At 69.4% G+C, this 115,343-nt stretch carries 86 protein-coding genes (1 of these 86 running past the window's edge); 51 read left to right on the top strand and 35 right to left on the bottom strand.

All coding sequences use genetic code 11. The features are described 5' to 3' along the window. From SSMG_RS30150 to SSMG_RS30125, 6 genes are all read left to right on the top strand, one after another. Nucleotides 1–295, top strand: partial view of an ROK family protein gene (locus SSMG_RS30150; protein WP_037715303.1) — the end only. Its footprint begins 851 nt before the window's first position; only the last 295 of its 1,146 coding nucleotides appear in the window; the start codon falls outside the window, past its left edge; its stop codon occupies nt 293–295. After that, a complete protein-coding gene (locus SSMG_RS30145) occupies nt 292–1,758 on the top strand; it encodes a M81 family metallopeptidase (RefSeq protein ID WP_009082339.1) in 1,467 nt (488 codons plus the stop codon). Before SSMG_RS30150 ends, SSMG_RS30145 begins: the two co-directional genes overlap by 4 nt. 106 nt (nt 1,759–1,864) lie before the next feature. Continuing rightward, on the top strand, nt 1,865–2,617 hold the full coding sequence (locus SSMG_RS30140; protein WP_037718243.1) for a metalloregulator ArsR/SmtB family transcription factor: 753 nt from the start codon (nt 1,865–1,867) through the stop codon (nt 2,615–2,617). A 310-nt stretch (nt 2,618–2,927) separates the two neighbouring features. Continuing rightward, on the top strand, nt 2,928–3,995 hold the full coding sequence (gene rho, locus SSMG_RS30135) for a transcription termination factor Rho (RefSeq protein WP_037715301.1): 1,068 nt from the start codon (nt 2,928–2,930) through the stop codon (nt 3,993–3,995). A 50-nt stretch (nt 3,996–4,045) separates the two neighbouring features. Then, nucleotides 4,046–4,399: a GNAT family N-acetyltransferase gene (locus SSMG_RS43920; protein WP_078560961.1), complete on the top strand. Its 354-nt coding sequence runs from the start codon at nt 4,046–4,048 to the stop codon at nt 4,397–4,399. A gap of 98 nt (nt 4,400–4,497) precedes the next feature. After that, entirely contained in the window at nt 4,498–5,418 is a 921-nt protein-coding gene (locus SSMG_RS30125) for a class I SAM-dependent methyltransferase (protein WP_009082331.1), read from the top strand. On the opposite strand, the gene SSMG_RS30120 is transcribed toward SSMG_RS30125, so the two are convergent. Next, nucleotides 5,330–6,700, bottom strand: coding sequence for an APC family permease (locus tag SSMG_RS30120; RefSeq protein ID WP_037715299.1), 1,371 nt, complete (start codon nt 6,698–6,700; stop codon nt 5,330–5,332). The genes SSMG_RS30125 and SSMG_RS30120 overlap by 89 nt on opposite strands. A gap of 188 nt (nt 6,701–6,888) precedes the next feature. On the opposite strand from SSMG_RS30120, the gene SSMG_RS30115 reads away from it, so the two are divergent. The 3 genes from SSMG_RS30115 to SSMG_RS30105 all read left to right on the top strand — a co-directional run bounded on the left by SSMG_RS30115 (nt 6,889) and on the right by SSMG_RS30105 (nt 9,399). Then, entirely contained in the window at nt 6,889–7,374 is a 486-nt protein-coding gene (locus SSMG_RS30115; RefSeq protein ID WP_009082329.1) for an Lrp/AsnC family transcriptional regulator, read from the top strand. A gap of 168 nt (nt 7,375–7,542) precedes the next feature. Then, nucleotides 7,543–8,925 (top strand): aspartate aminotransferase family protein, encoded by a 1,383-nt coding sequence (locus SSMG_RS30110; RefSeq protein WP_009082328.1) that lies wholly within the window; start codon nt 7,543–7,545, stop codon nt 8,923–8,925. A gap of 66 nt (nt 8,926–8,991) precedes the next feature. Beyond that, entirely contained in the window at nt 8,992–9,399 is a 408-nt protein-coding gene (locus tag SSMG_RS30105) for a hypothetical protein (protein ID WP_009082327.1), read from the top strand. 60 nt (nt 9,400–9,459) lie between these two features. Here SSMG_RS30105 and SSMG_RS30100 read toward each other — a convergent pair whose 3' ends face one another. Together SSMG_RS30100 and SSMG_RS30095 are read right to left on the bottom strand one after the other, a co-directional pair. After that, complete coding sequence (locus SSMG_RS30100; RefSeq protein WP_009082326.1) at nt 9,460–10,944, bottom strand: alpha/beta hydrolase; 1,485 nt, start codon at nt 10,942–10,944, stop codon at nt 9,460–9,462. Between the two features lie 80 nt (nt 10,945–11,024). Next, complete coding sequence (locus tag SSMG_RS30095; RefSeq protein ID WP_009082325.1) at nt 11,025–11,840, bottom strand: class I SAM-dependent methyltransferase; 816 nt, start codon at nt 11,838–11,840, stop codon at nt 11,025–11,027. A 55-nt stretch (nt 11,841–11,895) separates the two neighbouring features. Here SSMG_RS30095 and SSMG_RS30090 point away from each other — a divergent pair, with 55 nt between their 5' ends. The 5 genes from SSMG_RS30090 to SSMG_RS30070 all read left to right on the top strand — a co-directional run bounded on the left by SSMG_RS30090 (nt 11,896) and on the right by SSMG_RS30070 (nt 15,092). After that, nucleotides 11,896–12,351 (top strand): MarR family winged helix-turn-helix transcriptional regulator, encoded by a 456-nt coding sequence (locus SSMG_RS30090; RefSeq protein WP_009082323.1) that lies wholly within the window; start codon nt 11,896–11,898, stop codon nt 12,349–12,351. A gap of 84 nt (nt 12,352–12,435) precedes the next feature. Further along, the gene (locus SSMG_RS30085; protein ID WP_009082321.1) at nt 12,436–13,635 is read left to right on the top strand and encodes an FAD-dependent monooxygenase; all 1,200 of its coding nucleotides are present in this window, start codon (nt 12,436–12,438) and stop codon (nt 13,633–13,635) included. Nucleotides 13,636–13,664: 29 nt separating this feature from the next. Next, nucleotides 13,665–14,057 (top strand): MerR family transcriptional regulator, encoded by a 393-nt coding sequence (locus SSMG_RS30080; protein ID WP_009082320.1) that lies wholly within the window; start codon nt 13,665–13,667, stop codon nt 14,055–14,057. Further along, entirely contained in the window at nt 14,054–14,362 is a 309-nt protein-coding gene (trxA, locus tag SSMG_RS30075; protein WP_009082318.1) for a thioredoxin, read from the top strand. The genes SSMG_RS30080 and trxA overlap by 4 nt, the downstream gene beginning before the upstream one ends. A 79-nt stretch (nt 14,363–14,441) precedes the next feature. After that, a complete protein-coding gene (locus SSMG_RS30070; RefSeq protein WP_009082317.1) occupies nt 14,442–15,092 on the top strand; it encodes a hypothetical protein in 651 nt (216 codons plus the stop codon). Here SSMG_RS30070 and SSMG_RS30065 read toward each other — a convergent pair. Next, complete coding sequence (locus tag SSMG_RS30065) at nt 15,074–16,204, bottom strand: MAB_1171c family putative transporter (protein WP_009082316.1); 1,131 nt, start codon at nt 16,202–16,204, stop codon at nt 15,074–15,076. The genes SSMG_RS30070 and SSMG_RS30065 overlap by 19 nt on opposite strands. Before the next feature lie 264 nt (nt 16,205–16,468). Between SSMG_RS30065 and SSMG_RS30060 the strand changes: the two genes are divergently transcribed. Together SSMG_RS30060 and SSMG_RS30055 are read left to right on the top strand one after the other, a co-directional pair. After that, nucleotides 16,469–17,410 carry an NAD-dependent epimerase/dehydratase family protein gene (locus SSMG_RS30060; RefSeq protein ID WP_009082315.1) on the top strand — a complete coding sequence of 314 codons (942 nt, stop codon included), beginning with the start codon at nt 16,469–16,471 and terminating at the stop codon, nt 17,408–17,410. Between the two features lie 106 nt (nt 17,411–17,516). After that, the gene (locus tag SSMG_RS30055; RefSeq protein ID WP_078560959.1) at nt 17,517–20,909 is read left to right on the top strand and encodes an aminotransferase class I/II-fold pyridoxal phosphate-dependent enzyme; all 3,393 of its coding nucleotides are present in this window, start codon (nt 17,517–17,519) and stop codon (nt 20,907–20,909) included. A 551-nt stretch (nt 20,910–21,460) separates the two neighbouring features. On the opposite strand, the gene SSMG_RS30050 is transcribed toward SSMG_RS30055, so the two are convergent. From SSMG_RS30050 to SSMG_RS30035, 4 genes are all read right to left on the bottom strand, one after another. Beyond that, nucleotides 21,461–21,952 carry a toxin gene (locus SSMG_RS30050; RefSeq protein WP_086025006.1) on the bottom strand — a complete coding sequence of 164 codons (492 nt, stop codon included), beginning with the start codon at nt 21,950–21,952 and terminating at the stop codon, nt 21,461–21,463. A 47-nt stretch (nt 21,953–21,999) separates the two neighbouring features. Continuing rightward, nucleotides 22,000–22,449 (bottom strand): helix-turn-helix transcriptional regulator, encoded by a 450-nt coding sequence (locus SSMG_RS30045; RefSeq protein ID WP_009082312.1) that lies wholly within the window; start codon nt 22,447–22,449, stop codon nt 22,000–22,002. A 618-nt stretch (nt 22,450–23,067) separates the two neighbouring features. Then, on the bottom strand, nt 23,068–23,622 hold the full coding sequence (locus SSMG_RS30040) for a hypothetical protein (protein ID WP_199786025.1): 555 nt from the start codon (nt 23,620–23,622) through the stop codon (nt 23,068–23,070). A gap of 564 nt (nt 23,623–24,186) precedes the next feature. After that, complete coding sequence (locus SSMG_RS30035) at nt 24,187–24,609, bottom strand: hypothetical protein (protein WP_037715294.1); 423 nt, start codon at nt 24,607–24,609, stop codon at nt 24,187–24,189. A gap of 318 nt (nt 24,610–24,927) precedes the next feature. Here SSMG_RS30035 and SSMG_RS47305 point away from each other — a divergent pair, with 318 nt between their 5' ends. Both SSMG_RS47305 and SSMG_RS30025 read left to right on the top strand, forming a co-directional pair. Continuing rightward, on the top strand, nt 24,928–25,521 hold the full coding sequence (locus SSMG_RS47305) for a GNAT family N-acetyltransferase (protein WP_234392771.1): 594 nt from the start codon (nt 24,928–24,930) through the stop codon (nt 25,519–25,521). Next, complete coding sequence (locus SSMG_RS30025; protein ID WP_234392770.1) at nt 25,454–25,969, top strand: TetR/AcrR family transcriptional regulator; 516 nt, start codon at nt 25,454–25,456, stop codon at nt 25,967–25,969. Before SSMG_RS47305 ends, SSMG_RS30025 begins: the two co-directional genes overlap by 68 nt. Here SSMG_RS30025 and SSMG_RS30020 read toward each other — a convergent pair. Together SSMG_RS30020 and SSMG_RS30015 are read right to left on the bottom strand one after the other, a co-directional pair. Continuing rightward, nucleotides 25,966–26,700 carry an enoyl-CoA hydratase-related protein gene (locus SSMG_RS30020; RefSeq protein ID WP_009082298.1) on the bottom strand — a complete coding sequence of 245 codons (735 nt, stop codon included), beginning with the start codon at nt 26,698–26,700 and terminating at the stop codon, nt 25,966–25,968. The two genes, SSMG_RS30025 and SSMG_RS30020, sit on opposite strands and share 4 nt — an antisense overlap. Beyond that, on the bottom strand, nt 26,701–27,897 hold the full coding sequence (locus tag SSMG_RS30015) for a cysteine desulfurase-like protein (RefSeq protein WP_037715292.1): 1,197 nt from the start codon (nt 27,895–27,897) through the stop codon (nt 26,701–26,703). A gap of 93 nt (nt 27,898–27,990) precedes the next feature. Between SSMG_RS30015 and SSMG_RS30010 the strand changes: the two genes are divergently transcribed. Next, nucleotides 27,991–28,623 (top strand): peptide deformylase, encoded by a 633-nt coding sequence (locus SSMG_RS30010; protein ID WP_100266931.1) that lies wholly within the window; start codon nt 27,991–27,993, stop codon nt 28,621–28,623. Between the two features lie 86 nt (nt 28,624–28,709). Then, a complete protein-coding gene (locus SSMG_RS30005) occupies nt 28,710–29,534 on the top strand; it encodes an isocitrate lyase/phosphoenolpyruvate mutase family protein (protein ID WP_009082293.1) in 825 nt (274 codons plus the stop codon). 1,112 nt (nt 29,535–30,646) lie between these two features. Here the strand turns inward: SSMG_RS30005 and SSMG_RS30000 are convergent. Genes SSMG_RS30000 through SSMG_RS29990 form a run of 3 tightly spaced genes read right to left on the bottom strand, consistent with a single transcriptional unit; the run spans nt 30,647 to nt 33,740 of the window. Further along, entirely contained in the window at nt 30,647–31,138 is a 492-nt protein-coding gene (locus tag SSMG_RS30000) for a methylated-DNA--[protein]-cysteine S-methyltransferase (RefSeq protein WP_037715289.1), read from the bottom strand. Further along, on the bottom strand, nt 31,135–32,616 hold the full coding sequence (locus SSMG_RS29995; RefSeq protein ID WP_009082289.1) for an AlkA N-terminal domain-containing protein: 1,482 nt from the start codon (nt 32,614–32,616) through the stop codon (nt 31,135–31,137). The genes SSMG_RS30000 and SSMG_RS29995 overlap by 4 nt, the downstream gene beginning before the upstream one ends. A 50-nt stretch (nt 32,617–32,666) precedes the next feature. After that, nucleotides 32,667–33,740 carry a VanZ family protein gene (locus tag SSMG_RS29990; RefSeq protein WP_009082287.1) on the bottom strand — a complete coding sequence of 358 codons (1,074 nt, stop codon included), beginning with the start codon at nt 33,738–33,740 and terminating at the stop codon, nt 32,667–32,669. Nucleotides 33,741–33,811: 71 nt separating this feature from the next. On the opposite strand from SSMG_RS29990, the gene SSMG_RS29985 reads away from it, so the two are divergent. Further along, nucleotides 33,812–34,231: a DUF5709 domain-containing protein gene (locus SSMG_RS29985; protein ID WP_009082285.1), complete on the top strand. Its 420-nt coding sequence runs from the start codon at nt 33,812–33,814 to the stop codon at nt 34,229–34,231. Nucleotides 34,232–34,335: 104 nt separating this feature from the next. Here the strand turns inward: SSMG_RS29985 and SSMG_RS29980 are convergent, their stop codons facing one another. After that, the gene (locus SSMG_RS29980; protein ID WP_063631976.1) at nt 34,336–35,220 is read right to left on the bottom strand and encodes a DUF3800 domain-containing protein; all 885 of its coding nucleotides are present in this window, start codon (nt 35,218–35,220) and stop codon (nt 34,336–34,338) included. 128 nt (nt 35,221–35,348) lie between these two features. On the opposite strand from SSMG_RS29980, the gene SSMG_RS29975 reads away from it, so the two are divergent. From SSMG_RS29975 to SSMG_RS29965, 3 genes are all read left to right on the top strand, one after another. Next, nucleotides 35,349–35,585, top strand: a complete 237-nt coding sequence (locus SSMG_RS29975; RefSeq protein WP_009082281.1) for a hypothetical protein — start codon at nt 35,349–35,351, stop codon at nt 35,583–35,585. A gap of 940 nt (nt 35,586–36,525) precedes the next feature. After that, nucleotides 36,526–37,065: a sigma-70 family RNA polymerase sigma factor gene (locus SSMG_RS29970; RefSeq protein ID WP_009082279.1), complete on the top strand. Its 540-nt coding sequence runs from the start codon at nt 36,526–36,528 to the stop codon at nt 37,063–37,065. Continuing rightward, entirely contained in the window at nt 37,062–37,766 is a 705-nt protein-coding gene (locus SSMG_RS29965) for an anti-sigma factor (protein ID WP_009082275.1), read from the top strand. The genes SSMG_RS29970 and SSMG_RS29965 overlap by 4 nt, the downstream gene beginning before the upstream one ends. Nucleotides 37,767–38,009: 243 nt before the next feature. On the opposite strand, the gene SSMG_RS29960 is transcribed toward SSMG_RS29965, so the two are convergent. Together SSMG_RS29960 and SSMG_RS29955 are read right to left on the bottom strand one after the other, a co-directional pair. After that, nucleotides 38,010–38,684 carry a S9 family peptidase gene (locus tag SSMG_RS29960; RefSeq protein ID WP_199786024.1) on the bottom strand — a complete coding sequence of 225 codons (675 nt, stop codon included), beginning with the start codon at nt 38,682–38,684 and terminating at the stop codon, nt 38,010–38,012. A gap of 13 nt (nt 38,685–38,697) precedes the next feature. Continuing rightward, a complete protein-coding gene (locus tag SSMG_RS29955) occupies nt 38,698–40,128 on the bottom strand; it encodes an FGGY-family carbohydrate kinase (protein ID WP_009082272.1) in 1,431 nt (476 codons plus the stop codon). A gap of 36 nt (nt 40,129–40,164) precedes the next feature. Here SSMG_RS29955 and SSMG_RS29950 point away from each other — a divergent pair, with 36 nt between their 5' ends. Next, nucleotides 40,165–40,986, top strand: coding sequence for a class I SAM-dependent methyltransferase (locus SSMG_RS29950; protein ID WP_009082270.1), 822 nt, complete (start codon nt 40,165–40,167; stop codon nt 40,984–40,986). Beyond that, nucleotides 40,983–41,819, top strand: a complete 837-nt coding sequence (locus tag SSMG_RS29945) for a class I SAM-dependent methyltransferase (RefSeq protein WP_234392769.1) — start codon at nt 40,983–40,985, stop codon at nt 41,817–41,819. The genes SSMG_RS29950 and SSMG_RS29945 overlap by 4 nt, the downstream gene beginning before the upstream one ends. Nucleotides 41,820–42,111: 292 nt before the next feature. On the opposite strand, the gene SSMG_RS29940 is transcribed toward SSMG_RS29945, so the two are convergent. From SSMG_RS29940 to SSMG_RS29925, 4 genes are all read right to left on the bottom strand, one after another. Beyond that, the gene (locus SSMG_RS29940) at nt 42,112–43,647 is read right to left on the bottom strand and encodes an FAD-dependent monooxygenase (RefSeq protein ID WP_009082267.1); all 1,536 of its coding nucleotides are present in this window, start codon (nt 43,645–43,647) and stop codon (nt 42,112–42,114) included. Nucleotides 43,648–43,665: 18 nt separating this feature from the next. Then, nucleotides 43,666–44,274: a TetR family transcriptional regulator gene (locus SSMG_RS29935; protein ID WP_009082265.1), complete on the bottom strand. Its 609-nt coding sequence runs from the start codon at nt 44,272–44,274 to the stop codon at nt 43,666–43,668. Between the two features lie 116 nt (nt 44,275–44,390). Beyond that, the gene (locus tag SSMG_RS29930) at nt 44,391–44,567 is read right to left on the bottom strand and encodes a CsbD family protein (RefSeq protein ID WP_009082264.1); all 177 of its coding nucleotides are present in this window, start codon (nt 44,565–44,567) and stop codon (nt 44,391–44,393) included. Nucleotides 44,568–44,646: 79 nt separating this feature from the next. Beyond that, on the bottom strand, nt 44,647–45,966 hold the full coding sequence (locus tag SSMG_RS29925) for a PLP-dependent aminotransferase family protein (protein ID WP_086025005.1): 1,320 nt from the start codon (nt 45,964–45,966) through the stop codon (nt 44,647–44,649). Nucleotides 45,967–46,090: 124 nt separating this feature from the next. Here SSMG_RS29925 and SSMG_RS29920 point away from each other — a divergent pair, with 124 nt between their 5' ends. From SSMG_RS29920 to SSMG_RS29905, 5 genes are all read left to right on the top strand, one after another. Beyond that, on the top strand, nt 46,091–46,576 hold the full coding sequence (locus tag SSMG_RS29920; RefSeq protein ID WP_037715286.1) for a carboxymuconolactone decarboxylase family protein: 486 nt from the start codon (nt 46,091–46,093) through the stop codon (nt 46,574–46,576). Nucleotides 46,577–46,944: 368 nt separating this feature from the next. Then, nucleotides 46,945–48,138: a non-hydrolyzing UDP-N-acetylglucosamine 2-epimerase gene (gene wecB / locus SSMG_RS29915; RefSeq protein WP_037715284.1), complete on the top strand. Its 1,194-nt coding sequence runs from the start codon at nt 46,945–46,947 to the stop codon at nt 48,136–48,138. Further along, on the top strand, nt 48,135–49,817 hold the full coding sequence (locus SSMG_RS29910; RefSeq protein ID WP_037715282.1) for a DUF2334 domain-containing protein: 1,683 nt from the start codon (nt 48,135–48,137) through the stop codon (nt 49,815–49,817). The genes wecB and SSMG_RS29910 overlap by 4 nt, the downstream gene beginning before the upstream one ends. Before the next feature lie 22 nt (nt 49,818–49,839). Further along, nucleotides 49,840–50,013 carry a hypothetical protein gene (locus tag SSMG_RS45690; RefSeq protein ID WP_158688118.1) on the top strand — a complete coding sequence of 58 codons (174 nt, stop codon included), beginning with the start codon at nt 49,840–49,842 and terminating at the stop codon, nt 50,011–50,013. Beyond that, nucleotides 50,010–51,278, top strand: coding sequence for a glycosyltransferase family 2 protein (locus SSMG_RS29905; RefSeq protein ID WP_009082251.1), 1,269 nt, complete (start codon nt 50,010–50,012; stop codon nt 51,276–51,278). The genes SSMG_RS45690 and SSMG_RS29905 overlap by 4 nt, the downstream gene beginning before the upstream one ends. Nucleotides 51,279–51,284: 6 nt before the next feature. Here SSMG_RS29905 and SSMG_RS29900 read toward each other — a convergent pair whose 3' ends face one another. The 3 genes from SSMG_RS29900 to pdhA are packed head-to-tail and all read right to left on the bottom strand — an operon-like array spanning nt 51,285 to nt 54,645. Beyond that, nucleotides 51,285–52,532 carry a dihydrolipoamide acetyltransferase family protein gene (locus tag SSMG_RS29900; protein ID WP_009082249.1) on the bottom strand — a complete coding sequence of 416 codons (1,248 nt, stop codon included), beginning with the start codon at nt 52,530–52,532 and terminating at the stop codon, nt 51,285–51,287. Then, the gene (locus SSMG_RS29895; protein ID WP_037715279.1) at nt 52,532–53,548 is read right to left on the bottom strand and encodes an alpha-ketoacid dehydrogenase subunit beta; all 1,017 of its coding nucleotides are present in this window, start codon (nt 53,546–53,548) and stop codon (nt 52,532–52,534) included. Before SSMG_RS29895 ends, SSMG_RS29900 begins: the two co-directional genes overlap by 1 nt. Next, on the bottom strand, nt 53,545–54,645 hold the full coding sequence (gene pdhA / locus SSMG_RS29890) for a pyruvate dehydrogenase (acetyl-transferring) E1 component subunit alpha (protein WP_009082246.1): 1,101 nt from the start codon (nt 54,643–54,645) through the stop codon (nt 53,545–53,547). Before pdhA ends, SSMG_RS29895 begins: the two co-directional genes overlap by 4 nt. A gap of 140 nt (nt 54,646–54,785) precedes the next feature. Here pdhA and SSMG_RS29885 point away from each other — a divergent pair, with 140 nt between their 5' ends. Continuing rightward, on the top strand, nt 54,786–55,238 hold the full coding sequence (locus tag SSMG_RS29885; RefSeq protein WP_199786023.1) for an Lrp/AsnC family transcriptional regulator: 453 nt from the start codon (nt 54,786–54,788) through the stop codon (nt 55,236–55,238). 7 nt (nt 55,239–55,245) lie between these two features. On the opposite strand, the gene SSMG_RS29880 is transcribed toward SSMG_RS29885, so the two are convergent. Further along, entirely contained in the window at nt 55,246–55,734 is a 489-nt protein-coding gene (locus tag SSMG_RS29880) for a GNAT family N-acetyltransferase (protein WP_009082243.1), read from the bottom strand. A gap of 21 nt (nt 55,735–55,755) precedes the next feature. Continuing rightward, nucleotides 55,756–56,478: a VOC family protein gene (locus SSMG_RS29875; protein WP_009082241.1), complete on the bottom strand. Its 723-nt coding sequence runs from the start codon at nt 56,476–56,478 to the stop codon at nt 55,756–55,758. A 149-nt stretch (nt 56,479–56,627) separates the two neighbouring features. On the opposite strand from SSMG_RS29875, the gene SSMG_RS29870 reads away from it, so the two are divergent. The 5 genes from SSMG_RS29870 to SSMG_RS47800 all read left to right on the top strand — a co-directional run bounded on the left by SSMG_RS29870 (nt 56,628) and on the right by SSMG_RS47800 (nt 61,036). After that, nucleotides 56,628–57,314, top strand: a complete 687-nt coding sequence (locus SSMG_RS29870) for a GNAT family N-acetyltransferase (protein WP_037715275.1) — start codon at nt 56,628–56,630, stop codon at nt 57,312–57,314. Nucleotides 57,315–57,682: 368 nt separating this feature from the next. Further along, complete coding sequence (locus SSMG_RS29865; RefSeq protein WP_009082236.1) at nt 57,683–58,453, top strand: thioesterase II family protein; 771 nt, start codon at nt 57,683–57,685, stop codon at nt 58,451–58,453. After that, nucleotides 58,446–60,014 (top strand): acyl-CoA carboxylase subunit beta, encoded by a 1,569-nt coding sequence (locus SSMG_RS29860; RefSeq protein ID WP_037715272.1) that lies wholly within the window; start codon nt 58,446–58,448, stop codon nt 60,012–60,014. The genes SSMG_RS29865 and SSMG_RS29860 overlap by 8 nt, the downstream gene beginning before the upstream one ends. Before the next feature lie 774 nt (nt 60,015–60,788). Next, entirely contained in the window at nt 60,789–60,935 is a 147-nt protein-coding gene (locus SSMG_RS47300; protein WP_234392768.1) for a hypothetical protein, read from the top strand. Beyond that, on the top strand, nt 60,875–61,036 hold the full coding sequence (locus tag SSMG_RS47800) for an acyl-CoA carboxylase epsilon subunit (protein WP_353611806.1): 162 nt from the start codon (nt 60,875–60,877) through the stop codon (nt 61,034–61,036). Before SSMG_RS47300 ends, SSMG_RS47800 begins: the two co-directional genes overlap by 61 nt. Nucleotides 61,037–61,387: 351 nt before the next feature. Here SSMG_RS47800 and SSMG_RS29855 read toward each other — a convergent pair whose 3' ends face one another. From SSMG_RS29855 to SSMG_RS29845, 3 genes are read right to left on the bottom strand one after another with little or no spacing between them, the layout of a single operon-like run. Further along, nucleotides 61,388–62,041 (bottom strand): response regulator transcription factor, encoded by a 654-nt coding sequence (locus SSMG_RS29855; protein ID WP_009082231.1) that lies wholly within the window; start codon nt 62,039–62,041, stop codon nt 61,388–61,390. Between the two features lie 23 nt (nt 62,042–62,064). Next, on the bottom strand, nt 62,065–63,180 hold the full coding sequence (locus SSMG_RS29850) for a sensor domain-containing protein (RefSeq protein WP_037715271.1): 1,116 nt from the start codon (nt 63,178–63,180) through the stop codon (nt 62,065–62,067). Next, a complete protein-coding gene (locus tag SSMG_RS29845) occupies nt 63,171–64,433 on the bottom strand; it encodes a nucleotide disphospho-sugar-binding domain-containing protein (protein WP_009082226.1) in 1,263 nt (420 codons plus the stop codon). Before SSMG_RS29845 ends, SSMG_RS29850 begins: the two co-directional genes overlap by 10 nt. Before the next feature lie 233 nt (nt 64,434–64,666). On the opposite strand from SSMG_RS29845, the gene SSMG_RS29840 reads away from it, so the two are divergent. Both SSMG_RS29840 and SSMG_RS29835 read left to right on the top strand, forming a co-directional pair. Continuing rightward, nucleotides 64,667–65,599, top strand: a complete 933-nt coding sequence (locus tag SSMG_RS29840) for a proline iminopeptidase-family hydrolase (protein ID WP_009082225.1) — start codon at nt 64,667–64,669, stop codon at nt 65,597–65,599. Next, nucleotides 65,592–66,551 (top strand): ACP S-malonyltransferase, encoded by a 960-nt coding sequence (locus SSMG_RS29835; protein ID WP_009082223.1) that lies wholly within the window; start codon nt 65,592–65,594, stop codon nt 66,549–66,551. The genes SSMG_RS29840 and SSMG_RS29835 overlap by 8 nt, the downstream gene beginning before the upstream one ends. On the opposite strand, the gene SSMG_RS29830 is transcribed toward SSMG_RS29835, so the two are convergent. Beyond that, complete coding sequence (locus SSMG_RS29830) at nt 66,544–66,789, bottom strand: phosphopantetheine-binding protein (RefSeq protein ID WP_037715269.1); 246 nt, start codon at nt 66,787–66,789, stop codon at nt 66,544–66,546. The two genes, SSMG_RS29835 and SSMG_RS29830, sit on opposite strands and share 8 nt — an antisense overlap. A gap of 234 nt (nt 66,790–67,023) precedes the next feature. Between SSMG_RS29830 and SSMG_RS29825 the strand changes: the two genes are divergently transcribed. The 9 genes from SSMG_RS29825 (at nt 67,024) to SSMG_RS29785 (ending at nt 96,475) form a co-directional block, all read left to right on the top strand. After that, a complete protein-coding gene (locus SSMG_RS29825) occupies nt 67,024–68,520 on the top strand; it encodes an AMP-binding protein (protein WP_037715267.1) in 1,497 nt (498 codons plus the stop codon). Nucleotides 68,521–68,716: 196 nt separating this feature from the next. Further along, nucleotides 68,717–70,177 carry an AMP-binding protein gene (locus SSMG_RS29820; protein WP_009082220.1) on the top strand — a complete coding sequence of 487 codons (1,461 nt, stop codon included), beginning with the start codon at nt 68,717–68,719 and terminating at the stop codon, nt 70,175–70,177. After that, nucleotides 70,174–71,388, top strand: a complete 1,215-nt coding sequence (locus SSMG_RS29815) for a decarboxylase (RefSeq protein ID WP_009082215.1) — start codon at nt 70,174–70,176, stop codon at nt 71,386–71,388. Before SSMG_RS29820 ends, SSMG_RS29815 begins: the two co-directional genes overlap by 4 nt. Further along, nucleotides 71,385–71,861 (top strand): cobalamin B12-binding domain-containing protein, encoded by a 477-nt coding sequence (locus tag SSMG_RS29810; protein ID WP_009082214.1) that lies wholly within the window; start codon nt 71,385–71,387, stop codon nt 71,859–71,861. The genes SSMG_RS29815 and SSMG_RS29810 overlap by 4 nt, the downstream gene beginning before the upstream one ends. Beyond that, the gene (locus SSMG_RS29805) at nt 71,858–73,126 is read left to right on the top strand and encodes a methylaspartate mutase (protein WP_009082212.1); all 1,269 of its coding nucleotides are present in this window, start codon (nt 71,858–71,860) and stop codon (nt 73,124–73,126) included. The genes SSMG_RS29810 and SSMG_RS29805 overlap by 4 nt, the downstream gene beginning before the upstream one ends. Continuing rightward, the gene (locus tag SSMG_RS29800; RefSeq protein ID WP_009082211.1) at nt 73,123–74,319 is read left to right on the top strand and encodes a cytochrome P450; all 1,197 of its coding nucleotides are present in this window, start codon (nt 73,123–73,125) and stop codon (nt 74,317–74,319) included. The genes SSMG_RS29805 and SSMG_RS29800 overlap by 4 nt, the downstream gene beginning before the upstream one ends. A 108-nt stretch (nt 74,320–74,427) precedes the next feature. After that, nucleotides 74,428–90,198, top strand: coding sequence for a type I polyketide synthase (locus SSMG_RS29795; protein WP_037715265.1), 15,771 nt, complete (start codon nt 74,428–74,430; stop codon nt 90,196–90,198). After that, on the top strand, nt 90,195–95,579 hold the full coding sequence (locus SSMG_RS29790; RefSeq protein WP_009082208.1) for a type I polyketide synthase: 5,385 nt from the start codon (nt 90,195–90,197) through the stop codon (nt 95,577–95,579). The genes SSMG_RS29795 and SSMG_RS29790 overlap by 4 nt, the downstream gene beginning before the upstream one ends. Nucleotides 95,580–96,004: 425 nt before the next feature. Continuing rightward, entirely contained in the window at nt 96,005–96,475 is a 471-nt protein-coding gene (locus SSMG_RS29785) for a GNAT family N-acetyltransferase (protein WP_009082204.1), read from the top strand. Nucleotides 96,476–96,876: 401 nt separating this feature from the next. Here the strand turns inward: SSMG_RS29785 and SSMG_RS42710 are convergent, their stop codons facing one another. The 3 genes from SSMG_RS42710 to SSMG_RS29770 all read right to left on the bottom strand — a co-directional run bounded on the left by SSMG_RS42710 (nt 96,877) and on the right by SSMG_RS29770 (nt 99,410). Continuing rightward, nucleotides 96,877–97,143: a hypothetical protein gene (locus tag SSMG_RS42710; protein WP_063632053.1), complete on the bottom strand. Its 267-nt coding sequence runs from the start codon at nt 97,141–97,143 to the stop codon at nt 96,877–96,879. Nucleotides 97,144–97,257: 114 nt separating this feature from the next. Beyond that, a complete protein-coding gene (locus tag SSMG_RS29775; RefSeq protein ID WP_009082200.1) occupies nt 97,258–98,040 on the bottom strand; it encodes a thioesterase II family protein in 783 nt (260 codons plus the stop codon). A 50-nt stretch (nt 98,041–98,090) separates the two neighbouring features. Next, nucleotides 98,091–99,410, bottom strand: coding sequence for an HNH endonuclease signature motif containing protein (locus tag SSMG_RS29770; RefSeq protein WP_037715263.1), 1,320 nt, complete (start codon nt 99,408–99,410; stop codon nt 98,091–98,093). Nucleotides 99,411–99,694: 284 nt separating this feature from the next. On the opposite strand from SSMG_RS29770, the gene SSMG_RS29765 reads away from it, so the two are divergent. Together SSMG_RS29765 and SSMG_RS43905 are read left to right on the top strand one after the other, a co-directional pair. Beyond that, nucleotides 99,695–102,283, top strand: a complete 2,589-nt coding sequence (locus tag SSMG_RS29765) for a LuxR family transcriptional regulator (RefSeq protein ID WP_009082196.1) — start codon at nt 99,695–99,697, stop codon at nt 102,281–102,283. Further along, entirely contained in the window at nt 102,280–102,447 is a 168-nt protein-coding gene (locus tag SSMG_RS43905) for a LuxR C-terminal-related transcriptional regulator (RefSeq protein WP_078560947.1), read from the top strand. Before SSMG_RS29765 ends, SSMG_RS43905 begins: the two co-directional genes overlap by 4 nt. 47 nt (nt 102,448–102,494) lie before the next feature. Here the strand turns inward: SSMG_RS43905 and SSMG_RS29760 are convergent, their stop codons facing one another. The 3 genes from SSMG_RS29760 to SSMG_RS29750 form a co-directional block, all read right to left on the bottom strand. Then, nucleotides 102,495–103,454 (bottom strand): NAD(P)-dependent oxidoreductase, encoded by a 960-nt coding sequence (locus tag SSMG_RS29760; RefSeq protein ID WP_037715261.1) that lies wholly within the window; start codon nt 103,452–103,454, stop codon nt 102,495–102,497. 66 nt (nt 103,455–103,520) lie between these two features. Then, nucleotides 103,521–104,813, bottom strand: a complete 1,293-nt coding sequence (locus SSMG_RS29755) for a nucleotide sugar dehydrogenase (RefSeq protein WP_009082193.1) — start codon at nt 104,811–104,813, stop codon at nt 103,521–103,523. A gap of 64 nt (nt 104,814–104,877) precedes the next feature. Continuing rightward, nucleotides 104,878–105,561, bottom strand: a complete 684-nt coding sequence (locus SSMG_RS29750) for a PIG-L deacetylase family protein (protein ID WP_037715259.1) — start codon at nt 105,559–105,561, stop codon at nt 104,878–104,880. A 248-nt stretch (nt 105,562–105,809) separates the two neighbouring features. On the opposite strand from SSMG_RS29750, the gene SSMG_RS29745 reads away from it, so the two are divergent. Beyond that, complete coding sequence (locus SSMG_RS29745; protein ID WP_009082190.1) at nt 105,810–115,262, top strand: type I polyketide synthase; 9,453 nt, start codon at nt 105,810–105,812, stop codon at nt 115,260–115,262. Nucleotides 115,263–115,343: the final 81 nt, after the last annotated feature.

Below are 115,343 nucleotides of genomic sequence, written 5' to 3'. Positions count from 1 at the left end.
GCATCCCGAGGCGACCACGGCCGTGCGGCGCGCCGGGCTGCGCCTCGGCGAGGTGCTGGCCACGGTGGTCAACTTCAGCAACCCGGACGAGGTGCTGCTCGGCGGAGCGCTGTCCGGTTCGGAAGCGTTCGTCGCGGCCGTGCGCGGCGCGCTGTACGAACGGTGTCTTCCCTTGGCGACCAGGGAACTGCGGATCGACCGGGTGCGGTTCGGTGCGGACGCGGGACTTTACGGCGCGGGCGCGCTCGCGCTGGACGCGGTGTTCGAGCAAGCGATCAAACGGAGTGGACGATGAAGAAGCTGCGGGTCGGGATCACCGGAATCGCCATCGAATCGAGTACCTTCTCGCCGCATCAGTCCACTGTGGACGACTTTCGGGTGCTGCGCGGAGAAGATCTGCTTGGCCGGTATGACTTTCTCGACGCGGACTGGGCCGCTGAGGTCGAATGGGTGCCGTTGGTCGACGCGCGGTCGCTGCCCGGCGGGGCGGTCACCGAGGAGGCTTACGCCGAGCTGTCCGGGGAAATCCTGGACCGGCTGCGTTCGGCGGGCGAGCTGGACGGGTTGTTCTTCGACATCCACGGTGCGATGAGTGTCGTCGGGCGGTCCGATGTGGAGGCTTCGCTCGCGCAGGAAATCCGTGCCATTGTTGGCCCGGACGTCCTGGTGTCGGCGTCGATGGACTTGCACGGCAACGTTTCCCGGGAACTGGTCGCCGCGCTGGACCTGATCACCTGCTATCGGATGGCCCCGCACGAGGACGCGTGGGAGACCCGCGAGCGGGCAGCGCGGAATCTGGTTTCGCGGCTGCGGTCCGGCGGTCGGCCGAAGAAGGCTTGGGTGCAGGTGCCGGTCCTGTTGCCGGGGGAGAAGACCAGTACCCGGCTCGAACCGGCGAAGAGCGTTTACGCGGCAGTGGATGACGTGGAAGCGCTGGACGGGGTTCTGGACGCGGCGATCTGGGTCGGCTACGCGTGGGCGGACGAACCGCGTTGCCAGGCCGCGGTGGTGGTGATGGGCGACGACGTTCCGTTGATCGCCAAGGAAGCCGAGCGGCTGGCGCAGTCCTATTGGGACGCTCGGCACGACTTCGCCTTCGTCGCCCCGACCGGCACCCTCCAGGAATGCCTCGCACAAGCGGTCGCTTCGGACTCGCGGCCGTTCTTCATCAGCGATTCCGGTGACAACCCGACCGCTGGCGGCGCTGGGGACACGTCGTGGAGCCTCGACGTCCTGCTGAACACTCCGGCCATTGTGGACTCTTCACTGACCACTTTGTACGCGGCCATTGTGGACCCCGAGGCCGTCGCGACGGCGGTGGCAGCCGGTGTTGGCGCGACGATTTCCGTGGAGCTGGGCGGAAAAGTCGACTCCGGCCCGCATGGACCGGTCGCGCTCACCGCGCAGGTGGCGGCGATCGACGCCGACGACCCGGTCGCTGGCACCGCGGTGGCGCTGGCGGTCGGCGGCCTGCGCGTGATCGTGACCGCTCGTCGCAAGCCGTATCACCTCGAATCCGACTTCCTCGCCCTCGGCCTGCGCCCGCGCGAGGCGGACGTGGTGATCGTGAAGATCGGCTACCTCGAACCGGAGCTGTACGCCATGGCCGCGGACTGGCTGCTGGCCCTCACCCCCGGCGGCGTGGACCAGGACCTGCTCCGGCTGGGCCACTCCGGCATCGTCCGGCCGATGTTCCCGTTCGACGCCGACATGGCGCCCCCTCGCTCATTCCCGAGGTCTTCTGAACACTGTGAGTAGTCAGCGCCGAGGCGGTCAGTAACTCGCCTCGGCGCTGAGCTGTGTTTACCTCGGCTGACTTGACAGGCAGGTATTTGCCTGCCTTACTGTAAGTGTGCAACTCGACCTGGACAAAGTGTTCAAGGCGCTGGCGGATCCGACCCGCCGGTACCTGCTCGACCAGCTGCGCGAGGACAACGGGCAGACGCTGGGCGAGCTGTGCCGCCGGCTGGAGATGACGCGGCAGTCCGCGACCCAGCACCTCGCCGTGCTGGAGGCGGCGAATCTGGTGAGCAGCGTGCGCCGCGGCCGGGAAAAGCTGCACTACCTCAATCCGGTGCCGCTGCACGAGATGCAGGAGCGGTGGGTGAACCGGTTCGAGCAGCCGCGGCTGCGGATGCTCAGTGCCGTCAAACGTCGAGCAGAGGAAGCCATGAAGCCGAGTTTTGTGTATGTGACCTACATCCAGAGCACGCCGGAGAAGGTGTGGCACGCGCTCACCGACCCTGACCTGACCGGGCAGTACTGGGGCCACCGCAACGAATCCGACTGGAACAAGGGTTCGCGGTGGGCGCACGTGCGGACCGACGGGTCCGGGATCGCCGACGTCGAGGGCGAGGTGATCGAGGCGGTCCCGCCGAAGCGCCTTGTCACCACCTGGTACGACCCGAACGGACCGGAGGACCAGGAACCGTCCCGCGCGACGTTCGACATCGAACAGCACGAGGGCATCGTCCGGCTCACGGTGACGCACGAGGACCTGCCGGACGAGAAGGCGCACCAGGACGTGTCCGGCGGCTGGGCGGCGGTGCTGTCGAACCTCAAGTCGCTGCTGGAGACCGGGCACGTGCTGCCGCAGGCTCCGTGGGAGATGCCGTGACGGCCACGCGGGAATAGACCCGCGAGCAGGTTTGTTGGGGTCTGGTGAGCGCCGGTTTTCCGCCGGGCAGTCGCTCGCCGGGCCCCCTTTCGCGTGCAGTGCCAGTTGTGCGGCCGGAACCGATGCGCTACTCTCACCGCATACCCCAGGAAGCCGGCCCCGCCGCCCCGGGGTTCCGCCCTCTCCGCCAGCGTGAGTCCACGCGACGAGGATCGGCGTCTTTCCCGAAGCCCGTCGCCTGACCCGCTTCGTCTCATCCCGGCGGTACGCGTTTCCGCGTCGACTGCCACTGCTCAAGGAGCCACAAACCATGACACAGCAAGGAATTCTCGACATCCGCGGCAAGACCGCCGCACTGGGCTACGCCCCCGGCGGCCCGTCCGTGCCTCTCTCGTTGATCCGCACCCACGGCCTCCGCCGAGGCGACGAACTCGTCCTCGACAACGGCGAACTCGTCTCGGTCAACGGCCGTCCGCCCGGCGAAAAACGTCCCGATTTCGACACCCTCACCCCGATTCACCCGAACCAGCGACTGGTCCTCGAAACCAGCCGGCACCAGCTCACCACCCGCGTCCTCGATCTCGTGGCACCGCTGGGCAAAGGCCAGCGCGCCCTGATCGTCGCCCCGCCGCGCACCGGGAAAACCACTGTGCTGCAAGCGATCGCGCAAGCCGTAGCGGTCAACCATCCGGAGGCGCACCTGATGGTGCTGCTCGCCGACGAGCGCCCCGAAGAGGTCACCGACATGACCCGCTCGGTGCACGGCGAGGTCGTCGCGTCCACTTTCGACCGCAAGCCCGCCGAACACACCGCGGTCGCCGAACTGGCCCTGGAACGAGCGAAGCGCCTGGTCGAAACCGGCCGGGATGTCGTGCTGCTGCTGGATTCCCTGACCCGCCTGGGTCGCGCGTACAACCTGGCCGCCCGCACCTCCGGCCGCATCCTGTCCGGCGGCGTCAACGCCAGCGCACTGCACCCGATGAAGAAAATCCTCGGCGCGGCAAGGAACATCGAGGACGGCGGCTCGCTCACCATCATCGCCACCGCCCTGGTCGGCACGGGTTCGCTGGCGGACACAGTGTTCTTCGAGGAACTGAAAAGCACCGGCAACTCGGAACTCCGCCTCGACCGGATGCTCGCCGACCACCGCGTGTTCCCCGCCGTGGACTTCTTCGGCTCCGGCACCCGCCGCGACGAGCTGATCGTGCCGCCGCGGGAGCTGGCCGTGATGAACGAGGTCCGCCGCGCACTGTCCACACAGGACCCGAAGCGGGCTGCGGAACAGTTCTTGGAACAGGTCCGCACGACGAAGTCCAACGCGGAATTCATTGCGCGGGTGAACGCTTCGCTTGCCGTCCCGGCTGCGGCGGCCGCTTGAGGTGGAGACCGAACGCCTGCGCCTGACCCCGATCTGCCCGCGCCGCGGATATCAGCCGAAGCTGGCAACGCGACGGCGTCGGCAAATGGCTGGCCCACCACCGGGGATCAGGAGAAGTCCTCGGCCGCGGCAGACTGTCCTATCAGGACGTCGATGGCGCACGACGGCTGGAGATCGGCTGGGCGGTACGCGAGGCACACTTGGGAAACGGCTACGCCACCGAGATCGGCCTCGCTGGCCTGGCCTACGCACGAGAACTCGGCGCGGCGGAAGTCGTCTCCTTCACCGAGGTGCACAACGTTCGTTCCCGTGCGGTGATGGAACGACTCGGCTTCGCCTATCGCCACGATTTCCCGCACCGAGGCGAACCGTTCGCCCGCTACGCGGTTTCCCTCGGCAGTTGAGCCGAATTTCCGCCGTTGCCGAAGCGGGACCGTTCCACTCTTTCGATAGATTTCTTTTTGTGCTATAATCGCCCAGTGCCGGGTTAAGGTCCGTACTCATGACCCCCGACGCGCACCCCAGCCACACCGCACTCCTCTCCGCCGCAGCGCGAGCCGCGCATCTGCTCGTGGACGAGCGCCCGGCCATTTTTACCGATCCGCTCGCCAAAAGCTTCCTGGGAGAACGCGCCGAAGAACTCCTCGGCTACCACCGGTCCTACGGCAGCCACCCCGTGCTGTCCGGTGCCCGCACCACCGCCGCGATCCGTAGTCGCTACACCGAGGACCGGTTGGCCGCCATGGGCGTGGACCAGTACGTGATCCTCGGCGCGGGCCTGGATTCCTACGCCTACCGCGAAGCAGGCCGGGTGCGAGTCTTCGAAGTGGACCAACCCGCCACCCAGCGCTGGAAGCGGAAACTGCTGGCCGACCGAGGCATCGCGACGCCGAAGACAGTCGAGTTCGTCGCGATCGACTTCGAGGACGACCCTGCGCTGACCGGCCACCTCGTCCGAGCCGGCTTCGACCTGAACCGTCCAGCGCTGGTCAGCTGGCTCGGCGTCACGATGTATCTCACCGAAGAGGCAATCAGCCAAACCCTCCACGCAGTCAGCGGTTTCGCGCGCGGAACAGAACTCGTCGTCGAACACCTCCTCCCCGCCGAACTCCGCGACGAGGCAGGTCAGACATACGCGGAGCTGGTCATGGCGGCGGCAGCCGAGAACGGCGAACCCTGGCAAACCTTCCTCAGCGCCGAGCAGATGGCCGCGCTGCTGCGAGACCACCTGCTCGAGCCGATCGAACACGTCCGGCAAAAAGACGCCCCCATCGAATGGCAACGCGGCGACGGGCTGCGCCCGACCGAACTGTCCGTCCTGACGAGGGCCCGCGTCAGGGAATCGTCACCAGCCAGCGATCCGAACGCCGCCGCAGATAGCCCCACCAGTACCCGGCCGAAACCAGCAGCACTCCGGCGGTAATCGCCAGATCTAGCAGGCTCTGCGACACCAGCACGTACCCGAGCGCCAGCACCACGACGACGGGCACCACCGGCCACCCCGGCATTCGCCAGACTTGCGGACGCCGGTGCGCCGGTCGCCGCGCCCACAGCACGCTCACTGAAATCGCCAGGTACAGCGCGACCACCGCCACCCCAGTCACGCCGCTCAGCGTTTCCACCGGCACAAAGCACAACACCGCTTCCGAAACGCCGACCACGAGCGTCGCCACCCAAGGTGCCCCGAACCGCGGGCTCACCACGCTCAACGCGCGATTCACCGGTTCCGGCCAAGCGTGATCCCGCCCCGATGCGTACAGCACGCGCGAATTCTGGATCACCATCACGATCACCGCGTTCACGATCGCCGCCGCGATGCACAGGCTGATGATCGTGCCGAACGTCGAACTGCTCCAGCTCACCACGAGCGCGGTCAGGTCGAGGTTCCCGAGCGTCGCGAGATCCGGGACGCCGAGCGTGATCGCGATGACCGGGACCAGGATCACGACCGCGCTGACGCCGAGCGTCCAGAACACCGTCCGCGACACCGTTTTGTGCGGTTCCCGCATCTCCTCCGCCAAATACACCGCGGTCGAGAATCCCTGCACCACGAACAACGCCACCGCGAGCCCCGCGATCACCGAGACCAGCGCGATCGGATGCACGCCGTCCATGCTGGGCCGCACGAGCACCGCGGCCGGACGGTCCGCGTGCGCGAAGCCGAGCACGGACACCACGACGATCGCGACGATCTCGAGCACCAGGAAAATTCCGGTCAGCCACGCGTTCGAGCGCAGATTCACCAGGCCCATCCCGGTGGACGCCAACATCACCAGCGCACCCGCCACCGACGGATCGACGTGCACGATCACCGCGAGGTAGTCGGCGACGCCGATGGCGATGATCGGCGGCACCACCAGGATCACGATGAACGACAGCATGAAGGTGATCCACCCGGCGAACCGGCTGACCACTGTGGACACCATGGCGTACTCGCCGCCCGAACTCGGCACCAGCGTGCCCAGCTCGGAGTAGCAGAACGCGATCCCGACGCACAGCAGCACGGCGAGCCCGATGGCCAACGCGGTGCCGGTGCCGAGCGAGCCGAACAGCGGCGGGACGAGCACGAACAACGACGACGCCGGGGTCACGCAGCTGAGCGTCAGCAACGTTCCGCCGCCGACCCCGATGGATCTGGTCAGCGAGCGGGGCGCGGGCGAACCGGCGGTCGTTTCGGTCTGGACGGGGACCGGATGAGGCGGCATGGGGATCCCTCCGTCGGCGGCGCTTGAGTTCGACGGATGGAACAGGACGGGTTTGCCGTTGTCAACGCCGGAAAGACGACGAAATCCGTTGTCGATCACCGCGCTCGACGGTCCATCTGGACACTCAGCGCGACGATCTGCCACGCCCCCGGTTGCCCGCGCGGGGGTCGACCGGAGATGATCCCGGGATGCAGAGCCAGGACCCGAACCGGCCCGTGCCGCCGGTGGTCGACGACATCTCGAAGCAGATCATCGCCCAGTTGCAAGAGGACGGACGACGGCCGTACGCCACGATCGGCAAGGCGGTCGGGCTGTCCGAGGCCGCGGTCCGCCAGCGGGTGCAGCGGCTGTCCGATTCGGGCGTCATCCAGATCGTCGCGGTGTCGGATCCCTTGCAGGTCGGGCTTTTCCGCCAGGCGATGGTCGCGATCACGGTCGACGGCCCGCTCGACCCTGTTGCCGACGCACTGGCCGAAATGGACGAGATCGACTACGTCGTGCTCTGCGCCGGCCGCTTCGACGTGCTGTGCGAGGTGCTCTGCGCCGACGACGAGGCGCTGCTCGACGTGATCTCCAACCGCATCCGGACGCTGCCCGGAGTGCGCACCGCGGAGACGCTCGTGTACCTCAAACTGCGGAAACAGTCGTACCAGTGGGGCACGCACCGCCGGTGACGACGAAATCCGAAGGTATGTCTCGATAAGACGGTGGAAATTAGTCGTTGTGGGTGGCGACGACGACTGATCCGCTTGCCAAGCGGCGTTGACTCATGCGATAACCGAGAAGTCCGGCCGGTACGCCGCGGTGCGTGCCGGTAGCTTCGAGGCCCGTTTCGAGGAGCCATGACCACGACCGCCGAACCCGCCGGGATCGCCACCGTCCAGGGCGCCGCCGCATCCGACCATCTCTGGCTGCACTTCACGCGGCACAGCCAGGCCGAGCACTTCCCGGTGATCGTGCGCGGCGAGGGCGCCTACCTCTGGGACGACACCGGCAAGCGCTACCTCGACGGGCTCGCCGGGCTGTTCGCGGTGCAGGTCGGCCACGGCCGCGAGGAACTGGCCGAAGCCGCCGCGCGGCAAACGAAACAGCTCGCGTACTTCCCGCTCTGGGGCCACGCGCATCCGCCCGCCCTGGAATTGGCCGAACGCCTGGCCGCCGCTTCGCCGGGCGACCTCAACCGCGTGTTCTTCACCGTCAGCGGCGGCGAATCCGTGGAAACGGCGTGGAAACTCGCCAAGCAGTACTTCAAGCTGGTCGGAAAACCCGCCAAGCACAAGGTGATCAGCCGCGCCCTGGCGTATCACGGCACGTCCCAGGGCGCGCTGTCCATCACCGGAATTCCCGGGGCCAAGGCCGATTTCGAACCGCTCGTGCCGAGCACCCTGCGCGTGCCGAACACGAACTTCTACCGCGCACCCGAGCACGCCGACGATTACGAGGCGTACGGCCGATGGGCCGCGGACCAAATCGAGCAGGCGATCGAATTCGAGGGCGCGGACACCGTCGCCGCGGTATTCCTCGAACCCGTGCAGAACACCGGGGGCTGCTTTGTCCCGCCGCCCGGGTATTTCGAGCGGGTGCGCGAGATTTGCGACAAACACGACGTGCTGCTGGTGTCCGACGAGGTGATCTGCGCGTTCGGCCGGATCGGCTTCGACTTCGCGGCCAAGCGCTACGGCTACCAGCCGGACATCATCACCACCGCCAAGGGCCTGACCTCGGGTTACGCGCCGCTCGGCGCGGTGCTCGCCAGCGAGAAGCTGATGGAACCGTTCGCCGGCGGCGAGGCGACCTTCATGCACGGCTCGACCTACGGCGGCCACCCGGTTTCGTGCGCGGTCGCGCTGGCCAACCTCGACCTCATCGAGCGCGAGAACCTGTACGGCCATGTGCTGGAGAAGGAAACCGCCTTCCGGGCGACCCTCGACCGGCTGACCGATCTGCCGATCGTCGGCGACGTGCGCGGCACCGGTTTCTTCTACGGCATCGAACTCGTCAAGGACAAAGCGACCAAGGAGACGTTCACCGCCGAGGAATCGGAACGCATTTTGCGCGGTTATCTCTCGGACGCGCTGTTCGAGGGCGGGCTTTACTGCCGTGCCGACGACCGCGCCGAGCCGGTGGTCCAGCTATCGCCGCCGTTGATCTGCGACCAGCCGCAGTTCGACGAGATGGAGCAGATCCTGCGCGAGGCGCTCACCGGAGCGTGGAAATTGCTCTGACGCCCCGCTGCCGCGCGGGTTGTCCCGCTACGCTGATCTTCGTTGCCTACCAACGGGAGGAAGCGCGTGGCGCAGTGGAATGACCTGGTCGCCTACATCAGGCAGACCTACCGGGTGATCCGGGACGACCCGGGCGAAATCCGGATCCGGGTCCTGTTCGGCGACGACGCGGAAACGACGGGGCGCGCGCAGGTCGTGGTGATCGCCCGGGAGATTTTCGACCAGCGCGAGGACTGGGTGCAGATCGCGACCCCGTTCGCGCGCGTGGACGAGGTCGATCTGCTCACCGTGCTGACGGAGGTAGGCCAGACGCTGGTGGTCGGCGGGCTCGTGGTGATGGGCGAACACCTCGTGCTCCGGCATTCGCTGCCGCTGCTGAACCTCGACCTCAACGAGTTCACCGATCCGCTCGAACTCGTCGCCGGTTCGGCCGAGCTGCTGGAACAGCAGTTCACCGGGCGTGACGACTACTGAGCGGCCGCGGCCACGAAAAAGCGGGACCCTGATCCGATCAGGGTCCCGCTTTTCGTCGGCTCAGTACAGCTGTGTGACCGGCGGCCGGGGACCGTCCATCCTGGACTGGACACCCGGCTCGACGGCCGCGCAATGCTTGCCGCGACCCGGGTTCGAGCCGTCGATCAGGAAGGCGTCGGCTGCGTCGGTGACGCACTGGCTCTTCTTGAAGTAGGCGCCGTGGCCCCAGCCGTCGTAAGTGAGCAGCGGCGCACCGGACTGCTGCGCCGCGCGCACCGCCCAGCCGTACGGTGTGGCCGGGTCGTAACGGCTGTTCAGCAGCAGCATCGGCACGCCCGGGCGGATCGACAGCGGGTGCTGCGGGTTGCGCACCGGGCTCGGCCAGCCGGCGCATCCGGCCGCCGCGTTCCAGCCCAGCGGCGAGAAGTGCAGGTCAGGCGACACCGTGGCGAGCGCGCGCCGGTAGCCGTCGAGCTGCGGGTAGCTGGTGACCGGCAGCCGCCAGTCCGAGCAGAAGATGCTGTTGAACGGGTTCGGAACCGGGGTGTCGTCCTTGGCGAAGGACGACTCGGCCGGTTTCCCGTTGCGCAGGTCGACGAGGCTCTTCGCGAGCTTGTCCCAGGTGGGGCCGTAGAAGTTGTGCGAGACGAGGCTGACGAACGCCATCGGGTCGAGTTTGTCGTCCGGAGTGCCGAGGTCGCCGCGTTCGGCGCGGGCGTACAGGTCCGCCACCACCGCGCGGACGTCCTGTCCGTGCAGTGCGCACGCCGTCGTCCGGTCGCACCACTCGGCGAACTGCCCGAACAACTCTTGCGTGGCCTCGGTTTCCGTCTTCAGGAACTCCCAGGTGCTGCGGATCGAGTGGTCCATGTTGCTGTCGAGCACGAGCGCGCGCACCCGGTCCGGGTACGCCTCGGCGTACTGCTGGCCCATCAGCGTGCCGTAGGAAACGCCGTAGTAGGTGAGCTTTTCCTCGCCGAGCGCGGCGCGGATCGCGTCCATGTCGCGCACCACGCTGCGGGTGTCCGAGCGGCTGGCGAGCGGCCCGGTCATCTTGTCGCAGCTGCGGCCGAGGGCGCGGTTGTAGCCGAGCAGCTGCTGGAATTCGCCGGAATCCTTCGGCAGCACCGGGTTTTTCGCGGTGAGTTCGTCGAGGCCGCACTGGATCGCGGTGCTTTCCCCGACCCCGCGCGGATCGAACCCGACCGTGTCGAACCGTGCGGTGACCTTGGGCGACAGTGACCAGCCGCTCTGCACTTCGCCCGCTCCCGCGCCGCCCGGCCCGCCGGGATCCATGAGCACCGAACCGATCCGGTGCGCGGGATCGGTGGCCTTGCGCCGCGCGAGCGCGAGCTGAATCGTGCCGTCCCCGGGCCGGTCCCAGTCGAGCGGCACGGTGAGCTTGCCGCATTCGACCCCCTGCCCGGTGGGGCACGGCTTCCAGTCGATCGCCGCGGGCGCGGCGTTCGCCGGCGCCGCGGTGCACAACGCCGTCGCCGCGCAGACCGCGGTGGTGGCGGCGGCCAGTTTCCTGCCCAGACCCAATGCCTTGCCCCTTCGGCGTGAACTGGAGACGTCAGAGTCCCCGATCTTGCCAGAAGGTGACAGGTGCCACTAGTGCGGGCTCAATGTCCTTTGTGGACGGTGTGAGTGCTGGCGAGATGTACTTGGAAGGCAAGCGGAATCAGCCCGTCGGGCCTGGCCAGCGCGGGTGCTTGGGTGCGAAACGCGGTTTCGAGCGCACCGGAAGCCGATTCGCTCAGCGGGAACAGGTTGTAGAAGGTCGAGACGAAATCCCAGACCTGATCGAGTGAACCGCTGAAGTCGATCTCCTCGGTACGCCACCGAACCGGACCGAATCCAGCGGGAGCGAGGATTTCGTCCAGCCCCGCCTGAGTCGCCGTGCGCTCGTCGCCGAGTGGAGACAACCGCTGTTCAGCCGGGACTCCGGCGAGAATTTCCCGCAACAGCTTGCCGAACAGCGTGCGTGCGTCGTCTCCGGCCGCTCCGCCGCTGAGCACGAGCGAGAGCTGTCCGCCCGGCCGCAGCACGCGGGCCAGCTCCGCGGCCACCTCGTCGATGTCGGACATCAGCATGAACGCCATGTGCGACACGCAGGCGTCGAAAGTGTGGTCCGCGAACGGGAGTTGCTGTGCCCGCCCCTCGACCACGGTCGCCGAACGCTGCTTGGCGAGGGCGAGATCCGTGCTCGACAGATCGATCCCGACGGCCTGATGTCCCGCCGCGGCAAGGAGGTCGAGCAGAAAACCGTCGCCGCAGGCCAGGTCGAGCACGCGCCCCGGACCGGCGATCTCGTCGAGGAGCAGCTCGTAGCTCGACCGTCCGTCGGCACCGCACCCACCGCCGAACGCGCGCGACGTAACCGCCGGATGGCTTGCGTGGAAGGCACGAAAGAAGGTTTCTCGCTCGGACCTGGTCACTCTCCCAACTTACGCACCGGCGCGAAATCCCGCCCGCTCTTAGTAGAATCACCGGATGGCGGACGTGGCGGCGGATCGGCGCGAGGCCGAGGTCTGGTGTTCCTACCAGCGCGTGCAGCGGGCGCTCGGCAGCGCGCTCGACCGGCAGCTGGAGCGCGACGCCGGGATCTCCGGGGCCGACTACGCCCTCCTCGTCCCGCTCGCGAACGAACCGGACGGCGTGCTGCGGATGCGCGAACTCGGCGCGACCGTCGAATGGGACCGCAGCCGGCTGTCGCATCACGTGAGCCGGATGTGCAAGCGCGGGCTGGTCACGCGCGAGAACTGCACCGAGGACGCGCGCGGGGCGAACGTCCGGCTCACCGAAGCGGGGCGCGCCGCGGTCGCGGCGGCCGAGCAGCAGCACGGCGAACTCGTGCGCCGGTATTTCTTCGACCAGGTCAGCGGCCCCGAGCTGGAGCTGCTCGGCCGCGTGTTCTCCCGGATGCTCGCCCGGCTGGCGCAGGACTGACCGAGACCGTCAGCGCTCCGTGCGGGCGCGGTAAGCGGTGCGCCGCAGTCTTGCCGCATCGCCTACCGATCCAGGGGAGCAGAGATGACCAGCAAGACCGTTCTCGTGTCCGGCGCCAGCGTCGCGGGTCCGTCCGCCGCCTACTGGCTGCACCGTTACGGCTATTCGGTGACCGTCGTCGAGGCCGCGCCGCAGCTGCGTCCGGGCGGGCAGGCCGTCGACTTCCGCGGCGAGCAGATGAAGCTCGTCGAAGCGATGGGCCTGCTCGACGACCTGCGCGAGCACGAGACCGCGCTGCGCGAGCAGGTGCAGCTCGATCCGTCCGGGCAGCCCGCCTTCACCCTGCCTAGCGGGTTCACCAACGGCGAGCTGGAAGTCCTGCGCGGCGACCTCGCCCGCGTCCTCTACGACCACACCAAGGGCTACACCGAGTACGTCTTCGGCGACCGCATCACCTCGCTCGCCGAGACCGCCGACGGCGTCGACGTCACTTTCCGGCACGGTGCCCCGCGCCGGTTCGACCTGGTCGTCGGCGCGGACGGCATCCACTCCGGCGTGCGCACGGCCGCGTTCGGCCCGGAGGCGAAATTCCGCACCGACCTCGGCTACCACGTCGCCGGGTTCACCGCGCCCAACCACCTCCGCCTCGACCACGCGGGCCTGCTCTACAACGAACCCGGCCTCGGCGCGATCGTCACCAGCCACCGCGACCCGGCAACCGTCACGGTCGGCCTCTCCTTCCGCGGCGACCCGGACGGGTACGGCCGCCCCGACCTGGAGCGGCAGAAGGACATCGTCACCGAGGTCTTCGCCGGCGCCGGATGGGAACTCCCGCGCCTGCTCGCCGCCGTCGCCGACGCGCCCGACCTGTACTTCGACACCGTCGGCCAGATCAAGCTGGACAGCTGGTCGCGCGGCCGGGTCGTGTTGCTCGGCGACGCGGCCTGGTGCGCCGGACCGGGCGGATCGGGCACCGGGCTCGCGATGATGGGCGCGCAGGTGCTGGCCGGGGAGCTGGCCGCGGCGGGCGGCGACCACGCGACCGCTTTCGCCCGCTACGAGCAGCGGCTGCGCAAACCCGCCCGCGTTGGCCAGCGCAACGGAGCCGGTTCGGGCGACTTCCTGGTCCCGTCCACCGAGGAGAAGCTGCGCAAGCGCAACCGGATGTACCGCCAGCTGAGCGGTCCGATCGGCCGCCGCGTCTTCGAGTACATGGGCAACCGCGCGGCGAACGCGGTCAAATACCGCGAATACCCCCAGCCTCGCGCGCACGCCTTGCCTTGACGCTGGCGTAAAGGTTTAGCGTCGAAGACATGCGGATCGGCGAACTGGCCCAGCGGGCCGGGACCACCACGCGGGCCCTGCGCTTCTACGAGGCACAGGGCCTGCTCCCGGCGACGCGCGCGGCGAACGGCTATCGCGAGTACGACGAGGACCACCTGCGGCTCGTCAAGGAAATCCAGACCCTGCGCACGGTCGGGTTCAGCCTCGACGACACTCGCCCGTTCGTCGACTGCCTCCGCACCGGCCACGACGCGGGCGACGCGTGCCCGGCGTCGGTCGAGGTGTACCGGCGGAAGCTGGCGGAGGTCGAGGCCTGCATGCGCGACCTCGCCGCGGTCCGCTCCGCCCTGCTCGACAAGCTCGCCGCCGCTGCCGCGCGCCCGGCTGACCCCTGCACTGCCGAATCCGAGGAGTCCCGATGACCACAGACGCCACCTTCGCCGCCGACGTCCTGAATCACGGCCAGCCCGTCCTGGTCGATTTCACCGCCGACTGGTGCCCGCCGTGCCGGATGATCGCGCCGGTGCTCGCCGAGATCTCCGCGGAACGGCCCGGCCTCACCGTGCGCGAGATCAACACGGACGAGAACCCCGAAACGATGCGCGCGTACCAGGTGATGGCGCTGCCGACGCTGATGCTGTTCCGCGACGGCGCCCCGGTGGCGTCGTTCGTCGGCGCGCGGCCGAAGGCGAAATTGCTCGCGGAATTGGACAAAGCCCTGGGCTGAACCGGTGGATTTCCCCGTCTGCCCGGTGCTCTGGTGACGGAACAGGTACAAAGAGTGCACGACGTCGGGGAGCCGTGCCATGACCGCTTTCGTGCGCTCTTACCTGTTCCTTCGCCGCGCCGTCGGGGTGCTCGGGATCCTGCTGCCGATCGTCGTGATCGTCGGCAAGGAACTGCTCGAGGGCGGCGGCCTGCTCGGTTCGCTGAGCGGTTATTACTACAGCGATCTCCGGAATGTCCTCGTCGGCACGTTGTGCGCGATCGGCGTCTTCCTGATCGCCTACCGCGGTTACGGCCGGGTCGACGACATCGCGGCCAACGTCGCGGCGGTCGCCGGCATCGGCGTCGCGTTGTTCCCGACCCAGCCGGTCTCGCCGACGCCCACCGAGCACGCGATCGGCGTCGCGCACCTGGTGTTCGCCGCGATCTTCTTCCTCACCCTCGCGTTCTTCTGCCTCTTCCTGTTCACCAAGGACGACGGCGCGCCGACTCCGCGCAAACGTTCGCGCAACGTCGTCTACCGGGTGTGTGGCGTCGTGATGCTCGCGTGCCTGGTGCTGATCGTGGTCAACGGCCTGTTCTTCAGCGCCGCCACCGCGGCCCTGCATCCGACGCTGTGGCTGGAGTCGCTCGCGGTGTTCGCGTTCGGGTTCGCGTGGCTGACGAAGGGCCAGACGCTGCTGCCGGACGTGCCGCGGCCCGCGTCCCAGCCTCAGGCCAGCTTGCCGTAAGCCTCCGACACCTGGGTGAGCCAGGCGACCTCGGCGGCGAACGTCTTCGCGTCGTGGGCGTCGAACGCGCCGTTGTCCTGGTTTTCCGCCGGGGTCACGCCGGAGGTCTTCGCCTCCAGCGCCTGGCGGATCTTGCGGGCCTCGGCCATCGCCTGGTCGCCGTCCGGGGTGTCGGCGCGGTCCATGTACGGCCGCAGCGCGCGCCAGCCGTCGCGGATCTCGATCACCCGCCGGTGCAGCCGGTAGTGCAGGTCCGACCAGTGCCGATCCGGATTGCCTTCGGTCGGCGGCTCCAGCGCGATGCCCGGCGAGGATTCGTACAGCGAATGCCACAGCGGGTAGAGCGCGCGATAAGAACGGTAATTGCGCTGCCAGCGCGCGAGCGACGAGACGTGCTCGCCCCAGGACGGCATGGTCAGCCCGAACGACACGATCACGATGCCCAGCGCGCTGAACACCGACGGCAGGATCGCCCACGCGCCGAGGTGCCAGCCGAGCGCCGGGCTCACGATGTTCACCGCGCGCGTGGCGCAGTAGCAGAAGAGCACGACCGCGCCGACCGCGAGCGTCCGCAGCGTCCGGCGCAGCCAGACCCTCGACGTGCTTCGCGCGTACGGCAGGCACTGCAGGTAGATCGTCACGCACGGCACGGCCTGCGAAACGATGAACAGCAGCAGGTAGGTGAGGATCACCGGGTCGCTGCTGCCGACCGCGAAAGCGGTGCCCGGGGTGCCCGGTTTGTTGCCGATGAAGAACAGCACGGTCAGCACGACGAACAGAACCGCGCCGGAAACGATCCATGCCCGGATTCGCGTGCGGATTTCCGCCGGCGGATTCGCCCACAGCATCAGCAGGAGCTGCGCGCTGATGCAGTACGCGACCGCGGCCAGGTGCAGGATCAAGATCGCCAGGTTGGGGATCCCGAACAGCGAGCCGATGCTGAGCGAGAGCGCGCCGAGGGTGAAGGTGACGCACTGCAGGATCAGCGTCGTCATCAGCACGATGTAGGCCGGGTCGCGCCACGAGCGGCGCATCGAGAAAAGCTTGTACAGCAAGGCCGCGTACGAGGAGACCGCCGACAGCGAGAATAAGATGATCTTCAGAGTGTTCATTCGCGCCCCCGGAACGGCCTCAGCGCCCGGCGGGCGGAACGGTGTGCGGGGCAACCTTGGCGGAATCGTTCACGATCGGCGACCATACACCACCGCAAGTGCCGGAACTAGGGCCGGAAAACTGGTTCTGGCCTGGGCGAATTCCGAGTGGATCCCGGGTGTCGGGCTCCTGTTCCACAGCCGCTGGCGCGCTCTTTCGGTGAACGGCGGGCGACCAGGTAGTGAACAGCCGGAAGGGGATGCGCCCGTCGCTAGGGTGTCGCCATGAGTCTTCAGGTGGTGCTCGGATACGGACCGGCGGGGGCGGCCACCGCCGCCTTGCTGGCTGAACAAGGCGAGCGAGTCCGGGTGATTGGCCGTTCGCCGCGAGAGAACGAACCGGGGCTGGAGCACGTCGCGCTCGACGCCTCCGACGAGGCCGCGCTCATCGAAGCGACCAAGGACGCGACGGCGATCTACAGCTGCGCGAGCCCGCCCTATCATCGGTGGGCGACCGATTGGCCGCCGCTGCAGGCCTCGATCTGCGCGGCGGCCGAAGCGAACGGCGCGCTGCTGGTGTCGCTGGGGAATTTGTACGGCTACGGCCCGGTGGACGGCCCGCTCACCGAGAACCTGCCGCTCGCGGCCACCGGAACCAAGGGCCGGATCCGGGCGCTGTTGTCTGAACAACTGTTCGCATTGCACACCGAGGGCCGCGTCCGCGCGGTCGAGGTGCGCGCCTCCGATTTCTTCGGCCCCGGAGTGACCGACGGCGGGCACCTCGCGTCCCGGGTGGTGCCGAACGTGCTGCGCGGCGAAAAGGTGCAGGTGCTCGGCGATCCGGACGCCCCGCACAGTTGGACGTACATTCCCGATGTCGCGCGCACGCTGGTCGCGGCCGCGCGGGAAGAAAAGGCGTGGGGGAAGGCGTGGCACGTGCCGACTGGTCCGCCGCGGTCCGCCCGGGTGATGGTGGCGCTGTTGTGCGAGGCGGCCGGAGTCCCTCCGGTGCCTGTGCAACGCCTTTCCCCGATGTTACTGAACGCGGCCGCGCTCGTTTCGCCGATGTTGCGCGAACTGCGGGAGGTCCGCTACCAGTTCGACCGCCCCTACGTGCTGGATTCCCGTGCCGCACAGGAATTCTTCGGCATCGCCCCGACCCCGGAGAAAGATCAGATCGCCCGCACCGTGGCCTGGTGGCGTGATCGCCCGGCTACCGTGGGTTGAGCTTCTGTGCATTCCTCCGCATAATGTCCAATGCCCTTGAAAAACTGGGTAAGAACGGGCAATCTCGGTGTCGACTGGGTGGGGATCGGCACGAGGAAGTCATGCCATGGGGTCTGCTGGATCTGGGTGGGAAGAATCCGAAAATAGCCAGGACATCGCCGTTGTCGGAATGGGATGCCGTTTTCCGGGGGCGCGCAACGTCAACGAGTACTGGGATCTGCTGAGCGAGCCCAAACCGCAGTTTCGGCGGGTGCCGGATTCGCGGTGGCGGCGCGAAGCGTTCTACAACGACGATTTCCGGGACAGCGGCGCGGTCTACTCCGACCGCATGGCGCTGCTGGAGGGGGTCGGCGACTTCGACGCCGGGCACTACAAGATCCCGCCGCGGCGGGCCAAATCGCTCGACCCGCAGCACCGGCTCCTGGTCGACCTGACCCGCGAGGCGCTGCAGGACGCGGGCTGGGAGGCCGAGGGCTTCGACCGCGACGACACATCGGTGATCATGTCGCTCAGCGACAGCGGATATCGCGACATGAGCACGCTGCACCTGCGGATGAAGCAGCTGATCGGCGGCGAATTCGGCCGGGCGGGCGACCCGGCGATGGCCGAGGCGGCGTCCGCGGTCAGCGGGCTGCACGCCACCGCGATGGCCGGGCTGCTGCTCAACATGGGGCCGAGTTCGATCAGCAACGTCTTCGACCTGCACGGAGAGAGCTACGCGCTCGATTCGGCCTGCTCCGGCGGGCTGACCGCGGTGGCGAACGCGGTGTTCGCCCTGCGCGCGGGACGCTGCCGGATCGCCGTCGCCGGCGGCGCGCAGCTGATCCTGGCCCCGGACCTGTTCGTGGGCCTGTGCCGGATCGGCGCGATCTCGCGGACCGGCGAATGCCGTCCGTTCGACCGCCGGGCCGACGGGTTCGTGCTCGGCGAGGGGGCGGGCGTCCTGGTGCTGCGCCCGCTCGCGGACGCGCGGGCGGCGGGCGACCGGGTGTACGCGGTGATCCGCGGCGTCGGGCTGTCCAACGACGGCACGGTCAAGGGCGGCATGATGCCGCAGGAGGCCGGTCAGCTGCTGGCGTTGCGGCGGGCTTACCGGGACGCGGGCGTCGACCCGGCGTCGGTCGGTTTCCTGGAAGCGCACGGCACCGCTACCGCCGTCGGCGACGACGTCGAGATCAGCGCGCTGAGCGAACTGCGCCGCGGCGCGGAGAATCCAGCGTATCTCGGCGCGGCGAAGTCGGTCGTCGGGCATTCCCTGGGCACCGCGGGAATCGCCGGGCTGATCAAGTCCATTTTGTCCGTCCACAAGAGACAGATCCTGCCGCAGCCGGATTTCGAACCGGCGGATCATCTGCCGCTGCGGGACGCCGGGCTCCAGGTCGCCGGCCAGGTGATGCCGTGGGACAGCGACGGCCCGCGCCGCGCTGGGGTGAGCGCGTTCGGCTTCGGCGGCTCGAACGTGCACGTGGTGGTCGAGGAAGCGGCGCAGGACCTGCCGCCCGCCGAGACGCCGCGGCTGTTGCTGCTCACCGCGCGGGACCGGGCCGGGCTGGCTCGGCACGCCCGGGAGGTGGCCGAGGCGCTCTGCAGCGAGAACCCGCCGCTGGCCGCCGTAGCGGGGACGTTGGCCCGCCGGACGCTCTTTCCTGAGCGGCTCGCGGTGGCCGCGGACGATGTCACGGACGCGGTGTCCAAACTGGTCGCCGCGTCGGTCGCGCTCGAATCCGGGTCGAACGGCGAGCTGGTTCCGGGCGCGTTCGCCGGGGTGGTTTCGCCGGGCGAGGAGGCAGTCGAGGACGGTCCGCCCGCCGAGTTGGCTCCGCGTGCGGTGTCTGGGGCCGGTCTGCGTCCGGTGGCGGACGGTCTGCCGCGCTGCACGCTGCCGCCGAGCCCGCTGAGCCCGCGTCGGCATTGGGTGGTCGACGACGCGAAGCTCGCCAAGGCGCAGACGTTGGAGCCGCTCGGTGCCGCCGCGGCGCCGGTCGAGGAGCCGGAGGAGACGACGTCTGCCCGGGATGTACTGGCGGTCGTGCTTGAGGAAGTGGCGCGGACGACGGCGTTTCCGGTCAGCGAGTTGTACGCCGGACAGTTGCTGGTGGACGATCTCGGGTTCGATTCGCTGATGCTCACCGAGCTGGAGGGGCGGCTGCGCAAGCGGTTTCCCGGGCTGCCGGTGGAGGTTGAACAGTCGGGTGCGCTGACGGTGGGCGCGGTGGCCGGAATGCTCGCACCGGTTTCATTGCCTGCCGCTCCGGTTTCCGCCCCGGCTCCAGCTCCGGAGTGGGATCCGGTCAGCGCGGCGATCGAGGAATTTCCGGAGGCGTCGGCTATCGAGGCGCGGCTCCGGGAATTCGACGATCTCGGTGTGCCGAACCCGTATTTCCGCAAGCACCAAGGGCGAATGGACGCCACGACGTCGGTGTCCGGGCGGGAGTATTTGTCCTTTTCCAGCTACAACTATCTCGGGCTGGCCGGACATCCGGCGGTGACCGCGGCGGTGCATGACGCCGTCGAGCGGTACGGGACTTCGGTGTCCGGCAGCCGATTGCTGGCCGGGGACCGGGATTTGTCGCGCGACCTGGAGACGGAGCTCGCCGCGTTCCTCGGGGTCGAGGACAGTCTCGTGCTGGTGAGCGGGCACGCGACCAATGTCGGGGCGATCGGTCATCTCGTCGGGCCCGAGGATCTGATCGTGCATGATTCGCTTGCCCACGACAGCATTCTGCAAGGCTGTGCGCTTTCCGGGGCAACGCGGCAGCCGTTCCCGCACAATGACATGACGCGGTTGGAGGACGTACTGCGCCGGTCGAGGTCTCGGTTCCGGCGGGTGCTGATTGTCGTTGAGGGCGTCTACAGCATGGACGGCGATGTCGCGGATTTGCCTGCGCTGGTTGAGCTTAAGCGGCGTTACGGTGCGTTGCTGATGGTGGACGAGGCGCACAGCATCGGGACGATGGGTCCGCGCGGGGCTGGGATCGGCGACCATTTCGGGGTGGATCGGTCTGGCGTGGATCTGTGGATGGGGACGCTGTCCAAGTCGCTGGCCGGGTGCGGGGGATATCTGGCCGGGTCCGCTCGGACGGTGCGGTGGTTGCGGTATTCGCTGCCGGGGTTTGTTTACAGCGTGGGGATTACTCCGGCAAACGCGGCGGCTTCCCTTGCGGCGCTGCGGGTTTTGCGGGAGGAGCCGGAGAGGTTGCTTCGGTTGCGGGGGAATTCCCAGTTGTTCCTGGAGCTGGCCGAGGCGGCGGGGTTGCCGACAGGGGTGGCTGGGGGGACGCCGATTGTGCCTTGCGTGGTGGGTGGGTCGGATCTCGCGTTGAGGTTGGCTACTGCGTTGTATGAGCGCGGGGTGGTGGTGGATCCGATTCTTTACCCGGCGGTGGAGGAGTCTCAGGCTCGGTTGAGGTTCTTCGTGACCAGTGAGCATCGGGAGGATCAGCTCCGGTATGCGGTGAGGGTGTTGGGGGAGGAATTGGGCCGGTTCCGGGTGGGGTGAGCTCCTCGTCGCCCTGGGGGCGACATTGCCCGGTGAGACGGGTTGCGTGGGGCACCCCGAAGCTTGATTGTGCTGACGCTTCTGGGGGTGCTTGTCAAGGCGGGAAAGATGCCTTGACAAGCACCCCCAGACCGCAGGGAGGCTTCGTATCGGGGTTGGGGGAGGGGTGGGTGCCCCCGGTGGTTGGGTGCATCGGCGGCGGTTTTTCGCGGTTTCGGTGCCTCGCGATTTGGGTGCGGCTGTGACGGTTTGAGGCGTGGCTTGGTGCCTTGGTCGCAGGTGCCCTGGCGGCGGTTTGCTTGGATGCCTCGCTGTTTGGGCGCGGCGGTGGCGGTTCTTGCGCGGCTTGGGTGGGTCGGGGCGTGGGGTTCGCGACGTGCGGGTTGTGCCCCAATGTGGCATTGGGTGCATGCGACGCACCCAATGTGGCGTTCGGTGCGTCTGACGCACCCAATGTGGCATTGGGGCACATCCCGCGGCGGCGGTGTGTGGGCCGTGAGGGGAACCTTGAGGGACTCTGAGTCCGTGAAGGTGGCCCTCACGGCACCCAACTAAAGAAGAGACCGTTCGATCCGATCCATCGGCTTCTCCCCGGCTTTGGGGGTGGGGGCGATGGGTTTCGCCGGGGTGCCCATGCGTTCCGACAGCAGGAAGGCGATGATCTCCGCTTCCTGCTCCTGTGCGTCGTCGTAGGTGGCGCGCATCAGCATGTCTCGGACGATGTCCGGGTCCAGGTTGGGGAACAGCGAGCGGGCGCTCTCGTCGTCAAGGAGACCCGAGCCGCGATGGCAGCAGATGATGTGACCCAGCTCGTGCAAGATGATGTGCTCCTGGTGCGCCCCGGTGGTGTTGGCGTCGAAGAAGATCAGGTCCTCGCCCCGTGCGGCGACCCACATGCCGCACGGGTGCGACGCGGGCATCGGCAGCGGCACGAGCGTGATCGGCCGCTCGCGGATTTCGCCAAGGCGGGCGCAGAGGGTGGCCAGGTCGTACTTCGGCGGAAGGTCGAGCTCAGCGATCCGCCGGGCGCCTTCGTCGCGCATCCGCCGCAGCTGTTCGCGTCGCTGCGGGGCTTCGGACGGGGTGCCGGTCACTGTGCCGCTTCGTCCGTGACCGGGGGCAGCCCCTGCATCTTGCGGTATTGGTCCATGATCGTGGTGATCGCCTGGAGGTTTTCCTCGCGCATGCCCGCCGCGCGCATCGCGACCGCGCGGACGCCTGCCTGGCGCATCGCCTCCACGGCCGCCAATTCGGACAGCACCGACCCGGCGACGTCGTCGTCGAAGAAGTACGCGACCGAGACCCCGAAGAACTTCGCCAGCGCGGCCAGCAGCTCCTGAGACGGATTGGTCCGCTTGCCCGTGCGCAGCTGAGACAAGTACACCGCGCCGACCTTCAGCTCCGGCGTCGCCCGCTTCAGCTCGGCTGCCACCTCGGCGTTCGTCCAGTGCCTCCCCTGCGGGCGCACCGTGCGGAAGAGGTCGTCGAGTCTGGAGGCCAGGGTGGGCCGGGCATCCGCCGGCTGAATGTCTTCGGACATGCTGCTACGCCCCTCCAGTTGCAGCTGATTGCTCTCAGCTAAGGCGACTATCTCAGATTAGCTCACAGTTGACAATCGCCGGAGGGCTCCACAAGACTGTGCCTCAACGAGATAGCTGGTGGCTAACTCGCCACATTCCGGGCAGAGCGGCAGGCGTAGTACCGGCCCGGGGCGGCGCTGGGGGTGTCGCCCCGCTCGGTCCGCCGAGGCCGGGCCCGGAGGCAGCAGACGTGTCAGCGAACTGCCTCCGGGCCCGGCGCACTACGCCGCTCGCCGGGTCAGCGATTCGACGCTTCTCGGGGCAGTTACGCATACGTGGAGGGAACTGCGCTCGTTCGCCGGGATCGGCAGCCGGCTGTACTAGCTCCGGAGGCCTTCCGGTGCGGAACCCTGCTTCGGCCCGCGCTACCACCGGAGACCTGCCGATGCGCAACCTCCCGCGCGCATCGTGCAGAGCTGTCCGGCGAACTGCGCCTATTCGGCCGCCGAGCGCGCTGGCTTCGGTACTTCCGGCGGGTCGTCAGCGAACCGCTTCCGGTCCGACGGAGTGTGCCCGTACGGCCGACCGCGAGCGCCGGAGGCTTCCGGGTGCGGAACCTCCGACGCGAACCATCGTTGTCAGCGAACCGCTTCCGGACCGGCGAACTGGGCCCATTCAGCCGCCCACCGGGCCGCGCGCCGGTGGTCCAGCACTCGCCGCGCCGCCCAGAACGCGCCGCCGAGCACGCCGACCGCGCACAGCCAGCAGAAGGCCGCGACGAGCACGCCGTTGGTAACCGCGTCCGCGTGCGTCAGCGGGGCGGTGGTCTGCTTGCCGCTGTCGTCGAGCCAGATGTCGGTGGTCGAGCCCTCGGTCGCGGAGCTGGCGGGCACCGTGATGACGCCGGTCCGCTGCGCGCCGTGCGGCGGCTTCCAGACCGCGTTCACGCGCGCGGTGTTCGCGATCGGCGCGCTGTCGCCGACGGAAGCGGCCGGTTGCGCGGCCGTCGTGAGCACCGTGGCGGTGACCTGGTGCCGCGACTGCAGCTGCGCGTCCGACGCGGCGGTCTCCGCGGCGATGTCCTCGCTGCCGATCATCATCGCGAAGGGAATCGCGATGAGCGCCAGCAGCGTGACGATCCCGGCGAGCACGCCTTCGATCCGGTCCGACCGTCGCACGAGCGGGTTGCGCACGGCGCCGAGCCGTCGGAGCAATCGTTTACCAGGGTGTGGTGGTCTGCCTGCCCGAGTCCTGTTCCGCATGACCTCCATGGTCCTCTTTCGCGCGCGCGAGCGCTGTGTCCCGCACAACGTTTTTCGCGTTTTTCCTGGGGATCCGGTGTGTTTTCGCTTACCTCCATGCCCGGGACTACCCGTGTGGGTGACGACGAGCGGAGGTAAGGGCCGCGCGAATGGTCCAGGCCAATGCCGCGCGGGACCAGTACGCGTTGCCTGGATTGATCTTTCGCCGGACCCGGGCGCGGATGGGTTGCGGTACGGGCGGTTCGCCGCGGCGGGTGTTCGGCGGATCGTCTGATTCGCGCGGTTCGCCTTGGCGGGCAAGCGATCTTGGCTCGCCGGCTGCGGACGCGACTGTGCGCCGGAAGTTCGCCCGCGGGCAACCCGGGGTTTCCCTCGCGGCGCCCCGGATGGCCGGGCCCGCCCGGGCTGACGCGAAAACGTGCGCTGTTCTCCGGTCCGGAATCGGGCCATTGCCGGGCGCAAACCGGGGCGAAAATCCCGCTCTTCGGGAACTGTTCAGTCGACCAGTCGAATCGTCGTCGTCGGGCTGTGCGAACGACGCCGGGTGATCCCGTGTTCGGCGACGATTCCCAGTTGGATGCTGCGATCGGCGGGCGCCCAGTAGCCCGTGCGCACGAAATAGCCGTCCATTGTGCAGAGCCGGTTAGCGCTCTTGCGGGAACTGATCGCTTCCCAGCCCCATTGCCGTCCGGACTCCTCGACGCCGTTGCGCCGCACGTACAGCCTCGGGTTCCCGATCTCCCGGCAGTACGCGCTGCCGTCCGCGATGTACAACACGCCGTCGACCTTGTAGAACCGCTTGCCGTCCAACAGGCTCACCTGGCCGGACAGGGTGAAGTGCACCCGGCCGCCATTGGCCCCGTCCATCGTCCAGTCGAGACAGAATTCCTTCGTCGGAACCTCGAGCGACTGGGTCATGGCCGTTTCTCCTTTGCTCGCTGGCCGGAGCGTCCAGGAAAATATAGGGAAAAAACGAGTTCCCGGAAGGTATCGGGAACCGTTTTCACCCGAAGAGGCCCGGCGGACACGCATCGTGGTCAAGGCCCGATTAATCGGTGGAATTACCGCCGATGGGGTATCGCGGATACGATCAGTGAATTCTCCTTGCCCGAAACCGGTGGCCGTCCGCCGGTCCCGGGACCCGCGGCCCGTGTGAGCCGTGTCGGCAGCGTGACATCGCCCATGACGCTTGTCATAGCCACGGCGGTGTGCCACCCTCCGGTTATGACAACTGTCATGACAGCCGTCCGACCGGCCACCGCCGGTTCCGCGGCCGACCTCGTCCGCGCCTGCTCGCCGGAATCGCTGAGCCGCCGGTTCACTCTCGGCGGCCCGATCGAACCGGAGGCGGTCCTGTCCCGCTATCAGCGGTTCCTCCTCGCCGGCACCGCGCTCGTCGCCGAGGTCGCGGGCGCGCCGGCCGGGCTGCTGAACGCGGTCCCGGAAGACGGCCGCCGCGTCGAACTGGGGCTGCTCGTCGCCGACCCGTGGCAGCGGCGGGGTATCGGACGCGGCCTGATCGAACTGGCCGCGGAGCGGTGGCGAGGCTGGAAACTGCACGCCACCGTGCAGGAGGGCAACGTCGCTGCGGAAGGATTGCTGCGGGCGTGCGGCTTCCGCTTCGTCCCGGGGTACTGCGGCGAGAACGAGTACGAGCTGACGGTCACGGAGGAGACGCTCGATGACGGAACGGCCGGCGCGCGACCGGATGGTCTACAGCGCTGCGCAGTTGCTGCGTACGCAGGGCTTGAGCGGCACCGGGATGCGCGAGGTAGTGGCGCATGCCGAAGCGCCGCGGGGATCGCTGCAGCACTACTTCCCGGGCGGTAAGGAACAGCTGTTCGGCGAGGCCATCGACTGGACCGGCCGTTACGCCGCGCGCCGCGTCACGCGCGCCATGGATGCGCTCGCGGACCCGACGCCGTCCGCGCTCTTCGCCGCGGTAGTCGAGTACTGGCGCGCAGAGTTCCTCGAGATCGGCTACGACTACGGCTGTCCGTTAGTAGCCACAGTTGCCGACACAGCGGCGTCGAGCGAGCCGTTGCGAGAGCGTGCGAACGACGCGTTCGTGGAGTGGCGGAAGCCCATCGTGTCCGCGCTGCAGCAGATGGGCGTACCGGCGGCGCGCGCTGCTTCGTTGGCGGTGCTGATGATCAGCGCGCTTGAAGGAGCCATCGTGCTGGCGCGCGTGGAGCGTGCGGTGACGGCGCTCGACACCGTCGTCGAGGAGCTAGGTCCAGTTCTCGACGCTGCGGTAGACAAGCGCCGTCGTCGCTAACGCCTGTCGAGCTTCGCACGCAACGTGGCCACCGTGTCCGCGTCGTGCAGCAGTTCGGCGAAGTGCTTGGACTCCGACTCCATTCGCTGTTCGACGCTCTCGTCGGTGCGGTCGTGCAACAACGCACGCGTTACCGTCACCGCGCGCACCGACCGTTCGGCGAGGGTCGCAACGCGTTCCGAGACGCGCTTACTGAGCGCTGTCTCGTCGGGGAGCACTTCGTTGACCAACCCGAGTTGCGCTGCTTCGAGCGCAGGCAGTCGCTCTCCGAACAGCAGCAGCTCCGTCGCGCGCTGTGGACCGACTCGGCGCGGCAGTGCGTAACTGCTGCCGAACTCCGGCACCAGCCCCAACGGGACGAAGGGGAACTGCAAGTAGCTGCGCTCCGTCGCGTAGACGAGGTCGCAGTGCAGCAACAGGGTCGCGCCGATACCGACAGCGGGACCGTCGACCGACGCGACCACCACCGCCTCCGTCGCGAGCAACGCCTCCTGAAAGACCCGCGCGGGCGTCTTCGTGCGGTCACCGGCTTCATGCGCGAGGAAGTCACCGAGGTCGTTGCCCGCGGTGAACGCGCCGCCAGCTCCGCGCAGTACGGCGATCGGCGTGCGAACAGCGTCGAAGGCGTCCGCGAGGGCGACGTACATCGCCTTCGTGAGCGCGTTCCGCTTCTCCGGCCGGTTGATGGTGATGGTGGTGACCTGTCCGTCGACAGTCGTCTCGATGGTCATTCACAGCTCCGCAACAGCAGCGAGCAGCAGATCGACTTCCGCTGCAGTCGTGTACGGCGCGATGCCAGCGCGTACGGCACCAGTGTCGCCAAGACCGAGGTGCCGCGCGCACTCGATGGCGTAGAACGTCGAAGCGGGCGCGTTGATCCCGCGCTCGCCGAGACGCTCGTACACCGCCTGCGGCGCCAGGCCGGTGACGGAGAACAACACTGTCGGCGTACGGCGACGCGTCGGTGAGCCGTAGCGCACAACGCGTGGCAGTGCGGCGAGCCCGTCGTCCAGACGCTGTAGCAGCGCGTCTTCGTGCTCTTCCAGCGCGGTAAGCGACGTACGTAAGCGTTCGCGACGACTGCCCTCACTCGGCACAAGCCCCGCGAGGAAATCGATAGCTGCAGTAGTGCCCGCGAGAAGCTCGTACGGCAACGTGCCCAGCTCGAAGCGCTCCGGAACGGCGTTGCTTGACGGCAGCAGCTTGTCGGGCTGCAGCGTCTCCAGGAGATCCGGCGCGGCGGCGAGAAGGCCGAGGTGCGGTCCGAGGAACTTGTACGGCGAGCAGGCGTAGAAGTCCGCACCCAAAGCGGCGATGTCGACCGGAGCGTGCGGCGTCAGATGCACGCCGTCCACGTAGCTCAGCGCGCCTGCTTCGCGCACCGCGTCGGTAATCGCGGGGATGTCGGGACGCGTCCCCAGCAGGTTGGAAGCCGCGGTGACCGCGACCAGCCGCGTCCGGTCAGTGAGCAGTTCTGTGATGGAAGACGTCGGCAACTCGCCCGTTTCCGGATCGAAGTCCGCCCAGCGAACAGTCGCGCCGCGCGCTTCGGCCGCTTGGATCCACGGCCGGACGTTGGCGTCGTGGTCGAGCCGGGTGACCACGACCTCGTCGCCCGGGCCCCAGTTCTTCGCGAGCGTGCGGGAGAAGTCGTAGGTCACCTGGGTCATGCTGCGCCCGAACACGACGCCCTCCGGACGCGCGCCGAGCAGGTCAGCGACGGCTTGCCGAGCTTCGCGCACGACGCCGTCCGCGCGGCGCTCCGCCGCCGTGACGGCGCCGCGGTTCGCGATGGCGGCGCAGAGGGTCGAGGACACTGCTTCGCCGACCACGTCCGGGACCTGGGAACCACCCGGTCCGTCGAAGTGGGCAGCGCCGTTCTCGAGCGCGGGAAAGTGCTTGCGGATCGCGTTCACGTCGTAGGCCACGGCTGCCAGCTTGCCTGATCCCCGGGCGAGTGTCGTGCTCCGCGCGGGTGCGATCATGCCGCTGTCCCGTTGCCCTTGGAGAGGGGTTCGCTGGTGCTTGCCGAACAGGTCGAGAAGCTGCTCGCCCAGCCGTTGCCGTGGCCGATCGTGCAGGCAGGCGACCCCGTGCTGCGCGCCGCCGCCCGGCCGTACGAGGGCGAACTGAGCGACGACACGCTGTCCGCGCTGATCGAGGGCATGAAGGAAACCATGCACGCCGCGCCCGGCGTCGGCCTCGCCGCGCCGCAGATCGGACTGTCGGTCCGGATCGCGGTCGTCGAGGACGGCGCCCGCGAACGTCCCGGCGTTGCCGAATCCACGCTCGCCACCCGCGGGATCGTCCCGCTGCCGTTCCGCGTGCTGGTGAACCCGACGTACACCCGAGTGGGCGACGAAACCGCCGCGTTCTTCGAGGGCTGCCTCAGCGTGCGCGGCTGGCAGGCCGTCGTCGCGCGAGCCCTGCGGATCCGGCTTCGCGGCTCGGACGAAACCGGCGCGTCCCTGGACGAGGAATTGTCCGGCTGGCCAGCGCGAATCGTCCAGCACGAAACGGACCATCTGCACGGTGTCCTGTACCTGGACCGAGCCGAACTGCGCTCGCTGTCCACCCACGAGGCCGTCGCCCGCCGCTGGACCCAGCCGACCCCCGCCGAGGCCGCCCGCGAACTGGGCTTCGACCTGCCCTGATTCTCTCGGCCCCGGTTTTGTCGGTGGCCGCTGATACGTTCCTCCGCAGTCGCCCCGACCGGGGCCCGCCACTGGGGAGGAACCTCATGAACTCGTTGCAAGACAAGGCAAAACTCTTCCGCGACCTGCACGCGACGGACGTCCTCGTGCTGCCGAACGCCTGGGACGCGGGCAGCGCGGTCGCCATCGAACGCGCCGGCGCCCCCGCGATCGCCACCACCAGCGGAGGCGTTTCCTGGGCCTTGGCCCGAGGCGACGGACAGCATCTTTCCCGCGCGGAGATGCTGGGGGTGATCGCCCAGATCGCCGCAGCCGTAGAAGTCCCGGTAACGGCCGACGTAGAAGGCGGCTACGGCTCAGCTCCGTCAGCCGTGGCCGAAACCGTGAAAGGCGTAGTCGAGGCGGGCGCGGTAGGCGTGAACCTGGAAGACTCCCGCGCCGGAACCGTCACCCTCTTCACCCCCGACGAACAGGCAGAACGCTTCACCGCGGCCCGAGCCGCCGCGGCGACGGCCGGTCTGTCGGAGCTGTGGATCAACGCCCGGACAGACGTGTACCTCTTCGGAATCGGCGAGCCTTCCGGCCGCTTCGACGACGTCCTGACCCGAGCCCGCGTCTACGCCGACGCCGGAGCGGACAGCATCTTCGTCCCCGGCCTGGTGGACGTCGAGGTCCTCGCGGAACTGGCGAAGTCCTCGCCGATCCCGGTAAGCGCCATGGCCGGGCCCGGCGCACCCCCCGTATCCGACCTGGCAGCGGCGGGCGTACGCCGCGTGAGCGTAGGCACGTCGATCGCCCAGGCCGCCTACTCCCTGGCCCACCACGCGGCGGCCGAGGTCCTGAAGCAGGGCACCTACGGGGAGGTGATCGGCGCACTGGACTTCGGAACGGTAAACGGCTGGTTCAACTGAGATCCCGGTTGTTGCTGCGGCAGAACGACTTCGCGGCCGGGCTTCGCGGCCGGGCTTCGCGGGGCGGCGATTCCTATCGCCCGCGCCTTTGCGGGACGTGCCGAAGCGGGGCGGCCCGGGTTGCGATTGGAGATGGCGGCGACGGCCGGACGCGAACTTGAGGTCGAGCCGCTCTGGCCGCCAGGCGAGCGTGGAGGACTGGGCAACGAAGTGAAGCGTGGGATAGGGCGAGTCGTGGTGTGAGTGGACGAGCCGTGCAACGGCTGAAGCGTGTGACAGGGCGAGTCGTGGTGTGAGGTAGGCGAGCCGTGCAGAGGGAAGGACAAGCCGTGAAGTGAGGTGGGCGAGCCGCGCAGTAGAGGCGTGGAGGCGAGGCGAACCGAGCAGGCGAGCCAAGGTGGCGTGCTGGCTTGACCTCGATCCGAGCCAGCTCATCTGGCCCGGACCGAGCCAACCGCTATCGGTCTGAGCGCGCAGACCGCCCAGTCTGGTCAGAGGCGCTTCCTGAACGACCGCCGAACAAGTCCGACTCATCCCGCGTCGATTTGGGTTCGCCTGGTCGACTCGCCCCACCCTGGCCGGAGCCAGCCCGTCCCTGTCCGCCTTCAGCCGGGCAATCGGCTTGCCTCGGTCTGGCTTGGGCCTGTGCAGGTCGAGTCGCTTGGCCCAGGTCTCGGTTCGGTCAGCTCATTCCGTTCTGGCTGGGGATGTGCTTGGTCGGCTTGCCTCGCTCCGGCTTGGGCCTGTGCAGGTCGAGTCGCGTGGCTCGGGTCTCGGTTCAGTCAGCCCGTTCCGCTCCGGCTGGGTGTGCTCGACTGACTTGCCTCGCTGCGGTCTGAGTCCGCCCGGTCAGCCCGTTCCGCTCTGACTCGGATGTGCTCGGTCGGCTCGCCTAGTTGCGGCCCGGGCTCGCCCGGTCAGCCCGTTCAGTTCCGGCTCGGGTGTGCTCGACTGGCTCGCTTCGCGTCGGCCTGAGCCCGCCCGGTCAACCTGTCCCGCTCCGGCCGGGGTTCGCCCAGCCCCTCCGCCACGAGCCAGAGCCAACCCGAGCGCCCGGAACTGCCGACCCCAGCCCAACTCACCCCGCAGCCACCCCCCGACTCCAGCCCGGCTTACCCCACAGCCAACCGCCAACCCCGTTCCAGCTCCAGCAATCTCCGCTTGCACTCCACCCCAGCCGCGTAGCCGGTCAGCGATCCGTTGCTTCCCAGCACCCGGTGGCACGGCACCACGATGCCGATGGGGTTCCGGCCGTTCGCGAGGCCGACCGCACGGGACGCCGTCGGGCGGCCGATCGACTCGGCCAGTTCTCGGTAGGTCGTCGTCTCGCCGTACGGGATCTGTAGCAGTGCCCGCCACACCGTCTCTTGGAAAGGAGTGCCACTGAACGCTAACGGAAGGTCGAACTCGACCCGGTCTCCGGCGAAGTACTCGTTCAGCTGACGAATCGCCGCAGCGAACGGGCGGTCGTCTCGGTCGCCGAAGGCGGCGCGCGGCGGGCGGTACTGCTCCGCGCCGATGTACAAACCGGCCAGACCGCCATCGCGGGCCATGAGGGTTAGCGGGCCCTCGGGGCTGTCGATGACGGTGTGCACCACGGTCATGCGGATTCCTCCGCGGGAATCCGGTTGATCGGGTGGTCGCCGGTCGCCCAGAGGTGCTGGACCGCGTACGCGCGCCATGGCTGCCACCGCTTGGCGTGTGCGATCAGGGCGGCGGGACTCGTTGGCAGGCCTAGGGTTTCGGCGGCGATCTTCACACCTAGGTCAGTCGCGACGAAGGCGTCCGGATCGCCGAGGGCGCGCATGGCGATGCTCTCCACCGTCCACGGTCCGAAACCCGGCAGCGCGGCCAGTTGCGCGCGGGCGTGGAGCCAATCGCCGCCTGCGGTCAGGTCGACGTCGCCGGAGACCAGGGCCGAGACGAGACCGAGCAGGGTCGCGCGGCGGGACTTCGGCATCGCCAGCGTTTCCGGGTCCAGGTTCGCCAGCGCCTCGGGCGACGGGAACAGGTGCGTCAGGCCGCCTTCGCGGTCCTCGATCGGGGTGCCGTGCGCCAGGGCCAGGCGTGCTGCGTGGGTGCGGGCGGCGGCGGTCGAGACCTGCTGGCCGAGGACGGCTCGCACGGCGAACTCGGCTGCGTCGGTCGTGCGCGGGACGCGTCTGCCGGGAGCGGCGGCGACCAGGGGAGCGAGGGTCGGGTCCGCGGCGAGTTGCTCGTCGACGGCCACTGGGTCGGCATCCAGGTCCAGGAGCCAGCGGCAACGGCTGATCGCGGCGGCCAGGTCGCGCAAGTCGGTCAGGCTCAAGCGGCACGCGACGTGGTCCGGCTCCGGGCGGAGCGACACCACGCCGTGGCCGTGCGGAAGGCGCAGGGTGCGGCGGTAAGCGCCGTCGCGCCATTCCTCGACGCCCGGGACCGCGGTGGCGATCAGGTGCCCGAAAAGGTTGTCCGGGCAGAGCGGCCGACGGAACGGGAGGCGCAGCGACAGCACACCCGGCGACTTGGTCCGCTTGCCGCCGCGGACCCGGGAGCGCAACTCGCTCGGCGTCAGGGCGAAGACGGCCCGCACGGTTTCGTTGAACGTTCGGATGCTGGAGAACCCAGCGGCGTGCGCGATGTCGCTCATCGGCATCGCGGTGGTTTCGATCAGCAACCGGGCGGTCTCGGCGCGCTGGGCCCGGGCGAGGGCGAGCGGGCCCGCGCCCAGTTCGGCCTGCACCTGGCGTTCGACCTGCCGGACGCTGTACCCCAGCCGCGCAGCCAAGCCCTGCACGCCTTCCCGGTCGACGACCCCGTCGCCGATCAGCCGCATCGCGCGCGCCACGACGTCGGCGCGTTCGTTCCACAGCGGCGAACCGGGCGACGCGTCGGGCCGGCAGCGTTTGCAGGCACGGAAACCGGCGGCCTGCGCGGCGGCCGCGCTCGGGTAGAAGCGCATGTTCTCGACCTTGGGCGGCACCACCGGGCAGCTCGGCCGGCAGTAAATCCCCGTGGTCAGCACCGCCGTGAAGAACCACCCGTCGAACCGGTCGTCCTTCGACTGCACCGCGCGGATACAGCGTTCCGTCTCCTCGTACACGCCGACCAGTCTGCCCCGTCGCGCACGCGAAACCTCGCGAAAAAACGACATCACCCTGGAGGGGCGACCGGCTCCCGATCGACCGCCCGCGTGTCGACGACGGACAACCCGCAGACCAGCCCGGTCAGGCCGCGATGTCCCCGCGTGAAGACCAGGAACACCAGATGCGCCAGCAACCACAGCGACGTCCATCCGGAGTCCAAGCCGACCAGGATGAAGTAGCCGCCCGAACCGACGAGGAACCGGACGATCGACTGCAGCACTGACGGCGGCCGTCCGTCCGCGCGCACCATCGTCAGCAGAACCGCGCGCTGACCGGGCGTCGCGCCGTTGCCCGCCAGCGGTACGAGCAGCAGGAGAACCGCGGTGGGCACCCACCGGCCGAGGACGTCGTCGATCAGCGTGTTGTTCTGCAGCGTGCCCTTGGTGACGTACTGCACCACGAGCGCGATCATGCTCAGCACGACGCCCACCAGCGTGACCGAGATCAGGTCGAGCACCATGCCCAGCAGCCGTCGCCGGGCGAGGACCGGACGCGGTTCGTCGGCCGGACGCAGCCGTCCCGAACGGCGCAGCACGGGCGCGAGAAGCGCGCCGACCCCCGCGCCGACGGTGTTGGACAGCAGGTCGCCGGTGTCGAACAGCCGGTACGGGCACTCCATCAGGAACCACACGCCGGTCAGCTGGGTCGTCTCGATGGCGAGCGACACGAAGAACCCGCTGACGATCGCGAAACCGATGCTCCGCCCGAACAATCGCCGCAGGAACACGCCCCACGGCACGAAGAATGCGACGTTGAACAACACCTGGCGCAGCGCCGGATTATCCAGCAGGCCGGTGTTGAACTGCTTCATGTCTTCCAGGAACTGGAGCGGATTCCACACCGGGTGCCGCAGCGCTTCGTGCGTCGCGCAATACGCCGCGTCGATGTTCGGCAGCGGCAGCAGCGTGTAGGTGACCAGCGCGAAGCAGTAAACGAGGAAGGCCGGCGCGGCGATCGCGCGCAGCAGGCCGAGTTCGCCGCGTTTGCGATAGCTGATCGCGACATACGGCACCACCAAAACGAACGCCAGCCCGAACCCGGCGAACACGGCGATCAGCGTGGGACCGCTCCACTGAGTCATCGTTCCTCCACCCGGCGTGCGCGCACAGGCTAGCGGGCGGAAGTAACCTGAGCACGCGGAAAGGAGGAGCAGTGGACGACGACATCGAAGACAACGCCGACACCGGCGTGCTGGATCCCGAGGACACCCTGGAGGAGGGCGACCCTTACGACGAGGGTTACTCGCCGCCGGAACGTCCACTCGCGACTCGCGACTGGGGCACCACGGCCTCCGAGGAAGCCGCCGGGGAAAGCTGGGAGGGCAGACTGGCCCGCGAACTCCCGGACATCCGGGCGACCGACGGCGACGGGCTCGGCGACACCGACGACACCGACGGCGAACTCGTCGACGACGAGGTCGGCGACTTCCGCGCGGGCCGCCTGGTGGCCACCAACGCGGGCTTCGGCCCGGACACCGAGGACGATTTGTACGCCTCGGACATCGGCATCGACGGCGGCGCGGCGTCGGCGGAGGAAGCCGCGGTGCACGTCGTCAACCCGCGGGATTGGTGACTGCGTCAAGCCAGTCGTTGCGGTACTTCCCGTGCGGGGTGCCGATCAACGCCCGCGTTCGCGGGAAAGCGCGGCAGTGACCTGGGTACCTGTTGCGCAGGTGCCTAGTCCGCCGGATCCCCGATCCACACCGACGCCGGAAGCACATACGGCCGCAGCAGTTTGACCAGTTCGGGGTCCCCGCCGCCGTGCAGGGTTTCCTCGGTCAGCCGCCGGGCGACTCCGGCCAGGAAATCGGCGATCTGGACCCGAGGTTCGGACCGCGAGTCGACGAATCGCCAGCGCGGCACCGGATCGAGCAGTTGGGCGAGCCGCGCCGGGGTGAGCGACGGCTGCTCGTCGTGGACGACCGTTTCCGGACGCCAGAACGCGATCGTGTCGGCGAGAGCGGGCATCAGCGGGTCGATCGGCGAGACGAGCCCCGGGTCGGCGAGGAGTTCGTCGCGCAGCGCGGTCAGATGCGGGCGCGCCGCGACCAGCTCGCCGAGGACGTCCGTCTGGGCGAAGAATCCGGCGGGCGTGGTCGCGGGGAGCCGGCGGTTCGAGGTACGCAGCAGTCCGGTGAACGAGCGCAGGAATTCGGTCCAGCGGCGGGTTCCGTGGATGCGCGGGCCATCTTGGTGCAGGGCTCGGGCGCGAGCGTCCGGACGGCGTCGCAGGCACTCCGGGTAGGGGGTCTGGTCGACGAGCAGGTCGACGATTTTGCCCGCCAGGAAAAGAGCTTTGTCGACGAGCAGCACGCTCGCGGCGCCGGCGAGAGGTTCGGTGAGCAGCCACTCCAGCGCGGCGCGGTTTTTGGCGCGCAGGAGATGGTTGGCCTTGTACTCGAGCGCGGGCGAACCGATGAGTTCCCGCAGCCGCGCAACGCATTCCGCAGCGGCGGCAGGATCCAGCCGGACGGCGGCGTGCGCGAATACCGCGGTGTTCGCGCCGATCAGGTTCACGCCCTCGGAACCGGACTCGTCGCACGCGATCTCCGGCGGCCGCACAAAGCCCCATCCTGCCAGGTCGGCGCGGCGAGGGCGACCCCTTTTCTCCAGGGAACCCCTGAGGTGGATTCCCGGATGTGCCGGAGGCCCCGGACGTTTCACCATGAAGGGGACGGAGGGAGCCGGTCATGGTGCTCGTCGAGGAGGACGTACACGCACTGGACGACGTCCGGCGCGGCTTGGTGGTGATCCACAACGGATTCGCCGGGGAGTGCTACCTGTGGTCGGTCGGCGGGCGGGTCCCGCTGTGGGAAACGCAGGCGATGGACCGCCTTCGCCGCCGGGGACTGGTGAGAATCGCGCGCCGCCGGGGCGCGCCGGCGAGCCCGGTAGTGCTGACCGACCTCGGCGCGGCGGCCGCTTGAGTCCTTTGTGGACGATTGACACACGATTGTCTGCCGCTGTTGCTCGCGGGCTTCCGGCGGGTTTTGCTCCGACTCGGTGCGGCGGCATCGCTTCGGCCGGAGACTCGGCGAGGCGAGATTCCGTGTCGTGGCGTCAGCGAGGGTTGCCCGGATGAGGTGGGAGTTGCCCTGACGCGATGACTGCTGGTCGCGAAGGTTCAGGCGCACGGCGGGCGAGAGCTGCCAGGATGCGCTGGTTGGTGCCCGATCGCCGCTCCGTCCCGAGGCGTGGAGACGGACCTGAAGCGGACGTGGACACTCGTCGGCGCGGCCCGGGTGCTGGCGCGAGACGGCCCCAAGATGCCCCGGAGCCGCCGGGAGGGCGGTGTGCGCAGCGCTCCCGGCGGCTCCAGGGCGGTCGGGCGGCCGGAGCGGTGATCCCAGTGCACGGCACCGGCGTGCGCCGACCTGGTGAGCAAGCCTTCCGGCTGGATCAAGTACGAACTTAGCCCAGGTCACGGGCTCGCAGGCGGTGCGTTCCCCGATCGTGTCGGCGGAACCACGCTGGTGGGCGGGTATCGATCGGGGAAGCGGCGTCCGGCGAGGGACGGGTGCGGCCGCAGGCCTGGGAGCTGCACCGATCGGGGGAGCGGCCCCAGCAACAGCCCAGCACGAAAGGAGCACGCGAGCTATGACGCCACCGCGGCGATCGGCCCGGCGATCGGTGCTCCGAGGGATAGCGGGGCACGGCATCTGGCGCGAGAGAATCGGCCGGGAGGGCGGAGCGCCGAGCGGGCGAAGCGCTGGTGGGAAGCAACACCCCCGCGGCGCGGGACAGTCGGCACCGATCGGGGCGAGGATCAGCGGCGACGGCCGAGCACGAAGCAGCAAGACCGTCGGGCGGAAAGCAACACACCCGCGCCGCGGGACAATCGGCACCGATCGGGGGGATGATCGGGGCATGGCCGGGTTCAGGGCCCGTCACCGGCGGGCGGTTGCGGACGAGGCGCTGGTCCGCGCGCTTTTCGAGGAGCACGGGCGGGCGATGCTCGCCTACGCCACCCGGCTGCTCGGCGATCGCGCGGCGGCCGAGGACGTGGTGCAGGAGGCGCTCGTCCGCGCGTGGCGCAGTCCGGACAGCCTGGTCAACGGGCGCGGATCGGTGCGCGGATGGTTGCTGACCGTGGTGCGGAACCTCGTGATCGACCGGTTCCGGGCGAAGGAGGCGCGGCCGCAGGAGGTGGCCGAGTCGGCGGCGGGCGGGCCGGTCGAGCGGGATCATGCCGATCAGGTCGTGGACTCGATGGTCGTGCTCGCCGCGCTCGACGGGCTTTCTCCGGAGCATCGCGAGGTGCTCGAGCAGATGTATCTGCAGGGGCGCAGCGTCGCGGAAGCCGCCGAGCGGCTCGGGATTCCCCCGGGCACGGTCAAGTCCCGCTCGTACTACGGGTTGCGGGCGTTGCGCGAAGAGTTCCGGCGAGCGGAAGGGGTGGCCGGATGAACACCGCTGACGAACACGTCGACCTGGCGGGATACCTGACCGGCCAGCTCGGCTCGGGCGAGCAGCGCGACGTCGAAGCGCATCTGGACGGGTGCGAGCGGTGCCGGGCCGAGGCCGCTTCTCTGCGGGAGGTGCAGAGTTTCCTCGGGGAGCTGCCGCCGGAGGCGTTGCTGGACGGGCCGCCGGTGGGGGCGGACCTGGTGATGCAGCGGACCGTCGACCAGGTTCGCGCGGAGTCGCGCGCGCGGGCCGGCCGGGGACGGTCGATGGCGATCGCGGCCGCGATCGTGGTGGCCGCGGCCGCGCTGGGCGTCGGGGTGCTGGTGGGGCGCGGTTCGTCCGGGCCCGCGGTCGCGGTGCCGACCACGCCGCCGCCGACCAGCGCGGTTCCCGGCACGAAGGTCGTTTCCGGCACGGACGCCAGCGGCAAGACCCGGCTGACCGCGAACATCGTGCCGCAAACCGGGTGGGTGCGTGTGGACGGTTCGGTGACCGGGATTCCGGCTGGCGAGAAATGCCTCCTCGTCGTCCTCGGCAAGAACGGCGAGCGCCAGGTCGCGGGCGGCTGGCTGGTCTCGGAACGGGCGGCTCGGGACGGCGCGTATCTCTACGGGACAGCGGTGGTCGACCCGGCGCAGGTGGCCGCGGTGGTTATCGAGAACACGGCTGGGCATCGGTTTGTGGAGGCGGATGTCAGCTGAATCGCGGGTCGGGCTAGGCGCGGACGGCTCGGGAGGGCGTGTGCTCTACGAGACGGCGGTGGTAGCCGAGAACACTGCCGGGCGTCGGTTTGTTGAGGCGGATGTCAGCTGAACCACGGTCGGACCAGGTCGCGGGCGGCTCGGGAGGGCGTGCGCCTCTACGGACGGCGGTGTTGATCCGGCGCAGGTGGCGACGGTGGTCATCGAGAACACCGCCGGGCACCGGGTTCGCCAGGGCGGACGTCAGCTGAATCGCCGGTCGAGCCAGGCTCGGGCGGGCTCCCAGGGCTCGTCCGCCGGGTCGATCAGGCGGAAGTGGTCGACGCCGGGAAGCTCGACGTAGTCCACTTCGTCACCAGCTGCCTTCGCTGCGGCCACGTAGTCGCGGCTGTGCTCGACCGGGACTCGGACGTCGGCGTCGCCCTGCACGACCAGTTGCGGGCAGCCGATGGGGAGCTGGCGGATCGGCGACGCCGCGGGGTCGTCGCCGGTCAGGAACAGTCCGGCGGCGCCTTCGCCCAGTTCCTCGGCGCGGGCGCGCGGGACGTCGGTGATCGGGGCCAGTGCCACGACGCCGGAGAGTTCGCCGCCGGCCAGCAGTGCCAGGTGACCGCCCGCGGAGTGTCCGATCGCGACTGTCGGAAGCGCGGCCGGACGCGCTACGGCGGCGATCGCGGCCCGCACGTCGTCCAGGGTTTGCGGCCAGCCGCCGGTGTCGCCGTCGATGCGCCGGTATTCGACGTTCGCCACGTACCAGCCCGCGGCGACCAGGTCGGCGGCCATCGGGTCGAGCTGGTGCAGGTCGTGCCGGGCGCGCCACCAGCCGCCGTGCAGCAGGATCGCGGTGCCCCGCCCGCCCGGGGTCCCGTGGAGTTCGACGAACTGGCTGGGCTCGCTGCCGTAGCGGAGGGTTTCCATGCGGGCCATTAGATCACCATCGCGCCAGCCGTTCGTGCACTCTTGCGAGCCCTTCGTGTGCCGCGCGATACGCCTCGTACAGGCCGGTCAGGTCGGTTTCGGGGGTGAAGGTTCGCTCGACGGCGACGGTCGAGGCCGCGGCGGTTTCGACGTCTGGGTAACGGCCCGCGCCGACGGCACCCAGCAGGGCGGCGCCGAGTGCGGCGCTGTCGTGCACGCGGAGGCGTTCGACGGGGCGGGACAGCGCGTCGGCGTGGAGCTGGGTCCAGAGGTCGCTGCGGGCGCCGCCGCCGGAGAACGTCACCGACGGGAGCGGCTCGCCGCAGGCTTCCTCGACGGTTTCCAGCACGTGCCGCGCGGAGAACGCGACTCCGGTCAGGACGGCACGCGACAGGTCCGCGGTGGTGGTTGACGAGGTCAGTCCGAGAAAACTGCCGCGCAGGTCCGGATCCCACAGCGGCGCGCGTTCGCCTTGCAGGTGCGGCAGGAAGACCACGCCGGGCCTGCCTTCCGCGGCGGACGCGAACACCTCCGGCACGGACAGTCCCGACACTCGGCTCCACCAGCGCACTGCGTCGCCCGCAGCCTGGGTTGGTCCGGCATGGACGACCAGGTCGCCGCGGGGCGGGAAGGTGACCAAGCCGCGGACCGATTCCTGCCGGTGCGACGCGGCGGCGACTACCAGCGACGTCCCGCAGGTGACCATCGCACGGCCCGGTTCTGTGGTGCGGGTGCCGAAAACGGCGCCGAACGCGTCCATGGTTCCGACGACGACCGGGGCGTCGCCCAACGCATCGGAGCGGCCGAGGGGTTCTTCGGGGGCGAGCAGTTCCGGCAGCCGGTCGCCGAGTCCGTCCACGAGGGCCACCGCTTCGGGCAGATAACCGGACTCGCCCGCGATGCGTACGCCGGAGAGCAGGTCGGTCGCGACTCGGCCGGTGAGCCGCGCGCCGATGAAGTCCTTGGGGCTCAGCATCCAGCGGGCCCGGGACCACAGCTCCGGCTGCTCGCGGGCGAACCACGCGGCTCGGGCGCCGGCGAACGACGCATCGAGCACGATCGGGCCGCCCCAGATGCGTTTTTTGGCGTCGTCGGTGAAGCGGGCGTCGAGGTCCGCGGCGATCTCCGCGCAGCGCTGGTCCTGCCAGATTACCGCCGGGGTGAGCGGCCGCAGGTCTTGGCCGACGAGGAGATGCGTGTTGACCTGGCTGACGATCCCGGCCGCGCGCACCGAACCGGCGGGGAGTCCGGAAAGGACGGTCCGCAGCGCGGTTTCCGTTGCGCGCCACCAGTCTTCCGGATCCTGTTCGGCCCAGCCGGGGCGCGGACGCGCGATCGGGTAGGGCACCGAGTGCGCCGCGAGTTCCCGGCCGTCCGGCGCGAACGCCGCGACTTTCACCGCGGTCGTGCCGACGTCGATGCCGAGCAGAGCTTCTTCGTCCATGCCACAGGGGTACCAGGAATTCGCTACCGTCGGGCCATGACCTCCGCCGCGGAGAATTACCTGCGCGAGTACCACGATCGCAAACCGGACGCGATGTCCGTGCTGATCGAGTCCGGCCGGGTGACCGGGGACGGCCGCACGAGTTACGAGTTCCTCGCCGATCGGGTCGCGCCCGCGCGCCGGGTGCTCGATGTCGGCTGCGGCGACGGCGCGTTGCTGGCGGTTTTCGCGCGGCGCGGGGCGGAGAAGCTGGCTGGCGTCGATCTGTCTTCGGGGCAGCTCACCCTTGCCCGGCAACGGCCTGAACTGCCCGGTGCGGAGTTGCGGCATGGGCGGGCGCAGGAATTGCCGTTCGAGGACGACAGTTACGACGCGGTCGTGTCGCACATGGCGTTCATGCTCATGGACAGCCCCGAGACGGTCGTCGCCGAGATCGCGCGGGTGCTGATTCCGCGCGGAACTTTCGCGATGGTCGTCGGTGGCCCCGAATCGACCGGCGCGACGCCGGTGTTCCTGGAACTGGCCCGGCCGCTGTTCCGGGAGGTGCCGGAAGAACGCCAGGCCACCTACACCGCCGAGCGGCGCACGTCGAAGCGCGACGGCATCGACGAGGTGCTCGCTCCGGCCGGGTTCGCGCCGGTTTCCTGGGAACCGTACGAGATCGACCTGACCGCCGCGCCGGACGAGGTGTGGACGCGGTGCTGTGAATCGTATTACTCGACCGACACCCTCGACGACGCTCAGCTGGCCCGCCTGCGCTCGGCTTTCCTCGCCGAAACCGAGCACCTGCGGACCGCGGACGGCCGGCTTCCGGCGGGGCTGTGCGTCAACCTCGCGAAAACCGAGCTGCTGAAGTGACCGTTCGCGCTACCGTCTCGGGCATGATGACGCCCGCCGAAGAGTTCCTCCGCGATTTTCACGACCGGAACCCGGCAGCCGCGTCCGAACTGGCCGAACGGGGCCGGGTCGACGGACGCTCGGTGTACGAGGCGTTCGCCGACCACGTCGGCCAGCCGGGCAGCGTGCTCGACCTCGGGTGCGGGGACGGCGCGCTGCTGTCCGTGCTCGCCGGTCGCGGTACCGGAAAGCTCGCTGGCATCGACCTTTCCGCCAAACAGCTGGAGATCGCGCGCACCCGGCCGGGCCTCGCCGACGCGGACCTGCGGCCGGGTCGCGCGCAGGAGCTGCCGTTCGAGGACGACAGCTACGACGCGGTCGTTTCGCACATGGCGTTGATGCTCATGTCCGACGTCGAGAAGGTGCTCGCCGAGACCGCCCGCGTGCTGCGGCCCGGCGGCGCCTTCGTGCTCGGTGTGGGCGGCGGCGGGACCGACGCCCTGGAGGTGTTCCTGAAGGTCGCCCGGCCGCTCTTCGCGGTGGTGCCCGAGGACCGGCAGGTACCGATGTCCGGCGACCGGCGCACCCGCACCCGCGAAGGCCTGGACGCCCTGCTCGGCCCGGCCGGGTTCGCGCCGGTCGGATGGCACCAGCTGCACGTGGACCTGTCCGGCACCCCGGACGCGGTCTGGCAGACGTGCCACGACACCTACTACCAGGTCGACGCCCTGGACGAGACGCAGCTGATGGGACTGCGGACCGCCTTCAAGGTGGCGTCCCGGTCGCTGGTGGCCCCGGACGGCACGCTGCCAGCCGGGGTGCGGGTCAACGTGGCGACGACGCGGCTGATCTGACGGGTGCGCTGGACCGCGACGAGCCAGCCCGCGCCGGGGTGCGCGGTGAGGCCTGGGCCGCGCGCGTCAGTGTGGCGACGCGGTTGAGCTGACCGGCTCGCCGAACCGTGGGGTGCAGGTGCTGCCGGGGGTGTTTGGCTTGGCACACGGCGGGTCCGGGGTCGAGTCGGGCCGCGCGGGTCAGTGTGGCGACGCGGCTGACCTGACCGGCTCGCCGAACCATGGCGTGCAGGTAATGCCGGGGGCGCGGCTTCGTACAGGGCGGGCCAGGCACGCACCCGCGCCGCGGGCGTCAGCATGGCGACGACACGGCCGACCGGACCGGGGCGCCGAACCACCGGGTGAGAGCGGCCCGAAGTTCCTCGACGTCTGGCTCGGCGTCGGTGGAGGACCAGGCGACGTAACCGTCCGGGCGGATGAGCAGCGCCGTGGGTGCGTCGCCAGTGGCGGTGGTGGACACGGTGGTCACCCGGTCCGCCCAGGGCGCGGCCGTGTCGGCGAGGACGGCACCGGGCGTCAGGTCCAGCAGTACCGGGCGCGCGGCCTGGTACGCGGCGGTCAGCGGGGCCGGATCGGCAAGCGGCAGGTCGGGAGCCCAGCGGCCGCTGTTCGGGTCGGTGCCGTAGTGGATGTCCGCGCCGGACATCAGGTCGGCGACGTGCTGCCGCGCGTCCGGGGAGGCGAGCAGTTCGCCGAAGAGTTCGCGCAGTGCGGTCACTTCCGGCCCGGGCGCGACGAGCGCGCTCTGCGCCTGGGTGTGCATCACGACGCGTTCGCTCACCGGGCGGCGTTCGGCCTCGTAGCTGTCGAGGAGTCCCGGCGGAGCCCAGCCCTGCACCTCCGCGGCGAGCTTCCACGCCAGGTTCGCCGCGTCCTGCAGCCCGAGGTTGAGCCCGGGACCGCCGATCGCGGAATGGACGTGGGCCGCGTCGCCGACCAGCAGGATCCGGCCGCGCCGGTACGTTTCGGCGATCCGGGTGTTGCCGCCGCTCAGCCTGCGGAGCAGGAACGGGCCGGGGCCGGACGGCGGTTCGAGGGGAAGGTCGACCCCGAGGACCCGTCGGACGCTCGCGCGCAGTTCTTCCATCGTCAACGGATCGTCGTCGGCGAAATCGGCGGCGCCGCTGTGTTCGCTGACCGACAGCGTCGGGTTCGCCGGGTCGAACGGCGCGAACACGAACACCCCGGTTTCCGTGCGGTGGTGCTGGAACGGCGCGAGAACTCCGGTCTCCAGCTTCAGCCCGCCGGTCACCGGATCGACAAAGGATTGCGGCAGGCGGACATTCGCGCTGCGGGACACCGTTTCGTCCCACGTGACGCCGGGGAAATCGATCCCGGCGAGCTTGCGCACCGTGCTGCGTCCGCCGTCCGCGCCGACTAGGTACTGAGCGGCGATCTCGTAGGGCCCTTCGGGTCCCTGCACCCGTACGGTCACCGAGTTCTCGTCCTGGGCGAAGCCGGTGATTTCGTGCCCGCGGCGGAGATCGGCGCCGAGCGCGCGGACGTGCTCGATCAGCATCTGCTCCAGCTCGTGCTGCGGCTTCGGCAGGATGTACATCGGATTTCGGGGCAGGTCGGCGAATTCGACCGGGAACGCGCCGAAGGCGAACTGCGGCACGGGCGTGGGTTCGGGGATTCCGGCGAGTCTCTCGAACAGCCCGCGCCGGTGCAGCAGCGGCACGACTTGGCCGACGAGACCGTTGGCGCGGCGCACGCCGTCAGGTTCGGCGAGCCGCTCCAGGACGACGGGGCGGACCCCGGCGAGGCAGAGTTCGGCGGCGAGCATCAGGCCGTTCGGCCCGGCGCCCGCGATGACGATTTCGGACATGGGGATCTCCTTGCGGGATCAGGGAAGCACCTCGGCGAGGGTGTCGAACGCCCGGTGCACGATGACGGTCATGTCGGCGGGCGGGTCGGCGCGCAGCCATTCCTGGATGACTGCGCGCAGCACGCCGCCGGCGGTGGTGGCGGTGAGCTGGACGCGGAGATCGTGGACGTCCGCGCCGAGGCGTTCCGCGATCGCCTCGGCCAGTGCTTCTTCGGCCGCGACATTGGCTTTGAGGAATTCGCCCGCCAGCGCGGGTTCGGCGATCATGACCTGGACCCCGGCCGTCCATTGTGGATCGTTGCCGCTGCCGGGCGAAGTGCCGCGGTCGGCGTCGAGCTGCATGAGCGACGCCTCCCGCAGCGCGGTCCACAGCGGCTCCGACGCCGGGCGTTCGCGGAGGTGATCGGCGATTCCGCGAGCCCGGTCCTGGTGTCGCGCGACGATCGCTTCGGCTTTGCTGGAGAAGTAGTTGTTGACGGTGCGCGGCGAAACTCCCGCTTCGCGGGCGATGTCCTCGATTGTCACGTTCGACAGACCGCGCTCGACTGTGAGCCGGATCGCCGCCCAGGAGATGTCGATCCGGGTCTCTTGGCGGCGGCGGTCTCGCAGGTTCGGTCGCTCGGTCATGAAACCACCATAGCGCGCTGCTTGCGTGACACGCAAACTTTGCGCGTTGCGCAAGTTTAGGGACAAGAAGAAGCCCGGGGCACGTTCGCCCCGGGCTTCTGCGCTGCCGTCTCCGGTCAGTCCTTGGTGCTCTTGAAGGCGTCCTTCACCTTCTCGGCAGCCTGCTTCAGGTTGCCCTTGCCCTGCTCCGCCTTGCCTTCGGCCTGCCACTGCTCGTTGTCCGTGGCGTTGCCGACGGCTTCCTTGGCGCGACCCTTGAGCTCTTCGGCCTTGTTCTCGGCTTTGTCGTTCACGATGGGTCCTCCCTTCTCGTGCCTCGCACTTCGGCTACCCGCTCTGCCGGGTGCCAAACGCGCTCATGCGCACGGCCGGCTAGGGCAGCACCCGGCACAGCGCCGCCAGCGCGCCCGACCACGCGCTCGCCGACGGGGTGCTGAAGCCGATCACCAGCGCGTCGCGGTCCGCGGGTGCCTCGGGATGCCGGAACGCACCGAGTCCGTGCATGGCCAGCCCTTGCCACGCGGACCCCTGCACCACCGCGTCTTCCTCGCCGGACGGGACGTCCACGAGCACCTGCAAGCCGGCGGACAGGCCGGTCACCCGTGTGTTCGGCGCGTGTTCGGCCAGCGCCGCGACGAGCTGGTCGCGCCGGCGGCGGTAATGCAGCCGCATCGCGCGGATGTGCCGGTCGTAACTACCCGAAGTGATGAATTCGGCCATGGTGAGCTGGTCGAGCACGCCGGAGAACGGGTCGCGTTCCCCCTTGACCTCCGCGGCTTCCCTGGCGATCCGCGGCGGCAGCGCCATCCAGCCCAGCCGTACGCCCGGCGCGAGCGCTTTGCTTGTGGTGCCAAGGTAAATCACGTGCTCCGGGTCGAGACCCTGCATCGCGCCGACCGGGCTGCGGTCGTAACGGAACTCGCCGTCGTAGTCGTCCTCCAGCACCAGTCCGCCGGTCCGGCGCGCCCAGTCCACCACCGCCGCGCGGCGATCCGGATGCAGGGCGACGCCGGTGGGGAACTGGTGCGACGGCGTCAGCAGTACCGCGCCGACGTCGGACAGGTCGTTGAGGCGCTCGACCCGCGCGCCGTCGGCGTCCACGGGCAACTGCGGGGTGGCTAGGCCGACTTTGGCGAGATGCGCGCGATGTACCTGCAGACCGTACGACTCGACGGCGACTGCTCGGGTTTCACGTTGCTTCAGTACTTCAGCGAGCACGATGAGACTGTGCGACGTACCTGTCGAGAGCATGATCTGGTCCGGGTGCGCGCGTACGCCGCGCGTACGGGCGAGGTACGCGGCGACGGCTTCGCGTAACTCTGGACGGCCGTACGGACCGCCGTAGCCGAACGCGTCGTCGGGCGCGTCGGTCAGGGCGCGGCGCGCGGCTTTAAGCCAGTCTGCGCGCGGAAACGCGGACAGGTCGGGTTGGCCGGGGCGAAGGTCGTGCACGATCCGGTGGCGCGACGCAGGCTTCGGCACGGCCGGGGCGGGCGCGATCTCAGCGCGCGGGGCAACCCGGGTTGCCCCGCCTTGCCGGGCGGTGAGCCAGCCTTCGGCGACCAGTTCCGCATACGCTTGCGCCACGGTGTTCCGCGCGATTCCGAGATCCGCGCCAAGCGTCCGGCTGGACGGCAGTTTCGCGCCCGGTGAGAGTCGTCCGGTGCGGATGGCGTCGCGCAGGGCCTCCATCAGGCCGTCGCGCAGGCGAGGCCCGCGCAGGTCGAGGTGGAGGTCTTCACTCAGCGAACTGGCCCACTCCGCGCGCACGGAAATGGACCATAACAGAGTGCCAATCGCTCGTAGTGTCGAAACTATGACCACTACTGAACGACTTCCGGTGCAACCGCCCCGGCTCACGATGGCCGAACTGGCCCCCGAGGCGTACAAGGCGATGATCCGTCTCGACGCCGCGACCCGGCACGGCCTCGACCCGACGCTGCGGCACCTGGTGTTGATCCGGGCATCGCAGCTCAATCACTGTGCCTTCTGCATCGACATGCACTCGAAGGACGCGTTGGCCGCGGGCGAGACGACTGAGCGGATCATCCAGCTCTCCGCGTGGCAGGAGTCGAAGCACTTCTACACCGCGAAGGAGGTCGCCGCGCTGGAGCTGACCGAAGCGGTCACCGTGCTCACCGACGGCTTCGTGCCCGATGAGGTCTTCGCTCGCGCGGCCGAGCAGTTCGAGGAAGCCGAATTGGCTCAGCTGATCGCGACGATCACGGTGATCAACGCGTGGAACCGGTTCGCGGTCACGACGCGGATGGTGCCCGGCGAATACGTTCCGGGGAAGCACTGAGCCAGTGGTCTGGACCGCTGTGTGAGCAGGATCGCGGGCGGGCCATACCGTCGGTTTGACCGCGGAAGGGAAAAAAGGGTGCCCGCAGTTTCGGGCACCCTTTTCCGTGTTCGGTCACTTAACCGATGCAGCGTGATTACCTAGCGTATCGGCGCCGCCTGGTGCACGCGGTTATCGCGGGGCAAGAGGATATTTAAGTGCCAGGTAACAGGGGTTTGGTGTCTTCTTGACGGCTTGTGACGGCGACTACTGACGGTGAGTTTTACCCGCGAGGGTGAGGCCGGGGCCGGGAACCGTAGTTAGCGTGGTCGGCGCGATCCTGAGAAAGTTTCGGATCGCGTCCGCTCTCGCTGAAATGGAGTTCCGTGATGACCCGGGGTGACGCACCGGTGGTCTGGCTGATCGCCGGCACCCGGCCGGAGGCGATCAAAATGGCGCCGGTCGTGCAGGAGATGCGCCGAGCCGGACGGCTGGAGCCGGTGCTCGTCGCGACCGGGCAGCATCCGGAGCTGGTCGACCAGGTGCTCGCCGCGTTCTCGCTGGCCCCGGATTTGCGGCTCGCCCTGAATCGGGTCGACGGCGGCCAGCCTGAGCTGTTCTCGCAGCTCGTCACCGGTCTCGACGCGCTCGCTGCGCAGCGCCCGCCCGCGGCAGTGCTCGTGCAGGGCGACACGACGTCCACTGTGGCCGGTGCGCTGGTCGCGTTCTGGCGCAAAATTCCCGTGGTGCACCTGGAAGCCGGGCTGCGCTCGTTCGATTTACAGTCGCCGTTCCCGGAGGAGCTGAATCGGCGGCTCGTTACCCAGGCTGCGAGCCTGCACCTGGCCCCGACTCCGGCGGCCGCGCAGAATCTGCGTGCGGAGAGCATCGACGACAGCGTTCTTCTGGTCACCGGAAACACTGTGGTGGACGCGATTTCCCGGGTCACCGACCGCGGAGTGTCCTTTGCCGACAGTGCGGTCGCCGACGTGGTCGAGTCGGCGACGCGCGGCGAGTGCCGGTTGGTTCTGGTGACCGCACATCGTCGCGAGTCCTGGGGCGAGCCGCTGACGCGCATTCTGTCCGCTGTGGACACTCTGCTGGCGCGGCATCCGGACGTGCGCGTGCTGCTGCCGATGCACCCGAACCCGGCGGTGCAGGAGGCGGTGCTCGAAGCGCTGGCCGACCACCCGCGCGCGGTGCTCACTCCGGCGTTGCCGTACGAACAGACCGCGGCGGCGATCGCGGCGAGTTCGCTCGTGCTGTCCGATTCCGGTGGTATTCAAGAGGAAGCGCCCACGTTCAAGGTGCCGGTGCTGGTGCTCCGGGACACGACGGAACGGATGGAAGCCGTCAACGCCGGTTGTGCGCTGCTCGTCGGCACGGACACCGACCTCATCGTGGACACAGCGTCGAGATTGCTGAGCGATCCGGCCCAGCGGGCGGCGATGAGCACGCGCGCCAATCCGTTCGGCGACGGCCGGGCCGCGGCGCGCACCGAACAAGCGGTGGCCCGGTTGCTCGGCTTGACCGCGGAAGCACCGGAGCCATTTGTCCCGGAGCAGGCTGAGGTCGTGCAGTGAACCACCGTTTCCCGGCGTGGTTGCGACTCGGGATCATTGTGGTCGCGGTGGTCAGCCTGGTGGGCGGGATCGTCGTGGTGGCCTCGGACGACGGCACCGGCTCGGAAGCGGCTTCTCCGATCGAACCGGTTCTGCGGCAGCCGAAGATCGGCCTGGCCGGTCCCGGTGGGCGGAACGACCGGCGCACGTTGGTGCTCTTCGACGACGGGCGGCGGTTGCGGCCGAGTCCGCCCGCGACGCAGGTCGCCGAGGAGGCCCAGGCCAACGCGATCCAGACGGCGAACCTGGTTTCCCGCTCCACCGCTTGGCGAATGCTGCCCGCCGCGGATTACCGAAGCGGCGAGCTGAACGAGTACCAGGCGGTGGTGTATGTCGGCACGGTCTATGACGCGCAGTTGCCGCCCGCGCTGCTGGAGGACCTGAGCCGGACCCGGTTGCCGGTGGTGTGGATGGGCAGCAACATCTGGCAGCTGTTCGACCACACTCCGTCGCTCGCCGGGAAATGGGGTTGGACGTGGGCTCCGTTCTGGGAGGACAAAGTCACGACAGTGTCCTATCGGGACACTGACCTGCGGCGCGACCCCAATGCTGGTGTCGATGTCGTGGGAGTGCGGGTGACCTCGCCCAAGGCGAAGGTGTTGGCGCAGGCGAAGTCTGCCGAGGACGTGGCATCGCCGTGGGCGGTCCACAGTGGATCATTCACCTACCTTGCCGAAGTGCCGTATTCCTATGTCGGTGCGGGTGACCGTTACCTGGCGGCTGCGGACATTCTCCTCGGCGTGCTCGCGCCGGACGCTCCGGAACGTCGTCGTGCGCTCGTGCGGATCGAGGACATTGGTCCGCGCACGCCGCCTGCTGAAGTCCGGGCGATCACCGACTACCTCAGCGGGCACGGGGTGCCGTTCTCGCTGGCGGTGTACCCGTATTACGCGGATCCGCGCGGGGAAGCGAATGGCGGCAAGCCGACGTTCGCGCGACTGGTGGACAGTCCGGAACTCGTTGCGGCACTGCGGGATGCCCTGTCCCGGGGCGGAACCTTGGTGATGCACGGCTACAGTCACCAGTCCGGCGATACGGCGAACCCGTACTCGGGAACCAGCGGCGCGGATTACGAGTTCTACCGCGCAACCGTCGACCATCAGGACAACGTACGGCTCAGCGGCCCGGTTCCGGAGGATTCACCGGAGTGGTTCCGCGGTCGGATCGCGACCGGTCTCGCCGAGTTCGACCGGGTCGGGTTGCCGCGGCCGGACGCGTTCGAGTTTCCGCATTACGGCGGGTCCGCTGTGGACTATCAGGAGGCCGGCCGGATCTTCCCGACGCGGTACGACCGGGGCAGCTACTACGCCGGACAGTGCGATGGTGGCCAATGTGGACGGACTGACGTGTCGTATCGCGAGGTATACGGCCAGTTCTTCCCGTACCCGGTGCGCGACGTCTACGGGACTGTCGTGGTTCCGGAGAACGTCGGGAACGTGGCTCCAGCCAAGTTCAACCAGCACGCTGCCCGCACCGCCGACGACATCCTGGCCGACGCGAAAACCCATCGCGTGGTGACCGACAGTGTCGTCAGTTTCTACTATCACCCGTTTCTTGGCATCGGCGATCTCAAGAAGGTGGTCGAAGGCATCGAAGGTCTCGGCTATCGCTTCGTGTCTCCGGCTGCCGTTGCTGCTTGAGTTTCTTCTGGAAGGAAAAGAAATGTCTGTCACCCGGGTCGCTCCTGCGGTCGTTTCCGCCGCCGCGATCGGTGTCGCGCCGTTCCACGGCGTGCTGTGGGTTGTCCTGTCCGTGGTCGGGTTCGTCGCGATGGCGTTCACCGTCCGTTCGGTTCGGCTGCGTGCCAGCGGTTCCCGGGGCCGGCACGCGGCATGACGCAGCCGTGGTGGTTCGTGCTGCTGCTGTGCTGGTGGCCGGTGCACAACCTGGTGCTGGCGGCCTTCGCCTGGCGCGCGCCTCGGCCCGCGGCAGAACGATCGTCGCGCCCGTTGCTGTTCTGGATTGTCATTCCGGCGCTGAACGAAGAACGCGTTATCGCCAACACGGTGCGGAACGCATTACGGCTGGGCACTCCGGAAACGCCGGTGCGAGTGCTGGTCATCGATGACGGATCCGATGACGCCACGCCGGAAATCGTCGCGGGCATTGCCGATGATCGCCTGCATGTTTTGCGGCGTGACTTGCCGCAGGCGCGGCAGGGCAAGGGCGAAGCGCTGAACGCGGGTTATCGCTACATCGACGCCATTGCCGAGCGAGAGGGCACGGTGTCGCAGACCGTCGTGGGCATCATTGACGGTGACGGGCGCGGTAGTGCGGGGCTGCTTGCGGAAGTGGCGGCGATGCTGCGCAGCCGGGGCGTCGGTGCGGTGCAGTGTCGCGTTAGGATCCACAATAGACACCGGTTGCTGGCCTTGTTGCAGGACTTGGAGTTTGGCGCGATCGCGGATGCTTCGCAGTCGTTGCGCGATGTGCTCGGCAGCGTCGGGATGGGCGGAAACGGGCAGTTCACGCGACTGTCGGTGCTACGGAAGTTCGCGCCGGCTCCGTGGAGCGACTGTCTGGTCGAGGATCTTGAATTGGGCCTGCGGTTGCACTTGGCCGGGGTGCGGATCCGGTACACGCAGCGGGCTTGGGTGACCCAGCAGGGGCTGGAGGACACGCGGCGTCTGCTGCGGCAGCGGACCCGCTGGGCGCAGGGAAATCTCCAGTGCTCCCGGCATTTGCGCAGTCTCGCGACCTCGCGCTTCATTGCCGGTACCGGGTTGTTCGATTTCCTGGTCTATCTCGTCGTGCCGTGGCTGACGGTTCCGCTGTCGTTGCTGGCCGCGGCGCTGCTGGTGATTGTGCCGGTAGCGTTGCTGACCGGGAACTCGTTCGGCGGTCTGGTCGCGGAGACCGGGAACCTGTCGCAGGCGGTGGCGTGGTGGCTCGCCGCGTTGCTGCTGCCTGGAATCATGTGGGCGATCGTCTACTTTGTCCGGCTGCGCGACGAACCCTTGCGCCGGGCGTTGCTGGCCGGACTGTGTTACCCGGCGTTCCTGCTGCTCGGCGTGCTGGCGACGTGGCGGGCAGTGTTCCGGATCGTGTTGAAGCGGAACGTGTGGGCGAAAACGGAAAGGCTGGCCGAGTTGCCAGCCTGACCGTCCTCAGAGTGTGCGAAGCAGCCGTACGGGGTTTTCGATGCAGTCGGCGACGAAACGGAGGAACCCGCCCGCGGTGCCGCCGTCGCAGACGCGGTGGTCGAACGCCAGCGTCAGCTCGGTGATCTTGCGGGCGGTGACCTGGCCGTCCACGATCCACGGCCGGTCGATGATCCGGCCGACGCCGAGGATCGCCACCTCGGGGTAGTTGATGATGGCGGCCGAACCGTCCACTCCGAACACGCCGTAGTTGTTCACGGTGAACGTGCCGCCGGTGAGATCGGCCGGTGCGAGACGTCCGGCGCGGGCCTGCTCGGTGCGGTCGGCGAGCGCGGCGGAGAGGTCTTCGAGGGGGTGCTGGTGCGCGTTCTGGACCACCGGGACGACCAGGCCGCGATCAGTCTGCGCGGCGAAGCCGAGGTGCACGGCGGACGGGATGACGATCTCGTCGCCTTCCAGGTGCGCGTTCAGCTCGGGGAACCGGCGCAGGCCCGCGACGGCGAACCGGCCGATGAGCGCGAGCAGGCTGATCTTCGGTGCGTGCGGATCGCTGTTGAGCGCGGTGCGCAGCCGCAGCAGTTCGGTCGCGTCGACATCCACCCAGACGGTCGCCTCGGGGATCTCGCGGCGGGAGCGGGCGAGTTTGTCAGCGACGGTTTTCCGTAGTCCGCGTAAAGGGATTCGTTGCTCGTCCGGCGTTGTCGCCGGGGTCACTGGGGTCTCGGTGGCGGCGATCGCGCGCTCTACGTCGGCGCGGCTCACGATGCCGTCGGTGCCGGTTCCGGTGAGTGCGTGAAGGTCCACTCCGGACTCGCGGGCGAGGCGGCGGACCAGTGGGGATACCACGCGGACGCGGTCCGAAGTGGACTTTGGTGCTGCCGCGGCGGCCGGTGCCGATGCAGGTGCCTTAGTGCCGCGCGGACGCCTTGCCCGCCGGGTGCGGGTTTGGCTGGTGCCGTAACCGATCAGGACGTTGCCGCTGCCTTCCGGAGTGACAACGCCGGGTTCGGTGAAGTCCGCGGCACTGTCCACAGTGATCAATGGGCTGCCGACGGTCAGTACCTCGCCGGGCGCGCCGTGCAAGGTCGCGACTCGGCCCGCGAACGGCACCGGGACCTCGACGCTCGCCTTCGCGGTTTCGACTTCCACGACGGTCTGGTCCACGGTGACGGTGTCGCCGACCGCGACGTGCCACGCGACGATCTCCGCCTCGGTCAGGCCTTCGCCGAGGTCCGGCAGCTTGAAGACGGCCATCACTTCTCCCCGTCGAGCGGTGCCGCGTCGTCCCACTGGAGGCGTTCGATCGCGTCCAGGATCCGGTCGACGCCCGGCAGGTGGTGCTGTTCCAGATTCGGTGCGGGATAAGGAATGTCGAAGCCGGCGACCCGCAGGACCGGCGCTTCCAGGTAATGGAAACAATGCTCGGACAGCTGCGCGGCGACCTCGGCGCCGTAACCGCAGAATCGGCTCGCCTCGTGCACCACGACCGCGCGACCGGTGCGGCGCACCGACGCGGCGACCGTTTCCAGATCGAATGGCGCGAGGCTGCGCAGATCGATTACCTCGGCGCTGTAGCCCTCTTCGGCGGCGGCTTCCGCGGCTTCGAGAGTCGTGCCGAGTGCGCCGCCGTAGGAAATGAGGGTGACGTCGGTGCCTTCGCGGCGAATCACCGCTTTGTCGAGGCCGGGCGAACGGCGTTGCGGGTCAACGGTTCCCTTTTCCCAGTACCGGCGCTTGGGCTCGAGGAAAATGACCGGGTCCGGGCTGTCGATCGCTTCGCGCAGCAGGGTGTACGCGTCGTCCGGCGTGGCCGGGGTGACGACGCGCAGACCGGCCGTGTGCGTGTAGTAGACCTCGGACGAGTCGCAGTGGTGCTCGACGCCGCCGATGCCGCCGCCGTAGGGCACGCGGATCACCACGGGCAGTTCGACCTGGCCCTTGGTGCGGTTGCGGAGTTTGGCGAGGTGGCTGGTGATCTGCTCGAACGCGGGGTAGGCGAACGCGTCGAACTGCATCTCGATCACCGGGCGCAGGCCGTTCATCGCCATCCCGATCGCGGTGCCGACGATGCCCGATTCGGCGAGCGGGGAGTCGAAGACGCGCGTGTCGCCGAAGCGCGCGGCGAGTCCGTCGGTGACGCGGAAGACGCCGCCGAGCGTGCCGACGTCCTCGCCGAAGATGAGCACGCGCTCGTCCTCGGCGAGTGCGTCGGCGAGGGCGCGGTTGAGCGCGCCGGCGAGGGACAGCGTCGTGTCCAGAGTGGCGGTCATGCCTGGTCCTCGGTGTTCTCGTGCGCCAGTTCGGCGGCCTGCTGCCGCAACGCGGCGGTCGGTTCGGCGTAGACGTGCCGGAAGAGATCCGCCGGGTCCAGCTCGGTGTCGACGTTCATCCGCTCGCGCAGCGCCGCTGCTTCCTCCTCGGCGCGGGCGTCGATCTCTTGCTGCGCCTTGTCGTCGAGAAGGCCGCGGTCGGTGAGGTACTGCTTGAGGCGGCTGATCGGGTCGCGCGTGAGCCACTGCTCCACTTCGGCCTTCTCGCGGTAGCGCGTCGCGTCGTCGGCGTTGGTGTGCGACTCCATGCGATAGGTGACCGCTTCGATGAGCGTCGGTCCTTCGCCGGCTGCAGCGCGCGCAACTGCCTGCTCGACGACAGCGTGTACGGCGGCAGCGTCGTTGCCGTCAACGAGTACGGACGGCATGCCGTATCCGACACCCTTGTACGCGAGCGAAGGCGCGGCGGTCTGCTTCTCGAGCGGGACGCTGATGGCATAGCCGTTGTTCTGTACGAGGAAGACCACCGGTGCCTTCCAGACAGCGGCGAAGTTCAGCGCTTCATGCGTGTCGCCTTCACTGGTGGCACCGTCGCCGACGAGAACGAGCGAGACCGTGTCTTCGCCCTTCACCCGCGCAGCGTGCGCGAAGCCGACCGCGTGCAGCGTGTTGGTGGCGAGCGGCGTGCACTGCGGGGCGACGTTGGCGCGGTATGGGTCGTAGCCGCAGTGCCAGTCGCCGCGCAGCAGCGTGAGCACCTCGACCGGATCGACGCCGCGCGCCACGACGGCCATCGAGTCGCGGTAGGTCGGGAAAAGCCAGTCCTGCGGGCGAAGCGCGAGGATCGAGCCGATCTCGGCAGCCTCCTGCCCGCGCGCCGACGGGTACACCGCGAGCCGGCCCTGTTTGGTGAGCGCGGTGGCCTGGGTGTCGAAACGGCGGCCGGAAACCATGCCGCGGTAGAGGCGGAGGAGGACGTCGTCCGCGGGCATCGCGAGCGCCGGGTCGGGCGTCGGCGTGCCGTCGGCGGTCACGAGGCCGAGCGGCTCGTCGCTGGGCAGGAAGTAGGACGCGGCAGTGCGTTCCGTGGTGGTCACCGACAGCTCCCATCGACGAAGACGAGTAGGCCCTGATATTCGCTGTCGGCCGATCAGGGATCCAGACTTGCCGGGGAACTGTGGAATGATGGCTTCATTGAGGCGGGTGCGTTGGACGATTGGCTTGCGAGGTGGCGCGGATGTCCCAGCCTGGTGGACAAATGGCAGCGGCGCTGGACGAGGTCGACCTGAAACTGATCGCCGAGCTGAAGAAAGACGGCCGCGCTTCGATGCGCGCGCTCGCCGAACGTGCGCATATTTCGCGGGCCGGTTGCTACACGCGCGTGGAGCGGCTGCACCGCGAGGGAGTGATCACCGGGTACGCGGCCGTCACCGATCCGCGCCGGATGGGGCAGGGCCTGGCGGCGTACGTGTACTTGAAAGTCACGCAGAACTCGTGGCGCACGGTGAGCGCGGAACTCAAGCACATCCCGGAAATCGAACACGGCGGCCTGGTGTCCGGGGACAACGACCTGATCCTGTTCGTGCGGACCCGCGACGCGGACAGCCTGCGGGACTTGGTGTTCGAGCGGTTGCAGAACATGCCGGACGTGCTCTCGACGCACACCGTGCTGGTCTTCGACGAGTTGTGAGCCCTGGTCAGGCCGCTTTGACCAGGTAGACCGCGAGCTGGTAGACGCCGGCCGCTTCGAACGGCATCGGCGCGCGGCGGTACCCGGCCCGTTCGTAGAGGGCGATGTTGCGCTCGCTGGACGCGCCGGTGAAAAGGACGAACTGCTTCGTCTCCGGCGGCGCGTGCCGCTCGGCGTGTTCGAGGAGCAGCCGGCCGAGGCCGCGTCCGGCGAGATCCGGCGCGACCATCAAGCGGCCGATCTCCCAGCCGTTGTCCTCGGTGGCGCGGGCGCGGACCGCTCCGACCAGCCGGTGTCCCTGCCGGACGACCCAACTGCGCCAGGTCTTGATCGACTCGCGGACCTCGGCGAGGTCTTCAGTCAGCGCGGGATGCTCCAGGGTGTTGTTGAGCAGGGCTTCCTGAACCCAGCAGCACCGCTGGAGCACCATCAGCTCGGCGGCGTCGTCAGGGGTCGCGGGAAGCAGGGTCGCGCCGGGGAGGGTTTCGAGGTCCACCTGTCCTGTTTAGCACCGGGTTCAGGAGCCGAGGACGAATTCCGCGCCGAACGGATCTTTGACGGTCACCATGCGGCCGTACGGGCTGTCCTGTGCTTCGACGATCTCGCCGCCGTGCTCGACCGCCCGGGCCCCGGCTGCGTCGGCGTCCGTGGAGAGGAACAAGGTGCCCCACGCCGGTGTTTTGGCGGACGGATCGCCGAGGACGCCGCCGATTTCGTGGCCGTCCGGGCGGCGAAGGAAGGTGAAGTCGACGCCGGGCAGGTCGTCGTTGCCGTCCAGGGTGAAGGCGAAGACCTCGCAATAGAAATCGCGCGCTGGCTGGGGCGCGGGCGTGACGAGGTCGTTGCGCATCAGGGTGCTGGGTTCGTTGACGAGCCGGGCACCGGGGAGTCCGCGGCCTTGCCAGAGCCCGAATCGTGCGCCGGTCGGGTCTTCCGCGACGGCGGCGCGGGCGTGCTCGCCGTCGTCGTGGGGTCGATCGAGGAGCTTGCCACCTGCGGCGATGACGGCTTTGGCGGTGCGGTCGCAGTCGTCGGTGGCGAAGTAAACGGTCCAGCCTGCTCGAGGGTCGGCTGCTTGGCGCAGGCCAGCGACCGGGAGGTCACGTAGCAGGCAGTGGTTGCCGTCGAAAGTCCAGCCGAGGACGGCGCCGTAGAAGCGTCGCGCGCGATCGAGGTCCGGTACGGCGAGGTCGATCCAGGTCGGGGTGCCGAGCGGCTGGTTGCGGTCGACGGTGCTCATCGGGGTCCCTTCGTCGGTGATGGCGCGACGCTAGGGCGGATCGCGGACAGCTGCCGTCCTCGGCCGCTCAGCATGTGGGAGATGGTGGCCGGGGTGGGTGCGGGCCACGCATTCTGGACGGGCACCCCGGATTGGAATGGCAGGCGAGAATGAGCACGTCCCCGCTCGAAAACCCCGCTTGGGCCGCGTTGAGCGGCCCGCACGCGTCGTTCGCGGAGCAGAAGGGGCAGGTGCTGCGGTATCCGGTGGACGTCTCTCCGTTCCTCGCCGTGCCGGACCAGCCGGACGACCGCGTGTGGGACGACATCGCCGACCTCGTCGGGCCGGGCGCGTCGACGGTCGTGGTCGGCCGCGTCGGAACGCCGCCGCCCGCGGACTGGACGGTCGAGGCCGAGATCGCCGGCGTGCAGATGGACGGATCCGCCGCCCCGGCAGTCGCCGACCCGGAGGCGGTGCGCCTGACCGAGGCGGACGTGCCGGAGATGCTCGACCTGGTGTCGCGGACGAAGCCCGGCCCGTTCCTGCCCCGGACGATCGCCTTCGGCACTTACCTGGGCATCCGCCGCGACGGCGCGCTGGTGGCGATGGCGGGCGAGCGGATGCACCCGCCGGGCTGGACGGAGATCAGCGCGGTGTGCACGGACCCGGCGTTCCAAGGACAGGGGTTGGCGGCCCGCCTGGTGCTGGCGGTGGCCGCCGGGATCCGGGACCGCGGGGAACGGCCGTTCCTCCACGCCGCCGGGACGAACACCGGCGCGATTCGGTTGTACGAGAAGCTCGGGTTCCGGCTTGCTCGCTCGATGCAGTTCGGCGCTTATCGGGCTCCTTCGCGGTAATCGGCGGCGGTGCCGTTTTCGCGTACACGTCCGACGAGGTCGATGACGTGCACGATGTTGTCGGAGTGCGTGATGGCAGCGTTGCCGGGACTGCGGGATCGATGGCGATGCCGCGGTGGCCGCGCAGGGCCAGTTCGCGTTGGAGTGCGGTGAAGCATCGTCCGGTGGCATGTGGGCCGGGGACGAGGACGAACGTTGGCTGCGTGCGAAGGACTCCTTCTGCCTAGGGGTCGGACCTGACTGTCCATTGTGGACTTAGCGAGAGTTAGGGGTCGTTGCGCGCGGTGGGCGCGGTTACCGTGGGTCGGCGAAGAAGGATCCGTGGCCGGGTCGTCCCGGCGCAGACGTCGGAAAGGCGGTGGGACGACATGACGGGTAGCGCGCATTCCGACGACGACAGCTGGTTTCGCCGCTTCCACACGTCGCCCGAGGCGAAGGCAAGGCTGGTGTGCCTGCCGCACGCCGGAGGTTCGGCTCCGTTCTACTTCCCGGTTTCGCGGGCGCTGACGCCGGACATCGAGGTGCTGGCGGTGCAGTACCCGGGCCGGCAGGACCGGCGGCACGAACCGTTCCTGACCACCATCGACGCGCTGGCTGACCGGATCGCCGCCCTGCTGCGCGGCCGGGACGACCTGCCGCTCGCTCTGTTCGGGCACAGCATGGGCGCGATGATCGCCTTCGAGGTGACGCGCCGGCTCGAGGCCGCGGGCACCGCGGTGGACACGCTCTTCGTCTCTGGCCGTCGGGCGCCGTCGCGGCATCGCGACGAGAACGTGCACACCCGTACCGACGAGGGCGTGATCGACGAACTGCGCCGGTTGAGCGGCACCGAGATGGACTTGCTCGGTGACGACGACGTCGTGCGGATGATCCTTCCCGTGGTGCGCAACGACTACCGCGCCGTGGAGACCTACCGGTACCAGCCGGGCTCGCCGCTGGCGGCTCCCGTGGTCGCGTTCACCGGCACCGCCGACCCGGTCGCGTCGGTCGACGAGGTCCGGTCGTGGGGCGACCACACTGCGGCGGGCTTCGAGCTGGTCCCGCTCGCCGGTGGCCATTTCTTCCTGACCCGCCACCAGGACGTGATTCTGCGGCATCTGACCGATCGGCTTGTCGACAAGGGGCGTGCACATGTCTGAGGCACTGGCGGTCGGATTCGACAGCAGACTCGAGGAACTGCGGGAGATCAAGGAGGCCGCGCGCCGCGGTCCCGATGACGCCGCCACGGCCCGGCAGCACGACCGCGGCAAGCTGACCGCGCACGAGCGCATCGAGCTGCTCCTCGACCCGGGCTCGTTCACCGAGATCGAGTCCTTGCGGCGGCACCGCGCGACCGCCTTCGGTCTCGAACACCGCAAGCCCTACTCGGACGGTGTGGTGTGCGGGTGGGGGACGGTGTTTGGCCGCACGGTTTTCGTGTACGCCCACGATTTCCGCATCTTCGGTGGCGCGCTGGGCGAGGCGCACGCGCAGAAGATCCACAAGGTGATGGATCTCGCCGCGGCGGCCGGTGCTCCGCTGGTGTCGCTCAACGACGGCGCCGGTGCGCGGATTCAGGAGGGCGTGACGGCGCTCGCTGGGTACGGCGGGATTTTCCAGCGCAACACCCGGTCTTCGGGGGTCATCCCGCAGATCTCGGTGATGCTCGGCCCGTGTGCCGGTGGCGCCGCTTATTCGCCCGCGCTGACGGATTTCGTGTTCATGGTGCGGGAAACCTCGCAGATGTTCATCACCGGCCCGGACGTGGTGCACGCGGTGACCGGCGAGGAGATCACCCAGAACGGTCTCGGCGGCGCGGACGTGCACGCCTCGACGTCGGGGGTCGCCGCGTTCGTCTACGACGACGAACCCAGCTGCCTGGAGGACGTGCGGTACCTGATTTCGTTGCTGCCGTCCAACAACAATGAGGTTCCGCCGGTGGAGCCGACGGCCGATCCGGCGGATCGTCGCACGGACAAGCTGCTCGAGGTGGTGCCGACCGACGCGGCCCGCGCGTACGACATGTGCGCGGTGCTCGAGGAAATCGTCGACGACGGCGAGTTCCTGCAGGTGCACGCCGCCTGGGCGACGAACGTGGTGTGCGCGTTGGCGCGGCTCGACGGGCACGTGGTCGGGATCGTGGCGAACCAGCCGGCGACGCTCGCCGGGGTCCTCGACATCGAGGCGAGCGAGAAGGCCGCTCGGTTCGTGCAGACCTGCGACGCGTTCAACATTCCGCTGGTGACGCTGGTCGACGTGCCGGGTTTCCTGCCCGGGGTGGACCAGGAACACGGCGGCATCATCCGGCACGGCGCGAAGCTGCTGTACTCCTACTGCAACGCGACGGTGCCGCGGGTGCAGGTGATCCTGCGGAAGGCCTACGGCGGCGCGTACATCGTGATGGACTCGCGGTCGATCGGCGCGGATGTTTCGCTCGCATGGCCGACTAACGAGATCGCCGTGATGGGCGCGGAGGGCGCGGCGAACGTGATCTTCCGCCGCGAAATCAACGCGGCCGACGACCCGGACGCGGTGCGGCGGCAGAAGATCAAGGAGTACAAGACCGAGCTGATGCACCCGTACTACGCGGCCGAGCGAGGACTGGTCGACGACGTCATCGAGCCCGGCCGGACGCGCGAAATGCTGATCCGGTCGCTGGCGATGCTGCGGGCCAAGCACGCCGACGTTCCGGCGCGCAAGCACGGGAACCCGCCGATGTGATGGGGGTCTGGGGCGGGCGTCGGGGGATGGGGGATGTGTTGGGGTCGGCTGGGGTGGTTGCCTCGGTTCCTGAGCCTGGTGATGCGGGGTTGCCTGTTGCGCGCGGGGGCTTGGCTGAGGCGGGGTTGACTGCGGTGCGGGATGAGGCGGCTGGAGTGCCGGGCGGTTCGGGTGCGGATGGGATTCGTGCGGGGTCGGGAGTGGTTGCGTCGGTTCCTCAGTCGGGCGGCGTCGGTTCGGGCTCGGCTGGAGTTGGTGGGTCGGGGGCGGCGGGGGTGCCTGTTGCGCGCGGGGGCTTGGCTGAGCCGGGGTTGACTGCGGTGCGGGATGGGTCGGTTGGGGTTCCCGGCGGTCCAGGCGCGGGTGCGGTTCCTGCGGAGCCGAGGGACTTGGCTGGTTTCGGTTCGGGTGGGGAGCTTGGTGCGGTGGCAGCATCCGCGGCTGGGGGTGGGTCGAAGGTGCTCGTCTCGTCTGCGGAATCGGCTGGGATGCCGGTCGGTTCGGGAGCGGACAGGGCGGGACTTCTTGCGGAGCGGCGGCAGGGCGCTGGCGGGACGCGCCGCGCACGGAGCGAGGTGACGGCAGGGAGCGCAGGTTCGGCCAGGACACGGCTTCCTGCGGCGTCGAAAGAAGCCGCAGGCGTGGAAACTGCTCCTGCGGATGATGCGCGGCGTGCTTCGATGGCGTCGGCTGCAGACGCTGGCGAGGCGAGGAACCCTGCGGCACAGGGGGATTCGACGGAACTCGAAGCTGCTCAGAAGCACGATCATTGGCATGCTTCGGTGGCAGCGTCGGCTGAACGGGAAGCTGCTGGAGAGCACGGTGAACAGCCTGCTGCGGTGGCAGCTCCCGCAGTACGTGTGGTGCGCGGTAACCCGGATGACGTTGAAGTGGCTGCTCTTCTGGTGGCGCTGGCTGTGATTGGTCATAAAGCCAGGGATGGGCGTGGGGGAATTGCTGTGCCGTCACCTCGGCAACCGTCGGCAAGGTTTGTTCCCGCGACGAGTTGGCGGGCTCGGTAGACCGGCCCGCGGATGGCGTTGGGGAGCCGGGTCCGCATCGGCGTAGGGCGATGCGGGCCTTTCGTGCGGCCGCGATTGCGGTTTCTGCGGCGGTGCGGAGAGTGGTTCTTCGGAAGAGCCAACTGGGGCGGAGTGTCGATTTCGACCGCAACTGCGGCCACAGTGACCGGCGACGGTTGACAACAACGCGATCGACAGCAGCGCGATCAGCGGAAGTGCGGTGCGCGGAAGCCTTGCGCCACAGGGAAACAATTACCTCGTCCGCAACGGACGACACGGGGACAGGTCCAAGATCCATATCTCCAAGCTACCGCCGCCGGTCGAACATCTGCACGGTATCGATCCGGTGAATCAGGCGTGCACGGCGGTACTGTCCAAATAGGTCAGTACAGCGCGGATCCGGCGATTCTGGTCCCGGCTGGCTTCCAACCCGAGCTTGGCGAAGATGTTGCTGATGTGGTTTTCCACGGCCCCCTGGGTTACCACGAAAGCCTTGGCGATGGCGGTGTTCGACAGCCCCTGCGCCATCTGCGCCAGCACCTCCGTCTCGCGCGCGGTCAAGGCTTCCAGCGGATCCCGGCTGCGGGACAGCATCTGGGCGACCACGTCCGGGTCGATGGCTGATCCGCCGTCGGCGACGCGGCGGACTGCTTCCAGGAAGTCCGCGACGTCGGCGACTCGTTCCTTCAGCAGGTAGCCGACGCCGGAGGTGCCTTCCGCGATCAGGTCTACCGCGTAGCTTCCTTCGACGTATTGCGACACCACCAGGACCGGCAGGCCGGGGATTTCCTTACGGGCGGCCAAAGCCGCGCGCAAACCCTCGTCGGTGAAGGTCGGGGGCATGCGGACGTCGGCGATGACCAGATCCGGTCTGTGGTCTCGGATGGCCACCAGCAGGTCGTCGCCGTTGTCGACGGCGGCGGCGGTTTCGATGCCGACGTCCGCGAGCAGGCTTTGCACTCCGGCCCGCAACAGCACCGAGTCTTCGGCGATCACGACGCGCATTTTCCTTGCCTCCACAGAAGGATTCACCAGCGGACGGGCAGATCGGCCCGCACGACGGTGGGGCCGCCGGCGGGGCTGACGACGGTGAGCACTCCGTCGATCGTGGCGGCGCGGTCGGCCAGTCCGGCCAGGCCGCCGCCGGGGCGCATCGACGCGCCGCCGTGGCCGTTGTCGGTGATCTCGACGACCACGGTGTCGTCGTCGCGGGTCACTCGCACGGACGCGCGGTCGGCGCCGGAATGTTTGGTGACGTTCGCGAGCGTTTCGCTCACGATGAAATAAGTCGTCGTCTCGACAGGTGCGGGCGGACGGGGTTCTACGGTAACCTCGACCTCAATAGGGATAGGCATTCTTGCGGTAAGAGAAGACAGCGCCGCGTCCAGGCCGCGATCCTGGAGCACCGGCGGGTAGATGCCTCGCGCGAGGTCACGCAACTCCGAGACAGCGAGTTTGGCGTCGGCGTGCGCGGCTCCGATGAGTTCGCGGACCGCGGTCGGGTCGTCGAGGTCGAGTTTGAGCTGGGCGCGGCCCAGGCTCATCGCGACGGACACCAGCCGCTGCTGCGCACCGTCGTGCAGGTCTCGTTCGATCCGGCGTCGTTCGGCCTCCACCGCGTCGACTCCGCGCGCTCGCGAGTTCTGCAGCTGCTGCGTGCGCGCCTCCAGTTGCGCGGTGCGGTTCGGGCCGAGGAACGAGGTCGCCAGCTCGCCGTGCAGCGTTCCGATGCGCGGCGCCACGAAAATACCGAAAGGAGGTACCGCGATGGACACGACGCCCGCCACGAATTCCACTATCCCCAGCGGAAAAGCGACGAGCACGAAGGCGAACTCGCGCCAGGTGACGGGGTCGAGCAGCCTTGCCTGCCACACCGCGAGCATGCCGGGGCCGGCGGGACGTCGGCGGACGGGTTCGGCGACGGCGACGTCGAGCATCTGCCGCGCCCAGCGTCGTTCGAAGGAGCAGTACGAACGCATCAGCGAGGTCGCGATCAGCAGAATGGGGATGCCGATCCACAGCATCGTCGTCGCGACGCCGACCAGCATGGTCACCAGGATCAGCACGAACGCGGCGAGGCGGATCGGGAGGCTCAGCACGAGAAACCCGATCGCCCGCATGGTCGGCGGCCGCGTCACGGGCATCGCGCGATCCGTTCCAGTTCCGGTACGAGGTCGTCGAGGGTGGGCGTCGCCAGCATCTCGTCGCGCACCTCGAGCGCGCATACCCGGAAGGACGGTTCTTCCAGCAGCCGGCACACTCCCGCCCGGACGCTCGCGGGCGTCACGTCCTCGAGGTCCACCAGCAAACCGTTGCCGCGCTTCTCCTGAGCCACCGCCGAGACGCGTTCGCTCCACGTGGTGCCCGGGATGACCAGCTGCGGGACGCCGTTCACGACCGCGTTGCTGATCGTCGCGCCGCCGCCCTGGTGCACGATCGCGGAGCACGAGGCGAGAAGTTCGTTCATCGGCACGAAATCGACCGCGCGGACGTTGTCCGGGATCGCGCGCACGGACGCGAGCTGGCTCGCGTTCAACGTGGCGATCACCTCGATGTCGAGGTCGGCGAGGCCGTCCAGCAGGTCGCCGACGGAGGTCTCCTCGACGCCGAGCACCTGCCGGTTGGAGATGCCGAGGGTGAGCATCACCCGCGGCCGCTCCGGCTGCTCGAGCACCCACGAGGGGATCGCCATCGGCTTGTTCTGCGGCACGAACCGGGCCGGGACGTAGTCGACGTCCACGCCGTCGTAGCGCAGATACGACGGATGGCAGTCGATGGTCCGCACGCCGTAGCGCAGGGTTTCGTCGTAGTCCGCGCCGAATCGGCCGACCGCGGCGGACATCCACGTCACGAACGGGTCCGGCGAGGTGTCCTCGGGGCGGCTGGCTCTGAGGTCGCGGTACTGCGCGCCGATCCGGGCGGTCTGGTCGGCGGCGTACATCATCCGCAGGTGCGGCACGCCGAGCGCGTGCGCGACGATCGGCGCGGCGTAGATCATCGGGTCCCACACCACGAGGTCCGGCTGCCACTGCCGGGCGAAGCGGACGAGTTCGTCGAGCAGCGAGTCCGGCGTGGTCCAGCGGAACACGTCGACCCAGTGCTCGTACACGTTGCGCACGTACTCGTCGGTGTAGCGCTCGGGACGGCTTTCGGAGATCCGGAAGTCGCCCTGCATCGCGTTGTTGCCGTCGACCTGGAGCTGGCGGTGCCGGGCGATGTCGAGTTCGTCGCCGAACCACATGGCGTCCAGCCCGGTCTCGGCGAACGACGCGACCTCGCGCGGGTTGCGCTGCCCGACGAAGCGGACCTCGTGCCCGGCCGCGGCCAGCGCCCAGCCCACCGGAGCCATGCTGTAAACGTGCGTCCTCGTCGGGAAGACCATCAGCATCACGCGCATCGCGGCAGCTCCGGGTTCGTAGTCACAGGAGGACAAGGGAAACGGTAGGGCCGCGCCGGGCCCGCGCCCACCCGGTAGGGGACCCCTGAATCCGGCGCGGGGCAGGAGGGTTTGGACCGGCTTTAGACGCCCCTTAGGGGCTAGTGGCGCGCGGCTCGCGACGGATAGACAGGTAACCGGAGCCGGCCGCGTCGCGCCGGAGAAGGACGAGGGAGGCGAACGAGGTGATGAGCATGGCCGTGGCGCCCACCGCGAAAGGCTGGGTCCCGTTCGGCGAGCACCGCACCTGGTACCGGGTCACCGGGCAACCGGGAGGAGCGGCTCCCGCCGTGGTCGTGGTGCACGGCGGGCCGGGCAGCACGCACGACTACCTGCTGAGCCTGACCGAACTCGCCGGACACGGATTCCCGGTCGTGCACTACGACCAGCTCGGCAGCGGCGGGTCCACCCGGCTGCCGGACGCCGATCCCGGGTTCTGGAATCCGGAGCTGTTCGGCGACGAGCTGGACAACCTGGTGCACCGGCTCGGCATCGAGGACAACTATGTCCTCTATGGACAGTCGTGGGGCGGGCTCGTCGTCGCGCGGCACGCCGCCGAACGCCCGGACGGCCTGCGCGGACTGGTGATCGCCAACTCGCCCGCGTCGTACGAGCTGTGGCGCAGCGAGATGGACCGGCTGCGCGCGCTGCTGCCGCCCGGCGTCGACGAGGGCCTGCGAGCGCACGAGGCCGCCGGCACCACGGACACGCAGGAGTACTTCGACCTCATGCGCGTCTTCTACGACCGGCACGTCTGCCGCGTGCTGCCGTGGCCGGCCGACTATCTCGCCTCGTTCATGGAGATGGCCGACAACAACACGGTTTACTCGGTGATGAACGGTCCCAGCGAGTTCACCGTCACCGGCACGCTCGCGGACTATTCGGTGATCGACCGCCTCGACGACATCGAGGTGCCGACCCTGCTCATCTCCGGTGCGCACGACGAGGCCACCCCGGCCACCGTGCAGCCGTACTACGACCGGATCCACGACGTGCGCTGGGAGATCCTCCCGGAGTCGAGCCACGTCCCCCATCTCGAGGAGCCGGAACGGTTCCGCGAAATCCTGCTGGGATTCCTGCAGGAAGTCCATTCCCCCGCCGAAAGAGAGGTCGCCAGTCATGGATGAGGCCAGCCAGGCCGGATCGGCGGTCGTGTTCCCCGGGATGAGCCCGTGCCGGTTCGTCGACTTCGGCAAGTTCCTGCTCATCAACCCGTTCGCGCGCAGGCTCATCAAGGACGCCGACGACCGGCTGGGCTACTCGCTGGTCGACCGCTTCCGCGAGGCCGAGGGCGACTATTCCGAGTACGCCCAGGTCGGGTTCATGCTCACCTGCGTCGCGCTCGCCGAATGGGCCGAACAGGAGTACGGGATGAGCCCGGACTACTGCACCGGGCCGAGCTTCGGCGAGAAACCGGCCAGCGTGTACGCCGGTTCGCTGACCTTCCCGGACGCGGTGTGGATGACCGCGAAGCTCGCGCAGTGCCTCGACGAGTTCTTCGCGACCGAGCACACCGACGTCGTCACGCACTCGTTCGTCCGCACGCCGGAAGAGAAACTGCGCGACGCGCTGACCGAACTGGAGGGGCGCGGCGAATGGTCGGACATCTCCTGCTACATCGACCACGACTTCTACATGGTCTCGGTGCGGGAGCGGAATCTCGACTGGCTCAAGCAGACCGTGCGGGGCATGGGCGGGCTGTCGCTGTACACGATGCGTCCTCCGCTGCACTCGCGCGCGTTCGGCGCGTTGCGGCGCAAGGCCGAGGACGAGGTGCTCGGCGGCCTCGACTTCCATGATCCCCTCCTTCCGATCATCGCTGACCAGGACGGTTCGGTGCTGCGGTCCGGCGAGCAGGTCCGCACGATGCTGCTGGACAGCATCGTCGAACCGCTGCGCTGGCCGGACGTCGTCTCGTCGCTCGCGCAGCTCGGCGTGCGCAAGCTGTGGGTGGCCGGGCCGGACACGCTGTTCGGCCGCGTCCGGGCCACGACCAGCCGGTTCGAGGTGACCACGGTGAACCCGCGGCTCGCGCTGCAGCCGCGGCGGCGCGGCGCGGGTCCCTCGCGGGTCAGCTAGCCGGCTGCAGGCCCGACAGCGTGTTCCAGAGGCGTCCGGGGTTCTCGAACGTCTCCAGGTTCAGCGCGTCGTCGGAGAACCGGACGTTGTACTTCTCCTCCAGCACCGCCAGCAGTTCCACCGTGGCGAGCGAGTCGAGGCCGTACTCCTTGAGCGGGGTCTCGGCGGTCAGCGCCTCGTCGGCGGGCAGGAACGGAAGGTACGGGCGGAGGGCTTCGTCGAAAGAGCTGTCCCACATGGCTACTCCGGTGGCTGGGTCGGGCACTTCGCCAGGCGGGGAAACCGACCGCCCGGTTCGGTTTTGAACTTTACCCCGCGCCGCCGCTTCTGAGCGACGCAGCGGCACCCCTATTACCGATCCGGCCGAAAGCAAGCCGACCCCGCACCCGGCACGCAACCATTGCCGCGAAGCCAGCAGGCGGTGACTGTGGTCGGGTCAGCAGCGATCGGCACAGCAACGCGGAGGACCACGATGGACACGACGACCACCTCGGGACTGCACGCGCGGTTTCTGCGCGGGCTGGCCCGTTCCGAGCCCCGGCCGGCGGTCAGCGCCGGCGGGCAGACGCTGACCTACGGCGAGCTGCACGAGCGGGCGTTGCTGTGGGGCGGCGCCCTGGCGGAGTCCGGCGCCCGCACGGTAGGGGTGCTGGCTGGGAAGGGCGTCACCGCTTACGCCGGGATTCTGGCCGGGTTGTACGCGGGGGCGACGGTCGTCCCGCTGCGGCCGGATTTCCCGGCGGCCCGGACCGCGCAGATGGTCGAGGCCGCCGAGGTGGACGCGCTCATCGCCGACGAACGCGGACTGACCGTGGCTCCGGAGGTGAAGACGCTGCTGGCGCCGGAGGTGAACCGGAACGGGCTGAACGCGGCACACGCACTCAGCGAGCCCAAGGACGTGCGGCCCGAGGACTCCGCGTACGTGCTTTTCACCTCGGGTTCCACCGGGCGGCCGAAGGGAGTCCGGATCGGCCACGGTTCCACCGAGCATTACTTCGGCCTGCTCGACGCGCGATACGACTTCACGCCGGACGACGTCTTCTCCCAGACGTTCGACCTGAACTTCGACTGCGCGATGTTCGACCTCTTCTGCGCGTGGGGCGCGGGCGCGGAAGCGGTGGTCCTGCCCGGCGCGGCCTACCGGAACGTGCCGGCGTTCGTGGAGGAGCGCGGCCTCACCGTGTGGTTCTCCACGCCGAGTGCGATCGACCTGGTGCGCCGCACCGGACGGCTCACCCCAGGCGCGATGCCGGGCCTGCGGTGGAGCTTCTTCGCCGGGGAAGCACTGACCGTGCGCGACACTGCAGATTGGCGGGCAGCGGCGGGCAACTCCGTGACCGAGAACCTCTACGGCCCCACGGAGCTGACCATCACCATTGCCGGATACCGCTGGGACGACGAGGAAACCCCGCAGGTCGCGGTGAACGGCGTGGTGCCGATCGGCGCGGTGCACGAGGGACACGAGTATCTGCTCATCGACGAAAACGAGGCAGGCGAGGGTGAACTCGCGATCGCCGGACCGCAGCTGACGCCGGGATACCTCGACCCAGCCGACGAGAAGGGTCGGTTCCTCGACCGTGACGGGCAACGGTTCTACCGCACCGGTGACCGGGTGCGTCGGCTTGGCGGCGACGATCTCGCGTACCTGGGGCGGCTCGATTCGCAGGTGCAGGTGCTCGGCTGGCGCGTGGAGCTGACCGAGGTGGAGCACGCGCTGGAGACGTGCGGGGTGCAGGCGGTGGCGCTGGGCGTCCAAGGGGACAGCGGGACTGAGCTGTTCGTCTTCTACACCGGACCGCGGCGGCCGGTGATCGAATTGGTGCGGGCACTGCGGGCAGTGCTGCCGGAGGGCGTGATTCCGCGGCGGTACGAGCATGTCGAAGAGTTCCCGCTGAATTCCAACCGCAAGATCGACCGGAAGACGCTCGCCGCACGCGCCGCGGAGATCCTCGCCCCCGTGCCCGCCTGACCCGTCCGTGAAGGGCTCCTTGAGGGAATCAGATTCCCTCAAGGAGCCCTTCACGGCGTTTGGGCGGGGCGGCAGAGTGCCAGCTAGGGGCCGTTAGGGGTGTGGATCACGGCCTGCGCGCGGATAACTTTCCGACGTCGGGGAGCTGTCCCGCGCAGGCACGGTGATTCTACGAATCCTTTCGGGAGTGGCAGTCGTGAACGAATCCGGTTCTCTCGTCCATGCCCTGCTCGACGCGGCGGCGGCCAGTGCGCCGGACGCCGCCGCGGTGCGCGATCGGGCGGGGGTGTGGACGTATGCCGAACTGGCCGCTTGGAGTCACGCGGTCGAGGCGGTCCTCGCGCGGCGCGGGGTGAAGCGCGGTGATCGCGTGGTGGTGCAACTGCCGACGGACCGGGCGCTGGTCGCGCTCTTTCACGGCACTTCCCGCCGGGGCGCGGTGTTCGTGCCGATCAACCCGGCGATGAAGCAGTTCCACTTCGATTCGGTCGTCGAGAACGCCGAACCGGTGCTGATCCTTCAGCCCGCCGAGTTCGCTCCACTGTGGACGGAAGTCGAAGAGTCTTACCGCGAAAAGACCCGCGTAGAGCCGACCGAAGTCGACCTGGACGACGTCGCGGTTCTCGTTTACACCTCCGGCAGCACGGCCGCGCCGAAGGGCGTCATCGGGCCGCACCGGCAGGTGACCTTCGCGGCGGGCGCGATCCAGGCAGTACTCGGTTACCGCCAGGACGACGTCGTGTTCTGCCGGTTCCCGATGTCCTGGGACTACGGCCTGTACAAAGTCCTCCTCTCGACGCTCGGCCGCAGCGAGATCGTGCTGGCCGACGCCGAGTCGGATCTTCGCCTGCTGCAGCGGATGCGCGAGGTCGGCGCGACGGTGGTCCCGATCGTGCCTTCGCTCGCGACGATGATCGCCACGCTGGCCGAACGGGAGCAGGGCGAAGCGGCTCCGGTGCGGCTGTTCACGAACACCGGTGCGGCGCTGCCGGATTCGACCATCGCCAAGCTCCGCGCCGCATTCCCCGGCGTCCGCGTCGTCCGGCAGTTCGGCCAGACCGAGTGCAAGCGGATCACCATCATGCCGCCCGAGGAGGACGCCGAACGTCCGGGCTCGTCGGGCCTTCCGCTGCCCGGCACGACCGTGCACATCCTCGCCGCCGACGGAACTCCGGTGCCCGCTGGGGAAATCGGCGAGATCGTGGCCGCCGGACCGCACGTGATGCCGGGCTACTGGCGCGCCCCGGAGCTGTCCGCGCGAGCGTTCCGCCGCGACGAGGCCACCGGCGAGCTGCGCCTGCACACCGGCGATTACGGCCGCCTCGACGAGGACGGTTACCTCTACTTCGAGGGCCGCCGCGACGACATGTTCAAGCGCAAGGGAATCCGGATGTCCACTTTGGAGATCGAAGCCGCCGCGATGGACATCCCGGGCGTGCGCGCGGCGGGCGCGATCCCGCCGAGCGACACGCGCGACCTGGCGATCTGCGTGGAGAGCGACCTGCCGCCGACCACGGTGCTCAAGGAACTGGCGCAGCGGCTCGAGCCGCAGAAGGTGCCCGCGCTGTGCCACGTCGTGGACGAGTTCCCGCTCACCGCGCACGGCAAGAACGCGACCAAGGAACTCGCCCTGCTGGTGGAAGGTGCCCGCAAATGAGCAAGTACGACGAGCTGGCCGCACGGTTCGGCACGCCGGCTTACGTGTACGACCTGGACGTGACCGCGCAGTCGCGCGATCAGCTGTTCGGCCTGCTCCCGGAGGGGTTCGCGGTCTACTACGCGCTGAAGGCCAACCCGCATCCGGAGATCGCCCGCGAACTCCGCGAGGGCGGGTGCCGGGCGGAGATCAGCTCGACCGGCGAGCTGGCCAACGCGCTGACCGCCGGGTTCGCCCCGGAAGACATCCTCTACACCGGCCCGGGCAAGACCGACGGGGAGCTGGCGGCCGCGCTCGCCGCCGGCGTCCGGTTGTTCTCCGTGGAATCGCTGACTGACCTGCAGCACGTCGGCGCCGCGGCGGAACGGCAGGACACCGTCGCGCGTTGCCTGCTGCGGGTGAACACCACGCAGGGCAGTGCGTCGACCGGGATCCGGATGATGGGCCGTCCGTCGCAGTTCGGGGTCGACGCCGAGACGTTGCCCGAGCTGATGCCGCTGTTCAAGGCGGTCGGCGGGACAAAGATCGTGGGCGCGCACTTCTTCACCATGAGCAATGCGCAGGACGAGGACGCGCTGCTCGCCGAGTACGAGTTCGTGCTGCAGTCGGCCGCGCAGCTGCGGCAGGAGACGGGGCTGCCGCTGGAACTGCTCGACATCGGTGGCGGGTTCTCGTCGCCGTACGCGGTTCCCGGCGAGCGCACCGATTACCCGAAGCTGCGCAACGGTTTGGAGCAGCTTCTCGATCTCTACCTGCCCGAGTGGCGCAGCGGCGAGGTCGAGCTGGCCTGCGAATCCGGCCGCTACCTTTCCGGAACCTGCGGGACGCTGCTGGCCGGGGTCGTGAACGTGAAGGAGAGCCGGGGTCATCGGTTCGTCATTCTCGACGCCGGGATCAACGTGGTCGGCGGCCTCTCCGGGATCGGCCGGCTGCTGCCCGCCGCGGTCGGGGTCGAGCAGGTCGGCGACAATCCGGGCCAGCTCGTCGGTCCACTGTGTACTCCCGGGGACTCGCTGTCGAAGGCCGCGAAGCTGCCCGAGCTGGCCGCCGGAGACCTGCTGACCGTGCCGAACGTCGGCGCGTACGGCGTCACCGCGAGCCTGATCAGCTTCCTCGGCCGTCCCGCGCCGACCGAAGTCGTGGTCCGCGGCGACGAGGTCGTCTCAGTGTCGCGATTGGACTATCAGCGGGCTTATGAGGTGTCGCCATGAGCGAGGAGGTCCGCGCTTACGGTGGCAGCGTCATCGAAGAACCGAGCGGGCGCACGGTGATCGTGAGCAGCATGGCGTCGGACTCGCACACCTGGAACCTCGTCTACCTCGAACTTCTCGTGGCGGAACTCGGCTTCGACGTCGTCAACCTGGGCGCGTGCGTCCCGGACGAACTTCTCGAGTCCGAATGCGTCAGCCGCCGTCCGGCGATGCTGGTGCTGAGCAGCGTCAACGGACACGGCTACCAGGACGGCCTGCGGGTCGTGCAGCGGCTGCGGGCGCTGCCGGAGCTGCGCCGGTTGCCGATCGTCATCGGCGGAAAGCTCGGCACCGGCGGTCCGCTGTCCGAGGAACAGACCGCGGAACTGCTGTTCGCCGGGTTCGACGGGGTTTTCGACGAGCAGAACGCCGCCGCCTTCCGGCATTTCGCGGCAACGCTTCCCGGCGGGGTCACCCAGCTGGAGGGAGCGTGAGCTTCGAGCGGTTCGTCGCGCAGCGGCACGCGGCCGGGGAACTGGTCGTGCAGCCGCGCATGGGCTTCGACAGTCCGGCCGCGATGCGCGCCGGGCTGGTCGCGACCAAGCATGCGAACGCCGCGACCGTCGGCACGCTCACGCTCGACAGCTACACCCGCGTCCGCGACACCGAGTCCGCGGAACACGCGCTGCGCAACGGAATTCCGCTCAACGGGTACCCGATCGTCAACCATCCTTCCGAGGTGACCCGGGCGATGCTCGACGGTCTCGAAGGCCCGGATTTCCCGGTGCAGGTCCGGCACGGTTCGGCTCGGCCGGTAGACATCTTCCGCGCGATGATCGCCGCCGGTCTGCATGCCACCGAAGGCGGGCCGATTTCCTACTGCCTGCCCTACAGCCGCACGCCGCTCGACGAATCCGTGCGGAACTGGGCACAGTGCTGCGAGCTGCTGGTCGACGCGGACCATCCGGGCGGCCGTCCGCATCTGGAGACGTTCGGCGGCTGCATGCTCGGACAGCTGTGTCCGCCGAGCGAACTGGTCGCGATCAGCGTGCTGGAGGCGTTGTTCTTTTACCGCAAGGGCGTGCGCAGCATCTCGGTGAGCTACGCCCAGCAGACGAACCTGCAGCAGGATCGGGAAGCTGTTGCCGCGCTGCGCCGGTTGTGCGCCGAGTTGTTGCCGGAAGCGACCTGGCACGTGGTGATCTACGCCTACATGGGTCTCTTCCCGCGCACGCCCGATGGCGCAATGTTGCTGCTGGGCAAGGCCGCGGAGCTGGCGATGAGCACCGGTTCGGAACGGCTGATCGTCAAGACCGCGGCCGAAGCACACCGCATCCCGACCGTCGCGGAGAACGTGACCGCGCTCGAACACGCGGCCGCGTCGGCAAAAGGCGGCAAGGCCATGGTGGCCGAAGACAACCAGGTGTACCGCGAGGCCTACGCCCTGGTCGACGCGGTCCTCAACAGCCATGCCGATCTCGACCGGGCGCTGGTGGTCGCCTTCAAACGCGGCCTGCTCGACGTGCCGTACTGCCTGCATCCGGACAACGCGGGCCAGGCGCGGAGCACGCTCGACGCGGACGGCAGGCTCGGCTGGTCCGAACTCGGCTCGCTGCCGTTGCGCGGGATCGCCGAACGCGCGCCGAGCGGCCGGATCACCTCGTCGACGCTGATGTCGGCGCTTTCCTACGTCCAGCACACCCATGACACCGAGGCATTGGAGCAGCCGATGACCGCGATCGGAGGGGATTCGCGATGAGCACTCGCCGGACTGTCCGGGCGTATCCGTTCGACATGCACGAGACGTCCGTTTCCGAGACCTACCACCAGTTGCAGCGCGACGAGCCGATGAGCCGGGTGCAGCTGCCGTTCGGCGAACCGGCTTGGCTGGCGACGAAGTACGCCGACGTCAAGCTGGTGACCGCCGACCCGCGGTTCAGCCGCGAACTGGCACAGGGGCTCGACCAGCCGAGGATGCGCCGCCAGCAGATGGGCGACGGCATCATGGGCATGGACCCGCCGGACCACAGCCGCCTGCGCCGCCTGGTGATGAAGGCGTTCACCGCGCGCCGGCTGGAGGCGATGCGCGAAAGCGTCCGCACGCTGGTGCACGAGCTGATCGACGGGATGATCGAGAACGGCGCGCCCGGCGACATCGTCGAGGACCTCGCGCGGCCGTTGCCGGTCACGGTGATCTGCAACCTGCTCGGCGTGCCGAAGGAGGATCACACGATCTTCCGCGAGTGGACCCAGGCGCTGGTCAGCGACGCCACGGCGAAGGGCGACGTGCTCGACGTCTACGGCGACCAGCTGGACAACTACGTGGCCAAGCTGGTCGCGCAACGCCGCGAGGATCCGACGGACGACCTGCTCGGCGCGCTCGTCTTCGCCCGCGACGCCGGGGACAAGCTCAGCGAGAACGAGCTGATCTCGATCGCCGGCGCGGGTCTGCTCACCGGCGGCGTGGAGACCGTTTCCTCGGCGTTGCCGAGTTTCGTGTTCACCCTGCTGACGCAGCCGGAACTGCTCGCACAGCTGCGGGCGCAGCCGGAAATCATGCCGACCGCGGTGGAGGAACTGCTGCGATGGGTGCCGATCAACACCGCGGCGATGTTCGCCCGGTATGCCCGCGAGGACATCCGGATCGGCGGCGTCGTGGTGCGGGCGGGCGATCCGGTGCTGCCCGCGCTGCACGCGGCGAACCGGGATCCGGAGGTGTTCGCGAATCCGGACGTCATCGACCTGACCCGCAGCCCGAACCCGCACGTCGCGTTCGGGCACGGCGCGCACCACTGCATCGGGGCGCAGCTGGCCCGGCTGGAACTGCAGGAGGCGCTGAAAGCGATTCTGGAGCGTTTTCCGGAATTGCGGCTCGCGGACGGGCGCGAGGGCGTGAAATGGGAGTACGGGGTGATCGTGCGCGGCCCGTCGCTGCTGCGCGTCGCCTGGTGATTTCCCGCCCCTAACGACGTTTTCTGGGGATCCGGCGCGGCGCGAGCCCGTCCTACGATCCGACCGACGACCCATGAATGCTGCCTGGCTACCGCGGTGGAGTGCGCAATGCGTGAGAGTGAGAAGAATCGGGAATCCGGCTTCGCGGAGCGGCTGACGCTTCTGCCGCCGGCGGACCGCGCGGGGTTCCTCGCCGGCGTGGTCCACGACGCGACGCGGGCGGCGCTGCGGGCCGCGCTGCCCGAGGTTCCCTCCGTCCTCGACCCGGAGAAGGCGTTCTCCGACCACGGTTTCGACTCGCTCGCCGCGGTGGAGCTGCACGCGCAGCTGACCGACGCGACCGGGCTGGACCTGCCGGTGACGCTGGCCTTCGACTATCCGACCCCGGCCGCGGTCGCCCGTTTCCTGCACGCCGAGGTGTTCGGCGCGGAGGAGTCCGTCGCGGTGCTGGCCGCGGCGGGCGCGAACGACGAACCGGTCGCGATCGTGGGCATCGGCTGCCGTTATCCCGGCGGCGCGGTGTCGCCGGAAGCGTTGTGGCAGCTGGTCGCCGACGAGGTGCACACCATCTCCGGCTTCCCGGAGGACCGCGGCTGGGACCTCGACAGCCTGTATGACCCGGACCCCGACAAGCCGGGCAGCAGTTACGTCACCTCGGGCGGATTCCTGCCCGGTGCCGGGGGATTCGACGCCGGGTTCTTCGGCATCGCGCCGCGTGAAGCGTCCGCGATGGACCCGCAGCAGCGGCTTGTGCTGGAGACCGCGTGGGAAGCGTTGGAACGGGCCAAGATCGACCCGTCCACGCTGCGCGGCACCCCGGGCGGCGTGTTCATCGGTGCCGAGGCGCAGGAGTACGGCCCGCGACTGCACGAAGCTCCGGACGGTCTCGACGGATACCTGCTCACCGGCAACGCGCCCAGCGTCGTCTCCGGTCGCGTCGCCTACGCGCTCGGTCTGGAAGGGCCGACGCTGACCGTTGACACCGCTTGCTCCGGTTCGCTTGTCGCGCTGCACTTGGCGGTGCAGGCGTTGCGGCGTGGCGAAACTCAGCTCGCGCTGGCCGGTGGCGTCGCGGTGATGGGCGCGCCGGGTACATTCACTGCCTTCAGCCGTCAGCGTGGTCTCGCGGAAGACGGTCGGTGCAAGGCATTCGCGGCCGCCGCGGATGGCACCGGGTTCGCCGAAGGTGTTGGTGTCCTGGTGCTGGAACGGCTTTCCGATGCGGTCGCGAATGGACACACTGTGCTCGCGGTGGTCCGGGGGTCGGCGATCAACTCGGACGGCGCGTCGAACGGCCTTACCGCGCCGAACGGTCCGTCGCAGCAGCGCGTGATCAAGCGCGCGCTGGCCGACGCTGGCCTGGAAGCGTCCGATGTGGACGCGGTCGAGGCACATGGCACCGGTACTCGGCTCGGCGACCCGATCGAGGCACAGGCGCTGCTGTCCACCTACGGGCAGGACCGCGAAACGCCGCTGCTGCTCGGGTCGATCAAGTCGAACATCGGGCACACGCAGGCCGCGGCGGGTGTCGCGGGCGTGATCAAGATGGTCGAGGCGATGCGGCACGGCGTACTGCCGAAGACGCTGCACGTGGACGAGCCGACGCCGCACGTCGACTGGACCGCGGGTTCCGTCGAACTGCTGACCGAGCAGCGGGAATGGCCGGAGAGCGAACGTCCGCGCCGCGCTGGCGTTTCGTCGTTCGGCGTCAGCGGGACCAACGCGCACGTCATCATCGAGCAGGCTCCGGCCGTCGAAAAGGCGGAGACCACGAGTGACGAGCTGCCGGTCGTCCCGCTCGTTGTTTCGGCACGCAGTGAGGAAGCGCTGAAGGCACAGGCGGCCGCGCTTCTGTCCACTGTGGAATCCCAGCAGTTGACCGACCTCGGCTTCTCGCTCGCCACCACGCGCGCCGCGCACGACCAGCGCGCTGTGGTTGTTGCGGATAACGTCGCCGAGGCCGTGCGCGGATTGCAGGCGTTGGCGGCGGGCGAGCAGGACCCGAACGTCGTGGTCGGCGAGCGCACGCCGGGCAAGCTCGCGATGCTGTTCACCGGCCAGGGTTCGCAGCGGCTCGCGATGGGACGTGAGCTGTACCTGGCGTACCCGAAGTTCGCCGAGGTCTTCGACGAGGCTGTCGACCACCTTGACGTGCAGATGGAGACCCCGCTGCGCGACGTTCTCTTCGGTGACAACGCCGAGGAGTTGAACGAGACGCAGTACACGCAGTGCGCGCTGTTCGCCGTCGAGGTCGCGTTGGCGCGGCTGCTCGAATCGTGGGGCGTGCGGCCGGACATTCTGCTCGGCCACTCGATCGGCGAACTCGCCGCCGCGCACATCGCGGGCGTGTGGTCGCTCGCCGACGCGTGCCTGGTCGTCGCTGCTCGTGGGCGGCTCATGCAGGCGCTTCCGGAAGGAGGGGCGATGGTCGCCATCGCGGCGACCGAGGACGAGGTCCAGCCGCTGCTGGGCGACCAGGTCAGCCTGGCCGCGGTGAACGGTCCGACGTCGGTCGTCGTTTCCGGCGAGCGCGAAGCGGTGGAAACCGTCGTGTCGGTGTTCCGCATGCAGGGCCGCAAGGTCAGCGAGCTGCGCGTGTCGCACGCGTTCCACTCGCCGCTGATGGAGCCGATGCTGGCCGAGTTCCGCGAGATCCTCGAGGTGGTCGACTACGCGGCCCCGACGATCCCGGTGGTCTCGAACGTGACCGGCCGGATCGCGACCGCCGAAGAGCTCTGCTCGCCGGGGTACTGGCTGTGGCACGTCCGCCGCGCGGTGCGGTTCGCCGATGGCGTCCAGGCCTTGGTCGACGCCGGCGTGACGACCGCGGTCGAGGTCGGCCCGGACGCCGTGTTGTCGGCGATGGCCGCCGGCGTCAGCGACGCCATCGCGTTCACTCCCGCGCAGCGCCGCGACCGGCCCGAGGTCGCCACCCTCGCGACCGCGCTCGGCCGCCTGCACACCCGCGGCACGGCGATCGACTGGACGGCGTTCTTCGGCTCGGCGCAGGTGGTCGACTTGCCGACGTATGCCTTCCAGCACAAGCACTACTGGCTCACCGCGCCGACCGGCCACGGCGACGCGGCCGACTTCGGCCAGCTTGCTTCCGGGCATCCGCTGCTCGCCGCCGAGATCGGCCTGGCGGGCGACGACGGCCTGGTCCTCACCGGCCGCGTCGCGCTCCGGACGCACCCGTGGCTGGCCGACCACGCGATCGCCGGCACCCCGGTCCTGCCGGGCACCGCGTTCGTCGAGATGGCTCTGCACGCCGCTGCCCAGGTTGGTTATGGCGTGGTTGACGAGCTGACGCTGCAGGCTCCGCTCGCGCTGCCGGAGACCGGTGGCGTCGCACTGCAGACGCTGGTCGGCCCGGACGTCGACGGCCGCCGCACCATCGAATTCCACTCCCGGCCTGACCACGACGCCGACGCGGCCTGGACGCGGCACGCCATCGGTGTCCTCGCCGCTGGCCCGGTGGTCGAGCCCGCGCCGCGCGGCGAATGGCCGCCCGCCGGTGCCGAGGTGGTCGCGACGAGCGAGCTGTACTCCGAACTGGCTGAACAGGGTTACGGCTACGGCCCGCTCTTCCAAGGCCTGAGTACCGCGTGGAAGCGCGACGATGTCGTGTTCGCCGAGGTCGCGCTGCCCGCGACCGGACGTGACGCGGCGTTCGGCGTTCACCCAGCGCTGCTGGACGCGGTCCTGCACGCCACCGACTTTGCTCCGGGCGAGGCACGCGAGCCGGACGAGATCCGGTTGCCGTTCGCGTGGACCGGCGTGCGGCTGCACGCTTCCGGCGCGACCGAGGTCCGGGTGCGGATCACGTCCCCGGCCACCGGTGGCGTCTCGATCGATGTGACGGATGTGGCCGGTACGCCGGTGCTGTCCGTCGAGTCGTTCCGCTCGCGGCCGGTTCGCGAAGCCGACCTCGGCACTCAGGCGCGCGACCTGCTGTACACCGTCGAATGGACGCCGGTCACTGCGTCGGCGGAGCTGCCGACGCTGGCTTCGCTGGGCTCGGTCAGCGGGTTCGACGTTCCGGTGGTCGATTCGCTGGTGTCGCTGGTCGACGTACCCGAGGTCGTGCTGCTGCCGGTTTCCGTTCCGGGCAAGAACATCGCCGCCGCTGCGAAGCAGACCGCGCACCGCGTGCGGACTGTGCTGCAGCAGTGGCTGGAAGGCGACCGCTACAGCTCGTCTCGTTTGGTGGTGCTGACGCGCGGCACGCTCGCCGACTCCGCCGTCCGCGGTCTGGTGCGTTCTGCGCAGGCCGAGCACCCCGGTCGCGTGGTCCTCGTGGAGGGCGCGGCCACGGCAGCGACCCTGGCGACCGCGTTGGGCTCGGGCGAGCCGGAGCTGCGCATCGACGGGGACACGGTTTCGGCCGGACGGATGGTTCGGCTGGTCGCCGAAGCCGGGGAGCCGACCTGGCGTGCCGACGGCACGGTGCTGATCACCGGCGGCACCGGTGGTCTCGGTGCCCAGGTCGCGAAACACCTGGTCACGAAGCATGGCGTCCGCAGCCTGCTGCTGCTCAGCCGTCGTGGGCTCAACGCGCCGGGCGCCGCCGAGCTGGTCGAAGAGCTGGCGGAGCTGGGCGCGACCGCGAAGGTGGTCGGCGCGGACGTCAGCAAGAAGCGTTCCCTGTCGGCCGCGATCAAGAAGGCCGAGCACCCGCTGTCGGCTGTCGTGCACACCGCTGGCGTGCTCGACAACGCGATGATCGGCTCGCTGACCGCCGAGCAGCTCGACGCGGTGCTGGCCCCGAAGCTCGACGCCGCGTGGGCGCTGCACGAGCTGACCGCGGAGCTGGACCTGTCGGCGTTTGTCCTGTTCTCCTCCTCGGCGGGTCTCGCCGACGGGGCCGGGCAGGCGAACTACGCCGCGGGCAACACGTTCCTCGACGCGCTGGCCGAACACCGGCACGCCGCTGGCCTGCCCGCGACGTCGCTGGCGTGGGGTCTGTGGGCCCCCGACGCCGGACAGGCGATCGGCATGGGCGCGACACTGTCCGAAGTGGACCGCAACCGCATCACGCGGCTGGGGTTGGCTCCGCTGACCGTCTCGGAAAGCCTTGCCGCCCTGGACGCCGCGCTCGGCACCGGCGTTCCGACCATCGTGCCGACACGCGTTGACCGGGCTGCGCTGCGGTCGCGTGGCGAGGACGTTCCGGCGGTGCTGCGCGGGCTCGTTCCCGCCGGTCGTCGCCGGATCGCGGTCGCCAGCGGGGAAGTGACGCCCGAGCAGCAGTTCGCCGAGCGGTTCGCGCACCTCGCCGAGGCTGACCGTGACCGCGCGCTGCTCGACCTGGTGCGCACGCACGTCGCCGCTGTGCTCGGTCACGACAGCGCGGACGCGATCAGCCCGGCCCGCCCGTTCGGCGAGATCGGGTTCGACTCGCTGGCCGCGGTGGAACTGCGCAACATCCTCGACTCGGTCACCGGAATGCGGCTGCCCGCGACGCTGGTGTTCGACTACCCGACGCCGCGTGCGCTCGCCGAGTACCTGGCGTCGCGGCTGGCCGGACTGGCTCCGACGCGCACGATCACCCCGGTGACCACGGTGGATCCGGAGGAGCCGATCGCCATTGTCGGCATCGCGTGCCGCTACCCGGGCGGCGTCGCGACGCCGGAAGACCTGTGGCGGCTCGTGTCCGAGGGCGAGGAGGCGCTGTCCGGCTTCCCGGTCGACCGCGGCTGGAACGTCGACTCGCTGTACGACCCGGAGCCCGGCAAGCCCGGCCACTCGTACGTCAAGCACGGAGCCTTCCTGCACGACGCGGCCGAGTTCGACGCGGACTTCTTCGAGATCAGCCCGCGTGAGGCGGCGGCGATGGACCCGCAGCAGCGGCTCCTGCTCGAGGTCTCGTGGGAAGCGTTCGAGCGGGCCGGAATCGACCCGGTCGGCCTGCGCGGCAGCGCGACCGGCGTGTTCGCCGGCGTGATGTATCACGACTGGGGCACCCGCCTCGGCACGGTTTCCGACGACATCGCGGGTTACCTCGGCAACGGCAGCCTCGCCAGCGTCGTGTCCGGTCGCGTTTCCTACGCGCTGGGGCTGGAAGGCCCGACCGTCACGGTGGACACCGCGTGCTCGTCTTCGCTAGTCGCGCTGCACTGGGCAGTGCAGGCGCTGCGGCGTGGCGAGTGCACGCTGGCGCTGGCCGGCGGCGTCACGGTAATGTCCACTCCGGACACTTTCATCGACTTCAGCCGGCAGCGCGGGCTTTCCGCCGACGGCCGGTGCAAGGCGTTCGCCGAAGCGGCGGACGGTACCGGCTGGGGTGAGGGCGCGGGCATGCTGCTCGTCGAGCGGCTGTCCGACGCTCGCCGCAACGGGCACCCGGTACTCGCGGTCCTGCGCGGTTCCGCGGTGAACCACGACGGCGCGTCGAACGGCCTTACCGCGCCGAACGGTCCTTCGCAGCAGCGGGTGATCGCCAAGGCTCTCGCGGACGCTGGTCTGCAGCCGTCCGAAGTGGACGCGGTCGAGGGGCACGGCACCGGCACCACGCTGGGCGACCCGATCGAGGCGCAGGCATTGCTGGCCACCTACGGTCAGGACCGTTCCGGGGACCAGCCGCTGTGGCTCGGGTCGATCAAGTCCAACATCGGGCACACGCAGGCCGCGGCGGGCGTCGCGGGCATCATCAAGATGGTCATGGCGATGCAGCACGGCCAGTTGCCGCAGACGCTGCACGTCGATCGTCCGTCCACTGTGGTCGACTGGGAGACCGGCGCGGTCCGGCTCCTGACCGAAGCGCGCGAGTGGCAGGTCGACCGGCCGCGCCGCGCCGCGGTGTCGTCGTTCGGCATCAGCGGCACGAACGCGCACGTCATCCTGGAGCAGGCGCCGGCGATCCCGGTCGAGCGGCCTTCGGAGACGCAGACGATCGTTCCGGTCGCGCTGTCCGGCCGATCCGCCGCTGCGGTGCGCGGACAGGCGGCGCGGCTGCGTTCTTGGCTCGCTGAAGGCGTTTCCGTCGCGGAGATCGCGCGTTCGCTGGCTGCGACCCGCGCCTCGCTGGAACACCGCGCGGTGGTGGTCGCCGAGACTGCGGCAGAACTCGCCGACGGACTCGACGCGTTGGCGGGTGGAGACGCGCCGACCGGGCAGGTTGTGGACGGGAAGCTCGCCTTCCTGTTCTCCGGCCAGGGCGCGCAGCGAGTCGGCATGGGACGCGAACTGTACGACGCGTACCCGGCCTTCGCGACGGCGTTCGACGCGGTGTGCGCGGCCATCGACCCGCTGGTTGACGTGCCGCTGCGAGACGTCGTGTTCGGCACCACCGAACTCGCCGACCGCGGTCTGCTGGATCAGACGCAGTACACGCAGACCGGGCTTTTCGCGGTGGAGGTCGCGCTGTTCCGGCTCGCCGAGTCGTGGGGCTTCCGGCCCGATGCGCTCGCTGGGCACTCGATCGGCGAGCTGGCCGCGGCCCACGTCGCGGGTGTGCTTTCCCTTGAGGACGCAGCGAAACTGGTTGCCGCGCGCGGCCGGTTGATGGGTGCGCTGAACGACCGGCGCGGCGCGATGGTCTCGTTCTCCGCGACCGAAGCCGCGGTTCGCGAACTGCTGCAGGGCCACGAGGACGCGGTCAGCATCGCCGCAGTCAACGGTCCGGCCGCGGTGGTCGTCTCGGGCGACGCGGATGTGGTCGCCGAGATCGAGCGGGCGGCTGGCGATGTCCAGACGCGACGGTTGCGCGTGAGCCACGCGTTCCACTCGCCGCTGATGACGCCGATGCTCGACGAGTTCCGTGAGATCGCGGCTGGCCTGGCTTACGACGCACCGAAGATCCCGATTGTCTCGACGGTCACTGGGAAACTCGCCACCGACGACGAGCTGCGTTCGCCGGAATACTGGGTCACCCACGTCCGCGAGACCGTCCGTTTCGGTGCTGCGGTCACGGCTCTGGCGGAGAGCGGAGTCCAGACGTTCCTGGAGATCGGGCCGGACAGCGTGCTGTCCGCGCTCGGGCCGCAGAGCGTCGACGCGGAGTTCGTCCCGTTTGGACGGCGCGACCAGGACGAGGTGCGCACCGCGCTCGCCGCGGCCGGTCGCCTGCACATCCGCGGCGCGGTGAAGCTCGGCCCGCTGCTCGGCGACGGCCCGGTCCGGCTCGACCTGCCGACGTACGCCTTCCAGCACAAGCGTTACTGGCTCGACGCGACTCCGTCCGGCGACGTCACTTCGGTCGGTCAGCAGCCGCTGGCGCACCCGATGCTGGGTGCGGTCGTGGCTGTGTCCGGTTCGGACACCACTGTCCTCACTGGACGGTTGTCCGCGGCTTCGGTGCCGTGGGTCGCCGACCACGTGGTGAAGGGCGCGATCCTGGTGCCCGGCACCGGATTCGTCGAACTGGCGGTCGCCGCCGGCGACCAGGTGGGCCACCCGACGGTGGAGGAGCTGACGCTGCAGGCACCGCTCATCCTGCCGCCGGACGGCGCGGTCGCGCTGCAGGTCGTGGTCGGACCCGCGAACGGCGACCGCCGCCCGGTCACTGTGTTCTCCCGTCCGGTCGAATCGGACGGCGACTGGACCCAGCACGCGCTGGGCACGCTGTCCGCCACCGCCCGGCCGGAACCCGCTGGCCTCACCGAATGGCCGCCGGCGGGCGCGACCCCGATCCCGGTCGACGGCGCCTACGATCGGCTCAACGAGCGCGGTTACGGCTACGGTCCGGCGTTCCAGGGCCTCCAGGCCGCGTGGCGGCGCGGCAACGAGGTGTTCGCCGAGGTCTCGCTGCCGGAACCGGCCGCGTCCACGGCGGGTTCCTACGGCCTGCACCCGGCGCTGCTCGACACCGCGATGCACGCCGACCTCCTCGGCGACCCGAGCGGTTCGACGCTGCTCCCGTTCGTCTGGAACGGCGTCACCCTGCACGCAGTCGGCGCTTCGGTGCTGCGCGTGCGGATTGTCCGGCTGGACGGCGACGAACTGTCCTCGATCGAGGTCGCGGACGGCGAAGGCAATCCGGTCGCGTCGGTCGAGTCGCTGGTCTCGCGGCCAGTGCGGACTGAGCTGGCCGCGCAGGCGGAGACCACGGACGGTTCGCTGCTCAAGATCGGCTGGCAGTCCGCGCCGGTCCCGGCCGCGGAGCCGGGCGATGTCGTCGCGATCGGCCGTGGCCGAGTCGGCGTGGCCGCCACCTACAGCGGGTTCGCGGACCTGCTCGGTGCGGTCGACCGCGGCGAGCCGGTGCCCGGAATCGTGACGCTCTCGGTGCCCACTGCGGATGGCACGGTGCCGGAAGCGGCGCGCGCCAACGCGACGTGGTTGCTCGCCGAGATCCAGGCGTGGCTAGCTGAATCGCGCTTGACGGACACGAAACTCGCCATCGTCACGCAGTCGGCGGTCCCCGCTGGCGAGTCCACTGTGGACGTCACGCAGGGTCTGCTGTGGGGCCTCGCCAGGGCGGCGCAAGCCGAGCACCCCGGACGCGTGTTCCTGATCGACGCTGACGAGTCCAGCACAGCCGCTACGGTCGAGACGATCGCCGCGGTGGTCGCCTCGGGCGAGCCGGAAGCGGCGATCCGTGCTGGTTCGGTGCTCGCTCCGCGCTACACCCGCACCGAAACGACTGGCACCACGGCTTGGGACGGCACGGTCCTGATCACCGGTGGCACCGGCGGTCTCGGCAGCCTGCTGGCGCGTTACCTGGTGGCCGAGCACGGCGTGCAGAGCCTCGTGCTCACGAGCCGTCGCGGTCTCGACGCACCGGGTGCCGCGCAGCTGGCCGAAGAGCTGTCCGACCTGGGCGCGACCGTCCAGGTGGCGGCCTGCGACGTTGCTGACCGCGCGTCGGTCGAGCAGCTGCTCAACGGCCTGCCGGACCTCGGCGCGGTGGTGCACGCCGCCGGTACCGCCGACAGCGGCGTCTTCGACTCGCTCACCGCGGAGCAGCTTGCGGCGGTGCTGCGGCCGAAGGTCGACGCGGCCTGGCACCTGCACGAGCTGACCGCTGACCGGCAGCTCTCCGCGTTTGTCCTGTTCTCCTCGGCGGGCGGCCAGGTGCTCCCGGCCGGACAGGCGAACTACGCCGCGGCCAACGCGTTCCTCGACGGGCTCGCCGAACACCGGCGCGCGGCCGGGCTTCCGGCGACCGCGCTGGCCTGGGGTCTGTGGGCGGAGAACACCGGACTCGGCGGCGACCTCGCCGAAGCCGACCTCGCCCGGATGGCCCGCCTCGGCCTGCCCGCGGTGACTGCCGAGCAGGGTCTCGCCCTGTTCGACGCCGCCGTGGCCACTGAAGACGCGGTCATCGCCCCGCTTCGCGTGGACGTTCCGGCACTGCGAGCACGCACCGACGAACTGCCCGCGCTGCTGCGTGGTTTCGTGCCGCCGAAGGCACGTCGCGTGGCGAAGGCGGCCAAGGCAGCGGACAACGCGCTCGCCGACGAACTGGCCGCGCTGGTCGAAAGCGAACGGGACCGGGTGCTGCTCGACCTCGTCCGCACGCAGGTGGCCACCGTGCTCGGCTACGCGGACAAGTCCGAAGTGGACGGAACGCGGGCGTTCAAGGAACTGGGCTTCGACTCGCTCGCCGCGGTCGAACTCCGCAACCTTCTCGGCACCGCGACCGGCCTGACGCTGCCCGCGACGCTGATCTTCGACCACCCGACCGCCAAGGCCGTCGCGGACTTCGTGAAGGGCAAGCTGCTCGGCGCGGTCGCGAAGACCCCGGCGACGACGGCCCGGACGAACGCGTCGATGCAGGAACCGATCGCGATCGTCGGCATGGCCTGCCGCTACCCCGGCGGCGTGCGGTCGCCGGAGGACCTGTGGCAGCTGCTGGTCGACGAGGTCGACGCGGTCTCCGGCTTCCCGACCAACCGCGGCTGGGACGTCGAGGGCATCTACGACCCGGAACGCGGCAAACGCGGCAAGACGTACGCGAACCAGGGCGGCTTCCTGCACGACGCGGCGGAGTTCGACCCGGCGTTCTTCGGCATCGGCCCGCGCGAGGCGATGGCGATGGACCCGCAGCAGCGGCTCCTGCTGGAAACCGCGTGGGAGGCCATCGAACGCGCCGGGATCGACCCGACCGCGCTGCGCGGCAGCCTGACCGGCGTCTTCACCGGCGCGATGTACGACGACTACGGCAGCCGCGCCCCGGGCGCACCGGCCGACATCGCCGCATACATCCCGAACGGCAGCTCCGGCGCGGTCGTCTCCGGCCGGATCTCCTACCTGCTCGGTCTCGAGGGCCCGAGCATGACGGTCGACACCGCGTGCTCGTCCTCGCTGGTCACGCTGCACCTCGCGGTGCAGGCGCTGCGGGCGGGGGAGTGCGGGCTGGCGCTGGCCGGCGGGGTCACGGTGCTGTCGCAGTCGGATCTCTTTGTCGACTCCAGCCGGCAGGGCGTGCTGTCGCCCAACGGCCGGTCGAAGTCGTTCTCCGCGGCTTCCGACGGCGTCGGCTGGGCTGAAGGCGCAGGTCTGCTCCTGCTGGAGCGGCTGTCCGACGCGCAGCGCAACGGCCACGAAGTGCTCGCGGTGGTCCGGTCGAGCGCGGTCAACCAGGACGGTGCGTCCAACGGCCTGACCGCCCCGAACGGCCCGTCGCAGGAACGCGTGATCCACGCGGCCCTCGCCGCGGGTGGGTTGAAGCCGTCCGATGTGGACGCGGTCGAGGCGCACGGTTCGGGCACCAAGCTGGGCGACCCGATCGAGGCGCAGGCGCTGCTGGCCACCTACGGCCAGGACCGCGAACGGCCGCTGTACCTGGGGTCGGTGAAGTCGAACATCGGGCACGCGCAAGCGTCCGGTGGCGCGGCTGGCGTGATGAAGGTCGTGCAAGCGTTGCGGCACAACATGTTGCCGAAGACGATGCACGTGGACGCACCGTCGCCGGTCGTCGACTGGACCACCGGCAACATCGAACTGCTCACCGAGCCTCGGCCGTGGCTGCCGAACGGACACCCGCGGCGCGCCGGCGTCTCGTCGTTCGGCATCAGCGGCACCAACGCGCACATAATCATCGAGGAGGCCCCGCCCGCTCCCGCCGCCGAAACCCGGCGCACCGCACCGGAACTCCCGGCGATCCCGTTGCCGCTGGCCGGTTCGGTCGCCCCGGCGCTCGCCGACCAGGCCGCCCGGCTGGCCGCGCACCTGCGGGCCAACCCGGACGTCAGCCTGACCGACATCGGGTACTCGCTCGCCACCGGCCGCGCCGCACTCGACCACCGCGCGGTGGTCCTGGCGGCCGACCGTGAAGCGGCGTTGAAGGCGCTCGACGGGCTGGCCGACGGCCGCACCCCGGCGGGCACCGTGGCCGGGACGGTCAGCGTGGCCGACCTGACGGCGTTCCTGTTCACCGGACAGGGCGCGCAGCAGCCGGGCATGGGACGCGGGCTGTACGACGCGTTCCCGGCCTTCGCCGGAGCGTTCGACGAGATTTGCGGACTCTTCGACGCCGAGCTGGAGACCCCGCTCAAGCAGGTCATCTGGGAAGACTCGCCGCTGCTCAACCAAACCGCGTACACGCAATGCGCGTTGTTCGCGATCGAGGTCGCGCTGTACCGGCTGGTCGAATCCTGGGGTGTCACGCCGGATTACGTCGCCGGGCACTCGATCGGCGAACTGGCCGCGGCACACGTCTCCGGAGTGTTCTCGCTGGCCGTCGCCTGCTCGCTGGTCGCCGCTCGCGGCCGGTTGATGCAGGCGCTGCCGACCGGCGGGACGATGGCGGCGATCGCGGCCACCGAAGAGGAGGTGCGTGCCTCCCTGCCTGACGGGGTGGACATCGCGGCGGTGAACGGACCGCGGTCGGTGGTCATCTCGGGGCCGGAAGACGCGGTGCGGGTTGCGATGGCGGCCTTCAAGGAAGCCGGTCGCCGGACGAAGCAGCTGGTCGTGTCGCACGCGTTCCACTCGTCGCTGATGGAGCCGATGCTGGCCGAGTTCTCGGTGGTGGCGGAGAAACTGACCTACTCCGCGCCGTCGATCCCGGTGGTGTCGAACGTGACCGGCAAGATCGCGACCGCCGCCGAGCTGTGCTCGCCGCAGTACTGGGTGGGCCACGTGCGGGAAGCGGTCCGGTTCGCCGACGGCGTCGACACGCTGCTGGCCGCGGGCGTGACCCGGTTCGTGGAACTGGGACCGGACGCGGTGCTCACCGGGATGGCTCGCGAATGCGACACCGCGGTCGCCGACCGGCCGGACCGCGTCGTCCAGGTGCCCGCGATGCGCCGCGGCCGGGCCGAGGTGCCGACCGTGTTCACCGCGCTGGCGACGCTGTTCTCCCGGGGCGCGAAGATCGACTGGAAGGCGCTGTTCGCCGGCCAGGGCGCGTCCACTGTGGACTTGCCGACCTACGCGTTCCAGAACAAGTCGTACTGGCTCGACGCGACGAAGCCGACCGGCGACGTCAGCACGTTGGGCGCACAGTCCGCTGGGCACCCGCTGCTGGGCGCGCTGGTGGAACTGCCGGACGGCGGCGCGGTGCTGACCGGACGGCTGTCGGTCGCGACGCAGCCGTGGCTGGCCGACCACGTGGTGATGGGGCGGACGATGCTGCCCGGCACCGCGTACGTCGAGCTGGCGGTGCACGCTGGCGATCAGGTCGGCTGCAACCTCCTGGAGGAGCTGACGCAGCAGGCGCCGTTGCTGCTGCCGGAGGACGGGGTCGACCTGCGCGTGGTCATCAGCGCGCCGGACGGCAGCGGTCGCCGGGAGCTGTCGGTGCACTCGCGGACCGAGGCGGGCTGGGTCCAGCACGCCGCGGGCACTCTGGCCAACGGTGCGGCGGCGGACTTCTCGCTGGCTGAGTGGCCGCCGTCCGGGGCGGAATCGGTCGACCTGACCGGGTTGTACGACGACCTGGCCGGGCTCGGCTTCGGCTACGGGCCGACGTTCCGCAACCTGCGGGCGATCTGGATCCGCGAAGGCGAGGTGTACGCCGAGGTCGCGCTGCCAGACGGCACCGCCGCGAACGAGTTCGGCCTGCACCCGGGTCTGCTCGACTCGGCACTCGGCGCGACGGACTTCCTGGTCCCGGGCGGTCCGAAGGCGCTGACCGAGACGACCATCCCGTTCGCGTGGAACTCGGTGTCGCTGCAGGCCAGCGGCGCGACCGCGCTGCGGGTGCGGGTCCGGAAGACCGACAGCGGCTCGTCGCTCGACCTGGCCGACGCCGCGGGTGCTCCGGTGGCCCAGATCGCTTCGCTGGTCACGCGGCCGGTGTCGGAGGGGCAGCTCGGCGCGAAGGTGCCGGACTCGCTGTACCGGATCGAATGGCAGCCTGCTTCGGGCGTTCGGTTGGTGCCTTCGCTGGATGGCTGGGCTGTGCTCGGTACCGACGATCTCGGTCTGGGCGTGCCGTTGAAGGCGGAGCCGGTCGAGGCGGAGGTGCTGGTGCTGCCGGTCGGTTCGGGCTCTGGCTCGGTGCCTTCTCAGGTGCACCAGGTCGTGCAGGAAACGTTGCGGCACTTGCAGAACTGGCTGTCGGCCGGGGACGGCAAGCTGGTCGTGGTCACCCGCGGCGAGCTGGTGCAGGCTCCGGTCTGGGGTCTGGTGCGGGCCGCGCAGGCGGAGAACCCCGGCCGGATCCAGGTCGTGGACCTCGACGCTTCGGCAGAGTCGGCTCGGGCGCTGCCCGCGGTCGTCGCGTCCGGCGAACCGGAGGCCCGGGTGCGGAACGGCGAGGTGCGCGTACCGCGGCTGACCCGGGTCACCGAGGTCGGCGAGCCGGTCGAATGGGACCCGGACGGCACGGTGCTGATCACCGGCGGTGCGGGCCTGCTCGGCGGATTGCTGGCGCGGCACCTGGTTGCTCGAGGTGCGCGTGACCTGGTCTTGACCAGCCGGCGCGGTCTCGAAGCGGCCGGGGCGCAAGAGCTGGTCGACGAACTGGCCGGCTCGGGGGCGAAGGTGACTGTCGCCGCGTGTGACGTCACCGACCGGGACGCACTGGCGAAACTGCTCGACACGCTGCCGCGGCTCACCGCCGTGGTGCACGCGGCCGGGCAGATGGACAGCGCGGTGCTGAGCGCGTTGACGCCGGAGCAGGTCGAGAACGTGTTGCGGCCCAAGGTGGATGCGGCCTGGAACCTGCACGAGCTGACGGCTACGCGGGACCTGGCGGCGTTCGTCCTCTACTCCTCTGCGGGCGGTCTGCTGCTCGCGGCGGGGCAGGCGAACTACGCGGCTGGGAACGTGTTCCTGGACGCGCTTGCCGAGCACCGGGCTTCGCTCGGCCTCCCGGCGACGTCGCTCGCGTGGGGTCCGTGGGAAGGCACCGACGGCGAGGTGGACCTGGCGCACATCGCCCGTTCCGGGGTCGCGGAGCTGTCTGCGGCTGAGGGGTTGGAGCTGTTCGATGCCGCTCTGGCTGCTTCGTCGGCGGTGTTGGTGCCGGTGAAGCTCGACCTGAAGGACGCCGACCGTGCTTCGGCGCTGCTGAAGGGGCTCGTCACTGCTGTACCTCGGCGGGCCGCTGTTGCCTCGACGGCCGCACCGGAGCCCGGGTTCGCCGACAAGCTCGCCACGCTCCCGGCGGACGAGCGGGACTCGGCGGCGCTGAACCTGGTGTGCGAGCACACGGCGGCAGTCCTCGGATACGACGACGCGTCCGCGGTCGGGGTCGAAAAGGGCTTCACCGACCTGGGCATCGACTCGCTCGCCGCGCTGGAGCTGCGCAACCGGCTCGGCGCCGCGACCGGGCTGCGGCTGCCCGCGACGCTGATCTTCGACTACCCGAGCCCGCTGCCGCTGGCCCGGCACCTGCTGTCCGAACTGGCTCCCGCTCCCGCGGTTCCGGTTGAAGAAGAACTGAACGGCACCGACGACGCGGCGGCGGCAGTCGCCTCGATGGACCTGGCCGACCTGGTCCGCTCCGCGATGGGCGGCACCGACGAACGGGGTGAATCCCAGTGACCGACAAGTCCGCTCCTTCGACCGAGCAGATCGTCGCCGCGCTGCGGCAGTCCATGACGGACAACGAACGGCTCCGTGCGGACAACCAGCGGATGGCCGCCCGGCAGTCCGAGCCGATCGCGATCATCGGCATGGGCTGCCGGTACCCCGGCGGGGTGACCACGCCCGCGCAGCTGTGGGACCTGGTGGCCGGCGGGGTCGACGCGATCGGCGAGTTCCCGGCCGACCGCGGCTGGGACACCGCCGCCCTGCACGACCCGACCGGCGCCCGGCCGGGCACGACGTACTCGAACGAAGGCGGTTTCCTTTACGACGCCGCCGATTTCGAGCCGGAGTTCTTCGGCATCAGCCCGCGCGAGGCAGTTACGCTGGACCCGCAGCAGCGGCTGCTGCTCGAGACCGCGTGGGAAGCCGTCGAACGCGCCGGGATCGTGCCGTCGACCCTGCGCGGCAGCGCGACCGGAGTGTTCACCGGCGTCATGTACCACGACTACGGCGCGGGCAGCAGCGACGGCAGCCTGATCTCCGGGCGCGTCTCGTACACGCTCGGCCTCGAAGGCCCATCGGTGTCGGTGGACACCGCCTGCTCGTCCTCGCTGGTCGCGATGCACCTTGCCGCACAAGCACTCCGGCGCGGCGAATGCTCGCTGGCGCTGGCGGGCGGCGTAACGGTGATGGTCACGCCGGACATGTTCGTGTACTTCAGCGAACAACACGGCCTGTCCTCTGATGGCCGCTGCAAGGCCTTCGGCAGCGGCGCGGACGGCGTCGGCTGTTCTGAAGGCGCCGGAATGCTGTTGCTGGAAAGGCTTTCCGACGCTCGGCGCAACGGGCACCACGTGCTCGCGGTGCTGCGCGGCAGCGCGGTGAACTCGGACGGTGCTTCCAGCGGGATCACCGTGCCGAACGGCCCGGCTCAGCAGCGGGTAATCCGGGCTGCCCTGGCCGATGCCTCGCTGGAACTGTCCGATGTGGACGCTGTGGAAGCGCACGGGACCGGCACCAAGCTAGGGGACCCGATCGAGGCACAAGCCCTGATCTCCACCTACGGCAAGGTCGCTACTCCTTCGCGCCCGTTGTATGTCGGCTCGTTCAAGTCGAACGTCGGACACACGCAGGCCGCGGCCGGGGTCGGCGGGGTCATCAAAATGGTGGAGGCACTCCGGCGAGGGGTCCTGCCGCCGACGCTGCACGCGGACGAGCCTTCACCGCACGTCGACTGGGCGGACGGCACCGTCGCGCTGCTGGCCGAAACGACGCCGTGGCCGTCGACCGACCGTCCCCGGCGGGCTGCCGTTTCGTCCTTCGGCATCAGCGGGACGAACGCCCATGTGATTGTCGAGCAAGGCGATCCGGTCCCTGAACCTTCCGCCGCGGACGGCCCGGTCACCTGGCTGCTCTCGGCTCCCTCACCGGACGCCCTGCGGGCTCAAGCTGCCCAACTGGCCGATTTCGCTCCCTCAGGCTCCGCGGTTGATGTCGGGCTTTCCCTTGCCACGACCCGAACCCTCAACGAACACCGCGCTGGCGTGGTGGCCGCTGATCGGGAAGCCGCTGCTCGTGCGCTGGCCGATTATGCAGCAGGCCGCGCTTCCTCCGCGGTGGTCGAAGGCGTGGCTTCCGCTCGTCGCGTCGCTTTCCTCTTCACCGGCCAAGGCGCGCAACGAGCTGGCATGGGTCTCGACTTGGCCGCTGCGTACCCGGTCTTCGCCGCTGCCCTGGACGAGGTCGCCGCTGCGCTGGACCTGGACGTCCCCTTGCGTTCCCTGCTCGCCGACGCGGACCGGCTCGACCAGACCGGATACACGCAGCCCGCTCTGTTCGCGGTGGAAGTCGCGCTGTACCGCCTCTTGGAGTCGTGGGGCATCCGGCCTGCCTACCTGCTGGGCCACTCCGTCGGAGAGATCGCCGCCGCGCACGTCGCTGGAGTGCTTTCCCTTGCGGATGCCGGAAAACTGGTAGTCGCCCGGGCTCGGTTGATGCAGGCCCTCCCCGCAGGCGGCGCGATGGTTGCGGTGCAGGCTACCGAGGACGAGGTCCTTCCGCTACTAACCGATGGTGTAGGAATCGCCGCCGTGAACGGCCCTAGGTCGGTGGTATTGTCGGGAGTAGAAGAAGAAGTACTTGCGGTTGCTGGGAAATTTGCTCGAACTTCGCGGTTGCGAGTGTCGCACGCGTTCCACTCACCGCTCATGGACCCGATGCTGGACGAGTTCGCCGCGGTGGCGCGCACGCTGACGTACTCCGAGCCATCGGTGCCCATCGTGTCCACAGTGGAACTCTCGGCGAACGTCGCGACGCCGGACTACTGGGTGCGCCAGGTCCGCGCAGCAGTCCGCTTCGCCGACGGCGTGCACGCGCTGGCCGAGGCCGGGGTAGACACGTACGTCGAGGTGGGCCCGAGCGCGGTGCTGACCGCGATGGGACAGAGCTGTGCTGATGGGGTTGGGGCGGGGGGAGGGGCGGGCGGGCCCGAGGGCGGTGCCGCCAGCGCCAACACCGCCGCCACTCTCGCCAATGCCACCTTCATCCCTGTCCTGCGCAAAGACCGAGCCGAAGCAGAGTCCGCCGCCGCCGCGGTCGCGACCCTGTTCACGCTCGGCGCACCCGTCGACTGGGCCGCGTTCTATCCGGGCGCGCACGTGGTCGAGTTGCCCACTTACGCCTTCCAGCGCAAGCGTTACTGGCTGGACAACCCGACCGGCGCGCGGACTCGCGGCGTGGCCGAGGTCGGACAGCGGGAAGCCGCGCATCCGCTGCTCGGCGCGGTGGTCGGCACCGCGGACTCCGGTGGCGTCGTCCTCACCGGACGGCTTTCGCTGGCCGCGCAGCCATGGCTGGCCGACCACGTCGTCCAGGGCAACGCGTTGTTCCCCGGCACGGCGTTCGTCGAACTGGCCGTCCGCGCGGGCGACGAGGTCGGCTGCGGCCGAGTGGACGAACTCACCCTCGCCGCACCGCTCATTCTGCCGGAAAACGGCGCGGTGCGGCTGCAGGTGACCGTCGGCGCGGAGGAAGACGACGGCACCCGAGCGCTGGGAATCTTCTCCCAGCCCGAGGACGCCGACGAATGGACCCAGCACGGCAGCGGCCGCCTCTCCCCAGCCGGTGCACCGTCCGCGGCAACCGCGGAATGGCCGCCCGCCGGAGCGACGGAAATCGACGTGACCTCGCGGTACGACGACCTGGCCGCACAAGGCTTCGACTACGGCCCGGTTTTCGCCGGCCTGCGTCGAGCCTGGCAAGCGGGCGACGTGCTGGCCGCCGAGGTCGCGCTGCCCGAGCACGCCGACGGCAGCGCATTCGGCTTGCACCCCGCGTTGCTCGACGCCGCCCTGCACACGATCGGCCTCGCCGGCCCGACCGAGGACAAGCCAGTCCTGCCCTTCGCGTGGTCCGGCGTCTCGCTGTACGCCGGCGGCGCGGCAAACCTGCGCGTGCTGATCTCGTCGGACGTCGAGAACACCGTCTCGCTCACCGCGACGGACGCGTCCGGCGCACCCGTGCTCCGCGTGGATTCGCTGGCGCTGCGCCCCATCGCCGACGACGCGTTCGCCGCCGCCGAGCGTTCCGCCGTGGACGATTCGCTCTTCCGCGTCGACTGGATCCCATGGCAGGGCGACGAAGTCACCGCGGTCACGACCGCGATCCTGGGCAACGACGCCTTCGGCCTGGGCGGCGAGTCCTATGTGGACCTCAACGCCCTCCTGGAAGCAATCCACGACGGCGCTCTGGTCCCAGACGTCGTGTACGTACCCTTCGCCGCCCCGGAAACCGCCACGCCGGAAGGCGCTCGCGCGGCCGTTCACCACCTCCTCGCCTTGGCCCAAGCCTGGGTCGCCGAGGATGTACTAGCCGCCTCGCGCCTGGTCGTCGTCGCCTCCGGTGCGATCGCCACTCGCCCGGACGAGGGCGCGCCCGACCTCACCCACGCGGCACTGTGGGGCGTGATCCGCACCGCGCAACTCGAGTACCCGGACCGATTCATGGTCGTAGACCTGGACAACGGCCCGGTCCCGATCGGCTCGGTCCTCGGCGCGATGTACGCCGACGAACCCGGCGTCGCAGTCCGCGACGGCGCCGTTTTGGTGCACCGCCTGGCAAAATACGTGCCGTCCGGCACCGTCGCCTTCGACCCGGACGGAACCGTCCTGGTCACCGGCGGCACCGGCGTGCTAGGCCAGCTGATCGCCCGGCACCTGGTCGCCGAACACGGCGTCCGCCACCTGCTCGTCACCAGCCGTCGCGGCCCCGCCGCTCCCGGAGCCGACGAGTTCGTCGCCTCCTTGACCGAACTGGGCGCCGCAGTCTCCCTGGTGGCCTGCGACCTGTCCTCCCGAGACGCCGTCGCGGACCTCCTCGCCGACGTCCCGTCCGCCCACCCGCTGACCGCGGTAATCCACACCGCGGGCGTCGTCGACGATGGCGTGCTCCTGTCGCTGACCCCGGAACGGATGGACGCCGTCCTCCGCCCGAAGGTCGACGCCGCGTGGCACCTGCACGAACTGACCGCGTCCCTGGACCTGTCCGCCTTCGTGCTGTACTCGTCGGCAGGCGGAACCCTGGGCGCCGCGGGCCAAGCCAATTACTCCGCCGCGAACGTCTTCCTAGACGCCCTTGCACACCACCGCGCCGCGAGCGGTTTGCCAGCCGTCTCACTCGCCTGGGGCCTGTGGTCCGAAGGCGGCATGTCCGGCGACCTGGCCGACACCGACCTGATCCGCATGGCCCGGTCCGGCGTTTTCGGCCTGTCCTTCGCCGACGGCCTGGAACTCTTCGACGCGACAGCAGCCGCCGGCCAACCGTCACTCGTGCCGGTCCGCCTCGACATGTCGGGCCTGCGCGCCGACGCCCACAGCGTCCCCGCAATGCTGCGCGGCCTGATCCGAGGCCGCCGCCGAGTCGAGGTCGTCGACGATTCCTGGAACCAGGTGCTGCGCCTGTCCGGTGCCGAACGAGTACGGGCCGCCGTTGACCTGGTCTGCGGCACCGCCGCCGTAGTCCTGGGCCACGAACGCCGAGACGCAGTAGACCCGAGAAAGGGCTTTATCGAACTCGGCTTCGACTCGCTCACCGCCATCGAACTGCGCAACCGCCTGGACGTCCTCACCGGCATGCGCCTGCCCGCGACGCTGATCTTCGACTACCCGTCCGTGCAGGTGCTGGGTGAACACCTTGTTGCGGACGGTGCCCCGTCCGCAGTCGAGATCCAGTTGGACGCCCTCGAAGACGTCGTACGTGGCCTGGAGCCAGACGAGGTCTCCGGAGTGGTGACGCGCCTGAAGGCAGTACTGGCGTCGCTGGCTCCCGACGAGGAGGTAGAAGGAGCCAGCGCTGACGAGCTGTTCGCGCTGCTGGACGAGGAACTGGAAGCCCGCTAACCGCTTTGGGGCCGCCCTGCTGGGCGGCCCCATCGCTTCCTAGGCCCACTGCGGCAAATCCCGGCCTCCTCCGGCGACGGCATCCGCGCGATCGCCCGAGCCGTGCCGTGATGACTGCTGTGGCGGGTTAGCAGTTAAGGCAACAAATCCACCTGCGGCACCGAACTCCTCCGCCGTGACGTTCTTGGGTGCCAATCCCAAGCCGCACGGTGCCCGCGGTGACACCACGCCGACATCTCGTCCCGACAATCCTGGCCGGTCCGGACGTCGCGCCGCGCGCCTGGCAGATCGATCGACTCGACGCGAACTTCACCGAAACCGGCAGCGAGTCCTGTCGCGTTCACGCACCCCGGCTGAAGGCTTCGGAAAGGCGGCCACTCTTTAATTGCCTTTAGCCATGGCTCGGCCCGTGCGAAGATCGCGAGGTGCCTGAGCTGATGTACCTGGAGATGACCCACCCAAGCGAACTGCGCCCTTCGGCGTCGACCTTCAGCGGGCAGGTCCAGTTGAAGCCCGTCGACGGAAACGAGGTCCGCACTCTGACCCTCGCTGTCGGACGCGACTTCGCGTGGCCGAGCCAGCAGTGGGAGGCCCAGCAGTGGGACGAATACCTGGGCAACTCCACGATGCGGCACTGGGCTGGCGTGGTCGACGGCGAAGCCATCGGGTTGCTTTCCCTCAACCTGCGGGAAGCACCGGACATCGAGATCGACTCCTTCGGCCTCGTGCCCGAACGAATCGGTCAGGGTCTCGGTGGCCCATTCCTCACCGAAGCTGTCGCGATGACGTGGGCGTTGCCCGCGCAGCGAGTGTGGCTGCACACCTCCAGCGACGACCATCCCCATGCGCTCAAGAACTACCTCGCACGCGGATTCCAGCCCTTTGAGCGAACCTGAGTTCGACGGGTTCAGACCGGTTCTGGCTGTGATTTCCCGAGTCGGTTGGGAAATCCTCCGTCTGTGGATGCTGCTGCGCGACGGAGCGAGGTGGTGCGGCAGTCGTCTGTCTCGGAATATCGAGGGGTTCGGCTTGTGCCCGCTTAAGCGGTGCCGTTCGCGTCGGGATTCCGGTGAAGGTTGGAACGTGCCTGTCGCTTCGGCTAGCCGCGTCGTTTGAGTGATTTCCCGCGGACAGGGCGGCGCGGGTTGGAGTGACGTGTCGGTGCGGTGTTGCACTGGGCTAGCAGTGCGGCACGGAAGCCAGGCCGCGGTCTTGCTGGCGGCGGCTTTCGATCGCTGGTGTCGGGCTAGGCAGCTGTGTACTTCCCGGTCCGCGGCGTGCTCAGGGCAGCGTCGGATTACGACTCGGTGGCCATGCCCAGTGAGCACAGGGAGCCGGCCAGGGCGATCAGGTCGTAGCGGGTGTCGTCCTCGTTCGTTTCCCACAGGGTAGACAGGGTCGTGGCGGCCTGGTCGACGTCGCCGTTGTGCTGCTTCAGGGCGATCCACATCGCGGCGGCGACCGGTTCGCATTCGATGTGGCGGTTGGTGGTGCGGCAGGTCAGCTCCAGGTGGCCGTTGGCGAGCATGCGCTGGGTGACGCCGGGGGCGGTGGTGATCGCCATCATGATGGCCTCCTGGGGTTGAGGGGGTGTTTCCTTGATGTACCTAGTTTCTCGGAACCGGGGAGCGGGAGCCATGGGGTGTGCTCCTGAAGCTTCCCTGGGGTTTCCCCACCCTTATCCCCGGTAGATTCCCGGTTGCCATCCGGACAGGGTTGTGGTGATCGTCTTCAGGACGGCGTCGAGCTGGTCGTTCAGGTAGAAGTGGCCGCCGGGGAAGGTCTTCACCTGGCAGGGGCCGGTGGTGTGGTCGCGCCAGGCACCGGCCTCGTCGAGGTCGGTTACCGGGTCCGCGTCGCCGACCAGGACCTGGATCGGGCAGCTGGGTTCCAGGCCGGGTTGGTGCCGGTAGGTTTCCACCGCGGTGTAGTCGCCGCGGATCGCGGGCAGGACCATGCGCAGCAGTTCGTCGTCGCCCAGTACGCCGGCGTCGGTGCCGCTGAGTTCCTTCAGGGCGGCGATCAGGCCGTCGTCGTCGCGTTGGTGGATGAACTCGATGCGTTGCGCGGACGGGGCCCGGCAGGCGGACGCGAAGAGGCCTAGCGGGGGAGTGCCCCGTGCCTCCAGGCGTCGGGCCACCTCGTAGCCGACGGTGGCGCCCATGCTGTGGCCGAACAGGGCCACGGGCAGGTCGGACCAGCCGGCCAGGTCGGCGGCGATCGCGTCGGCGACGGCGGCGACCGTGTCCAGGCAGGGTTCGGCGCGGCGGTCTTGGCGGCCGGGGTACTGGACGGCGACCACCTCGAAGTCCTGTCCTTCCGCGGCGGCGGAAAGCGGGAAGTAGGCGGTCGCCGAGCCGCCGGCGTGCGGGAGGCACACCAGGCGCACCCGTGCCCGGTCGGTCGGGTGGAAACGGCGGATCCACCGGCTCGTGCGTGCGTTCGCGGGTGTTTCGTCCACTGCGGTCACAAACCCAGGAGTGTTCGGTGCGTGTCGGCACTGGACAACCCCTAGCTGCCTTGGCGCGGCGAAGGAGGGGTGCTCGCGGCCGCGGTTCGCAACGGGGCGGGCGGTGGGTTGTGGGCGGTGTTGCGGAGCGGTTTCTGCTCCGGATCGAGGATGGCCGGCGGGATCCAGTAGACGGCACCGTCGCGCATCACGATTTTCCAGCCGCTGTGGTGCAGGAGGCGGTGGTGGCGTTCGCAGCACGAGGCGAGATTGTCCAGGTCTGTCGCGCCGCCGTGCGCCCAGTGCACGATGTGGTGCGGAGTAGTCCATTTTGGACTGCGGTCGCAGCCCGGGAAGGTGCAGCCGCGGTCCCGGATCGCCAGTGCGCGGCGCTGGGCGGTGGTGGCGGTGCGGGCCGAGCGGCCGAGGTCGAGGACCTGGCCTTCGGTGCCCAGGACCGCAGGGTAGACCTTGGCGTCGCACAGGATCCGGCGCAGGTGGGAGGCGGACAGGACGGATTCGTCGTCCGTGAAGATCTTCTTCGCGGTGCTCTGCAGGGTTTCCAGGCTCACGGTCACCGTCGCGACTGCTCGTTCGCCGGCTTTGCTCGGAAGGTCCGGGGTGCGGGCGGCGAGGTCGACGATCGCGGCGAGGGCGTCGCCGTGGCGTTCGGTGGGGGTCCGCGGGTCGGGGGTGCCCGGTGCGGTCGCGGGGTCCGGCGCGGCCAGGGGAACCAGCAGTTGTTCGATCAGGGTGCCGGTTTCGTGGTCTACGTTGCCGCTGAAGCGGAAACGGCCGGTCTGCGTCCAGTGCCAGCGGAATTCCCGCCACGGGCGCGCGGCCTCTTCGGCACGAGCGCCGGAGTCCGAGTCGGGAACCGAATCAGGGTCCAGGCCGTGGTCCAGGTCCGGGGAGCCGGGCACGTCGGCAGGGTCGTTGTCCCAGTAGATCTTCAACCGCGTCGCGGCGCGGCGGACGGTGCTGGGGTTGGCCTGCGTCGCGAGGGTCACCAGGGTGTCTTCCGCGACGGTGTAGTCCTCGGGAGTCAGCCACCGCGGCGCCTCGCCCAGGAAGTCGGCGATCACCGCCGCGTGCTGGGCGGTGATCTCGCCCGCGGACAAGGCTTTCCAGGTCAGCGGCAAGGAGCCGGTGGCCTGGGCGAGCCGGGCGCGGGCCTCGCGCAGGGTCACGTGCAGGATCGTCGCCAGATAGGACGACGTCGAGGAATAGCCGTCCGGCACGGCGCCGCGCGATTCCAGTTCCCGGATGGCCTCCAGTTGCGCGGCGTAAGCGATGTTCTGCTGTCGTTGAGTGGTCAGGAGTCTGGTGGTCAGGTCCCGGTCTGAGAGTTGCCAGGCGGGGAGCGTCGTAGTCGTGGACACCTCTTCATTTTCTCGAACGCACGTTCGATTACGCCATCGCTCGAAGTGGTCAACCCCGACTGCGGAGGCCACGGCAGCAAGATCACTGTCCGGAGCCAAAACGCCGCATCGGCAGCGAAATAATGCCCTTCGCCCCCAGTCGGCACCGAAGGCGCGCGGCCAAACAACACAAGGTAATCGTGATCACCTGATTGAGTGACTTTAGATCGCGGTTGGCTGTGCTTAGGGGGCGGCTGCCAACGTGGCACCCGCAGGAAGATGACCGTTGGGTCGAGGAGCTTGCGATGGGCGTGAACTGGGGGCAGAACCGCCGCACCGAGCCGAATGAAGCAGTGTCCCTCCTCGAGGGCCTGCTGATCGAATGCGATGCGGGGGCCGGAGACACGGTATTGGTCGGCGGAGGACCGGCCAGCGGGAAAACACAGGTGCAGAACCAAGTGGTGGCGCGAGCCCGTGAGCTGGGCGTGCTGACGCTCACCGCGACGGGGGCGGCCGACGAGCGCGACGTCGACGGAGGCGTGCTCGAGCAGTTGCTGGCCAGCCCGGCGTTGCCGCGCGAAGTGCTGGCCGCGGCGGACGGCGAGGATCGGATCGCCGCGTTGTGCAGTGCGTTGCACCGGTTGGCGCGCGAGCGATCGCTGCTGATTGCGGTCGACGATTTGCAGCACGTGGACGAGACGTCGGCCCGGTTGTTGCTCAGGCTGCAGCGGCGGGCGCGTTCGGCCGCGATGTTGCTGGTGTTGACGCAGCCGGACGGCTGGTATTCCGGCGAGGGCGTCGAGTTCGCCGCGCAGCCGCACCGGTACGTGCATCTGACGCCGTTCACCGTGGAGGCGATCGCGCAGCTGGTCGCGGACCACGACGAGGCCGAGCGGATCCACGGATTGAGCGCGGGGAATCCGTTGCTGGTCAGCGCATTGGTCGACGCCGGTCGCAGTTCGGTGGACGACAGCGCGGCGTATTCCGATGCGGTGCAACGGCTTTTGCATCGCTACGGTTCGCCGCTGCGCGAAGTGGCGACGGCGATCGCGGTGCTGGACACCGACGTGACGACGGACGCGGTCGCGACCGTCGCGGGCGTGGACCCGGTCGAGGCGGAGGCGTCCGCAGGCGTGCTCGTGGAGACTGGGCTGGTCGACGGGGTGCGGTTCCGGCAGCAGCCGGCCGCGGCGGCCGTCGTCGGCGGGTTGCGCGGATCCGAGAAGGTGCAGCTGCACATCCGGGCCGCGGAGGTGAAGCACGCACGCGGATTGTCGGCACCCGAGGTTGCGCGGCATCTCGTGGCGGCGGGCGAAACGCAGGCGGACTGGGCGTTGCCGGTGCTGGTCGCGGCGGCGGAGCAGGTGATGCTCGGCGACGACGTCGACTTCGCCACCCGTTGTCTGCAACTGGCGGCATCGACGACCACCGCGTCGTGGGAGCAGCAGATGATCTCGCAGCTGCTGGCCAAGATCACCTGGCGGGTCAACCCGGCGGCAGCGGCACCGCATCTCGCGGCACTGCGCGAAGCCGCGTCGCTCGACCAATCCGACCGGATCGCCTTGGTTCGCCAGTCCTTGTGGTTCGGGGACCGGGAAACGTTCGAATGCGCGCTGGTCCGGTTGGGGGACGACCTCGAGCCGCTGCACCCGCGGACGGCGGCCGAGCTGACTCTGGCCGCGCATTGGCATTACGGCACGGCACCGGAGCTGTCGATCGACGCGTCGGATCCCTGGATGCGCACGGCAACCACGCTAGCGTCGGTATGGCGCATAGGCGGCAGCGAAGAGACTTCGGTGTGCGCGGAGCGGATTCTGCAGAACTGCCGACTCTCCGACACCTCGCTGGAAGCGTTGGCTACGGCCATCCTCGCGCTCGCGTACGACGGCAAGGCGGACCGCGCCGAAGGCTGGTGCTCTTCGCTGGCCGAGGAAGCCGAGTACCGCGGCGCGGTCACGTGGAAGGCGATGCTCGACGCTCTCGGCGCGAGCCTGCTGCTGCGTCGCGGCGAACCCGCCGAAGCGGCCGAAGCAGCGAGCCGCGCGCTAGCGCTGCTTGACGAACCTAACTGGGGTGTCGCGATCACGTACCCGCTGGCCACCATGCTCACCGCGTACACCGCAGCAGGAGCGTTCAAAGCCGCAGCAGGAGTGTTGCGCCACGCTCTGCCCGAAACCGTGTACACGACCCTCGGCGGCGTACGCTTCCTCCGGGCACGCGGACAGTTCCACCTGGCCACAAACCGCGGCCTTTCCGCAGTGAGCGATTTCCAGCAGTGCCAGCGAATTCTCCGCGACAGCAATCTCGACCTGCCCGCCGTGGCACCATGGCGGACCGACCTCGCCGAGGCGAACCTGCGGCTGCGCAACCCGACTCTGGCAGTCGAGCTGGCGAAACAGCAGCTGTCGGACACGACGGACGCGTTCTCGCAGGCAGTGGCGCTGCGGGTGCTGGCGTTCGCCGGGGACAGCGGGGCACGGTCCGGGCTGCTGAACCGGGCGGCGGAAGCGTTCAAGGAGTCCGGCGACCGGCTGGAGCTGGCTCGCACCGTCCGTGCGATCAACCAGCTCGGCCAGCGTGCGGAACGCTCGGCGGGCCTGGTAAAACCGGTGCAGGTGCCGCGGCAGCCGATGCGTCCGCTCACGCCTCGTCCGGCGGCGTCGAGGCCGGAACCGCCGCGCGCGGATCCGGAAGGCCCGGCGGCGACCACGTTGAGCGAGGCCGAACTGCGCGTCGCGGAACTCGCGGCACACGGGCGGACCAACCGCCAGATCGCCGAAACGCTGTACATCACAGTGTCCACTGTGGAGCAGCATCTGACCAGGGTGTACCGGAAGCTCGGCGTGGCCGGGCGGAGTGCGCTGGCGGGCGAACTGGCCGGTGCCGGGCAGTGATCGGGAGCAACGACGAGAACGTGCTGACCGACGTGGAGCTGCGAGTAGCGGAACTCGCCGCGCAGGGCATGCCGGTGGCGGTGATCGCGGAGGTACTGGGAGTGTCCGCGAACACCGCCGCCCGTCACCTGACGGCTGTCTACGGCAAGCTCCGAAACGCGTGAAGGGCCTCTCGCGCGAACTCCGCGAGAGGCCCTTCACCGGGGACAGGTCAGGATCGGCGGTCAGCGACCACCGCTTCGATGATGTCGTCCAGGGTGCGCGTCGGCACGAAGCCGATCTGGTTGTACGCGCGGGTGCAGTCGGGAATGCGACGCTGCATGTCCTCGTACCCGTCGCCGTACGCCTCCTCGTAGGGCACCTTCGTGATGGCGCTGCTCGAACCGGTCGCGCCGATCACGCGCTCGGCCAGCTGCGAGATGGTGGTCTGCTCGTTGCTGCCGAGGTTGAACACCTTGCCGTACGCGGTTTCGTCGGCGAGCAGGTCCGCCAACGCGGGCACGACGTCGTGCACGTGGCAGAAGCAGCGGGTCTGCTGTCCGTCGCCGAACACCGTGATCGGCTCGCCGGCCAGCGCCTGCGTGACGAAGCGCGGGATGACCATGCCGTAGCGCCCGGTCTGGCGGGGGCCGACGGTGTTGAACGGCCGCACGATCACCGTGCGCAGGCCGTGCTCCACCGCGTACAGGTGGGCGAACGTCTCGTCCAGCGCCTTCGCCTCGGCGTAGGACCAGCGGTTCTTCAGCGGCGACCCGATGATCCGGTCGTCGTCCTCGCGCAGGCCGTCGGCGGTGTTCTTGCCGTAGATCTCGCTCGTCGACGCGACGAGGATCGGGACGTCGTGCCGCAGCGCCGCGTCGAGCAGGTTCTCCGTGCCGTGCAGGTTGGTGCGCAGGCTGTCCATCGTCTTGTCGAGGATGGTGAACACGCCCACCGCGGCGGCGAGGTGGAAGACCGCGTCGATGCCCGCCATGCACGATTCGACCGCGTTCGGGTCGGTGATCGAACCGCGCACGAACCGGAAACCGGGGTGCCCGGCGACGCCGGCGAGGTTGTCCAGGGTGCCGGTGCTGAGGTTGTCCAGTGCGACGACCTCGTCGCCGCGGGCCAGCAGGTGCTCGGTGAGGTGGGAGCCGATGAACCCGGCGCCTCCGGTGATGAGGTAACGCACTGTAGGTCCTTTCAAGCGCGGCGAAGCCGCTCCGTTGAGGGTGATGGTGGGGCGGTAGCTGGGCTCTCAGTTCGCGAAGAGCGCGCGGTCGAAGCGGTAGGTGGCGTCGATGACGGTCGGGCAGTCGGCCAGCCATTCGTAGCCGTGGCCCGGCTGGACGGTGTGGATGAGCGCGACGTCCCAGTCCTGGCCGTCCGGTTCAGGGACGGTGTCGAGCGAACCGCCGGTCACTCGGACGTTAGGCACCAGCGGGTCGTAGTAGCCGACCTTCGCGCCCTTCGCGGCGAGGAGGTCGAGGATGTCGAGCGCGGACGACGAGCGCACGTCCTGCACACCGGGCTTGTACGTCACGCCGACCACCAGCACGCGCGTACCCGCCATGCCCTTGCCTTCGCGCGACAGTGTGTTCAGTACGCGGTCGACAACCTGCTTCGGCCGCTCCGCGATGGCGTGCATCGCCTGGGTCACCAGTGGTGCGTTGCTCTGCGTCGCGCGCAGCTGCCACAGCAGGTAGTGCGGGTCGCAGGGGATGCAGTGGCCGCCGACGCCGGGGCCGGGGTGGAAGGCCATGAAGCCGTACGGTTTGCTGGCCGCCGCGTCGATGACCTCGATCGGGTCGATCGAGAAACCGTCGCTGATCTCGGCGAACTCGTTGGCCAGCGCGATGTTCACCGCCCGGAAGGTGTTCTCGTACAGCTTGGTCATCTCGGCCGCTTCCGGCGAGCTGACGCAGTGCACGGCCGGGGTGAGCACGTTGATCACGCGCTGCGCCATCGCGGTGCAGACCGGCGTCACGCCGCCGAGCACGCGCGGGGTCTCGGCCTGGGTGTGCGTGACGTTGCCCGGGTCGATCCGCTCGGGGCTGGACGCCACGAACAGGTCGCGGCCGATGGTGAATCCCTTGGCCACCAGCGGTTTCACCAGCAGCCGGTTCGAGGTGCCGACGTAGCTGGTCGAGGTGAGGATGAACGTCTGGCCGCGGCGGGCGTTGGCGACCAGCGCCGCGCACGCCGCCTCCAACGGGCCGAGGTCCGGCATCAGGTACTCGTCGAGCCCGGTCGGCACGCACACCAGCACCGCGTCCGCCTCGGCCATCCGCGCCGAGTCCGTGGTGAGCTGGAAGTCCTCCTGGTGCACGGCTTTCTCGAGCCGGCGGTGGTCGGCTTCGATGAGGTCGACCTCGCCGGTGCGGATGGAGTCGAGCCGGTTCTGCGACAGGTCGATGCCGATCACGCCGACGCCGCCGGCGTGCAGGCCGAGCGCGGTCGGCAGGCCGACGTAGCCCATCCCGATCACCGCGACCGACGTCAGTTCGTTCCGTTCGGCGAGGGCCTCGAATTCAGCGACAGTACTGGTCATTCCTGGTCACCCGTTTCTGGATGGGCTGGGGAAAAGCGTGCGGGAAAAGCGAAGCGAAGGCCGGTCATCGGACCGAGCGGACGATTTCGAAGGCCTCGGCGAGGCCGGCGCTGACCTGCGAGCCGCGGTATTCGGCCAAGGCGCGGACGCCGCGTTCGCTGCGCGGATTCGGCCACGGCTCGAGTTCTTTCCCGTAGGCGCGCAGCGCTTCGATTTTGCGCTCGAGGTGGCTTTCCTCGAGCAGCTGCCAGCAGTTCGGCCGGAAGGTGACCGGCAGCCCGGAGGCCTCTCCGACGTCGGTGGCGGAGCGGATCTCGAACGTGCGGACCTCGCGCACCGGACCCTTGCCCGGCCGCCCGGCGACCCGCGCGGCGCGGCTGACCAGCGCGTGGTCGGTGCTGAGATCGCACATGCTGGTGGCGAAAACGGTGTCCGGCTCGAATTCGCGGACCTCGCGCTCGACGACCTGGTTCAGCTCGAGATGGCTGACCGTGTCGAGCCGGTTGTCGCCGAATTCGTGGACTCGCACGCGTTCGATGCCGAGCGTTTTCGCGGCCAGTTCGATCGCGTCGGTGCGATTGGTGACCTCGGCGCCGGCGGCCGAACGCGAACCGTCGTCGTTGGTGAGAATGCAAAGCGAAACGGTGACGCCCTCGTCGGCGAGCCGGGCGATGGTCCCGCCCGCGCCGAGCGTTTCGTCGTCGCCGTGGGCTCCCACCACCAGCAGCCTGCGTGTCAACGTGTGCATACGATTCCCCAGTCCTTGTCCGGGCGGTGAAACCCCCAGCGGAAACGAGCCGTGCGAAATGGCTTGGAACGCCAGCAAAATCTGACACCCGCGGGTGCTTGCGACAACCCCTAAAGACGGTCTAAAGCGGACCTCGGCCGGGCGCGCGGACCGGTGCGGCAGGGGCCGTTAGGGGTGGGTCCGCGCGCGGGCGCGCTCGTATCGTCACGACGTCGGACGGGCATGCGACGCGGAAGGAACGTGGGCACGTGGGCAACTCCGAGGAGAAGCTGGTCGGTGCGCTCCGGGCTTCGGTGAAGGAAACCGAGCGGTTGCGCGAAAAGAACCGCAAGCTCACCGAAGCCGCACGGGAGCCGATCGCGATCGTCGGGATGGCCTGCCGGCTGCCCGGCGGCGCGGGCACCCCGGAAGCGTTGTGGGAACTGCTGTCCGGGGGCGTCGACGCGATCGGCGAATTCCCGTCGAACCGAGGCTGGGATCTCGAACGGCTTTACGACCCGACCGGGGAACGGCCGGGTTCGAGTTATGTGCGCGAGGGCGGTTTCCTGCACGACGCGCTCGATTTCGACGCCGACCTGTTCGGCATCAGCCCGCGCGAGGCGCTGCTCATGGACCCGCAGCAGCGGTTGCTGCTCGAAACGTCCTGGGAGGCGTTCGAGCGCGCCGGGATCGCGCCGCATTCGGTGAAGGGCAGCGCGACCGGCGTTTTCGCGGGCACCATGTATCACAATTATCAGGGCAGCTACGGCTCGTCCGGCGTCATTTCCGGCCGCCTCGCCTACACTTTCGGGCTCGAAGGACCCGCGGTGACCATTGACACCGCGTGCTCGTCCTCGCTCGTCGCGCTGCACTTGGCGGTACAGGCCTTGCGCAACGGCGAATGCACGCTCGCGCTCGCCGGCGGTGTCTCGGTGATGTCGACGCCGCGTACGTTCGTCGAGTTCTCCCTCGACGGCACGCTCGCCCGCAGCGCCCGTTGCCGCACCTTCGCCGACTCAGCGGACGGTACCGGCTGGTCCGAGGGCTGCGGCATGCTGCTGGTGGAGAGACTCTCCGACGCGCGACGCAACGGGCACCCGGTGCTGGCGCTCGTCCGCGGCACCGCGATCAACCAGGACGGCGCGTCTAACGGCATGACCGCGCCGAACGGGCCCGCGCAGCAGCGTGTGATCCGGCAGGCGCTCGCGAACGCGCGGCTGCGGCCGGACGAGATCGACGTCGTCGAGGCGCACGGCACGGCGACCAAACTGGGCGACCCGATCGAGGCGCAGGCACTGCTCGCGACCTACGGCCAGGAGCGCGAAGAGCCGCTGTGGCTCGGGTCGATCAAATCGAACGTGGGACACACGCAGGCCGCGTCCGGCGTCGCTGGCGTGCTGAAGATCGTGCTGGCGCTGAACAACGGCCTGCTGCCGAAGACGCTGCATGTCGACAAACCGACCCGGCATGTGGACTGGAGCGCGGGCAAGGTCGAGCTGCTGACCGAGGCCCGGCCCTGGGCGCGCGGGGAACAGCCGCGCCGCGGTGCGGTTTCGTGCTTCGGCCTGAGCGGGACCAACGCGCACATCATTCTCGAGGAAGCCCCGGCGCCGGAGACCGCCGAAACTCCGCGTGATGGCGCAGCGGTTCCGGTTGTGGTGTCCGGCCGGACGCCGCAGGCATTGCGGGCCCAAGCGAAGCGGCTGGCCGAACACCTTGCGGCACAGCCGGAACTGGACCTGCTCGACGTCGCCGCCACCTTGGGCGCGTCGCGGACGCATCTGGACCACCGGGCCGCGGTGATCGGGAAGTCCATTGAGGACGTTCTGCCCGCGTTGAACGCGCTCGCGAACGGCGAATTGGGTGCGGTGAGCGGCCTGGCTCGCGGCGAGGCGTCGTTGGCGTTCCTGTTCTCCGGTCAGGGATCGCAGCGGGTCGGGATGGGCCGTCAGCTGGAGGTCTTCCCGGTTTTCGCCGAGGCTTACGCGGCGGCGTGCGCGGAGTTGGACCGGCATCTCGACCGGCCGATCCGCGCGGTGATCGACGGTGACGCGGACGCGTTGGGGCAGACCGCGAACACTCAGGCCGCGTTGTTCGCGTTCGAGGTCGCGTTGTTCCGGCTGGTCGAGTCGTGGGGGCTCACGCCTGCCGCGTTGTGCGGGCATTCCATCGGCGAGCTCGCCGCTGCGCACTGCGCGGGCGTGTTTTCGTTGGCAGACGCGGCGAAGCTGGTCGCCGCTCGCGGCCGGTTGATGCAGGCGTTGCCGAAGGGCGGTGCGATGGTGGCCGTCGAAGGAACTCCGGACGAGGTCGCCGCGCACGATCCACAAGGGACGGTCGACGTCGCCGCGGTGAACGGGCCGCGCTCGGTCGTGCTGTCCGGTGCCGAAGACGCCGTGCTCGCGGTCGCCGCGAAGTTCAGCGACGCCGGGCGACGGACGACGCAGCTCAAGGTCTCGCACGCGTTCCACTCGCGACTGATGGAGCCGATGCTCGCCGAGTTCCGCACGGTCGCGCAGAGCATCGCCTACGCGCAGCCGACCGTTTCGGTGATGTCCAGCGTGACCGGCGAGGAGGTCTACGCCGAGCTGACCGACCCCGAGTACTGGGTGCGCAACGTCCGGCAGCCGGTCCGGTTCGCCGACGCGGTCCGCGCGCTCGCTGCCGACGGGGTCAACCGGTTCCTCGAACTGGGCCCGGACGCACCGCTGACCGCGGTGGTTCCGCAGTCCGCTGATGACGCGGTTGCCGTGCCCGGCCAGCGGCGGGACGTTCCCGAGGACGTGGCGCTGCTGACCGCGTTGGCCACGCTGCACGTCCGCGGCGTGGTGCCGGACTGGGCCGCGCACTTCACCTCGCGCGGCGCGAGCCGGGCCGACCTGCCGACCTACGGGTTCCAGCACCAGCGGTACTGGCTGGAGGTTTCGTCCGAATCCGGGGATGTCTCGGCGATGGGGCTCGACCCGGTCGACCACCCGCTGCTCGGCGCGGCGACTCTGCTGGCCGACGCGGACGGCGTCGTGTTGTCCGGCCGCGTGTCCACGGCGACCCACCCGTGGCTCGCGGACCACGCCGTCGGCGGCTCGATCCTGTTGCCTGGCACCGCGTTTGTGGAACTCGCCGTGCGCGCCGGGGACGAGGTCGGCTGCGGACGCGTCCAAGAGCTGACCCTGCACGCGCCGCTCGTGCTGCCCGCGAGGGGCGCCGCGCGGATCCAGGTGCGCATCGGCACTCCGGCGGCGGACGGGACCCGGCCGATCAGTGTCCACTCGCGACCCGACGATCTCGCCACCGCCGTCGCCTGGACCCGGCACGCGGACGGCACGCTCGCGCCGGCCGCCTCCGGAACGAACTTCGACCTCAGCGAATGGCCGCCAGCCGGGGCCGAGACGGTCGATGTCGAGGGCATGTACGACCTGCTGGCCGAGCACGGAATGGTTTACGGGCCGGTGTTCCAGGGCCTGCAAGCGGCGTGGCAGCGTGGGGACGACGTGTTCGCCGAGGTCGCGCTGCCTGAGCAGGAGCGGATCGGCGCCGAGGCGTTCGGACTGCACCCGGCGGCCTTCGACGCGACCCTGCACGCGGTCGGGCTCAGCGCGGCGGCCGGTGAGGGGACGACGCTGCCGTACGCCTGGTCCGAAGTGGAGCTGTTCGCGACGGGAGCGTCCTCGCTGCGAGTCCACGTGCGACCGACCGGTGAGCAGGCGGTCGAACTGCGGCTCGCCGACAGCGCCGGGGCACCGGTCGCGCGCGTCGGCACACTGAAGTTGCGGCAGATCAGCGAGGAACAGCTCGCGGCTGCGGCACCGACTGGCTCGGACGAACTGTACGAAGTGGACTGGGTTCCGACGACTCTGCCGGACGCCCAGGCGGCCTACGAGGTCTACCTCGCGAAGGCGGGGAACAACGCTGCTTCGGCGAAGAAAGCCGTCCACAGTGCACTGTCCAAACTGCAGGCGGAGGGCGGCAAGGAGAAGCTGCTCGTAGTGACCGGCAACGACCTCGCCGGGGCTGCAGTGGCGGGTCTCGTCCGGTCCGCGCAGGTGGAGAATCCCGGCCGGATCGTGCTCGTGGAGGGCGACGCGACCGACGAACAGCTCGCGGCCATCGCGGCGGCGGACGAATCGGCGGTGCGGGTTTCCGGGACCGAGGTGCGCGTGCCGCGGCTCGTCCGGGCGACGCCGGAGCCGGGGGCGCCGGTCGACTGGTCGGCCGGGACCGTGCTGCTCACCGGCGGCACCGGGGCGCTCGGCCGGATCGTCGCTGCCCACCTCGCGAAGCAGGGCGCACGGCAGTTGCTGCTGGTCAGCCGCCGTGGCGACCAGGCACCCGGCACTGCGGAACTCGTTGCGGAACTGGCCGAACTGGGGGCGGAGACCACCGTCGCCGCGTGTGATCTCACTGATCGCAAGGCGGTGGCGCGACTGCTGAAGAAGCACCCGGTCGCCGCGGTCGTGCACGCCGCCGGTGTGCTGGACGACGGGGTACTGCCGTCGATGACTCCGGAGCGGATCGACGGCGTCTTCAACCCGAAGGCGCTCGCCGCCTGGCACCTGCACGAACTGGCTGGCGACGTCGAAGCGTTCGTCACCTTCTCGTCGGCCGCCGGGGTGCTCGGCGCTCCCGGCCAGGCGAACTACGCCGCCGCAAACGCGTTCCTCGACGCACTCGCCGCGCACCGTCGCGCCGAGGGGAAGCCCGCACACTCGCTGGCGTGGGGCATGTGGGAGTCAGCGGCCGGGATGGCTGGCGAGACCAACGGCAAACGCGGGCTCGGCGCGTTCACCGCGGCGGAGGGGTTGGCGCTGTTCGACACCGCGGTCAGCTCGGCCGGCGCGGTCTTCGTGCCGGTGAAGCTGGACCTGCCCGCGTGGCGCGAGGCCGGCGCGGTGCCGGACCTGCTGCGCGGCCTGGTCCCGACGGCTCGGCGGACCGTCTCCGATCGCGAGGCCGGGACCGATTCGTTGCTGGGCAAGCTCGTCCGGCTTCCCGCCGACAAGCGCCTCGACCACCTGCGCGACCTCGTCATCGAGCACGCGGCCGCGGTGCTGGGCCACGCGTCGACCGACGTGATCGACGCGGACCGCGCGTTCAAGGACCTCGGCTTCGACTCGCTGACCGCGGTCGAACTGCGCAATACGCTCAACGAGGTCACCGGCCTGAGCCTCACCGCGACACTCGTCTTCGACCACCCCACGGCCGGCGACCTGGCCGCGCACCTGCACGACGAGCTGCTCGGTGACCTGGAGCCGGACGCGGCCGGACCGGAGACCACCGTCGCCGGCAGCGACGAGCCGATCGCGATCGTGGGCATGGCCTGCCGGTTCCCCGGCGGCGTCAGCACGCCCGAGGAGCTTTGGGAGCTGGTCGCCGCGGGACAGGACGGGACCAGCGACTTCCCGACCGACCGAGCCTGGGACATGGACCACTGGCTGGAGCAGGTCGCGCCGGACGGCGGCACCCCGCGGGGCGGGTTCGTCCCGGACGCGACCGACTTCGACGCCGCGTTCTTCGGCATCAGCCCCAACGAAGCCGTGATGATGGACCCGCAGCAGCGGATGCTTCTGGAATCGTCGTGGGTCGCGTTGGAGAACGCGGGCGTGGACCCGTTGGCGCTCAAGGGAAGCACTACTGGGGTGTTCGTCGGCGTGATGCAGTCCGACTACGACCCGGGCGACGCGCTCGAACAGGGCGGCGGGGCTTATCGCGGCTCCGGTGCGCTGAGCAGCGTGGTTTCCGGACGGGTCGCGTACGCCTTCGGTCTCGAAGGGCCAGCTGTCTCGGTGGATACCGCGTGCTCGTCGTCGTTGGTGGCGTTGCACCAGGCGACCCAGGCGTTGCGTGGCGGTGACTGCTCGCTCGCGTTGGTCGCGGGTGTCTCCGCGCTTGTCTCGCCGGCACCGTTCGCGCAATTCGTGGACGGCGCTGTTGCCCGCGACGGTCGGTGCAAGCCGTACTCGGCTGCGGCTGACGGGTTTGGCTGGGGCGAGGGTGTCGGGGTGCTCGTGATCGAGCGGCTGTCCGACGCGCAGCGCAACGGGCACGACGTCCTTGCGGTCGTGAAGTCCAGTGCGGTCAACGCGGATGGTGCTTCCAACGGTCTTAACGCGCCCAGTGCTCCGGCGCAGGAAAAACTGATCCGTCGCGCGTTGTCGGCGGCTGGTCTGGCTGCGTCCGATGTGGACGCTGTCGAGGGACATGGCGCGAGTACGCCGCTGGGCGACCGGATTGAAACTTCCGCGCTGCTGGCTACTTACGGCCGGGATCGCTCGACGGACCGTCCACTGTGGCTTGGTTCGGTGAAGTCGAACATCGGGCACACTCAGGCGGCCGCGGGTGTTGCCGGGGTGATCAAGATGGTGCAAGCGATGCGGCACGGAGTGTTGCCCGCGACCTTGCACGCTGCCGAGCCGACGCACGACGTCGACTGGGCGGCCGGAACTGTTCGCCTGCTGGACGAGGCTCGGGATTGGCCGGAAGTGGACCGTCCGCGTCGTGCCGCGGTGTCTGCGTTCGGCTACAGCGGGACCAACGCGCACGTGATTCTGGAGCAGGCTCCGGACGTCGTGGCGGAAGCGGTCGAATCGGTTGACTCCGGTGGGGTGTTACCGCCGCTCGTGTTCTCCGCTCGGACCGCGGCGGCGCTTCCAGATCAGGCGCGGGCGTTGCTGGCGCACCTCGACGCGTATCCGGCGTTGGATGTCGTGTACTCGCAGGCCAACCGGCAGCCGTTGTTCTCGCATCGGGCGGCGGTGGTCGGTTCGGACGCGGCGGAACTTCGTGCCGCGCTGGAAGCTTTGTCTGCTTCGGACTCGGTGGTGACCGGACGGGCTCGCTCTGGCGGGCGGACCGCGTACCTTCTGCCGGGGCAGGGCAGCCAACGCGCCGGGATGGGTGCGGAGCTGGCGGCTGCGTTCCCGGTGTTCGCGCATGAACTGGAGCGGGTCGCGGCGAAGTTCGATCAGCATCTCGGCCGTTCGTTGCGCACGGTGATGTTCGCCGAGGCCGGTTCGGTGGACGCGCAGTTGCTGGACCGGACTCAGTTCAGTCAGGCCGCGGTGTTCTCCTTCTCCGTGGCGCTGTACCGGCTGCTGGAATCGTGGGGACAGCGGCCGGACGTCCTGGTGGGACACTCGGTCGGCGAGATCGCGGCCGCGCATCTGGCCGGAGTGTTCTCTTTGGACGACGCGGTGAAGCTCGTTGCCAACCGCGGTCTGTTGATGGTCGAGACTCGGGCCGGTGCAGTGGTCGCCGTCGAGGCTAGCGCGGACGAGGTCCGGCCGATGCTGAGCGACGACGTTGCCCTGGCGGCAGTGAATGGGCCGCGCTCGGTCGTGGTGTCCGGGGTGGACGATGCGGTGTGCGCGATTGCCGAGCACTTCGAAAGGCTCGGCCGTCGGACGAACCGGCTCGCGATCGACTGCGCGGTGCACTCGCCGTTGCTGGACGAGATTCTCGAAGAGCTGGAAGAGATCGCGCAGGAGTTGACGTTCGAGAAGCCGACGGTTCCGGTGATCTCGACGGTCACCGGTGCCGAAGCGACCGACGAGCTGTCCGACCCGGCACATTGGGTGGCGAACTGCCGCGACACGGTTCGTTTTGCTGACGCGGTGCGGGCTTCGGCGGCGACGCGGTTTGTCGAGTTGAGCACGAATGGTGTGCTCACCGCGGCTGCCGAGGCGGTGGTCGAGGACGCGGCGTTCGTTCCGGTGCTTCGGCGCAATCGTGGTGAGGTCGCTTCGACGCTTCTTGCTGCTGGGCAGTTGCACGTCCTTGGGGCGGGGCTGGATGTTAGGCGGATGTTCGCTGGACGGTCCGCGAGTACGGTTCCGTTGCCGCCGTATGCGTTCCATCGGACGCGGTACTGGCCGTCGGTCGACATGGAGGCTCGGCGGGCTACGGGGACTGGGCTGGGGACGTGGTTTGGTCCCGCGTTGACTGTCGCTGGATCGTCCACTGTGGTCCTGAGCGGAACGTTGCCTGCCGACGCGTTCCCTGCGGCGGGCTTTGTGGAGCTGGCTACTCGGGCTGGGGACGAGGTCGGGTGCGGACGCGTTGTGCGGTTGACCGTCGAATCGCCGTTGGCTTCCGAGCAGCTGCAGATCGTGGTGGGCGAGCCGGATGACGCTGGACAGCGTCCGGTGACTGTCCACTCACGACACGACGGTGTGTGGATTCGGCATGCCGAGGGTGTGCTTGCGGTGGATTCCGGGGCTGAGCCGGAGGGCCTGGGGGAGTGGCCGCCTGCTGGTGCGGAACCGGTGGCTGCTGGGTGGCTTGACGCGGCTTGGACCCTCGACGGGGTGGTGTTCGGGGAAATCGAGGTCGCTCCTGATGAGAAGTTCGGTCTGCATCCGGCGGTGCTCGATGCGGGACTGTCCACTGTGGGCGGAGACCCGGTGGAATGGCGGGACTTCCGGTTGTTCGCTACGGGGGCCGCGAAGCTGCGGGTTCGGTTGACTCCGCTCGGGGACGACCGGGTGGCGGTGTTGTTCGCGGATCGTTCGGGGCGGCCGGTGGCTGCGGCGGAGTCGGTGACGGTGCGGCAGCTAGTGGCTCCGTCGGCGGTGACATCTGCGCAGGCGGGGGTGAAGAAGCGGCGCGCGGTGGCTGATGATGTCTCGGAGTTGGAGTTGACCGAGAAGGGGCTTCAGGCGTTTGTGCTGGAGCAGGTCGCCGGGCTGCTGGGGTATGCCGATACCGCTGAGTTGGACGAGGACGCGCACTTCCTGGAGATCGGGTTCGATTCGCTGACCGCGGTGGAGTTGCGGAATCGGATCGCCGGTGCGGCGGGGGTTTCGTTGCCCGCGACGATCGCGTTCGATCATCGGACGCCGGCTGGGTTGGCGAAGCATTTGCTTTCCGTGCTGACCGGGCCCGCGGTCGAGGTGGGCGGGGATCCGGTGACGGAGATGTTCTTCGAGGCTGTCCGTGGTGGGCAGGTGGAGAACGGGCTCGCGTTGCTGGGGGCGGCGGCTCAGTTGCGGCCCCGGTTCCGGACGGTGGCTGAGCTGCGCGAGGAGCCGCGGCCGGTCGAGTTGGCTGCTGGGCCCGCGGAGGTCGGGTTGCTGGCGGTGCCTACTCCGGCTGGGATGGGGGGCGCGTATCAGTATGCGAAGCTCGCCGCTCGGTTCCGCGGGGTGCGGCGGGTGGCTGCGTTGCCTACGCCGGGGTTTGTGGCCGGGGAGTATTTGCCCGCTGATCTTGATGCGTTGTTGGATGTGTTGGCGGAGGGTGTTCGGCTGGCTGGGGACGGGCCGGTTGTGCTGGTGGGGCATTCCTCTGGTGGGGTACTGGCTTATGCGCTTGCTTCTCGGGTGAATGTGGCCGGGGTTGTGTTGCTTGACAGTTATGCCATGGATGACGGTGGGGATGCTGGGGACACCGTTCGGGATATGGCTGCGGGGATGGTCGAGCGGGAAGAGCAGTTCGGGCCGTTTGATCGGGACAAGTTGACTGCGATGGCTTATTACCTTGGGTTGCTGGATGGGGTTTCCTTGCCTGAGGTTGCTGCTCCTTCGCTTTTGGTGCGGCCGGATCGGCGGTTTGTCACTGCTGGGGGTTCGGTGGATCGGGGCGGGGAGGATGCCGGGTCGTGGCGGACTAATTGGGATCGGGCTGGGGTGGTGGTTACTGTTCCCGGGGATCATTTCAGTATTGTGGACGGGGATGTGGAGACTACGGCCAAGGCTGTGGAGGAGTGGGTGGGCGGTCTTCGGTGACTGCTCGTCGCCCTGGGGGGCGACATTGCTGCGCCTTGGTTGCGTGGGGCACCCCGAGAGCCGATTGTGCTGACGGTTCGG

The sequence above is a fragment of the Streptomyces sp. AA4 genome, assembly GCF_000158875.1.
Lineage (GTDB): Bacteria > Actinomycetota > Actinomycetes > Mycobacteriales > Pseudonocardiaceae > Amycolatopsis.
The sequence above is the reverse complement of the archived record's forward strand: the minus strand, read 5'-3'. Positions and strand labels throughout refer to the sequence as shown.

What these genes read in the sequence shown, in the direction of transcription:
- SSMG_RS30090 (WP_009082323.1), top strand. Translation starts at nt 11,896, where the DNA reads ATGGCGGACGTGGCGGCGGATCGGCGCGAGGCCGAGGTCTGGTGTTCC.
- SSMG_RS30120 (WP_037715299.1), bottom strand. Translation starts at nt 6,700, where the DNA reads ATGCCGCCTCATCCGGTCCCCGTCCAGACCGAAACGACCGCCGGTTCG.
- SSMG_RS29920 (WP_037715286.1), top strand. Translation starts at nt 46,091, where the DNA reads ATGACCACTACTGAACGACTTCCGGTGCAACCGCCCCGGCTCACGATG.
- SSMG_RS30125 (WP_009082331.1), top strand. Translation starts at nt 4,498, where the DNA reads ATGACCCCCGACGCGCACCCCAGCCACACCGCACTCCTCTCCGCCGCA.
- SSMG_RS29990 (WP_009082287.1), bottom strand. Translation starts at nt 33,740, where the DNA reads ATGACTCAGTGGAGCGGTCCCACGCTGATCGCCGTGTTCGCCGGGTTC.
- SSMG_RS30005 (WP_009082293.1), top strand. Translation starts at nt 28,710, where the DNA reads ATGAACTCGTTGCAAGACAAGGCAAAACTCTTCCGCGACCTGCACGCG.
- SSMG_RS30020 (WP_009082298.1), bottom strand. Translation starts at nt 26,700, where the DNA reads ATGACCATCGAGACGACTGTCGACGGACAGGTCACCACCATCACCATC.
- SSMG_RS30055 (WP_078560959.1), top strand. Translation starts at nt 17,517, where the DNA reads ATGGGGTCTGCTGGATCTGGGTGGGAAGAATCCGAAAATAGCCAGGAC.
- SSMG_RS29755 (WP_009082193.1), bottom strand. Translation starts at nt 104,813, where the DNA reads ATGACCAGTACTGTCGCTGAATTCGAGGCCCTCGCCGAACGGAACGAA.
- SSMG_RS47300 (WP_234392768.1), top strand. Translation starts at nt 60,789, where the DNA reads ATGCTTCGGTGGCAGCGTCGGCTGAACGGGAAGCTGCTGGAGAGCACG.
- SSMG_RS29860 (WP_037715272.1), top strand. Translation starts at nt 58,446, where the DNA reads ATGTCTGAGGCACTGGCGGTCGGATTCGACAGCAGACTCGAGGAACTG.
- SSMG_RS30025 (WP_234392770.1), top strand. Translation starts at nt 25,454, where the DNA reads ATGCGCGAGGTAGTGGCGCATGCCGAAGCGCCGCGGGGATCGCTGCAG.
- rho (WP_037715301.1), top strand. Translation starts at nt 2,928, where the DNA reads ATGACACAGCAAGGAATTCTCGACATCCGCGGCAAGACCGCCGCACTG.
- SSMG_RS30080 (WP_009082320.1), top strand. Translation starts at nt 13,665, where the DNA reads ATGCGGATCGGCGAACTGGCCCAGCGGGCCGGGACCACCACGCGGGCC.
- SSMG_RS30000 (WP_037715289.1), bottom strand. Translation starts at nt 31,138, where the DNA reads ATGACCGTGGTGCACACCGTCATCGACAGCCCCGAGGGCCCGCTAACC.
- SSMG_RS29885 (WP_199786023.1), top strand. Translation starts at nt 54,786, where the DNA reads ATGTCCCAGCCTGGTGGACAAATGGCAGCGGCGCTGGACGAGGTCGAC.
- SSMG_RS29905 (WP_009082251.1), top strand. Translation starts at nt 50,010, where the DNA reads ATGACGCAGCCGTGGTGGTTCGTGCTGCTGCTGTGCTGGTGGCCGGTG.
- SSMG_RS29940 (WP_009082267.1), bottom strand. Translation starts at nt 43,647, where the DNA reads ATGTCCGAAATCGTCATCGCGGGCGCCGGGCCGAACGGCCTGATGCTC.
- SSMG_RS29855 (WP_009082231.1), bottom strand. Translation starts at nt 62,041, where the DNA reads ATGCGCGTCGTGATCGCCGAAGACTCGGTGCTGTTGCGGGCCGGAGTG.
- SSMG_RS29840 (WP_009082225.1), top strand. Translation starts at nt 64,667, where the DNA reads ATGGCCGTGGCGCCCACCGCGAAAGGCTGGGTCCCGTTCGGCGAGCAC.
- SSMG_RS42710 (WP_063632053.1), bottom strand. Translation starts at nt 97,143, where the DNA reads ATGGCGATCACCACCGCCCCCGGCGTCACCCAGCGCATGCTCGCCAAC.
- SSMG_RS30085 (WP_009082321.1), top strand. Translation starts at nt 12,436, where the DNA reads ATGACCAGCAAGACCGTTCTCGTGTCCGGCGCCAGCGTCGCGGGTCCG.
- trxA (WP_009082318.1), top strand. Translation starts at nt 14,054, where the DNA reads ATGACCACAGACGCCACCTTCGCCGCCGACGTCCTGAATCACGGCCAG.
- SSMG_RS47305 (WP_234392771.1), top strand. Translation starts at nt 24,928, where the DNA reads ATGACAGCCGTCCGACCGGCCACCGCCGGTTCCGCGGCCGACCTCGTC.
- wecB (WP_037715284.1), top strand. Translation starts at nt 46,945, where the DNA reads ATGACCCGGGGTGACGCACCGGTGGTCTGGCTGATCGCCGGCACCCGG.
- SSMG_RS30050 (WP_086025006.1), bottom strand. Translation starts at nt 21,952, where the DNA reads ATGCGCGACGAAGGCGCCCGGCGGATCGCTGAGCTCGACCTTCCGCCG.
- SSMG_RS29795 (WP_037715265.1), top strand. Translation starts at nt 74,428, where the DNA reads ATGCGTGAGAGTGAGAAGAATCGGGAATCCGGCTTCGCGGAGCGGCTG.
- SSMG_RS29835 (WP_009082223.1), top strand. Translation starts at nt 65,592, where the DNA reads ATGGATGAGGCCAGCCAGGCCGGATCGGCGGTCGTGTTCCCCGGGATG.
- SSMG_RS29750 (WP_037715259.1), bottom strand. Translation starts at nt 105,561, where the DNA reads ATGCACACGTTGACACGCAGGCTGCTGGTGGTGGGAGCCCACGGCGAC.
- SSMG_RS29965 (WP_009082275.1), top strand. Translation starts at nt 37,062, where the DNA reads ATGAACACCGCTGACGAACACGTCGACCTGGCGGGATACCTGACCGGC.
- SSMG_RS29850 (WP_037715271.1), bottom strand. Translation starts at nt 63,180, where the DNA reads ATGCCCGTGACGCGGCCGCCGACCATGCGGGCGATCGGGTTTCTCGTG.
- SSMG_RS30145 (WP_009082339.1), top strand. Translation starts at nt 292, where the DNA reads ATGAAGAAGCTGCGGGTCGGGATCACCGGAATCGCCATCGAATCGAGT.
- SSMG_RS30035 (WP_037715294.1), bottom strand. Translation starts at nt 24,609, where the DNA reads ATGACCCAGTCGCTCGAGGTTCCGACGAAGGAATTCTGTCTCGACTGG.
- SSMG_RS29960 (WP_199786024.1), bottom strand. Translation starts at nt 38,684, where the DNA reads ATGGAAACCCTCCGCTACGGCAGCGAGCCCAGCCAGTTCGTCGAACTC.
- SSMG_RS30070 (WP_009082317.1), top strand. Translation starts at nt 14,442, where the DNA reads ATGACCGCTTTCGTGCGCTCTTACCTGTTCCTTCGCCGCGCCGTCGGG.
- SSMG_RS30115 (WP_009082329.1), top strand. Translation starts at nt 6,889, where the DNA reads ATGCAGAGCCAGGACCCGAACCGGCCCGTGCCGCCGGTGGTCGACGAC.
- SSMG_RS30060 (WP_009082315.1), top strand. Translation starts at nt 16,469, where the DNA reads ATGAGTCTTCAGGTGGTGCTCGGATACGGACCGGCGGGGGCGGCCACC.
- SSMG_RS29810 (WP_009082214.1), top strand. Translation starts at nt 71,385, where the DNA reads ATGAGCGAGGAGGTCCGCGCTTACGGTGGCAGCGTCATCGAAGAACCG.
- SSMG_RS29925 (WP_086025005.1), bottom strand. Translation starts at nt 45,966, where the DNA reads ATGGAGGCCCTGCGCGACGCCATCCGCACCGGACGACTCTCACCGGGC.
- SSMG_RS29895 (WP_037715279.1), bottom strand. Translation starts at nt 53,548, where the DNA reads ATGACCGCCACTCTGGACACGACGCTGTCCCTCGCCGGCGCGCTCAAC.
- SSMG_RS30065 (WP_009082316.1), bottom strand. Translation starts at nt 16,204, where the DNA reads ATGAACACTCTGAAGATCATCTTATTCTCGCTGTCGGCGGTCTCCTCG.
- SSMG_RS45690 (WP_158688118.1), top strand. Translation starts at nt 49,840, where the DNA reads ATGTCTGTCACCCGGGTCGCTCCTGCGGTCGTTTCCGCCGCCGCGATC.
- SSMG_RS29830 (WP_037715269.1), bottom strand. Translation starts at nt 66,789, where the DNA reads ATGTGGGACAGCTCTTTCGACGAAGCCCTCCGCCCGTACCTTCCGTTC.
- SSMG_RS29900 (WP_009082249.1), bottom strand. Translation starts at nt 52,532, where the DNA reads ATGGCCGTCTTCAAGCTGCCGGACCTCGGCGAAGGCCTGACCGAGGCG.
- SSMG_RS29800 (WP_009082211.1), top strand. Translation starts at nt 73,123, where the DNA reads ATGAGCACTCGCCGGACTGTCCGGGCGTATCCGTTCGACATGCACGAG.
- SSMG_RS29865 (WP_009082236.1), top strand. Translation starts at nt 57,683, where the DNA reads ATGACGGGTAGCGCGCATTCCGACGACGACAGCTGGTTTCGCCGCTTC.
- SSMG_RS29845 (WP_009082226.1), bottom strand. Translation starts at nt 64,433, where the DNA reads ATGCGCGTGATGCTGATGGTCTTCCCGACGAGGACGCACGTTTACAGC.
- SSMG_RS29950 (WP_009082270.1), top strand. Translation starts at nt 40,165, where the DNA reads ATGACCTCCGCCGCGGAGAATTACCTGCGCGAGTACCACGATCGCAAA.
- SSMG_RS30110 (WP_009082328.1), top strand. Translation starts at nt 7,543, where the DNA reads ATGACCACGACCGCCGAACCCGCCGGGATCGCCACCGTCCAGGGCGCC.
- SSMG_RS29935 (WP_009082265.1), bottom strand. Translation starts at nt 44,274, where the DNA reads ATGACCGAGCGACCGAACCTGCGAGACCGCCGCCGCCAAGAGACCCGG.
- SSMG_RS29765 (WP_009082196.1), top strand. Translation starts at nt 99,695, where the DNA reads ATGGGCGTGAACTGGGGGCAGAACCGCCGCACCGAGCCGAATGAAGCA.
- SSMG_RS29870 (WP_037715275.1), top strand. Translation starts at nt 56,628, where the DNA reads ATGAGCACGTCCCCGCTCGAAAACCCCGCTTGGGCCGCGTTGAGCGGC.
- SSMG_RS29815 (WP_009082215.1), top strand. Translation starts at nt 70,174, where the DNA reads ATGAGCAAGTACGACGAGCTGGCCGCACGGTTCGGCACGCCGGCTTAC.
- SSMG_RS29955 (WP_009082272.1), bottom strand. Translation starts at nt 40,128, where the DNA reads ATGGACGAAGAAGCTCTGCTCGGCATCGACGTCGGCACGACCGCGGTG.
- SSMG_RS29875 (WP_009082241.1), bottom strand. Translation starts at nt 56,478, where the DNA reads ATGAGCACCGTCGACCGCAACCAGCCGCTCGGCACCCCGACCTGGATC.
- SSMG_RS29975 (WP_009082281.1), top strand. Translation starts at nt 35,349, where the DNA reads ATGGTGCTCGTCGAGGAGGACGTACACGCACTGGACGACGTCCGGCGC.
- SSMG_RS29970 (WP_009082279.1), top strand. Translation starts at nt 36,526, where the DNA reads ATGGCCGGGTTCAGGGCCCGTCACCGGCGGGCGGTTGCGGACGAGGCG.
- SSMG_RS29825 (WP_037715267.1), top strand. Translation starts at nt 67,024, where the DNA reads ATGGACACGACGACCACCTCGGGACTGCACGCGCGGTTTCTGCGCGGG.
- SSMG_RS30045 (WP_009082312.1), bottom strand. Translation starts at nt 22,449, where the DNA reads ATGTCCGAAGACATTCAGCCGGCGGATGCCCGGCCCACCCTGGCCTCC.